The sequence below is a fragment of the Sunxiuqinia sp. genome, assembly GCF_055140945.1.
Window position 1 is genome coordinate 1 of sequence record NZ_JBSQYS010000001.1, and the last position, 115,343, is coordinate 115,343.

The following is a 115,343-nucleotide window of genomic DNA, read 5'->3' on the forward strand; positions in this document are numbered from 1 at the left end:
GTATCCCGGGCAGTGCGCCGGAAAGAAAAAATCCTGACGCGCGTGGAAGGATAACTTTGACTTGATCTTTTTTGATTACTTTTTGGTATCAAAAAAGTAATTGGGGTTTGGGGCAACGCCCCACCACATATAATAAAAACAAGACCCTAGATATTAGACGTTAGATACAAGAATAAAGAACCAAGAGCCAAGAGGGTGAGATAGCAGCAATCAGCTGAAAGATACTAGAATCAAGATTAATAGATCATCAGATTTTCGGATATTCAGATAACCAGATGACCGAACAGGCAGAGCAACCCGCTGAAAGATCCTGAAACGAGTTCAGGAAGACGAGTCTTCAATTGGGATAATCAAGTCCGCCACTTCGCCAATAGGCGAAAAGCTCGGCCTACGAGGGTTTTGAACCAGAAAACAAGGGAAAAGTCGCAGTGTACAGTTACAGTATTCAGTAGTGGTTCCCCAACTTCGCCGAAAGGCGAAAAGTGCGAAGGCCGTCAAAACGCCCGGGTGAGGGTTCGGTTTGACTTGATTTTTCTTTGTTTCGTTTCATCTAATGCTATTGCTTATTTAAGGGCATTATATGGATCTTTCGATTCATCTAAGGAAAAGAAATGAAATGGGGTTTGCGCTGAAACTATTTTCGCCCATCTAACCGGTGGTAAACGGAATTAGCGAAAGCCAAAATACCATATCAGTTGTCACCGCTTGGTTCATGGCTACTGAACTCATTCAATAGAACGCTTTTCGTTTTTCTCAGTCTCTGACCGTTTGCAACGATTGGTCTTCGTTAAACAGTCGTTGAGCAAACGAACAAACGGGTACGATTTTCAATTCATTTTTGCGGGCAAAGGCGATCGCTTCCATCACCAGTTGCTTTCCAAAGCCTTTTCCTTTAAACGGAGCCTCCACACTCGTATGCTCAATAGTGAATTTCGATTCTCCACTCCAGTTGAAAACCAATTCGCCGGCAAATTCATCGGCTTCGTAAATAACAAAACGGCCGGCCTGGCCATCTCCTTCCTGTTCAATCTCTATCATTAGTCTAGTGCTCCTTGATGCTTAAAGCCCCTGACGGGCATTTGGATACCTGGTCGATCAACTCCTGAGTGGTGGCATTTTCAACCTGAATCCATGGTCTTGCTTGTGGGTTGTAAACTTGCGGCAGGGTTTTTACACACACGCCGGAATGAATGCATCGGTCGGCTTTCCATAAAATGGTAATCTCGCCGTTACTGTACTCTTTTGTTTCCATAGTCATCTATTTATCGAATTAACAAACGGGCTGAACGCTGTTGAATAAACTAATTTCAAGAAGTTCTGCGACGAGGATAGCCCGCTTCACCGATTTTCTTTATTGTGGTCTCAATAAGAAGCATTTGCTGTGCTCAATTGTTCACCGGTGCAAGTTAAATGATTCCTGCTTTCGTGTTATCTGTTTGGTGCAGTCGGAAGTCGGCTTGTTATCCGGATGACAGATAACGCCTGCAAGCTTATCCCCATCGTCTATTTTTTAACAATCGTTCGTCGAATCGACTGACCGGCAATCTTACATTCAACGAAATAAACCCCAGGCTCGAAATCAGTTAAATTGATGGAGTTGTTATCTAAAGGTAGCTTTGAGCGAATTAAACTTCCGTGGATATCAAAGATCGTAACTTCATCTACCTTTTGACTTGTTTGAATCGATAAAATACCGGAGGTTGGATTCGGGTACATTGTTAGTTCATTATCCGAATTAAGCTGGTTTACGGCCACATTTATACTGAAATTAGCCGTTATCGATTTCGACGCATCCATTTTTACATAAATCACCGTGTCGGCACTTGTCAGGTCTCCTGTCCATCCGGTAAAGTCGTTCCCCGCTTGTGGGCGTGCAGTGAGCTTCACGTAACGCCCCGGCATAAAAAGCGTTTCGGCTGTAGTGCTAATCACTTCGCCATTGCCGGCTTCACTTACTCCCAATTGGTATATTTTTTCTTTAGGCCACTCCATCACCGAAGCCAGCGAAAGTATGGCGCAATACCCATGCGGATGACTGGATGTTGGCGTACTTACTGCAGATTGCGCAACGTACGAAGAATAGCTGTCTTTAATTCCCATTCCACCAACAAATCCATTTATTACAGGTCGGTTGCCGGAGTCCAGTGTAATTTTTGCCTGCATGCCAGCCCACCCTTTGTCGATCACATCGGTATAGGAGGAGTCGAGATAACCTTTCGTAATGGCTTTTTTAAGCATATACAGAAACATCGCACTGCCCGAAGTCTCGATCCAGTTTGACGACTGATCTCCCCTATCGACCACCTGGTACCAAAGCCCGCTTTCTTCATCCTGTGTTTCCTTTATGCCTTGCGCCAAACCTTGCACGAGGCTTATAAAATCGTTGTACTTTTCATGCTCCGTCGGAAGGTTGTCGAGCATATCAACCAGTGCCATGCAGTACCAACCCATTCCGCGCGACCACACCATGGGCGAACGTCCATGGTCGTCGGCCCACGAAGCAGCCTTGGTTTCGTCCCATCCGTGATAAATCAAATGATTACTGGTGCTGTAAGCATGTTCCGCCAATAATGTAGTTTGAAAGGAGGCCTCATTGGCGGCATACTCCAGGTCATCGAACGCTTTTCCATATACTAGCAAAAAGGGTTCGGCCATGTAAATACCATCGGCCCACATTTGGTTGGGGTATTTTTGCTTGTGCCAATAGCCACCCGACGGATTTCGTGGCTGGGTGTCGAACTCAGCACGAACTTTATCTGCGGCCTTCTTGTATTTTTCTAATCCGGTTTCTTCGTATAAAAACACCAACAGTAATCCCGGGTGTATGTGATCCAGGTTATTGGCACTCGAATCGAAACGAATATTACCATTGGCATCGACATACGAATCGACATATTTTTTCACATAGTCGAGGTAGTCCGGGTTTTGACTGTAATGGTATATTTTCATCATCCCATACAACACAATGCTGTTCGAGTACTCCCAGCCTTTGCCGGTTAAATCGTTAATCGAATTTGGATGCCGATCCATAATGGCATCAGAGAATTCTTCGCCCCAGTTGGTTTCCTGCGCGGGCACTGCTGAGATATATAACGAGCAGAGGATCGTTAAGATAAAAGGTAATTTTTTCATGTTACTGTAATGGTTTGCTTTTAGAGGTATCATATGGAATTCGCTTTAAATAATCATGCTTCTGTGTGTGAATGTTTTTACATGCTCGTTTCATCTGACTGATATCTGTTTTAATCTTCAATAAAGAAACTAAAAAATAGCCTTCTTATAAGCATTAATCTCAACTTGCTAAAAGCGATTTTAAAAAGTGCAATTGGATTCTAGCACACCACAAAGTCCCCTTTAGGGGATTTAGGGGTAAAAAAGCACAACATCCGATTAACACATTTCAAAAACATTTTCCGTTATGGCGCATGAAAGGTTTACCACCATTCAACACCGCTTGATTGCGCCATTTCAAATGCGAATGCCTTTTCCCCCAGGCGTTGCCTGGGGCTATTGTTGTACAACCTTTTCAGGGTAAAGAAAAGAGGAATAGAAATCGCATGGAGCAATCCGCTGAAAGATCCTGAAACGAGTTCAGGATGAGGAGCATTCTATTAGGGCATTTAAACGACCATCAATTTTATCTTACAAGAAGAAGAAGAAGAAGTGATCCCTGAATGATTCGACTACTCAAAATAGCCGGTATACTTCGCGGGCCATTCAGTAATCGATTTGATGCGGATATCTTTGTAAAAGCATTCGGCGGCTTCGCTTTGCAGCTGAATCTTGCCCTTGGTGAGCGGGGTGGTTTTTCCATCAGTCACCACCCGCGAGTGTTGCAGCACCATCACCACCCGGCCATTCACAATGTGCAGGCTTTTATCGCCCAGGGTAATCAGTTCCAACGTGGTCCACTCACCGTCGGGACTTTCATTATTCACACTGCGCAGGCAAAAGCCATCGCGCCCGGTTCCGGAACCAATCGACAAAAAGGGTTGATCGTGTCCGGCTACCGTATTCATCATTCCCTCAGGAAGAAAAGCACGTATGTCAATGGCCGAATTGGCAATGCTCCAGTAGTCACCCATGTGCCCCTCCATCACCTGAAACTCCTGCGACAGCATCCACGAACGCCAGTAGTCAACACCGGCTTTACCAATGGAATGATACAGCAAACCGGAATCTTTCAGTTTGTCCAGTCGGGGTTCATATTTTTTGTCACCCCACTTAATTTGCAGACTGAGATGATAATTTTCAAATTCCTGTTTACTAAAAATGCAGCCATATATTTCGCCACTCACCTGAAGGATGAGTTCGCCATTTTCTTCCAGCATGCTAAAAACACCGGTTTGGTCGTTGTTGTAACCAATTGGTTCAATTGGGTTCCCGTTTTCATCAGTCGGTTGTTTGCCATCGTAGCTATTCTGATGCCGGTAACTCAAGTAGGTATTCCATTGCGACAATTCCTGATCTAAAAGATAAGTCCATTTTTTTTCGGGAGGAGTGAATGATGGGAATACTAAAAAAATTGCCAGTAAAACAGCCAATGGTCTCAGCGGTTGAATTTTCATTACAGTTGATTAAGTTGTTTTCGTACTTTTTTTGAAGGAAGATTAAAGGTAGTTTTTCAAAAATCAAAAAGCAAGTTGATGCACCATGACAATGATGCCCGGTGTTTTCAAGTCTAAAATCACAGGCACGTGCCGGCTTTGTACATCTTCAGCTTACCGCCTGTTGCTGATTTTCTTATTTCTGAATCAGAAAAATGCCTCCAAGCAAAAGTAAGATACCAGCAATGCGGCTTGGAGAGATGTGTTGCACGGTGAGGCCAAATAAGCCAAAATGATCGATCACCGAAGCAGCAATCAGCTGCCCCCCGATAGACGCCGCCAACACGGTACTCACCCCAATCTTAGGAATAAAGAAAATGACTGATGACACAAAGATGGCTCCCAGCATACCGCCGCCAAATAAATACCAAGGAGCCGCTTTTACATGTTCCCAGTCGGGTATTTGTGTTCTGAAAATCAGGTTTAGCCCAACTAAGCAGACAAAACCAACCATAAAATTAACCAATGCTCCTTGCATTGGGTGTTTTAAAAAGGTCGTCAGCTGGGTGTTAATACTTCCCTGGATCGCCAGTAAACAACCTATAAGCAATACGATAATCGTGTAAACTATTTTCATGTTCTTCTAAATTTTCAAGTTGTTTCGAAAGACAAATTTAGACAATGTTTTTGTTGTTGAAATAAGAGCTAAAGTAATTTACGCTTGTATTCGATCTGGATTCACGGAGGTTAAATACCAAGCACGTGCATGCGAAGTACGAACAGTGACAGACCTCCAATAAACAGCCACAATAAAATACCCAGTATAAAACTTCGCAAACCTGCTTTTTTAGCTTCGGCAATAGAAATATTGGAACCAATGAGTAGCAAGGCGATAACCATTCCACGTTTGCCTAGCCAGTTTAAATGCGTGTAAGTGGACTGCCACTGAGGAAGGAAATGAGCCGCTACAATGGCGATAACAAACAAACCAATAAACCAGGGGATGCTGAGTTCCCCTCTTTTCTCGTCTTTATTAAACAGGGCAATGACAATCGAGAGTGGAATGATCCACAGCGCACGGGTGAGTTTAACAGCGGTGGCCACTTCCAGGGCTTTTGCACCGTACGAAGCGCCTGCCCCAACCACCGAGCTGGTATCGTGAATGGCAATGGCCGACCAAAAACCAAAGGTTTCCTGGCTAAGTTGAAAGTAGTGACCAATCATCGGGAAAATCACTAATGCAACGGCATTTAAAATAAAGATGACCACCAACGAAAAGGAAATCTGGTAGTTTTTGGCATGAAGAACAGGAGCAACCGCCGCAATGGCACTTCCTCCGCAAATGGCCGTTCCGGAGGCAATCAACCAGCTTATTTTTGATTCAACACGAAGTAGCTTTCCCAATAATAGTCCCATGCCAATTGTGAGAACAACCGAGCCGGCTGTTAGCAGAAGTCCGGCTTTACTGGCTTGTACGGCCAGCGTGAGGTTCATGCCAAAGCCCATCAGCACAATGGAAGCTTGCAATACCCGCGCAGTTTGCTTATGAATGTTTGGATGTCGTATGCCTACTAAAGATAGTCCGATACCGCCAAGCAAGGCTACCGCTGGAGTTATAAACGGCAAAAAGCAGGTTGCAATCGCTATTCCGTAAATCAGTTGAATGTATTTTGTTTGCTTCATAACCGTAGTTGGCTTGTTTTAACGGTTACAAAGGTGGCGCATTGACATAGTTAAATCAAATACTAAAAACTTATATTCGATAACCAAAGGTTATGATAGCAGGCTGCTTTTATAATCCTTTAAGATAGTCGAAAGAACGTGATGGATAGACTTGAAGTCGTGTTGCAGATTCTAAAATTGGTAATGCATTAGAAAATTCCGAAACAGCTGCTGAGTGCTGTTTTCGGGTCCCTGGCGAATGGCTATGCGCAACTTTCGAGAAATGGTTAGCTCTTTGATGTTGAGGCGGACAATGGTTTTCAGCTGCAATTCTTTATTAATGGCTTTTTCCGATACAAAGGCAATGCCTTCAAAATTGACCAGAAAGTTTTTAATGGCTTCAGTACTTCCCAGGTGGATCAGAATATTGAGTTTGTCCAGTTCAATTTTATGCTTTTTCAGGGCATGCTGAATCACCTCCAGTGTTCCCGAACCTCGTTCGCGCAGCACAATGGGGATCTGTTGTAAATCGGCCAGCGACAAATTTTTCCGCTTGCCGTAAACGCTGTTGATGCCGCTAACGACCACAATTTCATCTTCCAAAAAATCAAGATAGCGAATATTGCTTTGCGAGGAATCGTTTTCAACCAAGGCCAAGTCAATTTCCTGGTTCAGCAGCTTTTGCTCCATGCTGAATGAGTTGCCATTGAACAAGTCGAGCTTGATTTGCGGAAACCGTTGGTGGAACGCGGCCAGCACACTGGGGATCAGGTATTGCGAAATGGTGGAGCTGGCTCCAATGCGGAGTGAGCCTTTGTAATCGTCGTTCAACCGGCTCAGTTCAAACTCCAGCTCGTGGTAGCGTTGCTTAATTTGTTTGAGATGAAGATAGGCCAGCTTACCGGCTTTGGTGAGGTAAACTTTGTTGCCCTTGCGCTCAAACAAGGCACTGTTCAACTTGCTTTCCAGCTCTTTGATGTGCTTGGTTACGGCCGGCTGACTAATAAACAAGGCCTCGGCAGCTTTCGAAAAACTGAGGTTTTCGGCAACAGCTAAAAATACTTCATCCCGATAATCCATTTTTTGTACCCTTTTTATTGGACGCCGAAAGTTATGGTTTTTTCAGGAAGGACACTTGTTGTTCAACAAAAAACGCCACTCTCCAAACGAAGAGTGGCGTTAAAAAAAACTATTATTGAGCAATTAAATAAACAAGTTTAAATTGGATTTTTCTGCTTCTTCCAAATAAGTAGCCACTCCACCAATCTCAACGCCGTCGATCAACTCTTCGGCATTCACGCCCATCACGTCCATCGACATTTGGCAGGCAATCATTCTAACATCATTATCCAAAGCTGTTTTTATCATATCTTCAATGGAGTCGACTCGCTTGGCAAGCATGCGCTTTTTCATCATCATCGACCCCATGCCCATCATATTCATTTTGGAAAGCTTTAGTTTGCCCGCATTTTCAGGCATCATCTTGCCAAACATTTTACCCATCAAGTCTTTATTGATTTTAGGTTTGTCGGCTTTTTTGATGATGTTGAGTCCCCAAAAGGTGAAGAACAGCGTAACCTGTTTTCCCATTGATGCGGCACCATTGGCAATAACCAGAGAAGCTAACGCGCGATCCATATCATCGCTAAAAACCACCATGGTTTTGTTTTTGGGCAGTTTTACCGAAACAGGTGTTCCATTGGTTTGTTGCGGTTGTGCTTCGCCGCCTTTTTCAATGACTGCCGTAATAATTCCTTCGTTCGAATCCAGCGTAACCAGCTTATTGCCCGTCATGTTGCACCACGATTTGACGTCTTTGAAAAATCCCGGATCGCTGGCTTTCTGAATCAGGCGTTCGCCCGGTTTCAAGGCTGCCATTTCTGTTTTTAGCTTGAGTACCGGCCCCGGACATTGCAATCCGCAAGCATCTACTTCAATCGTTTTAACATGGCTGGCCAGTGGCGCAGCGATTGGTGAATTCGTTTCCGGTTTTCCGCGGTAAATATGATCGTCTTTCGCAATGTAGCTTGATTCAAAAATGTCCTCATTACTTTGCTTGCAGGTCGTATGTTCGTAGGTTTTGTAACCACCACTCAGGTTATACACTTCGTTGATACCGTTTTGCATCAAAATACGACAGGCAAAATAGCCGCGAATTCCAACCCCACAGTAAACGATGATTTTTTTATCGCGTGGAACTTCGCTGAGGCGTTCGCGAATTTTATCAACTTCAATATTGATCGAACCTTCGATATGTCCCAAGGCGTGTTCGGCAGGCGTACGTACATCAAGCAGGCAGATTTGGGGCCCATGCAGTTTGCTCACTTCAACCCAGTTGATGTTTTTCATGCGGCCGGTAATGATATTTTCGGCCACGTAACCGGCTTGGTTTACCGGGTCTTTTGCCGACGAATAAGGAGGTGCATAGGCATGTTCAATATCTTGTAGATCGTAAATTGTACCGTTGTTTAAAAGCACGGTTGCGATCAGGTCGATGCGTTTGTCGATGCCTTTATAACCAATCATTTGAGCTCCATAAAGCTTACCCGTTTTTGGGTGAAATAGAATTTTTAAGGTGTATGGCAAAGCTCCGGGATAGTATCCGGCGTGTGACGATCCGTGAATAATATTCGAGGTGTACTCAATGCCTTCACGCTTCAGCGCTTTGGCTGATAATCCGGTTGATGCCGCCGTAATATCGAAAACCTTGGCAATGGCGGTGGCAATAGCACCTCTGTATTTCCGGGTGTTGCCCATGACCAGGTTGTCGGCTACAATGCGTCCTTGTTTGTTGGCCGGTCCGGCTAGGTAGGTATTCACATATTTACCAGTTATCGGGTGTGGAAAAGCAATGGCATCGCCTAAAGCATAAATCGATTCATCTTCAGTTTGAAGGAATTCATTGACTTTTATGCCGCCATTTTCAGCAAGTTCCAAGCCGGCTTCTTTGATCAGTTTTGTTTCGGGGCGCACACCAATTGACAGAATAACCATGTCGGTTTCAATTTGTCGTCCGGATTGAAGCTGTACCGTTAAATGATTGGCCGAACGCGTGAACGAGTTTACACCATCTTTCAGGTAAAATTCGACTTCCTTGGTTTTCAAGTGCTGGTGAACTTCAGCTGCCATTTCGTAGTCGAGTGGCGCCATCACCTGACTGGCCATTTCAACAATCGTAACGTTCATCCCCAGTTTGTGAAGGTTCTCGGCCATTTCTAATCCAATAAAACCGGCACCTACAACGACTGCCCGCTGTGGCTTTTGCTCGTCACAAAATGATTTGATTTTGTCGGTGTCAGCAACATTGCGAAGGGTGAAAATCGATGGATCGTTGATTCCCGAGATTGGGGGTTTTACAGGCTCGGCTCCGGGCGACACAACTAACTTGTCGTAAGCTTCGGTGTAGCTCTCTTTTGTTTGGTGATTGACTACTTCAACCGTCTTTTGCTTACGATTGATTTTGGTGACTTCCTGCAGCACCCGAACGTCAACATTTAAACGGGCCTTGAAGCTTTCTGGAGTTTGAACCAACAGTTTGTCCCGTTCGGCAATTGTTCCTCCAATATAATAAGGCAGGCCACAATTAGCATAGGAAATATTTTGTCCTCGTTCGAACATGATAATCTCTGCATGTTCGTCCAATCTTCGTAAACGGGCAGCAGTGGTTGCACCTCCGGCAACTCCTCCAACTATAATATATTTTGCCATTTTTTTTTGATATGAATTAATTCAATTCTTCGACTAAAAACATCTCCATAAATAGATATGCAAATGTCTACATATTTAAAGTTCACTTGTCTTCTTTTTCCAAAATTCAGGATTGAAATAACATTATCTTAATCTTTCGTCGAAAAGAACATATGTGCTGTTTTTGAAATCGATTTCTATTCTGGTTTTTTCATGGGAAAAATCATGATTCGGATTGACTGTGATAAATACTCCAGATTGATTTGACTCTAATTAATTTGAGTGCGAAACTAAATTTCAAGGTCAATTCATGTATTTTTTGTTCTTTTGTGCAATCAAATTCGATGGAATAATGAAGACTATACTCGGCTATTTACTATCTCCGGTTTATTTATTGATATTCGGACTATCGCTTTTAGTATTTCATCCTATTCAGGTTGTTTGTCGCTGGATTGGAGGTTATCATTTAAGAAAGAAATCAGTAGATGTCCTTAATTTTATTTTGGTTTACGGCTTGGTGGTTATGGGTTCCAGAATTCGGTATCGGGGATTTCACCTGCTGCCTCAGGGGCGTCCATTCATTATCGTGTCAAACCACCAATGCACGATTGATATTCCATCCATTGTATGGGGCTTTCGCAAACATCATCCCAAGTTTGTATCTAAAAAGGAATTAGGAAAAGGAATTCCGAGCATTTCGTATAATCTGAAGCATGGAGGATCTGCCTTGATTGATCGTACGAATGGGCGACAATCCATTGTTGAAATTATGAAACTGGGAAAACACATTGAAAAGGAAAACTATTGTGCCAGCATTTTCCCAGAGGGAACGCGAAGTAAAACCGGCGAGGTAAAGAGTTTTCAGCCCGCTGGTATTGCTTCTTTATTACGTGCAGCACCTTCGGCCTGGATCGTCCCCTATGTCATTGACGGCAATAGCAAGCTGATGGAAAAAGGTTATTTCCCTCTCAACTTTGGAAATAAGCTAACATTCACTGTTCTTCCCCCGATCGATCCTGCAGGGCGTGATATTAAAGAGTTAACTCTGGAGATTGAGCAAAAAATCAAAGCACATCTAGGTCAATAGGACTCGATCGTTAAACAACCAATTAACTAGAAGCACCATCAAGTTTTTACAAAAATGAAACGCGATTATTGTGTCTTTTAAAACACCCGGCTTGTGAAGATTATTTAATACGAGATCGACTTAATGCTTTGTACTGCTTCAAAGAACCAGTTTAACATTTACCTCTTGCACAGGGGCTATTGGTTATAAAAAAACCAAAGAAGCCACCGAAAAACATATTTTGAGCCAATTCACCAATACTGATGTTAGAAGTGGGGTTTTCTTTGCTTAAAAAATAGAGCATTAGTCCTGCTACTGCCCCCAGTCCAATATAAAGCAAGGTTTTTTTTCCATGTTGCGACAATAGTGTCCGTTTTACCCAACTACCTTCAGGCTGAATCTCCAATTTTTTAAATTCCATTTTATCCATGCATGCAAATATATACATATTTGAATTAAAAACTAGCATTGTCAAAATTCCTCCTTTGGAAGGTGGTTTTCGAAGGGTAAGCAAAGGAACTCAATACCGAATAATAAACTCATTAGCCCACTCACAAAAAAACCAACCTTCCCCTTTTAGAAAAGCGCTCAATCTTAACCTCATTTACATCGAGTAGTCTTGCTTATTTGGAAAAGGACTAAAAACAAAAAAAAACCTGAAACTCACTAACTACTCCGTTCTCTCCTGAAATTCACCAACTTTTCGAATAAAAAGATAGATCGCGAGAAGTCCTATCAATATATGAACAGTCAACGTATACATGATGTATTCTGGATGACCGGATGTCTCATAGATTCCCATTAACCAAGTATAAAGTCCACTTAAGACAGCACCGATAAAAGTAGCCAGAAAATTGGTTCCCATATACAGGCCAGCTTTCTCTTTGGGAGCAATCCACATAATATATTCCTGAATTCGTGGTGCGGAAATCATTTCGCCAACAGCAAACAGAAAGACGCCCAGAAAGACCAAGCCACCGGCTATTGTGACCGATAAGCCAAGCACTACAAAACCTGAAGCAGCCACCACCAAACCAAATAAAAATGAAGATATAGCACCGCGTTTCTCAAAAATACGGGAAATAGCCAACTGAAATACAATGATAATATAACCGGTATGCGAAATAGCTTCAGCGTTAATTCGCCAAACTCCACTATCCTGACTCGAAATAAATCGAGTAATGCCTGTTCCTAGCACCATTCGGACAGATTCATATAGAGAGGCGGTATCCAGATAATCGTTAATATAAACAGCCAACACATTGAAAAACGCCCAAAACGGCAACCAAAAAAAGACACCCAACAACACCAGAAAACTCAGAAACTTAATGTCGGATAATGCTTCTCCCATGTCTCTGAACTTCTTTTTTAAGGTGACACCTTCAAGCTCGCGCTCTGGTTCATTGTAAAAAAGCAGCGTAATAATAAACATCAGACCCACCGTAGCTGCAGCAGTATAAAAAACATAGTCCCACGACCAGCCCCTCAGTTTCCCCATAACTATTGGTCCAACCGATGCGCCAAGATTCACCATCTGATAAAAGATGCCAAATCCCAGTGTTTTATTTGTCGAATCTGTCGTTGCTCGAACAGTTGATGAAATCAGTGGTTTAAAAATACCGGCAGCAAATCCAATGGTCAGCATGGTCAGCGCAATTCCGCTGAACGTCTGCGTTAAAATCAGCAATAAAATGGCAGGAAGATATGCCATGTACGAAATAATTAACATCTTCTTAAATCCATATCGATCAGCAAATGTGCCAGAAAATAAGGGTATCAGATACGAAAGTGCCAGAAAAATACTCTGAATGACGCCCAGGTCTCCTTTCGAAAAACCAAGTTCGCCCAAGTAAATACCGAAACTCATATAAATACCATAATACGCAAAACGCTCGAGCACCTCAATAGAGTTGGCCACCCAAAAAACCTTTGGAAATTTTGTACGATTACCCATTACTGATTTTTTTGAAGATTTAATTACCGGTTTAAAATTTCGCACCACAAGTTAATTAAATTTGAAACGTATTGAATTCCTTCAAAGATGATTTTTTTCAGGTTTTACACGTCTAAATCAATCGATCAGCTCAGGATAACTTTTTAACGATCAATCGATCAGGACATGCATTAAGTAATTGGGCTATTGTTTTATTGAATGTGGGATGAATAAACTCCGGTGAAATTTCGACCAGTGGCTGCAAAACAAATCGCCGTTCAGCGATTCGAGGATGAGGGATTTCAAGCTCATCATTTTTAATGATCTGGTCATCGTAAAACAACAAATCCAAATCAATCAACCGAGAGCTGTATTGCCCGGAGTGACGAACACGCCCGAGCTTTTTCTCAATTAGCTGAGTTTGCAAAAGTACTGCTTGCGGATCTAAATCAGTCTCAACAATCACTGCCTGATTCCAGAACAAATCATCGGATTCAAAACCCCAAGGCTCAGTTTCGTAAACTGATGAGTATTTGACAATTGAACCAACCATCGATTCCACCAGTTTCAGCGCCTTTTCGAATACCGCGCGCTTATCACCTAAATTACCCCCTAAAAGCAAAAAAAGCTTTGCCATCTTTTGTACATAAAATGTAACGAATTGTGTAAATTCGTACCTATTCTTAAAAACTACAAAGTTATAAACGACATCTTATAAATCACCACTATGAAAAGTTTTTTAAAATATACCCTGGCAACCATTGTTGGGGTGATGATTGCGGGTATTATCATGACCATCCTTTCCATTGGCATTATATCATCACTGGTTTCGATGGGCGAAAAAACGACAACCGTAAAAGATAAAACGGTATTGATTATTCGTCTGGAAAACGAGATTATCGAACGTGCCAATAACAGTCCATTTAGCGATTTAGACTTGCCCGGGTTTGCAGCAACCAAACAAACAGGTCTCGACGATATTCTTAGTTGTATTGAAAAAGCAAAAACAGATGACAATATCGAAGGAATCTACCTCAACCCGTCAACAATTACGGCAGGGCTTGCAACTGTTGAAGAAATACGCAATGCGCTGATCGACTTCAAAGAAACGGGAAAATTCATTTATGCTTATGGCGAAACCTTCTCGCAAAAAGCCTACTATTTGGCGTCTGCTGCCGATCAGGTTGTCTTAAACCCCAAAGGAATTCTAGAACTAAAAGGGTTAAGTGCGCATCGGATGTTTTATAAAAATGCGCTGGAAAAAATAGGCGTTGAAATGCAAGTCATACGACACGGTAAATTTAAAGCCGCTGTTGAACCGTATTTGCTGGAAAAAATGAGTCCTGAAAACCGTCTGCAAACAGAAAAATACACAAACAGCTTGTGGAACCAAATGTTGATCGATATTTCCGAATCGCGTGGGATTTCCATTGAAAAACTGAACGAACTGGCTGATGGAGTAACAACCTTCCGTGGTGCTGAATACCTCTTGAATGAAGGTTTGGTGGATACGCTGAAATACAAAGACCAGGTAATTGACGATTTAAAACAATTGACCGCAACACGCGAAAGCAAAGATGTCCGCTCAATTGAAATAAAAGCCTATTCAAAAGTCCCCGCACAAACCGATGGTAAAGGATTGGCACGCGATAAAATTGCCATAATTTATGCCAGTGGTGGCATCGACATGCCGGGATCCGGAACTGACGGTATCGATTCTGATAAGTTATCACGAACCATTCGTCAGGCCAGGCGCGACAGCACAATCAAGGCGATTGTCCTTCGCATCAACTCCCCCGGCGGAAGTGCCTATGGTTCTGAAGTTATTTGGCGCGAAGTGAAACTGGCTGCTGAAACCAAACCGGTTATTGCTTCAATGGGCGATGTTGCTGCGTCCGGTGGTTACTACATCGCAGCCGCTGCTGATACCATTCTGGCCGACCGGACAACCATTACCGGCTCCATTGGAATTTTTGGGGTGATTCCAAATATTAACGAGTTAATGACTGACAAACTTGGGATTACGCAAGATGTTGTCAACACCAATGCTCATTCCGATATCTTATCGCTGACCCGACCACTCACTGAGTTTGAAAAAGGATTGATGCAGAACTATATCGAAAAAGGTTATGACATTTTTACCGGTCGTGTTGCCGAAGGGCGTGACATGACCACTCAAGCGGTTGATGAAGTTGGACAAGGACGTGTTTGGGCTGCTCCCGATGCTATCGAAATTGGACTGGTTGATCAATATGGTGGAATAAAAGATGCTATCGAATTGGCCAAACAAAAGGCGGGACTGGATCGCTACCGAATTAAAGCATTGCCAGAACTGAAAGATCCGTTTGAGGAGTGGATCAAAGAAATGTCTGGCTCAGCTCGCATGTGGGTGTTGAAACAAGAAATTGGCGAAGCTTACCCGATTTATCAACGACTACAGGAAATTAAACACACCCGCGGAGTACTGGCACGCATGCCTTACGATATTCGGGTGGACTAATGACTACGAAAAAAATAATTGAAGAAGTTGCCAGCACTGGTAGCTTCTTTTTTTATGCCCGAATTTTCATAACTTCGTAGTACAAAATTCGTTTATGCTGAAAGTCCTTTTATACCCGTTTTCATGGATCTATGGAGTGGTTGTTTACATCCGAAACACCCTTTACGACTCTAAAATTTTCAAGTCTACTGAATTTGAAATTCCAATCATTTCAATTGGAAATATTACGGTAGGAGGAACCGGCAAAACACCACACACGGAATATCTGGTTCAGCTCTTGAAAAAACATGTCAATGTAGCAACACTAAGCAGAGGTTACAAACGCAAAACAAAAGGCTTCCGTTTAGTCGAAACAACTTCAAAAGCGTATGAAGTTGGTGACGAGCCACTTCAAATCAAGCAAAAATTTCCTGATGTCACGGTGGCAGTTGACGAAAAAAGGGTTCGCGGAATAAATCACCTATTGAAAGATGAAGCAAATTCACCGGATGCCGTTTTATTGGATGATGCTTTTCAGCACCGCCAGGTAAGCCCGGGAATCAATATTTTACTGATTGATTACAACCGCCCGATTGATAAAGATGAACTCCTCCCGGTTGGCAGGCTGCGCGAACGCAAATACCAGCGCCGGAGAGCAAACATTATTATTTATACCAAATGCCCTGACGAAATTACTCCGATCACGCGTCGGATCATTATGAAAGACGTCAACCTTCGACCGTATCAATCCTTATTTTTCACCACGATGGAGTATGGAAATCCGACGGCTGTTTTTGGCGAACAGAAAAAACTTCAGGAGGAAATGGATGGTGAAAAGAAGCGTCCTGTTATTTTGCTTGCCGGAATCGCGAACCCGGCTCTCCTGCAAAAATACCTGGCATCGCGCTATGCGGTCATCGATGAGCTGATTTTTAAAGATCACCATAATTTCGGGGCTAAAGATTTTAAAGAAATAGAAGAACGATATCTGAAATATCAAAGCCAAAATCCGATGATCATCACAACAGAGAAGGATGCCATGCGTCTTCGCGATGAAACATCAATTCCGGATTTTATTCAATCTCAATTATATTATATTCCTGTCGTGATTAAGTTTCTGGATCACGAGGGAAAAAGTTTTAATAAAACAATCGTAGGCTATGTTAAAGACAATAGAAGCAACCGCGAGTTACATAAGCGAACAAATTCAAGGCAGCGTTGAAGTAGGAATCATCCTAGGTTCTGGACTGGGAGGTCTGGTCAACGAAATTACAATCGAGAAAAAAATTAGCTATAAAGAAATACCAAACTTTCCGGTTTCAACAGTTGAGGGGCATAACGGAACACTGATTTACGGAGAACTCGGTGGTAAAAAAGTACTGGCCATGCAAGGGCGGTTTCATTATTACGAAGGATATGACATGAGAGAGGTCACCTTTCCGGTTCGGGTAATGAAAAAACTAGGGATTAATCATCTGATGGTTTCGAATGCTACGGGCGGTTTAAATCCCGATTTTAAAGTTGGCGATCTGATGATCATCAGCGACCACATCAATATGTTTCCGGAGCATCCGCTACATGGTATAAATATTGATGAACTTGGACCAAGATTCCCCGACATGAGCCAGGTGTACTCCAAAGAGTTACGTGACCAAGCCAAGTTTATTGCCCTCAAAAATAAAATTGATGTGAAAGAAGGCGTTTACGTGGGAGTGCAAGGTCCTACATTTGAAACCCCTGCCGAGTACAAGATGTTTCGCATTTTGGGTGGCGATGTGGTAGGCATGTCTACCGTACCCGAAGTGATTGTTGCCCGGCATATGGGAATGAAAATATTTGGCATTTCCATTGTTACCGACAGTGGCGTGCCGGGTGAAATCGTGGAGATTTCGCACGAGGAGGTGCAGGAAGTCGCCATGCGTTCGGAGCCTTCTATGACACTAATTCTTAAAAACCTAATTGCAAAAATCTAAGCAAAAGGAGCAAGCATGATTTTTAAAATTCCCGAGTTTGACGATATTACAGAAGCCCACGAGCGAATCAAAAGTCTGGTGCATCGTACTCCGGTTTTAACATCTCAGTCCATCAATGAAATTACGGGAGGCAAGCTATTCTTTAAGTGTGAAAACCTGCAAAAAGCCGGAGCTTTTAAGTTCAGAGGAGCCAGTAACGCGGTGTTTTCGCTGCCCAAAAACCAGTTGTTGAAAGGAGTCTGCACCCATTCATCCGGCAACCACGCGGCAGCGCTGGCACTGGCAGCTCGGATGAAAAATATTCCAGCTTACATTGTAATGCCAGAAAATGCGCCTGCCATTAAAAAGAAAGCCGTTGAATCGTACGGTGCGCGAATTACCTACTGCCGGCCAACCCTCGAAAGCCGCGAACAAACATTGCTCGAAATTCAGGACCGGACAGGAGCCAAAGAAATTCACCCCTACAATAATTTCCAGGTGATTTGTGGGCAAGGTACTGCAGCCAAAGAACTAATCGAAGATTACGGCGAGTTCGACATTATTCTTTGCCCCATTGGTGGCGGAGGATTACTAAGCGGGACTTCTATCGTTGCAAGGGCAATGAACCCCAAAGGCCTGGTAATTGCAGCCGAGCCGGAGGGTGCCGATGATGCCTACCGGTCATTTCATGGCAAGATGTTGGTCCCTTCAATCAACCCAAAAACCATTGCTGACGGTTTACTAACATCAGTAGGCGAACTGAATTTTCGGATCATCCAGCGAAAGACCGATGAAATAGTCACTGTTTCCGAACGGAGCATCATTCGTGCTATGCGCATGATTTGGGAGCGCATGAAAATTATTGTGGAACCATCAGCTGCCGTGCCTCTGGCTGCCATTCTCGAAAACAAAGTGGACGTTACCAATAAAAAAGTGGGCATCATTCTCAGTGGTGGCAATGTTGATTTGGAGAACTTGCCGTTTTAACGAACAAATTGATGGATCCTTTTATAACTACCACTTACAAGTGAATGAAACAGATCGAATAATCGGGAATCATAAAGATTGGTAGGTTTTTCAACTTTCCGCACTTGATTTGAAGTAATAGTAATAAGGGTCCATCCGGTTATAAAGATTGTAAATCCCGAAGCAGAAATTTCGTTCCCCCTTTTTCAATTGCTTTTTTGAAGTTCAGCCCAATATAGAACCACTGTAGTTGGTGGTTTTATAATTATTGGAACACCACCAAAAAAAAGAGTTGGCTCAAGACTGATCTTTAAGCCAACTCATTTATTAATGGATATTTATGGATACAGAGCTTTTATTGTATGATAAACCAAACACTTGGATTTTCGACACTCGTAAGCCTATATCCGGTAGGGTTTTCAGCATCATCTAATGCAACTTGGTAAGGCGCATTTTCGACAATTAGATTCAACAAAGGATTAACATGAGGTACAAATTCCCAATTTAACCCTCCGCCAATCTTTTCAATATTGAGGTAATCTTCATGCCCCTTCACTCCGGTAAAAGACAAATTATACTGAATATAGTACTCACCCAAGCCCATAACAAGCCCTGGATCGTAATCCGCAAGTGGTTGTCCTAAATAAATGACTTTGCTCAACGGGTACGGAAGTGCGGCATTATTTGCTTCATCTACCTGGGTATATACTTCCATAAAAGCCGCTGAACGATTAGCCTCCGTCTCTGTATCAATAACCCAGTACGTACCGGTAAACTGGATCGGCGAGGGAATAATATCAAGTTTCACTTCGCCTTCAGTTGAAATTAACTGCCCATTTTCTTTATCCAAAATAAAATCCTGAACCGTTTGCCCCATAATTTCTACTTTTTCATAAAATGAAATCCCTGTATCGGTAACAATATATGGAACAACAATTGATGTGTCATTACCGTTATCGGTGTACTCAAAAGTAAAATTACGATTCATTTCTGCTACCAATACCTCCTCTCCATTTACTTTAGCAATAAAAGATACCCCTCCAATAATAGCAGAGACCTCTTTTACCTTAGCAATATAATCCTCAGCAGGTTCGGTCATTTTTGTAAGGCGCATTTTATTCCCGGTTTTTGTTCCCTGCAGCGTTATCACATCACTTTCTGACGACATCAGCAAAAACTCATAATCGCCTCCCTTTGCATTGTATTCGGCACCCGACGGCGTTGCAAAATAATGCATGAACGGATTATAGGTATTAAAGGTCAGTACAGGGCCACCATAGGAAATAACATCGTAAAATGATACGGCAGGATTGGTAACATCATCCATTCCTTCGTACCAAACTGCGACACTATCGTTCTCGTTAAATCTGACCACATAGCTGTAACCGCCATATTGCTTTTCTTCATCGGGGAAATACTGAAATAACCATCCTTCATCAGAACTTTTCAGAGCCTCTTGGTACTGCTCAACTGCAGCTGTTTTACGTTGTGATGCTGTTTCATCAAAAAGCATCTCTGTTTCATGATCACACGAAGTGGTAAAAATGCTTAATGCACAAGAAAGCAGCATGATATAAATAATATTCTTCATAGTTACTATTCTATTGTTATTTTATCAAGATCTTGTTCTCCCAACTTACTTCCTCGCATTTGAATAGAGGCACGCAATTCGTCGATATCAATATCCCACACTTGTTTCAGGTAGGCTTTTACAATGGCCATTTTCTCACCAATAATAGCACTTCCGTTTTCACCGGCGGCTTCCATTTTTACCGCCCAGCTCTCTTCGGTGTTGGTGATATAATGAGCAATCAGCTCAACAAAATCCTCATCGGTTTCTTTACTTGAATAGTCGCTAATAAAACCGGCTTCCAGAGAAGCTCCCGAAGCCCATGCATCATCCCATGAACCACCAACATAGTCGGTCGCCGATATTTTGTCAAAATCGGTCGAATAGTCTTTGGTTTGATGCAAAATATGCGAGAATTCGTGGAAAATGGTTCTGAAATAATACTCATACAATGCAGCTGCATTTGTTACATCCAGATTATTGATATTATAAAGAGTAATCTTCAATCCACCTTCGGCAGTTCCCAATACCATTGTACCATTATTACGGTAGGCCGGAGATCCAACCATCATAATCATTTTAGGAAAATATTTTTCCAGAAATCCATCCGGAGCAACCTCTTCATAGGCATCTAAACATAAATATTTGACCAGATTGGCCATTGTTATTGAATTCTCATAAAGTGCCGGCACCAGCTGGTAATCCATGTCAGACTCGATATCTTCCATTTTATACATGAATCGAATATTATAGGGTTTCCTATAAATTTCGTCCAAATACTTATCAAAAGCATTTTGGGTTTTGCTTTCTACTGTAATTACGCTAACATCGGGGTTGGGGCCGTCCTCTTCGGTGCATGCCCCAACAGCAACCATGATTATAGCGATCATCAGCCAGTAGGTTATTCTGTTTTTGTTCATGATTTTTCTTTTTACAGTTAATTATTAACGAGGATTTGCCTCTACTCCTGCTGAAATAACATCTTGTGGAAGCTGCAATGCTCTGCGTAGGTCATCTTTTTCCAACACATCCAAAACTTTTACAGCTCCATTCGATTGAATTTGATAGCGTGGCACTTCAATTCCGTAGCGCTTAATATCGAACCAGCGCAAACCTTCGTGTAAGGTAAGTACTCTACGGCATTGCAATACATAGTGAATTAAATTCTCCTGCATACCTGCCGCTACCGTAAAGCCCGGGCTAAGTTTCTTTTTCTGAGTTGGTGTATCCTCAGATGAATAATCAAGCCCATTGTAGAAAGTGTTGATGTCATCAAGCGTTGTTTCCGCCCCTGGAATATAAAAACCACGAGTCCAGGCATTCAAATCGGCTAGTGCTTCATCATTCCTGTTCAACATGATTTCGGCTTCAGCCCTTACCAAAAGGGTTTCATCAGTCGTAAATGGAATCATAACTGTTTTTGTATATCCTACACCCGCTACAGGGTCGGTGATTTCAAACAAGTATGGAATTTTATAAAATAAGGTTTTATCCAAGTTGTTTCCTGAGTATACAAATGGTCGAAAATTAAAATACCCAAGGAGAACACCGTCTGGAGCCCAAGGCATGGGAGCATTAAGCGTTTGCTCTTCAGCAATTTTCTCAGTATGATTAAATCTGGAACCAACATAAAACGCTCCAAAGTAAAGCCCCAGACTAGATCCAGTTGGCACAGCCAATAAATCAGCAGGATCGTTTATATAAGCATTGGTTACTGGCTCGCGAGATCTAGGAAGCTCGCCCAGGGCCGTCCAGTCGCGCAATCGTGACGAAGGATTGGTTGTTAGCACCTCGGTAGCATAACTAATTGCCTTTTCCCAATTCTCGTAAAACAAGTTAAACCGGGCAGCAAATGCGTAAGCAGCCTTCTGGTTAAAGTGATACGCAGCGACTTCATACACATCATCGCTAATTAAAGGCAGTGCAGCTTCAATGTCTGCATTTATTTTCTCGTACACCTCTTTAACCGTACCTCTTTCATACTTCGGATTCAGTTTGGTCTCGGGCGCTTCCATATAAGGAATTCCCAAATCAGTATCACTCGTTGCCGAATTATAATGCCTACAAAAAACATTAACTAAAATAAAGTGTGAATAGGCACGTGTGATCAGTGCTTCGCCCTTTTCGGCAAGTAGGCTTTCTTCACCTATTTCGTCAATAGCAGCCAATGCCTGGTTAGAATTAGCAATCGCAAGATAAGCCCCTTCCCAAACATTTTTCAAATCATCATTATCGACTTCGGTTACTTCCTCCCAGTTTGCCATTTGCTCGAATAAACGAGTTGTATTCGGATTCGACTCACCGGTATCTTCAATATTGTCGGATGAGAGTTCACAAGCCAAGGCATAGTTGCCCTCAGAATATGCAGAAACGAGAAGTTTCCTGATCTTAACCTGACTATCGACTTCAGCTCTGTTATCCGGAGTTTCATCAAGAAAATCATCACATGAGAAGGCCAATATGGCCATCAAGATGAAATATAGTATTTTCATTCTTTTCATATCTAAATCTTTTTTATAAACCAAGCTTTAAGGTAAACGTAAACTGCTTAGGAACCGGAGCTGCAACCCCTCCTGTATTAAAAAATTCAGGATCTTGCCCATTTAATTTGTCATCAGAGTAAATTAAAAAGAGGTTTGTTGCTTGCACTCTTAGTGATAAACTATTCACTCCAAGTGCCTTTGTTACTTGATTATCAAAATCATAGGATAAAGAAACATCCTTCATTCTAATAAAATCACCGCTTGCAATTCTTGCAGTAGAATAATTGTAAGCATTATACGCAGTTGCCAGATCATATCTCCCAATGTTGTCCTCTTGTCTTTTTGTAGCAATAATAGGAACATCGGTAAAGGCTTCGTCACCGGGATTTACCCAACGGTTTTTAAATTCGCGGGGTAAGGCGGTCAGGTCAGAATAGGAACTATCGAATACAGGATCGAGACGTACCACATTCCCAAATGAATAGGTCATGAAGAAATTAAATCGAAATCCTTTATACGAAAAAGTATTGTTTAAACTACCAATATCTGTCGGGTCGGCCGAACCTGAATACTCCAAAAAATCAAGGTTTTCACGCTCCTGAAAATAAATGTCGAACACCGTTGTTTCATTTTTGTCGTTTAGGAATGTTGGCAAACCTTCACTATTCAGCCCCTCAAATGGAATTGAAAAAATGGAACGTACAGGATAGCCTTCGCGGGCAAATCCGGTGCCGGTAACCAAATCAATTACCCGAGATCTTGTCTCCAAATCGGTCACTTCATTCTTCACTTTTGAATACACGAAGGTGGTAACCCATGAGAAATTATTCGTTCTAATATTGGTCGACGACAATGAAAATTCGTAACCATCAGATTTCATGGATGCTACGTTACCAAATTTAGAAACCTCTCCTCCTAAACCCTGTGTGTTAACAATGCCTATCAGATCAAAGTTGTTCCGTCGATAAACATCAAAAGTGGTATTAAGTCTGTTGTTAAGAAACCCGATTTCAGCTCCAAAGTTGAATTCATGTTTTTTCTCATAGGTCAGGTCGCTATTTTCAAGCGAGTTGATATAAAGCGCACTTTCCTTTACTCCAGCAGTTGGACGCCATGGTGTTCTACTTCGAATATCAACTAATGAGTTTGTAACATCGTACGGGCCTCTATCTGCCGTTAAACTATAGGATGCTTTCAAGGTAAGGTGCGAAATGGCTGGCTCCAAATCTTTAAAAAAGCCTTCTTCGTGCGCATTCCAGGCACCCGAAATATTCCAGGTAGGAAGCCAACGAGCACTTTGAGAACGACCTAATTTGTTAGACCCTTCATAACGCAATGTACCATTTAAAGTATACTTCGCTTTATACGAATAGGTCGCATTACCAAAAAAGGCAACATTCCGATACCTGGTATTCTCAAGACTATAATATAAATTATTCTCTTCTATTCCCTTTTTAAGCAACTCGTAAGTATAGAATGGTATTTCCCCCATGGAGTATTGCATTCCCCATCCGGTATTGCTTGTTTTCTTCCGGTCGGATGAGTTAATCTCCATTCCACCGTAAAAATTCACAATGTGGGTTTCGTTGAAGACATCTTTATACGATGCCGTTGTCCGCAAGTCATATCCAAGCATGGAATAATTCGTTCGCGTATAAATCCCCCCCTGAGGTAATACACTAACTGGCAAAGCATAAGGATCGTCAGGATCAGTATACAAGAATGGGTTGTCATCGCGTATAGTTGTATTACCCATTGCCCGATATGCCTGTGCCTGGTTCGAAAACTCAGTAACATTATGTTCTTGCGAAGTTGCTTGATATTTCAATGCTCCCAAAGCACTTAACTCTACTTTTGGCACCACTTTCCATTTCAGTTCCGATTGGAACTTAACATCAACCACGTTCAAATCAATATTGTTTTCACTCAATTCCTTTTTGATATTGAAGGGGGCGTAATTACGCGTGTAGTAGTTATCCGGATCTAAAGCTCTTGAAGAGTTTAGTGCAAAAGAATAGGGGTTAATATCAAAATCACGTTTAACCTTTCCGGTTACCACATCTACATCCTGAGCCAAAGTTCCGGGCGCTTTCTGCTTCCGGTATGAGGCGCTACTAATTGTATTTAACGATAGATTATCACGAATCTTATAATTCGTATTAAAATTCGCGGTATAGCGATTCACCTTACTGTCGAGCGTCCAGCCCGGATCAACCAAGGCACTAATTGATGCATAGTAGCTTGACTTTTCAGTTCCTGAAGACATGCTTACGGAATGATTCTGCATGATGTTGGTATTGAAAAGCTCATCAAACCAGTTCGTATTTCGGTATTCGGCCTGACGTAAAAATCCAGCCATGGCCTCGGGCGTATTAGGTAATACATAATTACCTGATCCATCAAGCTGGCTCAACTGACGATACATCCGCCCATACACCCCACTCTCACGGGCATTGGTAATGTCGGCATAATTCAACCATCCTCCTTCGCGCATTTCTTCATAAACCGACATTTGTTCCTGAGAGTTCATGATGTTAAAATCGCTGTAAGATGGAGTTAAGCGGTATGTATATTCGCCGGTATAACTAATTCGACTTACTCCGGCTTTACCTCTTTTTGTGGTGATTACAATTACACCAGCCATTGCCCGGGCACCATAAATTGATGTTGCCGAACCGTCTTTTAAAATCTCAAAACTTGCAATATCATCAGCATTTAAGCCTGCGATAGCCGAGCTAATCAGCGTTATTGCATCTCCTGATGAAAGATCATCAGAGCTCATTTCAACCACATCTTCCATTATTACTCCATCAACAACCCAAAGAGGTTTCGAACTTCCATAAATTGAAGTTGCCCCCCTTACACGTATTTTAGGAGCAGTTCCAAAAGTACCTGAAACGTTTTGTACAGAAACCCCAGCCGCACGTCCTTCCAAGCCGCGGCTAACATCAGCAATACCTGCGAGCTTAACATCTTCCGCATCTAGTCGCTGGCTTGCTCCTGTAAACAATCGTTTATCGGTTGTTACCATACCAGTGACCACAACCTCATTAAGACTCTCTGAAAACGACTCTAAGGTCACATCCAACTGAGACTGACCTTCAATTTTAACTTCCTTCGGTTTCATACCGATAAACGAAAAAACAAGTGTTTGATCTGCTTTGTCAGGAATTTTTAACCGGTAACGACCATCGAAGTCGGTTGCTGCTCCAAGTGTTGTTCCTTTAACAACTACGGAAACTCCGGGCATTGGAGCTCCGGTTTCGTCGGTAACAACACCGCTAATCTCTCCAACCTTTTGAGGCTGAACATTCGGTGAGCTTTGCTGCTCTATGTCCGGATTCGATTTGATGATGACCACTTGATCCTTTATCTCGTATGAGAGTCCGGAACCAGAAAGGCATTCATCCAATATGTTTTCTACGGTCTTAGGACTAGAGCTAAGCTCAACCTCCTCTAGCTTTTCGACTTCATCAACATTAAAAAGAAAGGTGTAATCGGTTTTCTTTTTAAGTTCGTTTAAAACATCGACCAAAGAGCATTTATTCATTTTTAGCTCGATGAGTCTCTTACTTGACCTTGCTGATACCTGCAAACAGGTAAAGCTCACGATCAAGACCAAAAGCGCAAGTTTTCTTATACGAAGGCATCTTGCCCATTGTAAAGAAAAATCTTCACATTTTCTCTTCATACTTTGAATGTGATTAAGTTAATACCTCATTTTGTGAAGATGCTATAAGTACCAGTGATTAGAGAATTGAAATTTAATAGCGCTAATCCCTGCCTTCAAACATCTCGTATTGTTATTTAATTATGCTTTCTAATGATTGATTATTTACTAACGACTACATCCTGACCATCCACGCTAAATTTGACATTTTGCGTTGTTGCCAACATATCTAAAACGTCATTCAAATCGTCATATCGTTTAATGTCACCCGTGAATTTAATTGTCTTATCAACATCGTCGGAAATTATTATGTTTACGTCATACAATCGTTCAAGCCTTTTCATTAAACTGTCCAAGCTTTCATTTTCAAAGACCAACCGCCCACGAGTCCAGGCTGTAAACACACCGGCATCTATCACTTTCCTCTGCACAACTCCCGTTAAGGTGTTCACACATAACTGCTCGTTGGGCATCAGTAGCTCATTCTTTTCCCAATGGTCATCATTTACAATAACTTTACCTTCAACAACTGTTGTCACCATTTCGTATTTTTCATCATAAGCATTTATATTGAATGCCGTGCCAACTACTTTTACTTCTGCTTCATCAACATCAATAACAAAGGGAACTGCCTTGTTGGGAGCAACCTCAAAGAAACCCTCTCCTTTAAGTGAAATCTGTCTGATACCTCCTTCAAACTGGGTGGGGAACACTAGTTTGGAATTGGAATTCAACCAAACTTTTGTTCCATCCATAAGGGTAAACTTGTACTTCGCGCCCCTGGGAACAATGATCGTATCGGACACTGCTGATCGAAAAAACGAAATAAACCCTTGTTTTTTATCGTGAACCAGGTGGCTGATATTATTTGTCAGATTTGACGGATCAACGAAGGATTCTTTAGTGACGTCCAATGGATATATTTCGCCATCTCCGGTAACAAGCATGGCTTGTTTGTAATTAGCTACACGATGCTCTGATGTATGATTAGAATTTTTATAAGTAGAAATCAGGTACGCACTTACCACAAACACTGCGAGAACAGCTGCGACAGATTGTGTATATTTTATAATCGTTCTCCGTCGGCTTCTTCGCCTAATCCCCGCTTTTATATGTTGCCAGCCTTTATCCTTATTGATGGTTTGTCGGATCTCCTCCTTTCGCAAGTAATCTTCGCGAGGCGACTGAAGTAACCTTCTCAGCAAATCAGAATTTTCTTTTTTTTCAGCTTCCCACTCTGCCAAAAACCGCTCTTCGTCATCTGATAAACCGCCCTTTATTTTCTTTGCAATTAGATCAGAAATATAGAATTCTAAATTCATTTTGTCATCCATTGTCAACTTATCATGTATATAAGTCAGAAACAGGCAACCCTCAAAAGTGGGTGACAAAGAATTCAATTATTTTTTATTTGCCTTGCTGGCAAAACTCTAATCCACTCATAAACAAAGCAAAATGAGATTTATTTTTTTCAATTTTTCTCGTAGAATTTTTTTGGCTCTCATCTTCTGAGTTTTCACAGTATTGACTGAAATATTCAAGTCTTCCGCTATTTCATTGTTCTTAACACCATTCAAACTCATTAAATAAATCTCCCGAGCTGATTCTGGAAGTTGCTGTACCGCTTCATTAATAATACGGTGCACTTCTTCTTCGATAACATGTTGCGAGAAATACTCCTCACTATAGACAAAAGGTGCTACTTCCTGACTAAATTTTTGACGCACCCGAAGATGATCCAAATAATTGACACAAGAGTTTCGGACAGCCTTATATAAAAATGCTCGTATCGCATACTCATTGTCAAAATTATTTTTCCTCAACCAAAATTTGATAAATGCTTCCTGTACAATATCCTCAACTACTGTTTGATCATGAATAAATTTTTGACCAAATAGTACGAATGAGTCATAGTATTCTCCGTAAAGGGCTTCAAATTCCTCATCACTCACAACCTTTGGTCGGTCATTTAATTTCTTAGAAGACAGCCTATTCATTCAGCTTATCATTTATAAGTATTACACTTATGGTATTCTCTAATGTGTACAAAAACAGACACCTCCAGCGATTATTTATCGTAACAATTCACAATAGAAGTTGGAAAAACAACAGTTCTTATTGTATGACTAACGGCTGATAGAACTAGTTGGTTTTCGCCCCCACCCAACCCAACTACAAAAAGACATAAGAATCTGACTATTTAGCAATCTCTTCCAGTTCAGAACACGAACTCAATAATTGAACAGACTTTCTATCCCTGCCAGCTGACAACATGTTGAACTCCCAAAATTAATATAATATAAATACTTTCTCGGCAAACGAGTGAAAAAGTATAATAACAAAAACTGTGATTTTACAGGTTGTTACCCCTATTAGAAAACAAGAAAGTCGTGATGTGGACCAACCTTCTATTACGATACAAGAACAGAAGTAAAAGCACCAATGATCGAAACAGCCAACAAGATCAAAATTTAATATACTCTACTGGTAAAACTTGAAAGGCAAAAAAAGTCACGAAAACCAAAATCGATGTTAGGGATAGAAAAGCAGGCATCATCTTAAGCGGTGGCAATGTGGAATTGGAGAACTTGTCGTTTTAAGGTGATTAATATTTAAATCGAATGACTACCATTTATACGTAAATGAAACTGATGGCATAATTGGGAATAATGAAAATTGGTAGAGTTTCCGACTACCCCCACTTGATTTGAAATAATAGTAATAAGGGTTCATCCGGTTATAAAGGTTGTAAATCCCGAAGTAGAAATTTCGTTCACCCTTTTTCAATTGCTTTTTGAAGTTTAGCCCAATATCCAACCGATGATAGCTAGCGGTTTTATAGTAATTGACACCACCATAATTGTGTGCGTCCACAAACGTCTTATCAAAATAGTTGTCACGAAAATAGTCGAAATCGATTGCCGGGAAAGTCTGAGTGGCGAGCGTAATGTAGTTGCCTGAGGCAAAAATCCAGTTGGCAGAAAAAGAAACCTTTGAAGAAATTTCAAGGTTGTAGACTACATTTACTTCGTGCAAGCGGCCATATTTAAATGGGAAAACGCGTCCGTCGTTTAGTGCTTCAAATTGCCGGGTGTCTTTCGATAATGTGTACCCAATCCATCCCCGCTGTTTCCCTGTATTTTTCTGAATCAATAATTCGATACCTTTTGATGTTCCTTCTCCTGCTTTTTCGATTGCATCTTGCCAGTTTAGCGTATTAAAAACGGTAAAGCCAGGTTTGTAATAAATCAGGTTAAGCATTTTTTTGTAGTAGGTCTCAATCGAAAAATCAATCCCGTTAACATTTCGGCTAAGTGCGAGGGCAATTTGATCGGACTTTTCTGGTTGAATTGAAGAGGTAGATGGAACCCATAAGTCGTTAGGTAATCCAGCAGAATTGTTCGCCAAAAGGTGGATGTACTGGTGATTTTTGGAATATGATGCTTTAATTGCAGTTTCGTTTGGCAACGAATAGTTGACAGACAAACGGGGATCAATGGAAGCATGATCGATTCCCAGCCAATACATCGCGAAAAAGCCAGAGCTAATATGTAGCTTTTTGCTTATATCCCAATCCGTTTCCAAGTAACCGCTGAGTTCAGTTTCATGAAGCCTGTTGATAAACAGGGTATCTTCTTCAGACGAATTGCCCCCACCAGATGATTTAATTGCAGTTGGGGTAAACTGGTGGAACGTAGACGACAATCCAAGTCTCAAATCAAGTTTGTTGAAAGGCCGGTTGACGGACGAGAATATCGAAAGATCTTGAATACTGGAACCAAACGAGCCGACCGTTTTGTTTGCATCATTCTGTGATGCTTCCTTTTCAATGGTGCTAATCAATCTAAAGAAGCGACTGTAGCTCACTCCTGAAGTTGCGACCCAACTGTTTTTTGAAAAATGGGTCCACTTTGCAGAGCCAATTCTGTTCCCCCAACGGTTGTTCATCTTGTCAAGGTAATTGTCAGCGAATTTTTCCTTGAAGAATAATTTGTCCCGGCCCGAATAAGCCATGAAACTGAATTTGTTGCGAGCATCTTTTGTATAGGTCGCTTTGGCTGTTAAATCATAAAAAGAGTAGCTGCGGACGTCATTCCCACTAGAATTCATTTCGGTGAGGGGACGCATAAATAAGTCCAGATTGCAACGGCGTAGTGAGAACATTCCTGAAAGTTTGTTCTTTAGGATTGGGCCTTCCACAAAATATTTTGAAGAAAGCGTGCCAACCCCGATTTCATGTTTTGATTGATTGACATTCCCATCTTTCAACCGGATATCCAGAACTGAAGAAAGCCGACCTCCAAAACGTGGAGGGAAATCGCCTTTGTACAAGGTCGCTTTTTTAATGGTATTCATATCAAAAACCGACAAAAACCCACCAATATGATTAACGTAATAAAGTGGAACATCGTCCATTAAGATGAGATTTTGATCAGGCGTTCCGCCACGTACATAAAAAACTGATGTTCCCTCGTCTCCCATTTTCACGCCGGGCATTAATTGAAAACTTTTCATTAGATCGGGTTCACCAGTCATGGTCGGTAACTTTTTTAAAAGGTCGATTGGAATCTCCACTAATCCGGTAACCCGTTCTTCTGTATGTTTCGCTTCTATTTTGACTTCTCCAATTGAAAGACCCGGAGCCAGATAAAGATTGACTAATGAGTCATTTTGTGCAGGGTTGGCAAATAACAATTTCTGGTAGCCAATGAATGAAATTTCGAGAGTTGCTTTTGCAGAAGTGGTTAATCTGAAATAGCCATTGTTGTCAGTCGAGGTTCCTTTTTGGCTTGCAGGTTGAAAGACAGTTGCCCCAATCAATGGTTCATCGGTTGTTGCGTCCCTGACAAAACCTTGGAGGGTATGGTTTTGAGCAAACAAATGGGTCGGGAATACAATTGGTAGCACTAACAGAAAGGTTATAATGATGCGGTTTGCTTTCATGTTATTGAGTTATATTGGTGCAAACCTTGATGTCTTGTGTATATGCTGCAAAAATTCCCAACCCGTTTTGTACATTCGAATACAGTTCAACCGGATCGCCTTTGAAGAGGTTATAAACATCATCCCGCTCGACATTTTGATTATATAAATGACTGATAATGCTTTTCCGGTATTCATAGTAATTACGACTGACGTTCTTCAGAACGATGGTTGGACTTGATGACTCAGAAAAGATCTCAAGAGTCAATGTTTGTCCGCTAAATAATTCATCGGTAAAAAGCAGTGACCCGGGCGGATTAGGATCATTTTCATTATCAACCGTGATGACCGGACTGCTGACATGAAAGGTATTTACGAGACGATTGTTTTCATCCAAGATGACGAGTTCATAATAATTTTTCCTGTCAGGATCATCGTTGAACGAAACCGTGATTTTCCCAAATTGGATATCATATTGATTAGTATAAACCGGATATCTGTTCGTTGCTTGCTGAATTTCAATATCGGCTGGCACTGTCTCAATAGCCGACAATGTTTGCCCATTCTGATTCTCGACAACGACACGATAAACACGACCTGATTTCGGCCAATAGGAAACTTTGTAATTCCCATCTTCTGAATTGTTTCCAGTCCATTTTAAGGAATCATTTTCATACAATACGATATTCAACCCATCGATGTATTCCACTGAATCAAGTTGGATAATTGTTGTTTGAGCAACAGACAAATCAATTGGCTCACCAGAAGTAAAAAGACAATTGACAACCTGTTTTTGCTCTTGTTGTGTCAAGTCAATTTCGACAATTTTTTGGCAAGATGAAAACAGAACGGCAAGAATAAATAGTGAAAATATTATCTTTTCCATAATCAATACTGGGTGAATAGTCAAAATTTTCTTTTTTAGCGGACCAATTTGATCTTCTATGTTTATACTTTAATTTCTCATTTTTCCCATTACGGACACTCGTTTAGGCAAGCAAGTTAAAATTGAAAACGGGCTAATCAAAATAAATCTATTTAAAGCAAACAGTTTGTTATGAGTCTAGGGAACAACGCCCCGCTCTTGCAGCCGAACAATTTCATTGTGTGTCACAGTATCTATTTTGTATTTTTATCACGCGATACAAGCGGACTGTAAGAGAATCAACCATTGAAATGAATAAGCCCCCGATAGGTAATAGCAAGCAGAACCTCATTTTTCTGTTTGCTACTTTTAATGGCCTATTAGTTCTATTTATTCACTGTTGCTTTAACATATGCGTGACCAATAACCTCCCAGCTGAAATCTGTCAATTTCACATCTCTAATATAATATAGATCTTCCTCGAAAGCTGATTTTGTAAAAGTACCGTCATACATCATCCACATTGTAGAACCATAGGGTATAACTTCTCCGGTACTGATATCGTATGTAGCTTTTAGATTCGAAGCATGAATATGCTCATTATCGGGATAACTTTCTGTTTGTGCGGTTCCTTGTGCCGTGAAAAAATACAAATTGTCCAAACTATAATCTACACTAAAATCCCATTGACCTTTATAGTACATATCTGTCCAGTTATATTTCCAGTTTCCCCAGAAATTTTTCTTTTGACTTTGGACTTCTATCCAATGGGTATATTTCCATATCTTTCCACTCTCAAAATACAAGCTTGATGAAAAATTTACTCCAATTCTAATTCGTCTCTTTCCACCTGAGTCATACCGAAAATCGCCGTATTTCACAGTAGTACTTTTGAGCTTCATATCAACTTTTATTTCATCTGAATCTACATGTGTATTTATTAATTTCTCTTTATTATCAAAATCACAATTAACCCATTCTTTTCTTTCCATTTGAGTGAATTGATACATAGTATCTCCAACTGCATAAATTCCTTCTGCATTTAAAATTGCGGCTAAACATGGAGCACAAGTACTGTAATCATATATTTCAGTACCATCATTTAATTTGAATTCTTTAATTACACCTTCGCTTAAATAGGTATAATAAGTTTTTGAATGCAATGGAGGTGGAGGTGTATTTTTCAACTCCTCCTCACTCATATTTTCATAAGGTTCATCAAGTTTCGATTCTGCAAAAACAATATCATTGAAAATTGAAAGCTGTGATGTAAAACTATATTTTCCTTCCCAAACCCTGCGCTCCTCTTCGTCCATTGAAGAAATCGCCTTCAGAGTCCTGTCAAGGCTTTCATTATTCGGAAAGATTAAAACTCCGTTCCTACCAATTATGTCTTTTTTTTCTTCAAATTTATCTGCATTTTGAGATTCATTAATTTCCAATTCGTCTTTCTGACAAGCACTAAAAACAATTACTACGACTGCCACCATGGCAAAAAGATTAAATTTTTTCATAATTTTGAAAAGTTTGTGGGAAGGGAAGTTGTAGCTTCCCAACCCGGTTAATAAACATTTATTTCAACCCGGCTTTCTGTAAAAAAACAGTTAGCCGGGTTTTTCTTTGGCCAAAGCTATAGAATAAACATTTAGTTATTCTGTTTTTCAAGGAAAGGCGACCCTTAATTTTTGTTAAATGACTGTGTCGAAAACTGGCTCAAAGTGCCCTTCGTGAAATTTTTGAGGGGGTTCATCCAGGAAAACGTGCAGTTCATCAAATTTTTAGAAGAGTTAAAAAAAGCTTATTTATACCGTATATAAATAATTGGTTTGCACATAAGCCAGATATCTACGAAAAGGCAACAATTCGGAATTCAGAAAACACACCTTATAATTTAGATGAAACGAGCATGTAAAAACAGTCACACACAGAAGCATGATTATTTAAAGCGAGTTCCATCGAATACCGTTGAAAATTTTAAATTATAATGAGATTGAAAAGATGCCTATAAAAAAAGCACCGGAAAATGACTCCCGGTGCTTTTTTACAGAATAATTAAATGAGTCTTACTTCCCTTTCAGCAAAGGCGTTCCATACTTCAGGATTTCACGTCCGGCCAAATCATTCAGAATAATTGCAGCCATCATATACCAGGCTGACAAAGCACAAACGATCAATACAATTGCAGCAACAATGTTCATTACATGAGGTCCGAAGTGTCCCAGGTCCAGAAAGATAAAACCCAGCAACAAAGTGGTGAAGGTGATGAACATAGCTTGATGAATAAACATGGATCCGATCCAAAAAATGGCGGTCAACAAAGTCCACCCAACCAGGAAAAAGCCCACATCGGTATGTGACGATTCGTATACGCCCAGGCTGTTTAACACCCATATAATTCCCAGTCCGATCCAGAATGCACCGTAGCTTGAAAAAGCAGCAAATCCAAAGTTATTGCCTGTTTTTTGTTCCATAAATCCGGCGATTAACTGAGCTAATCCTCCAAAAATAAAACCCATGGAGATAACCGGTCCCAAGCCGCACCAGCCCAGGTTATGAAATTGAAGTAAAAGAGTCGTCATGCCAAACCCCGCTAATCCTACCACCGCAGGATTTCCTAATTTAATGTTGTTCATTACCAAGTGAATTTAGTCGTTACTTTTTTTTGATTTTGGCGCAAAACTAGTCAATAAATTAAATCGACCGTTAACCCACACGACAAAGGATTACGTTCTCCGAAAAGATTAGCGATTTGGTAATGTAACCCGATAAACTACCATTCAATATGTTCATCGATAAAGCGAATCAGGCTATTAGCCATGGCCTGCTGTTCCTGGATGCTGGGATGCCCGGACGTTTCCTTAAACGGCATAAAAAACGAATAAATTTCGGGATCGTCTAAATTGGAAACTGCCTGCTTAATGTAGCCCGGCCATTGCGAGTCTTTTCTTGTGGCATCCATATTCCCCAGCATGCAAATAATACTGGCTTGCGGATATTGATCACGAATGCTGGCTACAAAGCTCTGATACGCCTGAATGATGTATTCATCGTCCGGCGCTTCGTTTCCAAAATTGGCTTTAAACTCATCACGCTCCGGACGATTAACTAACCAGGAGTCATTCTGAAAAAGATTAATCACGACCAAGTCGGGCGTATAACTGGAGAAATCCCATTGACTGGTAGAGTCAGCTGGATTAAGACGATCATAAATATCGGGCATGATGGAGGGAAACCAGCTAATCGTGATACCAATTCCACTCTTACAAATGCAGTGGTATCGGGCATCGAAGTGTCGGGCCGTGATTGCCGCATAACTCAGATAGTTGTTTGTAAAGGTTCCATTTGGACGGTCTTTCCCCGTAGTATCTTCCACGGCATACCCGGCAGTGATGGAGTTGCCATAAAATTCGATTTTTCGCTTTTTAGCCGGCGACTTGGGAAGCACTTGAGCATTGCCTTCTATTTTGAAACCATAAAAAGTGGTGGTGCCACGGTCCCACTCCGTCCGTTTGAACAATTCCAGGGTATGTTTCCCGGGAGCCAGCCCCGAAGCCAGCGTGTAATATCTTTTCACCGTATCCATTTGCAACAAAACCGAGCTATCCTGATCCAGCTGAATATTGAAGTCGTTGGTGCCATTTTCATCACTCATCAGAGCCGAGATTGATTCCCCTTCAAAATTGATTTTAACTGATGTGCCGGACCAATATAATTCAGCTCCCTCCGCATTGCTCGTATCTATTCGCCCTTCATACCTAATTTGCGGATTCGAATAGTTTAGTTGCAGATCAGCCTGTTGAGTAGTACAACTAGTGTTGACTGCAAGAAACAAAAAGGAGATCAGATAAAAGAGGTCTTTTAGATTGCCCATGTTCTGTTATTCGTTGGATGAGTTAGATAATTCTATTCGTATTTTGAAGGGATTGAAGATACAAAAGTTTTTAAACGACTGAGTAGCGACCTGCTAATTTTAGAGAAAACTATAATTGAACTGAATATGCGCTGAGATTATTCACTCGTTCTTTTGAGTTTACCTATCTTTTCCGAAACGGTTCCTCGCTCAGTTAACCGAACAATGGATAAAACGGCACTGGCAATCAATCCGGGCTGAAGGATTACACTTGTTTTATCGGCTACCCGCAGATCACGATCTTTCAGACAAGCATCAACATCAGAATTAGTGGTACTGAAAAATTTGTTGCCAAACTTCCAGGCTCCATCGCGAGCCAATTTCATGCTAAAATCAACCAGGTAGTCATCCACCTTTCCCGTCCATTTCAGTATAAATTTTAAAGCCGGCCAAACAGTCGACAAATCATCCTGCACATCATGAATCAAGGATGATAGAATCTCATTAATCCGGTTAAAATCATCCTGAAGATCTGCTATCATTTTTTCTCTTGAAACCTCTGCTGCGGCGATCCCCAAATCAAGATTGATATGTGCATTCATCCCCATTAGCATATGCTGCAACACAATAGGCCAGTAATTCGATGACAAGTCGAATGCCTTTTGCCAGGAGAGTGTCATTGGGCTCTTGCTTTTATAAGCCACCCACGCTTCAATGTACCGATTGGCAAACAGCACATCGAGTTGCTCCATGCGTTCGCCATCATCAAAATAATTGTTCTCAATTCCTTCTTTTACCTTGATCGTTACTTTTTGGTAAAGTGCTGCAAAATATCCGGAAGGGTCATTATTTTGTATGCATTCCTGAATAATATGCTCCAGTGTGTCAATAACTTCATCAATAGTATTGGGTAACTTATTATTCATAGTCGGTAAGGTTGAAAATCAGTTTCAAATTAGATATTGGAACAGATCAGGTTTTTCATTTACGTATTCGTAGACAAACCCATTTTCCGCCATTCGTTGCACCAGACCATCAAAATCATTTTTGTTGCTTAGTTCAATTCCAACAAAAGCAGGCCCGCGCTCGCGGCTATTCTTTTTGGTGTATTCGAAATGAGTGATGTCGTCATTTGGACCAATAACATATTCAACAAAGTCGCGCAACGCTCCCGAACGCTGCGGAAAACGGATGATAAAATAATGCTTCAGTCCTTCAAATAACAGCGATCGCTCCTTGATTTCTTCGGTCCGCGTGATGTCGTTATTACTTCCTGAAACAATGCAAACCACATTTTTCCCTTTGATCTGAGCAGCATAATCATCCAACGCGGCAATAGAAAGTGCTCCGGCCGGCTCAACCACTATAGCATCGCGGTTATACAATTCCAATATTTTGGTACAGATACGACCTTCGGGAACCAACACAATATCATCGACCACCTGTTTGCAAATTTCGAATGGCAGATCCCCAACACGCTGAACAGCTGCGCCATCAACAAACTTATCAATTTTCTCCAGAGTGACCACTTCTCCCTTTTTCAATGATTCTTTCATAGAAGGAGCACCAGCCGGTTCAACGCCAATAATTTTGGTGCTCGGATGCATTTGTTTAAAGTAGCTTCCCACTCCGGCAATTAATCCGCCTCCACCAATGGGAACAAACACATAATCAATCTGGAGGGTTGAATCCTGTAAAATCTCCATAGCCGTTGTCGCCTGTCCTTCAATAATCAACGGATCGTCAAACGGATGAATATAGGCCTTCTGGTTTTCGTGGCAATCTTTCCAGGCCTCGCTACTGGCATCATCATAAGTATCTCCAATCAATACGATTTCGACAAACTCTTTCCCAAACATTTTTACCTGTTTGATTTTTTGCTTGGGAGTCGTTGTGGGCATGTAAATTTTTCCATTAATTCCCAACTTCTGACACGAGTAGGCCACTCCCTGAGCATGATTACCGGCACTAGCACAAACAACGCCATTTTTCAGCTGCTCTTTGCTCAGGCTCTTAATCTTATTGTAAGCACCACGTATTTTATAGGATCGTACAATTTGCAGGTCTTCCCGTTTTAAAAAAACCTTAGCGCCAAACTGCTCCGAAAGGTTTAAATTTTCAGTCAGCGGAGTAAAAGTTAAGATTTCGTTCAGAGTCAATTTTGCCCGGTTAATATCCTGCAAACTTGGAAAGTATGATTTTGTCATTTTTGTCTTTTATTATATGAGAGCAACATTTCGCCTATCGTTCGGTTCACCATCTACGAACAAGAGCGCAAAAATAAGGTGTTTTTCGCATTGAGAAATGATTCTGCTTTGCTATTAAATGACGATTAACGAAGAAATAGCAATATCCCTATTCCTCAACTTCGGGAGCAAAGCGCTCATGAAAATCGGTAGAAAGCACTCGGAATTCGGTGCGACGATTAATGGCCTTGGCTATTTCTTGCTGTTCAGGAGTAAGTCCAAGGATGAACTCTTCGGTCAGTTCATCATTCCGTTTCAGGAAGTCGTACTGCTTAGCCAACTTACGCGTAATGGCTTTTGGCCAGGTTTCACCATACCCTTTGGCAACTAATCGGCCAGGGTTGATGCCTTGTTGAATCAGGTAATCGACAACCGTCTGTGCCCGTTTCTGTGAAAGTTCGAAGTTGTACTGTTCCGAACCTACAAAGTCGGTGTGTGCCATCAGCTCAATGGTAATGGTTGGATTTAGTTCCAAAATACCCACCAAACTATCTAATGCATGGACCGACTCGGGTAATAATTCCCAACTTCCAAACTCGTAATTAATATTATCTACTTTGATTGGCGCATCGGTTGGCGTGAGGTACAAATCAACTCTGAAATCCTGGCTATCATCTAATCCGATAGTGGATTCGCGCCCTTTATCATTTAAATAGCCATCTTTAAACGCGGCAAAAACATATTCCGTTTCGGGGTTTAATTTCAGCTGGAACTTACCATCATCGGCACGCATTTTCAGGTTTGTGCCATCAGTTCCAATAATCCGAATACGGGCACCATCCAATCGTTGGCTGGTTTCTTTATCGTAAATTTCGCCCGAAACACGATAAATTTTAGGAGGTAAGTAAAAGGAATAAATATCATCGCTGCGTGATCCTTTTCGGTTCGAGGCAAACATTCCGCGCGTTTCCTCTCCTTCAATAAACGACATTCCAAAATCATCACCCGAAGAGTTGATTGGTGCTTTCATATTCTGAATGCGCCACTCCCCTTTTTCAGTGCGGGTGGCTTTAAAAATATCCAGTCCACCCATTCCCATGTGGTAATCCGATGAAAAATACAGTTCGCCATTTGATCGGATCGTTGGGAAAACTTCATCGCCCGGCGTATTAATTTTGGACCCCAGATTTTTTGGGTTCGAAAAAGTACCACCATTACCGGTTACCATCCAAATATCTTTCCCGCCATAACCTCCGGGTTTGTCAGACACAAAATACAAGGTATCGCCATTAATCGACAACGAAGGATGAGCAGCAACGAGGCTATCACCGAGCAAATCCAATTTAACAGGCTCCGACCAGTCGCCTCGTGACATTTTGACCCGGTATAGTTCTGTGCCAAGATCCTCTTTTTTGTCGTAACGGGCACGCGTAAAAATCATTTCATCGCCATTTTCCGACAAGGTAATCGCTCCTTCTTCGTCCGGCGAATTGATCATTCCAGATTCATCAATCAGTTTGGGAGGACCCCATTTCTGCCGCTGAACCTGGTATTCTGAACGAAAGATATCGGCAAACTGCTCGCCCGTTATACTGTTTTCTTTATTGCCAACGGTATTTTCACGTGTTGAAGTCAATAGAATTTCATTATCGCGTTCCCCCACAAAAACAGGGGTGTAATCGGCATATTTGGAGTTTAGCTCACGAACAGTGTTCACCACATAACGGGTCGGATTATCAACCCACTCCTGAATATAGCGGCAAGCATCCAATCCGTTTAGTGCCTGAATATCTTGTGGTATTGAATCGAGATATTGCTGATAAGCTTCAATTGCCTCTTCGAATTTCTGCGTAGCGCGTAAACAATCGGCATAATAAAGTACAGCTTTAAAATCGGGGTGTTGCCGGCGAATTGCATTTTTGTACCAAATGGCAGCCTTTCCGTAATCGCCAATTTCGCGATAGGCTTCAGCCATATTATAAGCCATTTCCATTTTGTGCTGCATATTATCATCCTTTCGGTAGGCTTTCCGGTATTTTTCAGTTGCCCGATAATATTCACCTATTTCATAAGACAATTCACCCAATCGAAAATTCTTTTTCGAGGAACAAGATCCTAAAATAAGCAGGGCTAGCGAAAGGCTAATAACAGCAAAATACGTACGCTTCATGTATTCTCGCAGATTAAGGCGGTAAAAGTAACCAAATTTGTTCGTTATGGAAAAACGAAAAACGAAAAGATAAAGTATTTCCCCACTGCAATTTTTGATATATTTACAGAATAACTTAAACCAAAAGAAAACCGGGCATTCCGAATTTTTCAGATTATGTAGTCTGTTTCTGAAAAAACACCCAGGCAAATAAATTTCATTCTACTACTTTAATACACCTAACAAAATTCAAATCTATGTTGATCAAAAACTACACTTCATCGTTACTGCTTTCCGTCCTTTTTTCGTTGTTCTCCATTAATCTAGCGGCAAAAGATTACACCGTTAGCTCGCCAAACGGAAAAATTTTAACCACCTTAAATACGGACGACGGAATTCATTGGTCGGCGAGTGTTAACGGGCAGCCAATTTTCGAGAATAGCAAAATGAGCCTCACAATAGATGGTGAGGTTTTGGGCAAATCAGCTAAAGTCAGAAAAACGAAAACAAGCTCTACCTCTGAACAAGTTGAAGTCATTGTCCCGGTTAAATCCACAACAATAAAAGACGAATACAACCAACTGAGCATTCAATTTAAAAATGATTTTTCAGTGGTGTTCCGTGTTTTTGATAACGGAATTGCCTATCGATTTGAAACCTCAAAAAAGGGCGACGTTATTGTCAATAACGAAACGGTCGATCTAAACTTTTCGGACAACTATCCAATTTTATTTCCTGAAGAACAATCGCTGCTTTCGCACTACGAGCGACTGTATATCGATGAAAAACTATCCGCTCTGAATGCCGGTCGATTTTGCTCACTTCCAACCTTAGTAAAAGCAACCAACAATATCAAAATTGGGATAACCGAAGCCGACCTGTTCGATTATCCGGGCTTATTTCTTGAGGCTACCGGAGGTCCAAGCTTAAAAAGTAAATTCCCGAATGTAACTCTCGAGTCAAAGCCTAAAGGAGATCGTAACATTGAGATTATTAAACAAGCTGATTATATCGCCGAAACCGACGGCTCCAGAACTTTCCCCTGGCGAGTATTCATGATTAGTGAGGAAGACAAACATCTGGTTGAAAACCAACTCGTGTATTTACTTTCAAGAGACTGCAAAATTGAAAACACGTCCTGGATCAAACCAGGATTAGTGGCTTGGGATTGGTGGAATGACAACAATATTTACGGTGTTGATTTTAAATCAGGACTCGACAACCAAACCTACAAGTATTACATTGATTTTGCCTCTGAATACGGAATTCCTTACATCATTTTAGATGAAGGCTGGTCGAAAACGACAACCAACGTGTTGGAACCAAATCCGAACATCGATATTGATGAACTGGTTCAATATGGTAAAGAGAAAAATGTAGAGCTTATTTTATGGTCGCTTTGGGGGCCTGTTGATAAACACATGGGCGACATCCTGGATCAGTTTGCCAAGTGGGGTGTAAAAGGGCTCAAGGTTGATTTCATGGCTCAGGCGGGTCAGGAAATGGTCAACTTTTACGAGCGTACTGCCCAAGCCTGTGCCGACCGGGAACTACTGGTCGATTTCCATGGGGCATACAAACCCGCGGGTTTGCGCAGGGCGTATCCCAATGTGATCAATTACGAAGGTGTGAAAGGGCTGGAAAATTGCAAATGGTCTGATGTAATTACGCCAGAGCATAATGTAACCCTACCATTTACGCGAATGCTTGCCGGGCCAATGGACTACACTCCGGGTGCTATGCGCAATGCTCACCATAAAGATTTTAAAATCAGTCACAGCAACCCGATGAGTATGGGAACAAGATGCCACCAACTAGCGATGTATGTTGTTTATGATGCGCCTCTTCAAATGCTTTCAGATAATCCATCGAATTATTACAGGGAAGAAGAAAGTATTCGCTTTTTAAGTAAAATGAAAACCGTTTGGGATGACACTAAAATACTGGACGCCAAAGTTGCCGACTACATTGTTACCGCCCGAAAAAGTGGCAATGACTGGTATATTGGTGCCATGACCGATGCAGACTCCCGAACACTCGAAATTGATTTGTCATTTTTGGATGAAGGAGATTACGAACTCCAAATCATGCAGGATGGCATCAATGCAGATCAAGCGGCAATTGACTATACTTACATCACGAAAACGGCTGACAAAAACACCAAAATTACAATTCCGATGGCATCAGGTGGGGGCTGGGCTGCAATTTGTAAAAAGAAATAGATTCAATTTTGTTTAGAACTTGGCATCGTAAATATCCGATAAAAATACAAAAAGGCCGCTCCAATTGGAGCGGCCTTCTATTTTCAATCACTGATAGTACATTATCTTACAAAAAGAAGTTCTCTATATTTTGGCAGTGGCCAAAGTTCGTTATCAACAGTCAGTTCTAGCTTATCAATATGATAGCGTATATCATCCAGATAAGGATAAACCGTTTTTTCGTATACTCTTGATTTTTCAATTGAGTCTTCAATTACATTGGCGACTTTGCGGGCCTCAACCATCTTTTTCACCTTCGCTTTAATCGCTGAAATATGGCCGCTGATTTCCTTTATCAATTCCTTACGGGCAAAGGCCAGCTCCTCAAATTCCTTTTCAGAAAAAACCTCCTTCAGATTCTTAACATTTTCTAATAAAGTAGTCTGATATTGAATAGCCGTAGGAACGATATGGTTAATTGCCAAGTCGCCCAACACACGTGCTTCAATTTGCACCTTCATGATGTATTTCTCATACTCTACAGCAGTTCGTCCAACCAACTCTTTTTCCGATAAGACTTCTTGTACTGCAAAAAGCTTTTTTGTCTTTTCCGACAGATATCCCTGTAAGGCATCAGGCACACTGTTGATGTTGGTCAGTCCACGCTTTTCAGCCTCAACAATCCAATCATCACTATACCCGTCACCATCAAATCGAATCGGCTTACAATCAATAATCAGCTTTTTCAATATCTGGAAAATAGCTTCGTCTTTTTTTACTCCGGTATCAATCAAGCTATCAACTTCTTTCCTGAATTGCGACAACTGAGCAGCAACAGCCGTGTTTAAGGCAATAAGCGCAGGGGCACAATTGGCCGATGACCCGACAGCCCGGAACTCAAAACGGTTACCGGTAAACGCAAATGGCGATGTGCGATTACGATCGGTACTGTCCAGAATAATCTCCGGAATCCGGCCAATATTCAATTTCAAAGCTGTCTTTTCGTCCGGCGTCATTTTACGGTCAACCACTGCCTCTTCCATCATATCGAGCATTTTACTGACTTCGGTTCCCAAAAAGACAGACAAAATTGAAGGCGGAGCTTCATTGGCTCCCAAACGATGCGCATTTGAAGCAGTTAAAATACAAGCTCTCATTAAGTCCTGATTGTCGTACACCGCTTTCATGGCATTCACCACAAACGTTAGAAACTGCAAATTTGATTTCGGGTTTTTACCCGGCGAATAGAGGTTAACGCCTGTGTTCGTGGATAATGACCAATTGTTGTGCTTGCCTGATCCATTAATTCCGGCAAATGGTTTTTCATGAAACAGCACCCTAAAATGATGACGACGGGCAATCTTTTTCATAATGTCCATCAACAATTGGTTATGATCGTTCCCCAGGTTGGCCTCTTCGTAAATAGGAGCAACTTCAAATTGATTTGGAGCAACCTCGTTGTGACGGGTTTTCAGGGGGATTCCCAGCTTATAAGCTTCATTTTCCAAATCTTCCATGTAGCGATAAACACGAGTTGGAATAGAACTGAAGTAATGATCATCCAGCTGTTGATCTTTTGATGATGAATGCCCCATCAAAGTCCTCCCCGTCAAAACCAAATCCGGGCGAGCCATAAACAGTGCTTCGTCAATCAGAAAATACTCTTGCTCCCACCCCAGATTGGCATTTACTTTTGTTACATTTTTATCGAAAAACTGGCAAACAGCGGTTGCCGCCTTATCCACAGCTTGAAGCGACCGCAACAACGGAGTTTTGTAATCTAATGCTTCGCCTGTGTATGAAATAAATACGGTTGGGATACACAGTGTTCCATCAACAATAAACGCCGGAGATGAAGCATCCCAAGCGGTATAGCCACGTGCTTCAAAGGTTTGGCGAATGCCACCACTCGGGAATGAAGATGCATCGGGCTCCTGCTGCGAAAGCAATTTCCCGCTGAATGCCTCCACAACACCACCATCTTCGCCATGAACGATAAATGCATCATGCTTTTCGGCTGTTCCGTCGGTCAACGGATGAAACCAGTGAGTATAGTGAGTAGCACCATTTTCGGTAGCCCAGGCTTTCATTCCCTGCGCCACCTGATCGGCCATTTTCCGATCAATTGCCCTCGAATTATCAACGGCGTCACAAACCGCTTTATAGGCCTCTTTGGAAAGGTATTTTTTCATTTTAGGACGGTCGAAAACCTTAATCCCAAAATAGTCGGAGGTTAGATTATGCTCCCGCTCAATTACAACCGGTTCTCTTTCCATAACCACCTGTAAAGCTTTAAATCTAAAGTCTGCCATTATCTTAATCAATTAAATTTATAAAACATTGAAATTTCTTCAGCCAAATACAGACCTCAAAAATAATGAATTTTGCAGCTAACTTTTTATTTTTTATCTATGTTTATCCTGTTTCTCGGCAGGTTCATTCAAAATAATCAGCCATTTTTGAATAACGAAGGGTAAAAAACAAGGGGCGAGGTCACATAACTTCATTCGCAAGTGCAAATAGTGTCATTTTGTTATGATGTAAATTTTAAAGCGAAGAAATCAGCGAGTTGTGTTTTAAGTTGTTATTTTTTCGAATACCTTGTGTAAAATCAAGCAATATCATTATTTTGGTATTTGTTGACCATTAAATAAGAGCAAAGCAAAGACATGACAAATAAGAAAGACCTGATAAAAACAATAAAAGAAAGCACTCAATCGAAAATTAAATTTGCTGTAGTTGACATTGATGGCATATTGAGGGGCAAGACGATTCACAAAGATAAATTTCTGGAAGTAGTTGATGGCGACATTGGTTTTTGTGATGTTATTTTTGGATGGGATGCCAATGACAAATGCTACGACAATGTAAAAGTTACGGGCTGGCATACGGCCTATCCTGATGCACGTGCCCGAATTGATCTTTCGACCTACCGCAATATTCCGTGGGACAACGAACGTCCGTTTTTTCTGGCTGACTTCAGTTCTGAACAGGGCAAAGATTTGCCCGCTTGTCCGCGTAGTTTATTAAAAAGAATCAGGCAACGAGCAACCGAGAAGGGCTTCGAAGCAGTATTCTCACAAGAATTTGAGTGGTTCAATTTTGTTGGAACGTCGAACGAACTAGCCGAAAGAAATTATTCCGATTTGAAACCAATTTCGCCAGGAATGTTTGGCTACTCCATGCTTCGGCCAACACAATACCAAACCTATTTCAATGACCTGTTCGATTTGCTGGAGAAGTTTCAGGTAAGCCTCGAAAGCTTGCATACCGAAACCGGCCCCGGTGTTTATGAAGCGGCAATTCGTTACGATGAAATTCTGCAAGCTGCTGACAAAGCAGTACTTTTTAAAAACAGTGTAAAAGAAATTGCCTATCAACATGGAATAATTGCCAGTTTTATGGCTAAATGGAATGAAAATCTTCCCGGGTGCAGTGGACACATTCATCAAAGTTTGTGGGATATCGGCCAAAAAAGAAATCTCTTTTTCTCGGGCGACAAACAATCACCGATGAGCAAGCTAATGGAAAGCTATCTGGCCGGGCAGCTTTATTGCTTACCTCACATTTTGCCTATGTACGCGCCCACAATTAACAGTTTCAAACGGCTGCGCGAAGGTGCCTGGGCTCCGGTTACTGCAAGTTGGGGACTCGACAACCGCACAACAGCGGTTCGGGTTATCAACGGACAGGAGAAATCGACCCGACTGGAAATGCGCGTTCCCGGCTCCGACTCCAATCCATATCTGGCGATGGCTGCCGCCTTGGCCTCTGGTTTATATGGAATCGAAAATGAGTTAGAACTAACGATTCCAAAAACAACCGGCAACGAATATGCCCAAAAAGACCACGAACGACTACCGCTCAACCTACTGGATGCCAACCGAAAGATGAAAGATTCGGAGATTGCCAACACCCTGTTTGGAGAAGACTTTGTCAATCATTTTGCAGCTACACGCGAATGGGAATGGCGCGAATTCGCCAAAGCAGTAACCGATTGGGAAACAAAAAGGTATTTTGAAATTATCTGAAATTCCAATTTCTGATTACTTTTGGGAACTACAGACGACAGCTAAAAAGAAGAAGAACTATGCAAACGCTTGATTATTTTCAAATAATCCGACAAGCTTGGGAAGAATTTGATGAGCGACATGAAATTAAAGGAATTTTTGATGTCAGTGCCCATGTTTCAACAAACCATGTTTACAAAATATCCTTTTACGACCGGCAACCGGTTTTTGCAAAATTATCGGATTACGGTAATTTTGAACACTTTAAGGAAGATCATATCATTATAAACAATCTGGCCAACAATCTGGAAGCACCCTACGACAACTTCCTCGCCAAATCGCTGGTTAAACGAAATGATCTGTTCATCTTTCGCTACTACGATCAAAAACGCAACGCCTGGGTGGTTTTTTATAACCCGATCAGGATGAAACACAAAATGCCTCGCCGGCTTGAGGACAAACACATCAGAAAGCTTGGCCGCGAACTAGCCCGTTTCCATAAGGCTTGCTCAAACGTAAGCAATCAGCTCCCACGAGCGTCGAAAACAGTGGCAACCGACATCCATCGGCTAATGAAAAATCTGGACTCCGGAAAATTCTGCGCAACAGCACCTCAACGCGATCTTTTAAAGAGCCAATGCGAAAAATTTATCGTTTATGCCGACAAGGCGAACTACACCAGTGAAATTGAAACAATTCCGGTATTTGTAGACTGGAACATTGGTAACTTTTCGGTAACTCGGGATGGGAAGCTCTATTCCAGATGGGATTATGACTGGTTTCGGGAGTCGTCACGTGTCATGGATTTTTACTTTTTTAGCCGAGTGGTTTCCGATGTAGGCGACCGAACGGTTTTCAGCTATATGATCAACCCGCTGATGGAAGATCGATTCATCATGTTTCTAAAAGAATATCACCGTATCTTTCCGCTGACAGAACCAGAAGTACGATTAATAAAAGAGGCCTATCGCTTTTTCATCTTAAATTACGTGGTAAAGGATGGAACACATTTCTTTCTACCATCATATGCCCGTAAGTTGCAAAAAGAAGCCTACAATTTATACATTCCGGCCATTGACACGAATTACGATGTCGATAAAATATTGAAAGCATTAAAACTATAAATAGCATGAAGACGCAAGATTTCAGGAGTGTAGTAACGAACTACAAAGCGGTTTTTTTTGATGCTTTCGGGGTATTAAAAAATCACAAAGGAATTATTCCCGGTGTTGAAAATACGTTCGATTTTCTGGATGAAAAGGGAATTGACTATTACGTATTAACCAATGATGCGTCCCGAAGTCCGGAACAGCTGGCACGGATTTATCAAGATAATGGAATCCCCGCGATTACCACTGATAAGGTTATTTCTTCGGGCATGCTGGCACACGACTGGTTGAAACTCAAAATAAAATCAGGCCGCGTTGCCTATCTGGGCACTGAGCAATCGGCTCACTACATTGAGTCGGCCGGATTGAAAACAATGCCCATCAGCAAGCTCGACCTAAACGATGTTGATGACATTACCTGTCTTGCATTTCTGGACGATGAAGGTTTCGACTGGAACAACGACATTAATAAAGTAATCAACCTACTTCGGAAAAAAAACATGTCGGTGATTGTTGCCAATACCGATATCAACTACCCGGTCAACCGAGTTGACATTGCTATTGCCATTGGCGGAATTTCAGATATGGTTGAAGAAATCCTGGATCGACATTTTATCCGCTTTGGAAAACCCGATGCCCAGATGTTTATGTTTGCGTACGAAAAAGCGTGCTTAAAACAAGCTCTTAATCGCGACGATATTCTGATGGTAGGTGATACGCTTTTTACCGACATCATTGGAGGCAACAAGTTTGGGATGGATACTGTGCTTGTCCTGTCGGGAAATACCTTAGCGGAAAGTGCCAAATCGAAAATTCGCTCAACCGGAATTATTCCAACTTATGTATGCGATTCGGTGGCTAGCTTTTAACAAGCTGAAAAAAGAATTACCCGAATATTGGTTACACAGAATGTGCTTCGGCCATGCTTTGTAGTGCATTAATCAAAAACCGATCGTTCTCTTTTCCTTGCGAGGCAACGCGAATATGGTATTGATCCAGCCCAATTTTGTTACTACAATCACGCACGTAAAGTCCATAGTTTTCAAGTAAGTGCATTTGCAATTCAACCGCTTTCATTCCAAATTCAATTTTAACAAGAATGAAATTGCTTCCGGTTGGATAAACCTTGAAGCCGGGAATCTCGACCAGTTTTCGATACAAATCTTTTACATCATCAATAACCCGAATACGCGAATTATGGTATTCCTGATTCGTCCTTTGAAGTTGCAACAAGAAATACTCTGCAATGGAATTGATATTCCAAACGGGCAAAGCTTCCTTAATTTCGGTCTGAAACATCTTGTTTGAAGTAGCGCAATACCCCAGCCTCAAACCGGGCACGCCACAATGCTTGCTCATGCTCCGAACAACTATTAAGTTGTTGTAATCTGCTAATTCTCCAAGCAAAGTCGGCACCAGTTCATCAGCAAAATCGATAAACGACTCATCAAGCAAAATCAACTTCAAATGCTTCATCTTCTTCAAAAACCACTTCATCTCATCAACTCGCATCAATTGCCCGGTTGGATTGCCGGGGTTGATAATTAACGCCGACTCAATTTGATTCTGCTCAATCCATCTGGCATATTCCTCCAAATTCAGTTGATAGTCCTTTTCGGGGTTAAGATGAAATAATTTCGCTGCATCCAAATTTTTCAATTTTTCAATGTACTCACTAAAAGTGGGAATCGGAATCGCGATTTGATCAATCAAATATTTCTCAATAATGGTAATCAGCTCAGTAGCGCCATTGCCTAAAATCAGATATTGCGGATTAATTGCTAATACTTCGGCCAGCATTTCCCTCGCCAAGCGCGGATTGCTGGATGGATAAGCTTTAATAATACTGACTAATTTCGATTGCAGCTGCTCCAGCATTTCACCAGTTGGATAATAAGGATTGGCAATGAAACAGTAATCGATAACCTGATCAAGCATTTCCTCTCCAACAATATCGACCAATGCCGGCGAATGAGACGTTTCTTCGAATAGGGCTTTGTTGATGTTTATTTTTGCTGTGCGCATAATTCAAAAGTTAGGTGGCAAAAATAGCGAAACTCCGCATTCAACAGAAGTATCGGACATAAAAAAAGCTGCTCCCAAAGGAACAGCTTTCAATATCTAGTGTAATGTTTAATTACAATTTTTCAACTGCTTTGTGTGTAACTTTGATGATAACAGCAGCTATTTTGTATGGGTCACCATTTGATGATGGACGACGATCTTCTAAACGACCTTTCCAGCCATCTTCAACAGTTCCGATAGGAATGCGAATAGAAGAACCGCGGTCAGAAACTCCATAAGAGAAATCAGTGATAGCAGCTGTTTCGTGAAGACCAGTTAAACGTTGGTCGTTATAGGCTCCGTAAACACTAATACATTCGTCAATATGGTTTCCAAATTCTTCGCAAATTGCTACAAAAACTTTTTTGTCAGCACAAGTTCTCATTAAACCATTAGAAAAGTTTGCGTGCATACCTGAACCATTCCAGTCCAACTCTTTTCCTAGTGGTTTTGGATGCCATTCAACAACAACACCATATTTCTCACCGAGTTTTTCCAGGAAATAACGTGATACCCAAATTTGGTCACCAGCATCGTGGGCTCCTTTTGCAAAAATTTGGTATTCCCACTGTCCTGCAGCTACCTCGGCATTGATACCTTCAACGTTCAGACCAGCTTCTAAACAAACATCGAAATGCTCTTCAACTAATTCACGTCCAAATGAGTGTTGTGCACCTACACCACAATAGTAAGGTCCTTGTGGAGCTGGGTAACCATCAGCTGGAAATCCCAGAGGTTTGTTTGTTTGAGGATCCATCAAGAAATACTCTTGCTCAAAACCAAACCAGAAATCTTCATCTTCGTCTTCGATGTGAGCTCGTCCGTTAGAAGCGTGTGGAGTCCCATCTGCATTTAATACTTCCGTCATTACAACGTAAGCATTTTTACGAGTTGGATCAGGATAAATTGCAACTGGTTTCAATAGACAGTCAGAATCTCCTCCTTCAGCTTGTCGAGTTGAAGATCCATCAAATGACCATACCGGGCAATCTTCCAATTTTCCGCTAAAATCTTTTGCAATTCTTGTCTTTGCCCTTAAAGTTTGAGTTGGCTTGTATCCGTCCAACCAGATGTACTCTAATTTTGTCTTCATCGTGTTACAAATTATAAGTTAATGATATATTTTTTCGATAATTTGACGTCAAAAATAGAACCAACTGACAAAATTATAAATAAAAGTGCAGCAAATTGTAAAAAATTAATACAAAATTCATATAAGAATATATTTTTGTCCACCACCCTATTCAAAACGAGCCCGAAAGTTAAAAAAGATCTCTTTTTTTTCACAGTCATATTTGTAAAAACGAATAGAAATTTCAAATTAATAGTATTTCCCTATCAAGAACCCCTATTTTCATCAGGCACCCGATCTATTAGAAGGCTTCACCAGTTGCAAATTTCAAATATGATTTTAATTCAAAAACGATAAGCTATTTTTATGTTTTATTTCTAAATTTAAATGCTCAATTCAGACTTATTTTGATCGAATTTCATCTATTAAAAAGACAACTTACAACTTTATAATTTTTCAGAATGAAAAACATCGACCGAAGAGAATTTTTAAAGTCATCGGGTACGGCTGTAGCAGGAAGCATGATTCTACCCACTTTTTTCCAGTCGTGCCAGAGTGCTTCAGCCTCTGCCGAAGTTCAGGCTTACCTTGATCATTTTGGCATTGATATAACGCTACTTCAAAAAGTCATTACCAAATCGCTCAGCAAGGGTGGCGATTATGCCGATCTGTTTTTTGAACACAAATTAAGTAACAGTCTATCGCTGGAAGACGGCAAGGTTAACCGTGCCTATTCAAATGTAGATTTTGGAGTTGGCATCCGTGTTTTAAAAGGAGACCAAACCGGCTTTGCCTATTCGGAAACAGTAACGACCGAAGCATTGATAAAAGCAGCGAACACTGCAGCCAATATTGCAACGGGCAATGCAAATGTATCGGCGCAAGAAATTAAAGAAGCCATTCCTTCAAACTACTATAAAATTGATCGATCGTGGGAAGAAACAACGATAGAGGAAAAAATTCCGTTCATCCAGAACTTAAACGACCAGATATTTGCCAAAGACACTCGCGTATCAAAAGTGAATGCCTATTTGAGCGACCAATCCGCCTACGTCCTTTTTTACAGTTCCGAAGGGATTCTCACCTACGATTACCGCCCAATGGTAAGTTTAGGAGCATTTTGCGTGATGGAAAAAGATGGTAAAATTGAGAATGCCTATTCATCTCGTTCGTTCCGGAAAGGCTTCGAGTTTTTAAATGATGAGCTCGTGAGTTTACTGGCCACCGAGGTTGTTGACCGAACATCGCTTCTATTTGAAGCCACCAAACCAAAAGCCGGCGAAATGCCTGTTGTAATGGGAGCCGGAGGTTCTGGGATCTTGCTGCACGAAGCTATCGGCCATACTTTTGAGGCCGACTTCAATCGAAAAGGAACATCTATTTTTGCCGACAAGATGGGCGAAAAGGTAGCCGAGAATTTTGTCAACATTGTTGATGATGGAACACTGCCTGAAAACCGGGGATCGTTGAACACCGACGACGAAGGAAATGCAACCGAAAAAACCTATTTGGTTAAAGACGGAGTTCTTAACAGCTACCTGCACGACCGAATCAGCTCGAAACATTACCAGGTAAACCCAACCGGAAATGGAAGGAGAGAATCCTTCCGTCATATGCCGCTGCCGCGCATGCGAGCGACTTATATGGAAGTTGGACCTCACTCAAAAGATGACATCATCACCAATGTGAAACAAGGTATTTATGTGGATAATTTCAGCAATGGTGAAGTTAAAATCGGAGCCGGCGATTTCACCTTCTTTGTTAAGGCGGGCTACCTGATTGAAACCGGAAAACTAACACGCCCAATTAAAGACATCAACATTATTGGTAACGGACCGCAAGCACTAGCCGACATTACAATGTGTGCCACTGATTACAAAATTGACAACGGCACCTGGACCTGTGGGAAATCCGGCCAATCGGTTCCGGTAACCTGCGGACTGCCTACCGTTTTGGTGAAAAAACTCACCGTGGGAGGTGTTAGTTAAATCAAGTTCAATCGTTCAGAAAATAGGAATTAAAATGACACAAGAAGAAAAATACAGCCTGGCAAAATGGGCCATGCAACATGCACTGGACAGTGGAGCTGACCAAGTCAGCATTATTATTTCGCAAAGCAAAAGCAGCAACGTTGATGTTCGAGAACAAAAAATAGACACGCTGAAAGAAGCGATCGAAAGCAACATGAGTATCCGCTTGTATGTTGACAATAAATATTCGTCACACCGCACCAATCGGTTGGAGAAGACGGAACTTTCCCGCTTCATTGAACAAGCAATTGCCGCCACCAAATATTTATCTCCCGATCCATATCGCTCATTGCCCGATCCCAATTTATATTATCAAGGCGAAGGAAAAGACCTTGGAACTGAGGACAGCACTTACGACAACATTGACCCAAAAACGAAAGTTGATCTGGCTTTTCAAATTGAGAAAGAGGCGCTAAATAAAGATGAACGCATCATCTCGGTTTCGACAAGTTATTCAGACAAAACAAGCAGCCGACTAATGGTCACCAGTAATGGCTTTGAAGGAGAAACAAAAAACAGCTCATTTAGCCTGGGAGCCTCCGTATCGGTTGACGGTGGAGATGCGCGTCCAAGTGACACCTGGCGCGAACGGGCTATTTTGTTCGATCAACTGCAAAAATCAAATATTGGATCAACTGCCCTCGATCGCGTACTAAAGAAGATTGGACAACAGAAAATCAGCTCTGGCAAATACGACATGCTTGTTGAAAACAGGGCGGCTGGGCGGTTGTTCTATCCCTTACTAAGCGCTTTGGACGGGTACAACATCCAGCAGAAAAACTCTTTTTTGATTGATAAAATCGGAGAAAAAGTAGCGTCTGAAAAACTTACATTAACTGACGATCCGTTTATTCAGGGCGGGCTGGGCTCGCAATTATTCGATAGCGAAGGGCTGGCTTTAAAAAAGCGAGAAGTATTTAAACACGGCGTGCTCGGTACTTACTACATTGACACCTACTACGCGAAAAAACTGGAGATGAAACCGACAACCGGAGACGCTTCGAATTTAATTTTTGAGAGCGGCGAAAAGGATCTTGAAGCACTTGTAAAAAGCATGAAAAAGGGGATTCTGGTTACTGGCTTTAACGGTGGAAACACGAATGGATCAACCGGAGATTTCTCTTATGGGATTGATGGTTTTCTGGTCGAAGATGGAGAAATCATCAAGCCGGTTTCCGAGATGAACATCAGTGGAAATATGAAAGAGCTGTGGATGAACCTGGCCGAAGTTGGAACCGATCCGAACCCGATTTCATCCTGGCAAACACCGTCCATGTTATTTGAAGGAGTTGATTTTAGCGGAAGCTAAGTCCAAAAAAAATAGGCAGACAATCATAGAAAAACCTTTTCCTTTCGCAGGAGGAGGTTTTCTTTTCTATTTTTGAAGAAAAAAAGCAGTGGCAAAACGAGAGAAAAAAGGGAAAAGCAAAAGTTCAGCAGGTTACAACCAGAAAATAGGCGAAGATTTTCTGGTTCAAAATGCACAAAAAGAAGGCGTGCTGGAAACAGCCAGTGGGCTTCAGTATAAAATTATTGAAGAGGAGGACGGACAAAAGCCATCGGAATTTGATACCGTGCTGATTCACCAGCGAGCACTCTTATTAAACGGGACGATACTAGAAGATACCTACCGCCAAAACAAAGCCGACGACGTAAAAATTGAAGAACTGATTGAGGGATTGCAAGAAGGACTTCTGATGATGAACAAAGGCAGTCGCTACAAATTCTGGGTTCCCTCGGATCTTGGCTGGGGACGAAAAGGAACAAGCAATAAAATACCTCCTTTTGCCGTGTTGGCCTTCGACATTCGCTTAGTTGATATTTTGACTTAAGCTCACAAAAAACGAGTGTTTCAACGAGGCCTTAACCTTCTGGCATCAATCTTGTTTTGACAATTAAAAATTCACGTAAAAAGATAAAGTCATGAAAACAGTTACAAGTATTATTTTATTAATTGCCTTAGCAGTTATAACATCCTGCGAGGGGCCAATGGGGCCTCCCGGATATGATGGAATCGATGGAGAAGATGGAGTAAATATTCAAGGAAGTATCTTTGAATTTACTGATGACTTCACAAACGCTAATGAATTTAGCTTATCGTACTCGTTTCCCAACGACTTCGAAATTTACTCAACCGATATTGTTATGGTCTACATCCTATGGGAACAAGCGGACTACGGAGGAGAAACAGTTGATGTTTGGCGAGCCTTACCTCAAACAGTTGTTTTAAACGAGGGTGTCATTCAGTACAATTTTGACCACACGGTCTATGACGTTCGGGTTTTTATTGACGAAACAGTTGGAGAATTGCTTCCTGAAGAGACCCAAAACCAGACCTTTCGGATTGCAGTGCTCCCAGCTGCCTGGGGCTCCACCAAATCGATCGACATCACAGATATGAATGCCGTGATGAAATCGATGGACATGACCTCAAAATCGGTTAAGAAAATATCAATCAAATAGCGAACGTCTAATTCCTTAAATGTAAAAAGTCACTCCAGCCGATGAGCTGGAGTGACTTTTTTTTTGTCAAATGCCTGTCTTAGTATTCTTTCACCTTGCCTGACCCAACTACCCCCTGATCAATCAGCGGGCTTCCTTTATAGGTAACATCTCCTGAACCTGCAATGCGCACTTCTAAATGCTTCTCGGCATTAACAAAAGCATTGCCCGATCCAATGATCTTGACAATGGCATCTTTCACCTCAAAATCAATTCCTTTAAAATCACCCGAGCCGGAAATATTAACTGATAAATCATCAGCCATTTCAGTGCCTTCAAGAGTAATGTCACCACTCCCGGAAATGGTGGCTTTTACGCGTTCTGCTTTTAAGTCTTCAAGTAAAATATCACCGCTCCCGCTAACTGACAAATCCAAAATACGGCTTTTAATTGATCCGTCATTAATAATATCGCCCGAGCCGGAAAGCGATAGTGCATCAATCTCGGGAACCGTAATATAAATTTCAATTTTACCCGGAGTAAAACTTTTCCACAAATAGTTTTTTGCTGCAAACCGAACGATCAACTCACGACCTTTTACTTCGGTGATAATTTCCTCCAGTGTCGACGATTTGGCAACGACTTCAATAGATTGCTCGCTCCCTTGCTCAACATACACTTTTGCCGGAATCCGAATGGCTATTTCGGAGAATGAGTCCACCTTTCTAAATTCAGTTTCGGCATTGGCGCCCATCGAAATTATTAAGGCCATCACGGCCATTAGACTTATAAATCCTACTTTCATGTTTTCCGTTTTTTTATTATTGTATTCTATAGTTAAAGACACGTTGATTCAATAAAGGTTGCATCTGCACTCGTTTTTATCTTCAATCTAGACCTCACCGTGAACTTCGGCTCTTAAAATTATCATGCGAGGAGAAAAACGGCACCTTCATTTACTGGAGAATCTGCACATTCTATATTAACACAGGTAAATTCAGAACTATTCATAACAACATCAAATGACGAGTTATATTGCCAGTCGAAAACGAAATCGCTCATGACACAGCTCCTGTTGTCAACGCAATAAACAAATGATCCAGATCACCAAAATAAAGAACGCAATTACCCACTAACAATCAACATGTTAAAAAGCATTTCTTTTGAAGATTCTTTTGTTTATTTTTATTTAGACTGTATACAAATAGTCCGCTTGCATTTATTAATCTTAAAACTGAATTGACGATGAAAAAAATTCCTGTTCTTATTGTATTGCTATTGGTTATGATGGCCACTCTGGCTCAGAAAAAAAACGGCGAAGTATTTATTGAGCATCCAGCAATGGATAAAGTGGATAAACTATGGAATGCCCTCGAAGAAGGTGACAAAACTACTTATGGCAGCCTGCTGGCAGACACTGTAATGGTCGTAATCAACGGAAATCGAAATTTAAAAACTCGCGATGAAGAAGTCGAAAGTGTTGATTGGTGGAACAAAGAATTTGAGAATCTGGAAGTTGTAACAGACACTCCTGCTTATGCCGATGCTATTGATTATAAAGAGAGTGGCGTATGGGTTCAGGATTGGTTACGATTAAAAGGGACGCACAAAGAAACAGGAATTAATCTCGACTTATCTATTCATAATTTGTATAGTTTTAATGATGAGGGACAAATAAGCTCGATCCATCACTATTCAAACAATGATGTTTTTCAGGAAATAAACAGAAGTAAAACAACAAGAGAAAACGGTAAAGTCTATATCGGACACCCCTACATCACCAAAGTTCGAAAGCTTGCCAATGCCTATTGCGACAAAGATCTTGACGCCATGAAAGCGTTCTATGCAGATGATGTTTTCTTCTCAAATACAACCATGAAACTGAAAGAACAAAATGACATGGAAGCTCAGACTAAGGTCTGGGAATCACAGTTTTCTGAAATGGACAACATCAACATGAAGCAAGTTGGATATCCGGATTGCATCTACTATGCCTTAAATGATGACTATGTTGTTTATTCCTGGTGGATTTTTACGGCAACGTCGATTGCAGATGGGAAGAAAATAGAATTCCCAATGATGCTATCGCATACTTTTAACGACGAGGGAAAAATTGTGAACTCGATGGGCTACTACAGTAGCAATCATTACGAATAATTGAACAGCATCAATTATTGGAAAGACTCCATTATTCGAATAATGGGGTCTTTTTTTATCTATTTATGCGAAGGAAGTTAATCCTAAAGCACGCTTTTGCAGACAAGCATCAGCTCAATCTGCCCTTTCAACCAAAACATGCTCTCCTACTGTTGTTTCCAGTTCGTATAAATAATATGTATTCAGCTCTTTCGGTTGCAAATCAGGATCTCCAGCTATTTCAGGCTTCGGAATCGCTGTTGCTTTCATCAACGAATTCTCTTTCCCGGAGGCCGGATCGTACCCGGGCAAATTAAGTCGCCACTCCGAACGAATAATTGCTTTTCCCCCCAAAGAAGAATAAATGGTTGCACGCTCAAATTCTCCGTCAGTCCAACTTAAGTCAACAGTAAAACCACCCCGAGCTTTTAACCCTTTAACTTCGCCTTTAGCCCACGAACTGGGTAATGCAGGCAAAAAGTGGATGGCTCCGGCATGACTTTGCAACAGCATTTCGGCAACACCGGCAGTTACACCAAAATTACCATCAATTTGAAATGGCGGGTGAGCATCAAGCATATTTTTATAAAGACCTCCTCCTGAATGGCCAGCTTGATCTCCAAAATTAATGGGAGTAAACAAATTCTGGATAATCTTTAAAGCATGATCACCATCTAACATTCGTGCCCACATGTTCGATTTCCAGCCCATAGACCAGCCAGTGGCCTCATCACCTCGTCGTTCAAGTGAATTTCTAACGGCCGTAAACAATTCCGGGGTATCCCATGGATTAATTTGATTCCCCGGATGAATCCCATACAAGTGGCTCAAGTGTCGATGATGCGGTTCGGTCTCTTCAAAATCTTCGTTCCACTCCATCAAAATGCCGTTGTCATTAATCCGAAAAGGTTGCAACTTAGGAATCAGCATTTGCAACTCCGACTGAAACTCCGGATCAATACCTAAAACAAGCGTCGCCTTTAAACAATTGTTTAATAATTCATTTGTCATGGCCAAATCGCATGCAGGTCCCGCACAAACAGCCACTGCATTGTCAGTCTGAGGATCGATGAATTTATTTTCAGGAGAGGTCCCAAACTGTGTTTCCAGATAACCCCTATTATTTGTATTCAACATCCCAATAAGAAATTGAGCGGCTCCTTTCATAGCCGGATACATCGCTTTCAAAAAATCCTGATTACCCGTAAATAAGTAATGCTCCCAAACATGACTAAGCATCCAAACGCCTCCCATACTCCAATTCGCCCATACCGGATCAGCAGTTCCTCCTTCGCCAACAGGTGCACAATGCGCCCAAATGTCGCCATTATGGTGCGACACCCAACCTTCCAAGCCATAATACGAGTCAGCAATAGCCTTCCCTTTTACGCTGTTGTTCGCTACTAAATTCATCAGCGGGTCGGTCAACTCTGACAAGTTGGTTACTTCAGCCGGCCAATAATTCATTTCAACATTAATATTTTGGGTATAATTACTACTCCACGGAGGCTGAACGGTACTACTCCAAATCCCCTGCAAATTAGCCGCTTGTGTTCCAGGTCTTGATGAAGAAATAAGCAAATAACGACCATACTGAAACAACAGCGCCACCATATCCGGATCTTTGTTTTCCTTGAATGAAATAATTCGCTGATCAGTTGGAAAAGTGTCAACATGTTGTTGCTCGCCCAGTGTCAGGGCAACCCGATCAAAAAGTTGCTTGTAATCCGCAACATGATTGCTCTTTATGGTCTCCCAATCCAGCTGAGCCGCTTCTTTCAAATTTCGATTTGCAATCGTTTCAAAATCTTTCCCCTCCAAACCCGGAGACTTAAACGGCCCGTTGAAGCTGGTGGCCGCTGAAATTAATACAATTGCTTCTGTTCCACTTTTCAGGGAAATTTTGTCATCGGCTACTTGGACTTCGCCGTCTTCCGAGCGAATCTGTACATTCACCTGAGCCTTGATCCCTTCTCCATCCCAATCATCATAAACAATGGGTTGATCAACATCCCGATAATTAGGCGCTACATGTTTCGGAGCCTGAACAATCATTTTATAAATTCCATCTTCTGAAATAACTTTGTGTTTCAGCAGACTATTCAGCGACAACGAAAAACTAAGTTCATTGGGTTCTGAAGCCGTGAGTTTTATTGCAATGAGTTGATCGGGATAACTGGCCAAAACCTCACGCTTGTATCCAACCCCGTTTGTTTCATAACTCACCCCGGAAATAGACTCAGAAATATTCAACTGCCGCTTGTAATGCGAAAACGTTTCATGCCCGGTTTCAAGCACTAAGTCTCCCAAGGGTTGATAGGATTCGGTGTAAGGTCCCTGAATGTTTCGTATTACTTCATTGGCTTCCGTATATTTTCGATCCTCAACCAATCGGGCAACCTTAGCAGCATAGCCGGTAGCGTCCGGGTTTGTCAAATCCCGTGGATATCCCGACCAAAATTCGTCATGATTCAATCGAATAACTTCATGATCAGGCCGCCCAAAAATCATCGCTCCAAAGCTGCCATTTCCAATAGGCAAGGCTTCCATCCATTCGCTGGCGGGCTCATTGTACCAAAGTTTGAGATCGTTTTTTACTTCTTTTTGCCGACAAGAGAAGAAGGTGCTCGACACCAATAAAACAAGCATTAGGTTTAGGAGTATTGATTTCATAGTAGCTAAGTAGTTTTCGTCAAAAATAGAAAAAGTAAGTTGAATGAAGATAGTGAAATAAATACTTTCCTACGACATAAACACAAATAGCTGTCAATAATCATATTTCTTTTGTTGAATAAAAGGAAACACACTGAGCCAGGAAAACGTATATTAAACTAAAACCGATACGCTTAAAAGCAGCTCATGAACCGTGTTCATATCCTTTTCCAAAAGGACATTTAATCGCCACCTTCGTTCCTGCACCGCCCCCCTTATCATCCAAATAAATTAAAACTAAAAATCATGCAAGTCAAGAAGTATCCATATTGCGATTTGAATCGTTATCGGAGTCTACTTATTGAGGTTGGGTTAATCCTCTCTCTTGGGATTTGCTTATTCGCTTTTGAAACGAAAACAACGGTCAAAAAAAGTGAAATTACCGGCTCAATTGTTACTCAGGATATCGACAATGAAATCATACCAATTACCAGACAAGAACAAGTTAAACCGCCTCCACCACCGCCTCCACCAAGAGTAGTAGAAGTTCTCAACATTGTTTCGGACGATATCGAAATTGATGAGGAACTGGAAATTGAAGACACGGAAGCCGATGATCAAACGGCCATTGATATTACTCCGGTAGTTACCGCCTACGAACAAGAAGAAAAGGAAGAGGAAGAAGAACAGATCTTTTACATCGTTGAAGAAATGCCGGAATTTCCGGGGGGCGAACTTGCCCTAAGAAAGTTTCTGGCCAATTCCATAAAGTATCCGGTTATTGCTCAGGAAAATGGCGTCGAAGGGAAAGTGTATGTCTCGTTTGTTGTAGGTAAAGATGGCTATGTTACCAATGCAAGAATAATCCGAAGTGTTGATCCATCACTGGATAAAGAAGCATTGCGTGTTGTTAACAGCCTACCTCAGTGGAACCCGGGCAAACAACGCGGCCAACCCGTTCATGTCGCATTTAGTGTACCCATAACTTTTGTATTGCAATAGGAAAATAAGTAGTTTGACCTTTCCTAAAATAGCTTGACAGATTTATACTTAGTTTGTTTTTGATGCAATAGTTTAAGGAATCAGCTATAACAACTTAATATTCTTTTCGTGTAAAGACATCAATCCAATCTTCAACGGTGAAGGTTAAAAAGTAAACAGCATTTTGATCGGTGATAAAATAGTTATCGGCAGACATTTTTAATTGAAAGATATTAAGAAATGTTTTTCAATGCAATGCGTCTGTGTATTGTCGTTACATACGACCACCAGCTTACCCGTCACCGCTATCGCTAAGACGAGAGATAGTAGAGGCCGCCATCGCATCGATTACCTCTCGGTTTTGTATCTTTGCTTCTCCTGAAACTCATGTTTATGCCAAATTCAAAATACCAGCTGGAAGCAAAAAATATCAATCTTAAAATTGACGGTGAAACCATTCTGGAAAACGTTAATTTCCGATTAAATCCCGGAGAATCACTCACAATCACCGGGGCTTCCGGAAGTGGCAAAACCACACTGGGTCGGATATTAGCCGGCATTCAAAAACCGACTCCCGGAGAACTTTTTCTCAATGGAATTGAGAACCGTCTCATGGTTGATCAGCAAGACCACTTCATTGCTTATTCGGGTCGCCGAAGCATGCACCATGGGCAACGCTACGAAAGCTCAGGAATGGAAAGCGTTCCCACTCTTTTAAAGTTTTTGGAGCGCAGCCTGGCGCAAAAACCCACCCGCCCGAGCATGCAAGAACTAACAGGAATACTGAGTGAATTGGAGATTTCACATCTGGCAAACAGCAAGATTCTTGAACTGAGTAATGGCGAACGCAAACGAGCTCAACTGGCTTTGACTCTTCTAAAAAAGCCGGATTTAGTGGTACTCGATCAACCTTTTGTGGGCTTGGATTTTCACTCGCGAAAGAAATTAGCTGAATTACTTGATGAAAAGATCGATGCCAAAACTTGCCTGATTATCATCACCGATCCCCAAACGATTCCTGAAAATTCAAGCTATGTGTTAGAATTGGATCAAGGAAGAATCACACAATTTACGCAACGCAATAAGTACATCCCGAAAATTGATCACTCACCTCAACTCTGGAATGAAATTGACCAAGGACTCTTTTCATTGCTCCCGACTAAGAACGAAGTTTCCAGCGATGTTGTTTCCATGAAAAACCTCCAGGTCGAACTCAATGGAAAAACCATTCTCAAAAACATCAACTGGCAAGTTAAGAGCGGAGAACAATGGGCGTTACTGGGGCCTAATGGAGCCGGCAAAAGTACTTTACTGAGCTTGATAACAGCCGACAATCCGCAAGGGTACAATAATCATCTCATTTTATTCGACCGCCAACGGGGAAGTGGCGAAAGCATTTGGGACATTAAAAAACGAATTGGCTTTGTTTCTCCCGAGCTGCATCTTTACTTTCTGCGAGGCGCGGGCATTTTCAACACCATCCCGGGACTTTCAAACCCGAAAACCACCATCCACAGCTCTCTTTCGTGTACCGAGGTCATTCTTTCAGGCATGAAAGACGAAGTTGGATTTACGTCTTCCCCAACCAGTCATCAACTAAAAGCGGCTCAAACCTGGCTCAAAATCCTAGGGCTGGAAAAATTACATAACCGTGCGTTTACCCACACTTCGCTCGGAGAACAACGTGTTCTGCTGCTGGCAAGAGCTTTGGTGAAATCGCCGCAACTGCTTATTCTGGACGAACCTTGCCAAGGTCTGGATCAGCAGCAAACCGATCGTTTCAACCACCTGCTAACCATCATCAGTCAACAACTTCAAACTACCTTAATCTATGTCACCCATCGAATAGATGAAATCCCCTCTACGGTTACCCACCTCCTGCAGCTTGAAAAAGGGAAAATCAAAAATCAAGGCCCGTTTAACCGGGACAGTTTTCAATGGAATGCTTAAATTTGAGTCCACAACTGCTTTCAATTTGAATTTAAAATATGGAATTGAACCGAGAACAAACAGAAGCTTTCCATCGCGCAGCAGCACTTTGCAGCCGGGCCGAAAAATGTTCCAACGACATGTTAGTAAAACTCAGCCAGTGGGGCGTAAATGAAGATGATGCCGAGCTAATCCTCGATCGGTTAATCGAAGAAAAGTACATCGATGATGAACGTTTTGCCCGTAGCTTCGTGCGCGACAAATTTCGGTTCAACAAATGGGGGAAAACGAAAATTGCCTATCAACTTCGAGGTAACCGGATCAATTCAACAACCGTTAATGCGGCCATGGAAGAAATTGACGGCGATGATTATTGGGAGGCTTTGCTTGACCTTGTTAAAGAAAAGAACAAAAGCATAAAAGCCGCGAACCAATACGATCGGAAAGGCAAATTGGTTCGTTTTGCCCAAAGCCGTGGATTTGAAATGGATTTGATTTATATGGCCTTGGACGAAATTTTGAAATAACGTCTCACAAAAATAACTCCAATATCTTTTGATTTTTCGGCTCCCGTTAAAGCTGGGGAAAAACCAAAAATCGAAAGAGATCTGAATAATTCCACCTTCAATTTCGTACCTGAAAACCAATTCCGGTTTTATCATGTTTTATTAACAATCGGTTTCATAAGCACAATGAAAAACTTAATTTTAGGGGGCTGATTTATTCGGTGGAAAAGATAGTTGAAGAACGACAAAACAGATTGAAAATGATTCCTTTTACTCACTTACACGTACACTCGCAATATTCAATTTTAGACGGAGCCGCAAGCGTTAAAGGGCTTGTTGCAAAAGCAAAAGGCGACGGCATGAAAGCCCTGGCCTTAACCGACCACGGAATGATGTTCGGAATAAAAGAGTTTTACGACGTTTGCAGACGAGAAGGGATCAAACCCATTTTGGGTTGCGAAACGTATGTGGCCAACAGAGCAATAGAGTCGAAATCTGATAAAGTCGACCGCTCGGGTAATCACCTGATTTTACTAGCCAAAAACATGAAAGGCTACCGAAACCTGGTAAAACTTATTTCCATAGCCAGCAACGAAGGATTTTACTACAAACCCCGTATCGATAAAAAGGTACTCGAAAAACACAGCGAAGGAATTATTGTCTCTTCAGCCTGCCTTGGTGGCGAGGTTGCTCAGCATATCATGAAAAATGATATTGAAGCAGCCGAAGAAACAATCAAGTGGTTTAAATCAGTTTTTGGCGAAGATTATTACCTGGAGTTACAAAGACACCATTCAGACGATCCCGCTCGGAATGAAGATGTTTATAAAAATCAGGTGATTGTCAACAAGGAAATTATTGAGTTGGCAAAAAAGCACGATGTCAAACTTATTGCCACCAACGATGTCCATTTTATTAATGCTGAAGATGCCGATGCACACGACTTGCTCATTTGCCTAAACACGGGAAAAGATGTTGACGACCCCAACCGGATGCGATACACCAAGCAAGAGTGGTTTAAAACATCGTCCGAAATGAACCAGCTCTTTGGCGATGTGCCAGAGTCGCTCACCAATACGCAGGAAATTGCCGATAAGGTTGAAGAATACGAACTCAACTCCTCGCCCATCATGCCGGAGTTCCCAATTCCTGAAGAATTTGGAACGGAGGAGGATTATGCAAAAAAATATACCGAGGAAGCATTAAAAGAAGAGTTTAAAGACGGAGCTTTTGAACGACTGGGTGGTTTCAAAAGCGTACTCCGTATTAAACTGGAAGCTGACTATTTAAAGCATCTGGCTTACGAAGGAGCCCAGGAAGATTATCGCTATGGAAATCCAATTCCTGACGATGTTAAAGAACGGCTTGACTTTGAGTTAGCCACCATTAAAACAATGGGATTTCCCGGTTACTTCTTGATCACGCAGGATTTCATTAACGCAGCGCGTGAAATGGGAGTTTTAGTTGGTCCCGGGCGTGGTTCCGCCGCGGGAGCTGCAGTTTCGTACTGTGTCGGAATTACGAATATCGACCCAATCAAGCACGATTTGCTGTTTGAGCGTTTCCTAAACCCCGACCGGATTTCAATGCCCGATGTCGATATTGACTTTGATGATGATGGCCGACAACTCGTATTAGACTGGGTAACCGAAAAATATGGCCGCGATCGGGTGGCACACATTTGTACCTTTGGAACAATGGCCACAAAGTTAGCCATTCGCGATGTTGCCCGCGTGCTAAAACTGCCACTTCCCGAGGCCGACCGTTTGGCCAAGCTGGTTCCCGAGGCTCCAAAAATGAGTTTTGTAAAAGCTTATAAGGAAAGTCCGGAATTGAAAAAAGAACGGAAATCGGATATCCCACTGGTGGCTGCCACCTTAAAATTTGCCGAAACGCTGGAAGGCTCTGTTCGCCAAACCGGCGTTCATGCCTGTGGAATTCTGATTGGTCGCGACCCGTTGAATGAACATATCCCTCTCATGCCCACCAAAGAAGAGGACTTGTACACAACCCAATACGATGGTCGTTATGTTGAAGATATCGGACTTCTGAAAATGGACTTTCTGGGGTTGAAAACACTCTCAATCATCAAGGAAACACTCGAAAACATTCGCCTTTCCAAGGGATTAGAAGTAGACATTGATGCAATTCCCGACGATGATGGAAAAACATTCGAACTGTTTAGCCATGGCGACACGACTGCCATCTTCCAGTTTGAATCGCCCGGAATGAAAAAACACTTGCGCAACCTGAAACCCAACCGGTTTGAGGATCTGGTAGCTATGAACGCGCTGTATCGACCGGGACCAATGGAATACATTCCCGATTTTATTGACCGGAAACATGGCCGCAAAAAGGTGGAGTATGACCACCCAATGATGGAAAAATACCTGAAAGACACATACGGAATTACAGTTTTCCAGGAACAGGTGATGTTACTCTCGCGACACCTGGCCAACTTTACACGTGGTGATTCCGACTCGCTGCGTAAGGCAATGGGTAAAAAGATTATTGCCATGATGGACAAACTGAAAGTTAAGTTCATCGAGGGATGCAAGGCCAACCCTAAGTTTGTTGAAGGCTGCGAGGAAAAGGGCAAGGAGCCCGAGGTAATTATCGAGAAAATATGGAAAGACTGGGAGGCCTTCGCCTCCTATGCATTCAACAAATCGCACTCGGTTTGCTATGCACACATTGCCTATCAAACGGGTTACCTGAAAGCCCACTTCCCATCAGAGTTTATGGCAGCCAATATGAGCCGAAACCTGAGTAACATGATCGATATCACGAAACTGATGGGAGAGTCGCAACGAATGGGAATCAACGTACTTGGACCGGATGTAAACGAAAGTTTCAACAAGTTCATGGTAAACAAGGAAGGTCACGTTCGCTTTGGAATGGCAGCCATTAAAGGTGTTGGAGCTGGCGCGGTGTCCGATATCGTGAAAGCCCGCAAAGAAGGATTATTTACTTCCATTTTCGATTTTGTTGAACGGGTGAATCTGCACACCGTCAATAAAAAGAACCTGGAAGGGCTTGCCATGGCCGGAGCGTTTGATAGCTTTGGACTGAAACGCAGCCAGCTTTTCGCAAGCAACGAAGAAAACGAACCCTCTTTTATTGAAAGAATAGTGAAATACGGGCAGCAGATGCAACTGGAAAGCAACAACGCCCAGCAGTCGCTATTTGGCGAAGCAATGTCAGCACAGGCGGTTAAAACGCCTGACATACCAAATGTTCAGGAGTGGCCAAAAATTGTGCTTCTGGAAAAAGAAAAAGCATTGATCGGTATTTATCTTTCGGCACACCCGCTGGACGATTACAAATTGGAGATTGATAATTTCACCAGCAAGGAATTTGCACTGAAAGATCTTAACAACAATATTGAAACCCTCCAGGGAAGAGATATTACATTTGCCGGTATGGTTACTGAAAGCCGGGAAGCAGTTGGAAAAACGGGAAAACCATACAGCACGCTAACCTTATCGGACTATTCCGATTCCTACACGTTCTTCTTTTTTGGGAGAAATTATGTCGAATTTTCAAAATACAGTAAAACCGGACTCTTTCTAATGATAAAAGGTCAGGTTCAACCTCGCTTTAACTCCGACCAGCTGGAATTTAAAATCCGAAGTATCGAGCTTCTTTCTGAAATAAGAAAAAATAACATCAAGACAGTTACCCTACAAGTTCCTCTTCAAGTTGTTACACCCACATTGATTCAGGAAATTGAAAGCATTAGTATAAAAAATAAGGGAAAAGCTCTTTTGCGATTTAATATCTGGGATTCAGAAACAAAAAGTATGGTTAACCTGTTTTCAAGAAACACGAGGGTTGAAATGACTCGCGAATTGGAAAAGTTTTTCCGCGATCATAAAAATCTGAATTTTAAAATTAATTAGCTTTGCAGCTTAAAATAGAATAATTACTCATAAAAATATTTGAATTATGGCACAAGAAGTAAATGATGCAAACTTTGAAGAAATTGTACTTAAATCAGACAAACCGGTTTTAGTTGATTTTTGGGCTGAATGGTGCGGACCTTGTCGCATGGTAGCTCCTGTTGTTGAAGAATTGTCGCAAGATTATGATGGAAAATTACTGGTTACCAAAGTAGATGTAGACAGCAACCCTGAAACCGCAACCAAGTTTGGCATCCGCAATATTCCAACCATCTTGTTTTTTAAAAATGGCGAAATAGTTGACAAACACGTTGGAGCAGCACCAAAATCGGCTTTAGCAACCAAAGTAGACGCACTACTGTAAGAAATATAGATTGACAGAAAAGAATTATGGGTGCTCGTTGAGTGCCCATTTTTTTGTGTAGAATCAGAAAAAATGGCAAAACAAAAACCGTCTCAAATCAGATTTGAGACGGTTTTTGTATGTATCTTAAATTTTACTGCTGCCTACAGCTTAACGCTTGTGACGAGGCTCGTCAGAAACAGTCAATTTCTTTCTTCCTTTTGCACGACGTAATTTTAATACTTTACGACCGCTGACAGAAGACATTCTTTCGCGAAAACCATGTTTATTTTTGCGCTTTCTGTTTGATGGTTGAAATGTCCTTTTCATTTGTCAATATTTTTATGTGTAATTCTACTCTTGTTTTATTTCGGACTGCAAAAATAATCCTTTTTTTATTCCATCCAAAATATTGATAACTATTTTCTTCTATTTGTTCCACAATCAATTCCACACATAGCACTGTAAAATTAGAAAGGCTCACAAGCTAGCTGTTTTTCTTACTCAATAGAGATGGATTTACGCCAAGCGGACATGAAAATGCTCGGCAGAATATCCGGGCGATCCCATCGTTGGAGATCTAGCCTGGGTTCAAAAACCAACGAAAGAAATCAACCGCTAGCGCAAGGGCAAGTGAATCAACTTTTTAGTTTCAAAAAACTCTTCGTCAAATTGATCGCTCAGATTATAAATCTTCACTTTTGAGTTAAATGGTTTTAGCTCTTCGTCAAAATCGCCTCCCTTGAGATATAGAATGCCATTTGTCAACGTGTTTTTTTGATTCACCGCAATCTTCTTTCGAACCAGCGATACAAATTTCGGAAAGGCGGTAACAGCACGGCTCACCACAAAATCAAATTGTCCGCTCACTTTCTCAGCCCTGTTTTGTTGAGCCTTCAAATTTTTTAGTCCCAAGGCTGAACTAACTTCTTCCACTACTTTTATTTTTTTTGCAATCGAATCGACCAAAAAGAAATTCGTCTTGGGAAATAATATGGCCAACGGAATCCCGGGAAATCCACCACCACATCCTACATCCATAACCGATGTTCCCGGAGCAAACTGAATGTATCGGGCTATTCCCAACGAATGCAACACATGACGTTCATATAATTGATCAATATCTTTTCGCGATATCACATTAATTTTTTCATTCCACTCCTGATAAAGTGACTCCAACCGACTAAATTGTTCAATTTGATGAGCTGTTAAATCAGGAAAATATTTTTTGATGATTTCCATAAAACTTCGCTTTTTGGGCAAGAAATGAATTGACAGAATTTATGAATACGGTTCTTTAAAACAATAACTGGATTGGAATACGATTAGGACTCGTGATCGTCCATTTCGGTAGATTCAATCATTTTAAAAAGCATTTCCCGGGCACGAAACAATTGTGCTTTTACCGTACCAAGCGGCAAATCAAGTTCCTTGGCAATCTCTTCGTAAGAAAACTCCCGGAAGTACCTGAGCTCCACCAAGGTTCGGTAACGAGGCTTTAACTTATGAACGATGCGACGTAGCAAAATGGCTTTTTGAATGCGGATCAACTTCTCTTCCGGATCGGGATCTTTCGATTTCAACCTCACTGATTGCTCATTATCATTACCATCCTGGCTATTCTCAATCGAGACGTGAACTCCTTTCTTTTTACGCAAAAAATCGATGCAATTATTTGAGGCAATTTTAAAAAGCCACGTGCTAAATGCGTAACTCGGAGAATATTGATGAAGATTTTTAAAAGCTTTTCCAAATGCTTCAATGGTCAAATCTTCAGCATCACTTTTATTATTAACCATTTTCAGCAACATGAAATAAATGGCATCTTTGTATTTACTAAGAAGCTTTGCAAATGCTTTTTCATCCCCTTTTAGTGCGGATTCAACCAAGGCAAAATCTTGTTGAGCCTTATCTGATAAATTGGGGTTCAATTCCATTTATTACTTTTAATCCTTTTATCGTATAAATAAATTTCGAAAGCCCTGACAAAATACAGAACCGGCCGAACATAAACGTATGCTAACGAAGATAAAAAGATTTTCCTTTCCTGCAAATGGGTAGTCATTCTTTTAATGATAAAAATCTGGAGGCCGATTAAGACTACCATGGGAATTGAAACAAATAACCAATTTGCAGGTTCAGTAACCAACATCCAAGTCAACGATATCATTAAGGCTAGCTTGCCAAAGTCCTCAACCCATTGAATAAGGCGTTTTCCAAATCCAACTTGCTGATTCAAACGAATTTTCTTTTTCAACAATCCTGAAAAATCCCCCTTTTGATGAGTAGCATTCTCCCTGACAAAAGTTTCCGGTTCAATCGAAACATGTACTTTCTTCTTAAATCGGTCGTTAAAAATGAGCTCCAGGTTCCCAAAATGACAGTTCATTTTTCCGCGGAAACCCGACTGTTGAAAATAGACTGTCTTTTTAAAAAGAACGTTTGTATCATTAAAAAAGACAGGGATTCCAGCCAAAGAATAAGCTGCTGAATTTAAAAACGACAAGAAGCGCTCTATCCGAATCAGTTTATTGATGAATTTCTTCTGAGGGATGATGTTTGAATAGTTAATCAGAAAATCTGATTCGTCTGAAAGATCGTTCATCTTTTTAAGAAAGTTAGGATCAATCTCTCCAATATCAGGAGGCAACATAATCATCTGCTCCGAACTTGCTGCCTTCATGGCCAGGTTAATGGCCAGTTTTTCAGAAAAATTTGTTTCCTGATTGATCGAAGTAAATTTCAGCTTAGGAAATCTCTTAGCCAACTGAGCAACTTTTTGAATGGTGTTGTCTTCTGAAAAATCATCAACCAAAATAATTTCGAAATTAGAATAGTTCTGCTTCAGAAGCCGGGTTAAGACCTCTTCAATTTGCTCCTCCTCGTTACGCACACACATACAAATGCTCATCGGCATCTCAAGCAGCGTATCCGCAGTTCTTTTCTGAAACAGTAGCCTCAGATAGAAAAACAACAGAAAAAAGAGCTCAGTCAGAACCGAAAAAAAGAAAATAGCCGGAGCAATCCATTCCGTGCCTGTTCGGTCAAAGAAATCAAGAATCATATTTTGATTTTAACAGCAAAAATAACAATCGCGCAGACTATATAAACATCATTTTTAAACTATTTTAACTCGTACAGAAAACAGGTATTCTCTGGCCGTTTAACTTTTATGCCTATCTTTGAGCACTCAAAAATAAGTGCATGGATTTTACGCTTCATCATCAAGCAGTTAACAGCTGCGCCCGGGCAGGAACACTGGAGACGGGACATGGGAAAATTGAAACTCCGATTTTTATGCCGGTCGGAACGGCTGGGTCTGTAAAAGGCATTCATGTTAAGGATTTACACGAAGATATTCAAGCCCAGATTATCCTTGGAAATACTTATCATTTGTATTTGCGCCCCGGAACTGCAATTATTGAAGAAGCGGGCGGACTGCACAAATTTAACGGATGGAATGGCCCAATTTTAACCGACAGCGGTGGCTATCAGGTCTTTTCATTGGGCGATATTCGAAAACTCACGGAGGAAGGAGCAAAATTTCAGTCCCACATTGATGGCTCGCGTCATTTATTTACACCGGAAAGTGTCATTGACATTCAGCGAAAGATTGGAGCCGACATCATTATGGCTTTTGACGAATGCACACCCGGCGATGCTGAATATGATTACGCTAAAAAATCGCTGGAGCTCACCCAACGTTGGCTTGATCGTTGTGTAAACCAAATGGAAAAAACAAAACCGTTGTATGGACACACCCAATCGCTGTTTCCAATTGTGCAAGGAGCTGTTTATCCGGATTTGCGAGAAGCAGCGGCTAAATTTGTGACGAATATCCCAAGTGATGGATACGCCATTGGCGGCCTTTCGGTAGGTGAAACTGAACAAGATATGTACGCCATGATTGAAGTGGTTACGCCAATTCTGCCAAAGGAAAAGCCTCGTTACCTGATGGGAGTGGGAACTCCAATCAATATTTTGCAAGCCATTGACCGGGGTATTGATATGTTTGACTGCGTAATGCCAACCAGAAACGGTCGTAACGGGATGCTTTTCACAAAGAACGGACTGATCAATATAAAAAACAGAAAATGGGCCGATGATTTCTCTCCGATTGACGCAGATGGAACTTCTTTTGTAGACACGCAATATTCAAAGGCTTTTTTACGTCATCTAATTGTTTCCAGCGAAATGCTGGGATCTCAAATAGCCAGCCAACATAATCTGGCTTTTTATTTATGGTTGGTAAAAGAAGCCCGAAAGCAAATATTGGCGAACACGTTTAAAGATTGGAAAGAAGAAATGATACCGAAATTAGGAACCCGATTATAAATTCTCAGAAAAATTAGTGGTGGATATGAAAATATCAGGACTAAAGACAATTGACTTCTATATTATTAAGAAATTTCTGGGAACGTTCTTTTACGCTATTGCACTCATCATTAGTATTGCAATGGTGTTTGACATTTCTGAAAATCTGGATGAATTTATCTCAAAAGATGCGCCTTTAAACGCGATCGTCTTTGATTATTACATGAACTTCATCCCATTTTTTGCCAACCTATTCAGTTCGCTTTTTACCTTTATTGCTGTTATTTATTTCACCTCCAAAATGGCATACAATTCAGAGATTATTGCCATCCTGAGTAGTGGGGTTTCCTACCGGCGACTAATGCTTCCATACATGGTTGGCGCATTTATTATCGCTCTGTTTTCGTATACACTTGGCAACTATATCATTCCTCCTTCAAACAAAAAGCGAATCGATTTTCGGAATACGTACATCGATTCGAACCGCAGTTATAACGAACGAAATATTCACCGTCAAATATCACCCGGAGTTTATATATACATCAGCAGTTACAATACCTCGAGTGATGTCGGCCACCGGTTTACAATTGAGGAGTTTGCAGAAGGAAAACTAAAATCAAAGCTACAGGCCGACTATGTCAAATGGGATCGGGAAGAAAAAAAATGGGTGATACACAATTACGTCATCCGCGATTTTGATGGATACGAAGAAACTTTAACAACGGGCACAGAAATGGACTCAACGCTTAATATGTCGCCGGAAGATTACCGGGTTGTGAAAAACATTGTTGAAACGATGACACTCCCCAAGCTGAACGAAGAAATAAAAGACATGAAGCTACGAGGAGTAAACACCCTTGAATTTGAGATTGAAAAACACAAGCGACTTTCCGGGCCATTCTCTGCTTTTATACTTACATTAATCGGAGCATCGCTGGCATCCAGAAAAGTAAAAGGAGGTATTGGATTTCATTTAGGATTGGGAATTTTACTCGTATTCACATACATCATGTTTATGCAGATATCGACCGTTTTTGCACTTTCGGGGGCCGTCTCCCCTCCTTTGGCAGCTTGGATTCCGAACATGATTTTTGGAGCCTTGGCCGCTTATTTATACAAAATGGGAAGCCGATAAATGAACCTTCAAACCATTCAATTAATTGTTCAAAACCAAATTACAAGCCACACGTAAGCCCATAGGGTATAATGTTGTGAAATAATTCCTTGATGTGTGAAAAAGTTATAATTTTGACACTTCTTAAAAAGAAAAAAAATCAACTATTTTTCAAACTCCGGATTTTGCCGGAGCATTTTTTTTAATTAAAACTAAATGATATGTCGTTGAAACGGAATATCCTGGACCTTAGAAAAAGGAAAAGTGAAGTTCTCAAGGGTGGCGGAGAAAAAGCCATTGAGAAACAAGTTGCAATGGGGAAACTCACTGCCCGCGAACGTATTTTATACATCCTTGATGAGGGTTCATTTCACGAGTATGATCTGTTCGTTGAACATGTTGCACGCGATTTTGATATGGAAAATAAAAAATTGCATGGCGATGGTGTTATCATCGGAACAGGAACCATTCATGGTGCTCCCATCTGCATCTTTGCTCAAGACTTTACCGTTGCCGGTGGATCGCTGGGATTGATGCACGCACGTAAGATCACCAAAATTATGGACCACTCCTTGAAAATGCGAGTACCACTAATTGGAATCAACGATTCGGGTGGTGCCAGAATCCAGGAAGGTGTGAACTCACTGGCTGGGTATGGCGAAATTTTCTTCAGAAACACACTGGCCTCCGGTGTTATTCCACAAATTTCGGTTATTCTTGGCCCCTGCGCCGGTGGAGCAGTTTATTCTCCTGCATTAACCGACTTTGTTTTTGTGGTAAATAACATTTCAAAAATGTTTATCACAGGCCCAAGTGTTATTAAAACTGTTTTGGGTGAAGAAATTTCAATGGAAGCTTTGGGTGGAGCAAAAGTACATGCCGAAATTACCGGAAATGCTCATTTCTATGCCGAAAGTGAATTGGAATGTTTTGATCAAATCAAAAAGCTCATGGAATTTCTTCCATGGAACAATAAACAGAAGGCTACCAGAGTTGAGCCTGCCAATCCAAAGAGAAGAAAAAAAGTCGAGAATATCGTTCCAAGTGATCCTAAAATGCCTTATGACATTCGGGATATTATTGAGGCCATCACCGACAAATCCGAGTTCTTCGAAATCATGGAATTGTTTGCGCCAAATATTGTGATCGGGTTTGGACGACTAAATGGAGAAACTGTTGGTTTTGTTGCCAACCAGCCTAAAGTGCTAGCAGGTGTTTTGGATTGTGACAGTTCTGATAAAGCTGCTCGTTTTATTCGCTACTGTAACGCATTCAATATTCCAATTATCACTCTTGAAGATTTACCGGGCTACTTGCCGGGAGTTGATCAGGAGCATGCTGGAGTTATTCGTCACGGTGCAAAAATTCTATATGCATATAGTGAAGCTACCGTTCCTCGAATTACAGTTATTATTAGAAAAGCCTATGGAGGTGGTTACATTGCGATGAACTCACGCCACTTGCGTGCCGACTTTGTTTTCGCATGGCCTACTGCCGAGATTGCTGTTATGGGACCTGAGGGTGCTGCAAACATTGTATTCCGCAAAGAAATTGCCGAAGCAGAAGATCCGGACGCTATGCGCCAGATTAAAATTGATGAATACAAAGAAAAATTTGCTAACCCATATGTCGCTGCAGGTAAGGGATATATCGACGAAGTTATTGAGCCTGAAGATACACGCAAGATGCTCTTACATGCTTTACAGGTTTCTGCAAACAAATCGGTAATGGGACCAAACAAGAAGCACGGAATTCCACCGTTTTAATCGAAATTTTAATAGTATGGCTGAGAAAAAAGTTGAAGAAAAGCAATACGATACGATAATTGTACATAGTGCCGTATACAAGACAGAATATACGCAAAAGTACATCAATCGTCCAGTTTGGGAGTACCCAAATGAAAATCATGTTTTTTCTTTCATGCCGGGATCAATTATTGATGTTCACGTAAAACCCGGTGAGAAATTAAAAGAAGGCGACAGCCTTTTGATTTTGGAAGCAATGAAAATGCACAACAATGTACAAATGCCTTTTGATGGTAAAATTGTAAAGATACATGTTAAACCGGGACAAAAAATCCCGAAAAAACATTTGATGATAGAAATCAAACGATTATAACAAAAGAGAAGGGGCGAAAACCCCTTCTCTTTTTATTTTCTGTTTACCCGACACCAATTAAAATTTAACTAAAGTATCACTTCCAATACACATCATCATACATCCATTTTTCAATAGATAAACTCTTTTCGGTAGCTGGAGTTAAATCAATTAACCCATCATTCCAAAATGCTGCATCCACCATCCAACTTTCAATTTCCAGTTCTGGTTCAACTTCAACACTGCTTAATAAACCTGATGATTTTGCTTGAACTCCGGTTAAGACGACTACTGCAATTACTAAAACTAATTTCCCAAATTTTGTTTTCATAACCTTAAAACTTACTTGTTTGTGTTTCTAATTGTTTGCTGTTTTAATAGACTAACAAAAAGCACAACAGTTAAATCTCAAGATGTTAAAGTGTGTAAACAGCTTTGAATGAAGTCTAAAACACCAACTAAAGCTTCTGAATGAATAGCTGATAGCTCTCCAGAAAAGAAGACCGAATGGATTTTTTTTCGGCACGAAACAATCCAAATACAGCGGATCCACTACCCGACATTAACGAGAAAATCGCGCCCATGTCATATAGTTTCTGCTTAATTTCGCCAACCTCAGGATGTTCGCCGAACACATATTTTTCAAACTGGTTGGTTACATTACCCTGCCAACGGCGCATCGGAAATTTTGATAATGCCTTTAGCGATATGCGACTTTGAGCAGGACGAACATGCTGATATGCCTCGGCAGTAGAAACATGAACCGGAGGCTTTACAAGCACCAAATAATAGCCGGACAGATCAAGCGGAATCTCCTCCAGTCGTTCTCCCCTGCCCCTTGCAAAAGCAGGCTTTGGTTCAATAAAAAACGGACAATCGCTGCCTAATTTCAAAGCATAGTCCATTAGTTTCTGTTGGTCAAGTTTTAACTGAAATAAGTCATTTAACAATTTCAACATGTACGAAGCATCAGCCGATCCGCCGCCAAGTCCTGCTCCAACCGGAATATTTTTGTGTAAATGAATACGAACCGGCGGTAAGTCATAATCATCCTTTAGTAACCGATAAGCTTTCACTACGAGATTTGAGGTCGGATCTTCCTGCAAATCAATACCGGTAATGGTTATTTGAAACTCACTCGCATGCACAACCTCCAAGGCATCCTGGACAGGAACCGGATAAAAAATGGTTTCAAGGTTATGAAACCCGTCTGCCCGCTTCTCCGTGATCAGCAAGCCTAAATTTATTTTTGCAATGGGATAAACAATCATGGGTATAAAAAATGGCTGCTGTAAAGATACAAAACAGCAGCCATGTAATATCGATTATTGATAAGTTTCGATCGGATCGCAGGTACACATCAGATTGCGATCTCCATAAGCATCGTCAACACGTCCAACAGGAGGCCAGTACTTATTTTCAACCAAATAGGGTAAAGGAAACGCAGCTTGCTGACGAGTGTATGAGTGCTCCCATTTGTCTGCAACCACCGTTTCAGCAGTATGCGGTGCATTCTTCAACGGATTATCCACTTGATCAGATTCTCCTTTAATGATAGCCTGAATCTCTTTGTAAATTGACTTTAATGCAGAGATAAATCGGTCAAGCTCTTCTTTCGATTCACTTTCAGTTGGTTCAATCATCAACGTACCGTGTACGGGAAAAGACAAGGTTGGTGCGTGGAAGCCATAATCCATCAATCGTTTAGCGATATCCGCCTCAGTAATTCCTGAGTCAGCTTTAAAATGACGGCATTCTAAAATCATTTCATGAGCCACTCTGCCCTCTTCTCCAACATATAAAATTCCGTATGAATCTTTCAATTGGCTGGCGATATAGTTGGCATTTAATATAGCGATTTTCGTGGCCTGGGTCAATCCGTCGGCACCCAACATTTTGATGTAACCATACGTAATTGGCAGTACCGAAGCACTTCCCCAGGGAGCGGCCGAAACAGCTGAAATTCCCACATGTCCGTTATTCATCACCGGATGGGAGGGTAAAAAGTCGACCAGGTGTTCAGCCACAGCAATTGGCCCAACACCGGGGCCACCACCTCCATGTGGGATTGCAAATGTTTTATGCAGATTCAAGTGACAAACGTCTGCGCCAATACGCTTTGGATTGGTTAAGCCAACCTGCGCATTCATGTTGGCACCATCCATGTACACCTGCCCTCCATTTTGATGAATGATTTCACACATCTCAACGATTGATGCTTCAAAAACACCGTGCGTTGAAGGGTAAGTTACCATAAACGCCGACAGCGAATCTTTGAACTCTTCCGCTTTCTGCCGAAGTTCCTCCACATCAATATTTCCTTTTTCATCGCAAGGCACAACAACAACTTTCATTCCTGCCATCACTGCACTCGCCGGGTTTGTTCCGTGAGCCGAAGATGGAATCAGAACAACATTCCGTTGCTCATCACCTCTACTCAAGTGATATTCTCGGATTACCATTAAACCTGCATATTCGCCGGCTGCACCTGAGTTCGGCTGCAAACTAACATCTGAAAAACCAGTTATCTCGGCTAAATCACGGCGCAGTTCCTCCATCATTTCCTGATAACCACGCGCCTGGTTTTTGGGTACAAATGGATGAATGCTTCCAAACTCAAACCAACTTAATGGCAGCATTTCAGTAGCCGCATTCAGTTTCATCGTGCACGATCCCAATGGAATCATGGAGTGCGTCAGCGATATATCGCGATGTTCCAAGCGTTTAATGTACCGAAGCATTTCCGTTTCGGATCGGTATTTATTGAATACGTCCTGCTGCATGAAAGCAGAAGTTCGCAAAAAATCTTTATCGATATTGGCTTCTTCCGGATAATTTACAATGTTTGGATAAGATCTATTTGCCGCTTTGGCAAACACTTCTATCATCCAGTTGATATCATCTAGATTGGTTGTTTCGTCAATACTCAGTCCAACTTCTCCATTTTCCAGGTAGCGGAAATTCATTTCCAGCTCGTGCGACAACCATTCAATATCTTCACGTTTTACGTGTTTTGGCAACGCAAATCGAATGGTATCAAAGTAATTGGCATTGAGTTGCTGATAACCAAGCGCAGTAATTTCGTTATCGAGTAAAACAGCAATGCAATGCACCCGGTCAGCAATCGCACGAATTCCTTCCGGTCCGTGATAAACACCATAAAACCCAGCCATTGTTGCCAAAAGTGCTTGCGCCGTGCAAATATTTGATGTTGCACGCTCCCTCTTAATATGTTGCTCACGAGTTTGCAAAGCCATTCGCAAAGCATGGTTGCCATGTTTATCTTTTGAAACACCAATGATACGTCCCGGCATATTTCGTTTGAAATCAGCACGAGCAGCAAAAAATGCCGCATGTGGACCCCCATATCCCATGGGTACTCCAAAGCGTTGCGAGTTTCCAAAAACCACATCGGCACCCCATTCTCCCGGAGGAGTCAGTAAGGAAAGGCCTAGCAAGTCGGTTGCCACAGCAACCTTTGCATCAACGGCATGCGCTTGTTCAACCAAATCAGCATAGGACAAAATTTCGCCATCTGAATTTGGGTACTGAACAATCACCCCAATGATATTTTCATCAAACGAAAAGTCAGAAGCTTTCCCAATTTTCAAATCAATATCTAATGGAGTTGCCCGCGTTTGCAATACATCGAGCGTTTGAGGCCAAATGTGCTTATCAACAAGAACCACGCTGGCACCAGCTTTCGCTTTTGCCCGTGATCGGGAGTTAAACATCAATACCATAGCTTCTGCCGCAGCGGTAGCTTCATCAAGTAATGACGCATTGGCCAATTCCATGCCGGTTAATTCACAAACCATGGTTTGGTAATTCAACAAGGCTTCCAGCCGACCTTGTGAAATTTCAGCCTGATACGGAGTATATGAAGTGTACCACACCGGATTTTCCAACACATTCCGAAGAACTACAGCTGGAGTAATGGTGTCGTAATAGCCCATTCCAATGTAGGTATTAAAGACCTTATTCATTTTAGCCAGATCGTGAATCCGGCGGTAATATTTTCGTTCAGTTAAGCCATCAGCTAACTGAAGTGGTTCCTCCATCCGGATGTTTGCAGGCACCGCCTGATCAATCAGTTCATCCAAAGAAGATACACCAATGGCCTCCAGCATAGCTATTATATCCGAATCACGAGGCCCAATATGACGGACTACAAATTTATCACTTCCCATGTTTTGTATGTATTTCTGAAATTTGAGACAATACTATATAGAAGATGCGGATAAAAAAATGATTTTTATCCGTTTACAAAGCTCTTATTAGTCAATAAGAAAGGGGTTGTTCTCCTTCTCAAACCCAATGCTCGTTTCGGGACCATGCCCACTGTAAACTACTGTTTCGCCGGGGAGTAAAAACAACTTGGTTTTAATGTTGCTTATCAGCTGCTCGAAATTACCTTTTGGAAGATCGGTGCGACCAATGCTTCCGTAAAACAGGACGTCGCCTGCCAGCATAAACTGCTGACTCGGCTGATGCAAAACTACGTGACCCGGAGCGTGACCCGGAACATGAATAACATCCAGGGTTGATTCACCAAAAGTAACCTGGTCTCCCTCGTTCAAGAAGTGGTCTGCCGGATCAACAGGTTCCACGGGAACTCCAAACCGATCGCCACTCGCCACAATGCCCGCTACTAAAAAGGCATCTTCTTCGTGCGCATAAAAAGGAATATTATACTTTGCCCGGCAATGGTTGATTCCCAAAATATGGTCGAAATGACAATGGGTATTCACCAACTTAACCGGTTTTAGTTGGTTCTCTGCTATAAATTTATCCAATTCCTGACATTCATAATCAAAGAAACACCCTGCGTCAACAATAATACATTCCTTGGTGTCATCGTAAAGTATGTAGGTATTTTCCTGGATTGGATTGAATGTAAACTTTTTAACTTGAATCATTTTACTATTAGTTTGTTGTTCCCTTTAACATCGGAACAAAAACAAATGTTCCGTGCTTTTCCTTTTCAAATTCATCTTCGGAAACCCGGGTAACTTTGTACATAATCTGTTTTTCTGTTGGCCCTATTGGTGCTACCAAAACGCCTCCAATCCGAAGCTGCATCAACAAGTCCTGAGGAATCATCGGTGCTCCGGCGGTAATTATAATTTTATCGAAAGGCCCATAAGTGGGCAGTCCCTTGTAGCCGTCGCCAAAAAAGAATTTGGGGTGGTACCCCAGTTCTGGCAACAGCACCTGCACTTTCAGGAACAACTCCCGCTGACGTTCGATGGTGTAAACCTGAGCTCCCATTTCAACCAAAACGGCTGCCTGATAACCACTTCCGGTGCCCACTTCCAGTGTTTTTTCGTTGGGCTGAATATCAAGCAATTGAGATTGAAAAGCAACTGTATATGGCTGAGATATTGTTTGGCCGGCACCAATCGGGAAAGCCTGGTCTTTGTATGCAAACTGAATAAAGCTGCTATCCATAAATAAATGGCGTGGAACTTTGGCAATGGCATCCAATACCCGTTGATCCCGGACTCCTTTTATTCGAATGCCATCGATTAAGCGTTTTCGTAAGCCCTGATGTCTTAAACTGTCGCGGGAATCCATCTGTTTTTAGTTTTTTTGTAAAAATAGTTCAAAATGCTTGTTTCGCGCAACGCTGAATACTCAACATTATCAACAAAAAGCGTTGAAAAGTTCTGGCATTTTGAGCCCATTAAAATAGCTTTTTATTTCTAATTTGCAGCTATGATCAGAATCGGAATTCTTTCAAAGGTGGCTTCGCCATCAGCATCAATAAAGTTGATCCAACATTTTAAAAGTTTCAAGATTACCGGAATTGTGGATGACATTGTAAGTCAAGACAATAGTCACCAGAAATATACCATTGAAGAACTGATTACCAATTCGGATGCTTGTTATATTGATGTTGACCAGCCTTCTTTTGATTTAATTCAAATGGGAATCAAAAAGAGTAATCATCTTTTTTTACGATCTGTTCCGGCACTGTCAATCTACGAAACCCGTCAACTAATTAACTTGGTGAACGAAGCCGGGACATGTCTGATGATCTTCAATCCGCTCACCTATGTCAGTGAAAATATTCAAATTCTGGATCATTTAACCAAGCTCAAGCTAATTAGCATCAGGCTCAAACTTGATCCGGAGGAATTTGAAAAACAGTTTCTAAGCCTCTTGCTTTATCTCAAAACCATTGAAAAGAGCGAAATTAAACGAATTGATGTTTTTGCGCTAGAAGGAGAAAACCAATTGAGCCTAATTAATTTGCGGATTTCGTTCTCGACCGGCTCAATTGCCCAAATTGACCTGAGCGAAAAATTCAGCAGCAAGCACTCGTTTATTGAGATTTTTCAAAATGATGAGTCAATTATCTCATTGCCTTCCAACCATATCGAAAATCGTGCGATCCAGAGCACGGAAAAGAATGCCCTTCAGAATTTCATTCATTCCATTCAGAAAAATCCGGCTATTATTATATCACTTAGCGAGTTAGAAGAAGCTTTGACATCGTTAAATGAAATCAAGGATAAATTAAAGTACCTGAACAATACACCCTTGACGTAAAAAGCCTATTTTTGCCGCAATAAATAAGGTGTTTTGTCGTTTTCGAACTACTAAACACTGAAGAATTGACCAGACAAAACTCCGCTTTCTAATGAGCAAGAAGGTACAAGTTGCCAAGTACTTATTTTTTGACTTGTTTGCAGCAGCTGCAAGCTGGATTCTGTTTTACATTTACCGTAAGCTTTATATTGAACCTCAATATTTCGGAACAGACGTTCCGCTTGAGTTTAATAATCGTTTTTTTCTGGGCCTAATTATTATACCGGCATTGTGGATTTTGTTTTACTACATTACCGGCTACTACAGTAATATTTATCGCAAATCAAGATTAATTGAACTGGGGCAAACCTTTTTGACTTCGCTGGTTGGTGTTGTAATAATCTTTTTTGCACTGATGCTGGACGACTTTATCGGCTCGTATAAAAACTACTACAGTTTATTCCTCACGCTTTTGGGGCTTCATTTTGGCTTAACCTATATTTTTCGCTTAATACAAACCAGTCGGATTATTCATCGGATTCATAATCGGAAGTTTGGATTTAACACACTATTAGTTGGCGGAGATGAGAAAGCTTTAAAAATATACAAGGAGTTAAACACCCAAATTCGACCTGCCGGGTACAAATTTATCGGCTTTTTAAGTGTTGATGAAAGCGAACAATACCCGCTGGAGAAGCATTTACCGAAGCTAGGTTCAATTTATGAGTTTTCAGGAATTACCGATAAATACGATGTGGAAGAAGTGGTCATCGCCATTGAATCAGCTCAACACGAGTTACTGTCGTCGATTTTAACCAGATTACAAAGTCGAACTTTGACCATCTGGGGAATTCCCGACCTCTTTGACCTGCTCTCGGGCAATACAAAGACGAACGGCATTTTTAGCAGCCCACTTTTAAAAATCTCAAACGGCATCATGTCGGCCTGGCAAGCCAATATGAAACGATTGATCGATGTTAGCTTTTCAATTCTGGCAATCATCATTTTTCTTCCGGCTTTCTTGCTTATTGGCCTACTCATAAAGCTGGAGAATAAGGGACCGGTTTTATACACGCAAAAGCGTATTGGACGATTCGGCAAGCCATTTACAATTTACAAGTTTCGCACCATGATTCATAATGCAGAGACGAATGGCCCAAAATTATCCAGCCATCACGATGATCGGATAACAAAAATTGGACAGTTTCTACGGCGAACCCATTTGGATGAAATACCGCAATTTTACAATGTCATTATAGGCGAAATGTCGTTGGTTGGACCTCGCCCAGAACGTAAATATTTCATTGACCAGCTTGTTAAAATAGCACCGCACTATACGCACCTGCATAAAATAAGGCCTGGCATTACATCGTGGGGGCAAGTTAAATATGGCTACGCTTCGACACTGAATGAAATGCTTGAACGGCTTCCATACGACATGGTTTACCTCAAAAACATCTCTTTGTATATCGATTTTAAAATACTCATCTATACGGCCATAGCTTGCTTTAAAGGAGACGGCAAGTAGTTAATTGGTGAAACCGAAGAACAACATATTTTAAAACAGCAAAACAAGTCTGAAAGCAATTTACAAACAAATGAATTTTAGATACTTTTCATTTTCTAAATTCAAACCAGATTGCAGCAAGTTTTTTTTTTTTAGAGATGCGCTTTTTATGACAATTGATATTCATCTAAAACATGGTATTCAGCTCCGGAAGGCTTTAAAACACTCTCATAAAAAATAACTCGATCCGCCTTTATTTCCTGAGTCGGTATTTCCCTGTATTTATCAACGACATGATAAAAATTAGAAAGATCTTTAATTTCCTTTAGTCGTGCCAATGTTAAATGCGGAGTAAACTTTTTGTTCGAAGAAATACCTTTCTCATTCAACCTTTTCTGAATGGTGCCGGACAAACAAACAAAATCTTCAACGCGATCTAAATTGAAAAATAACACAGAAGGATTTCCCCGGTGTTTGAAAAAATCAACCTGATACAATTTGAAAACAAAAGCTCTTTTTTTGGAGCAAACCTCATCCAAAATCAATTTCACGATTTCTATCTGATCTGGCTGAAGATCACCCAGAAATCGCAAGGTAATATGAAAGTTATTTTCAGGCACCCACCGAATTCGGTCACTTTCCAGTTCGTCTTTCAGTTCTTGAAAAACACGACTAAGATCAGAACTTAATTCAACGTTTATTGCAATAAAAACACGCTTCGATTTCATCATCAACCACCATTGTTTTATATGATACCAGCTTCAATTTTAAAAATAATTTGCTCAATCAGAATATCCTCCTCAACCGGATCATATTCATCCTTTAAATTGTTTCCAAAAATCCGAGCCACACCCTGCCAAAAAAAGGCGACCAATCCTCCTTTTAAATCTTTGATTAACTCATAAGAGGTATGCCCGGTTTCCCGATCAATCAGTTTGATCAAGATCCGACCTTCAGAAATCGACAGCTTTTTCAACTCATCGCCGTATTCATCAAACAACTCTTCCTCAACCTTCTTGATGTATTTTTTTTGCTCGCGCCTGCTTTCGGCTGCTAAATATTCATCCTCATATTTTTTAAGTAACTCGGCTGCCTTTTGAGCATAGGGATATACTTTTTTTACTTTCCGTTCAAGTCGATAATAACGTCGCTCCCGCCTTTTCGACTTAAAAACAATTTTTGGATACACGGATATCGTTTGTAAATCCTGATGCGGCAGCGTATCTCCATTCTCTTCAATTCCTTCCAGAAAATGAAGTGTATCAGGTTCCTGTCCGAATCCAAACCCAGACAAAATCAAAACAAATATGGAGGTAATCAACAGCTGTTTCATCATTCAAAATACGAAGATAATCACATGTTATTTAACCTGAAATGAATCATAGAAGTTTCAGATTATCTTCCGGTTTAGAGTTGCTATATTTGTGCCAAACTTAAGAAAGGGGTTAATGATGTCTGAAAGACTAAAAGTAAACGTAACTTCAGAGTTTGGGGAACTCGAAGGCGTTATTGTACATACACCGGGGCTCGAAGTAGAGGAAATGACACCGGAAACTGCTAAGCGGGCACTGTATAGCGATATACTGAATCTGGCTGTTGCCGGAAAAGAATACCAGCAACTAAAAGGCGTGCTATCAAAAGTTAGTCGCTGCTTTGAAGTGAAGGATTTATTAGGCGATGTTTTGACGAATGATACGGCACGCAGCAGCTTATTGCAGGAGATTTGCCACACTGAAGGAGCTTTGGATATTCTTCCTTCATTACAGGAAATCAATGCTGACGAACTAGCGAAGCAACTCATTCAGGGGGTTCCGATAAAGCGAGACAATCTGACCCGGTATTTAAGCCAAGAGCGTTTCAGTCTGGCACCTTTGCACAATTTCCTGTTTACCCGCGATGCATCCATGTCGTTTCGGGATGAAGTTGTGATTGGCAAGATGGCCAATAAAGTGCGCGATCGGGAAGCTTTGATTATGGAAGCCATCTTTAATCATCATCCATTGCTGGAAGCCAAAACACTGAACCCACTTCAAACAAACCAATTAAACTCAAGTCCGGAAATTATGATTGAAGGTGGCGATTTTCAGGTTGCCCGCGAAGATGTTCTTGTCATTGGAACCGGTCTCAGGACCAGCACCACCGGCATCGACTTTATTCTGGAACAAATTCAATCGAAGAAGGAAAAAATTAGACACGTTATTGTACAGGAACTGCCCGATACGCCGGAATCTTTCATTCATCTGGATATGGTTTTTACCTTTTTAGACCGCGACACCTGCATGGTATACGAACCGCTCATCCTGGGAACTAATCGGTATCACACGATTCATATCCAAATTGAAAACGGGAAGGTTTCACATATTACTGAAAGAAAAAACCTGCCAAAAGCACTAAAAAAACTAGGCATTGACTTAAAGCCGGTGCAATGTGGTGGCAGTAAAGATATCTGGACACAGGAACGCGAACAATGGCATAGCGGGGCTAATTTCTTTGCCATCGCTCCAGGCCAGGTTATTGGCTACGAACGTAATGTAAACACCGTAGAGGAACTCAACAAATACGGATTTGAAGTTATAAAAGCGAAAGATTTTATAAACGGAAATGCAGAAATTACGAAAGGCCAAAAATGTGTCATAACCATTGCCGGTTCGGAGCTTGCACGCGGTGGAGGTGGCGCCCGATGTATGACCATGCCCTTCCGCCGAAAACCACTTGAATGGTAGTTAATTATGCGAAAACTTAGAACAAACGAACTTGACCGGATTAGCACCGAAGAATACAAGCGAACAACAAAAACGCCCCTAATTGTTGTGCTCGATAATATTCGGAGCTGCAACAACATCGGATCAGTTTTTCGTACCTCCGATGCCTTGCTAATTGAAGGAATTCATTTATGTGGCATAACGGCAACTCCTCCGAATAAAGAAATTCATAAAACGGCACTGGACGCCGAAAAGTCGGTTCCGTGGACTTACTTTGAGCGAACAGAAGATTCGGTACAAAAGTTAAAAGCCGAAGGATACCAAGTTTTTGCCATTGAGCAAGTTGAAAAGAGTGTAATGCTTCCTGATTTTAAAGTTAAAGAAACTGATCGTCTGGCATTGGTTTTTGGGAACGAGGTGAAAGGTGTTCAGCAACAAGTTGTAAATATATGCGATGGAGCCATTGAAATTCCACAATTTGGTATCAAGCATTCATTCAACATTTCGGTGAGTGCCGGCATTGTTTTATGGGATTTATTTAAAAAATTCCGTTATTAACGAATCGCTGTCAAAAAAAGAAGACATAAAAAAGCGGCCTCATGTGAAGCCGCTTTTCATTTTTACGCAGAGTGTTATTTCTTTTTCTTCTTTGAAACAAAATAAATACCGGCGCCAACAATCACCACTGCAGCTATAACTACAATTGTCACTGTCTGGCTGTCCTTGGCTTCCTCATTCTCCTCGTAAAAAACCGGATCCATATCGTCAATCGATAAGGTATCTTCCATTTCAAATAAATCATCTTCTTGCTCCTGAGCAAGTGCCGGACTCATTCCGCCCACTGCCAACATACCAAAAAGCGTCAAAATCATGAATAATTTTTTCATTGTATTGTATTTTAGTTATCAATTAAGTGTATTCAAATATTCCTTGTATTTATCCACAATTTCAGGATGTGTTTCCTGATAGGTATCAGCCAAAGCCCGAATTGCAGGCTTATACTGCGGATAAATCTGTAAACAACGCTTCAAGACTTCCCGAGCTTTTTCAGGTTGGGTCGTTTCATAAATTTCTGCCAAATTAACGTAGGCACTGAAATACTTTGGGTTAACGTCCAACAAATGCTCAAGATAATATTTTGCTTCCACAAAACTTGCCTCCTTCTCCTTTAGTCGTCCCATCAAACTTAATGTAGGCTCATAATTTGGATTTACCTTCAAAGAACCTTCAAGGGCTAGAATTGCCTGATCATTCTTGTTTTGCAAACTTAAGGTTTTTCCCAAACGATAGTAAATATGTTCATCTTTTTTATAAAATTCCAACGCCTTCCAAAAATAATCTTCAGCTAGCTCATAGTTTTCATTTTGAATGGCCTTTACTCCAAGGTGAGAAGCTTCTGACTTTCTTTTTACAACAGCGCAAACCGGCACCTCATCAACCTCAACCACATGAATTGTTCCTTCAGGTGGAAAGTTGCCATTTGTCAATTGATCAGGTGAAATATAGCTATTGCCGATAATCGCGTAATCCCAATCCTTATCACTCCGGAGCCGGTACTGAAAATACGTAAATTTCAGATTATATTGATCGCGAAAATACCAATCCACAGGGAAATTACTGCCCACAACGACCTGCCCACTCACATTATGTTCCTCCATATAATCCTTCAACCATTCGGCTCCACTTCGCATGGTATGGTAATAATAATCAGTCTCATAATTTCCATATGCGCCTTTCAATCCGCCAACAATCTGGTTGTAGTATAAGTAGTAATATGGATGAGCTTTAACCATAAACCTTAAGGGGTGAATTAACAAGAACAACAAAATGACGATTGACGTGATTTTTACCGACTTCAATTTAATGCGGCTGTAAAATTCGTGAATTCCAACGGCAGCTAAAATTACGATACCTGGGTAAATAAACAGGAAATGCCGCCAGGCACCATACAAATTAGCTTTCAATAAAATCACAAAAACCACTGGGAAGACAGTGGTCAGGATCAGAAAAAAATAAGTGAAGCGATGCCTGTTACCAGACACCGCTTTCCAATGATAAAAAAACATGACCACTCCAACAAAAACAATTATTGGGATGGTAATTAACATGTACTTGGGAAGATAATACCATGGTCGAAAGTCTGACCAAATAAATTCCCCCCCGAAAATCTGCCGAACTGTAGTCGGGAAATCTGTCATCACTTGATATGATTTCCATGGGTTGACAATTGGATTTTGGAGGGCGTACGGCCAAAACAAAAGACCGAGCAAATAACCTGCAATTGAAAATACAACTAACTTGACAAGTGTTCGTTGCACCTGAGCCCAATTTATCTGCCCTCTGCCGAAGTACTCAACCAAATAGAAGAGCACTCCGGCCAGAAGCAAATAAAAAGCTAATAAGATTCCTCCTGCCCTGATACTGACGGAAAAAGCAATACTCGCAATTAAAAGTGAAATCGAATGCGACGAGCTGGTTTTAAATCTGGCATAGGTTAATTTCAGTGTGTAAAACACACCGGCAATATAAGCCAGGGCAAAAGGAATATCTTTTAAATTATTTTGTAAATGTCCGATAAAGCGGGGGGAAACAGCAAAAAGAATAAGCGTAATAATACCGACGCGATACCCTTTTAGCCAGGTAGCAAACAAGGCTGTAACAAAAATACACAGCCAGCCAATAACGCTGCTAACCAGATGTCGAAAACCATAAACATCTTCAATATTGAACCAGTGAATTAAAAAGGTTGCAACATTATCGGGGAGCTGTCCATAATATTGAAGATGGGTTTTAGGGGTTTTCAATGCGTCACGATCTTTACCCATCGATGCAAAATAGTCGTACACTTTTTCTGAATGCAGATAGTGTACTTGCTCATCTCCTGAAATACCTGCATCGCGGCTAATAAACAGCAAGCTCAAAAGCAGTGCTATTGCCGACGCATAAAATAATATTTTCAGGTGACGTTGTTTCATTATTTTTTTTCTTCGTTCTGATATATTTTTCTGATAAAATAAAGTGGTCGCTTTTGCGATTCTTTATAAATACGATAAACGTACTCGCCAATAATTCCTAAAAAAATCAGTTGTATTGAGCCTAAGAAATAAATGCTCAAAACTGTTGATGGCCATCCAGTAATGGCAAATCCAAATATTTTTGCGGTCAACACATAAATCCCTGCAAACATGAAAACGATAGTTCCGATGAAGCCTAAAATGAGGCACAAGCGAATTGGAAATTTTGAAAAGGAAAAAATGGCATCAGCTGCTAAAAGCGATAGCTTCCCAAAGGTCATTTTAGCCTGTCCCTGCAATCGTTCGTCCCGCACATAGTCTACAAATCCCTGTTTAAACCCGACGAAACTTCGTAGGCCGGGAAGATAGCGAACCCGTTCTTTCATCGACAAAAGAGCCATTAGTGCCTGTCGGTTCATCATGGAAAAATTGCCGGCATTTTCAAGATCTTCCAGATTGGCTACTGATTTAAAAATCTGATGAAACAGCCGTGTCATTCCATTTTTCGTTTGGTTCCCTTTCCGATCAGACCTTCTCCCACTTACAATATCGTAATCTTCGTTAACGATTTTCTCATACATCGCCTCAAGCACTTCGGGGGGGTCCTGCAAGTCTCCATCCATCATGGCTACATAAGCTCCCGAAGCATTTTCCAAGCCCGCTGTAAAAGCCGCTTGATGCCCAAAATTCTTGGATAGGGAAATAACTTTTACCCTCGAATCATGCTCCTGATGACCGATTAATTTGTGTAAGCTCGTGTCGGTACTTCCATCATCTACAAAGATCAACTCAAATTCCTCAGAAAGCTTTTCGAGCACACTGACAGATCTTGATACTAATTCGTTAATCAGTTCTTCTTCGTTTAATATTGGAACTACCAGAGATATCATTTACTTCATTTTTAGTTCGTTCTTCTGCTCGTCTTCGAAATGGGGAAGCCAAATGGCTCCCCCAATCCTGGTTAATAGTGGTTTAGTTGGCTTGCTAGTTATACTCAAGCTTTGTGTGCTGTTCCCGGCACAGGAACAGGAAATTCAAGATCAACAGGCCCAAACTTGATTTCTTTTGGCCCAAGATCCATATCTGATTTAAAAATTTCGTCGTAGCTAACTTTCTGCCCGGTGTAAGCGGCTGTTCGTCCCATAATCGCTGTCAGGGTTGAAATTGCTGTTTGCTCTGCTTCATTGACATACTCTCCGGTTCGAATGGCATGCACTAAATGCATATGTTCCTGAACGTAGGGCGGGATTTTCACCTTGCTCATTGGTTCTCCATCTTCCCCCAGCGGGTATTCAAACTTCCATTTTACCGAACCATCCAGGTTCCAGATTGTGTTCTGGCAATTGGTGTAACCTTCAGTTCCAACAACCATTTCGCCGGTTCCATTGGCACAGTTATCAATCTGGCGGCTCATACTATGAGAGCTCACGCCATTTCCAAAGTCAAAATCGACACTAAAAAAGTCGTACTGATCGCCTGTAATTCGATGCGCTCTTCCACCATAGCCAATCGCACTTTCGGGATGTTTGCCGATGAACCAATTCACCACATCGATGTTGTGCACGTGCGTATCCAGAAAATGGTCGCCACATAACCAGCAGAAATTATTCCAGTTGCGGATCATGTAAGTCATATCATCCCAACCTTCTTCCCGTGTGCGAAACCAAACATGATTTTGATTCCAGAAAGCTTTTGCTGAAGTGATTTGTCCAATGGCTCCATTGGCAACCTGCTTATAGGTTTCGATATAATCTTCCTGATGACGACGCTGCGTTCCGGTAACCACATTCAAACCAATCGCTTCCGCTTTTTTAGCCGTCGCAATGATTGAACGAATTCCCACCGGATCAACAGCCATGGGTTTCTCTAAAAAAGCATGCTTTGTTTGTTTAACGGCTTCCTTAAAATGCTCCGCCCTGAATTGTGGTGGCGTTGCTAAAATAACGACATCGACTTCTTCTAAAGCCATCAATTTCTTGTAGGCATCAAATCCTACAAAGCAATTCTCTTCCGGGATTGGTCGCTTGTAACCCGCAAATCGTTTCCGACAAGCATCAATTTTATCCTGAAAAACATCAGCCAAAGCAACAATTTCCAAGTCGGGTCCTGCACTGATAAAGTTTATCGCAGCCCCCGTTCCACGGTTACCAACTCCAACCAATCCTGCTCGTAGTTTTTTGCCACTTGGCGCTGCTCTTAGTATTGGCGGTAATCCAAGTTCACTTGCATCTTTCGTTGACTTGCACGACGACAAAACTGCACCTGCACCCATTGCTCCAATCCCTGCCAAAGCTGTTGCTTCGAGAAACCGACGACGATTAATATTTTTCGATTTATTTGTCATTGTTCACTGAGTTTTATTGCTCTAATGTTTCATCTACTTCACATACAACGCGGAAACCAACTTCCACGACATCAGAATACCACCAAATTGATTTCGGCATCTGCGGATCAGTCATTAACCAGGCTTTCGTTTTTGTGTAATCCCGGGCAGCACATCGCACATCTTTAGCATCGCTTTTAAACGATCCGCCACGAATGACATGCTCTCGTCCTTTTTGTGGCCCTCTTGGATTTACCACTATATCTTGCTCGCTGTACTTCTGGTAGATATGAGGATCGTAATAATCCAAACAGAATTCAGCAACATTCCCCGGTAAATTTTTCAACCCAAAAGCATTGGCTTTCACCTTAGCTGGACCTACTGTCATCCCCTCGCTGTTCATCTCATAGGCGACAAACGAATTAATAATTGCAGTATCCGGTGAAAATATTTTCCTAAATATTCCTTTTGAAGAGTAATCTTTTGGATTGCCTTTAAATGGGTATGGGCTTGACTGACCGGCACGACATGCATATTCCCATTCCGCCTCGGTTGGTAGCCGATATTTCTTGCCAGTTACCTGGCTTAACCACCTGCAATAAGTATTGGCGGCGTGCCAACTCATGGTAATAGCCGGTTTCGCTCCTTTTCCCCATCCTTGGTCAGGTGCTCCCCAAGGCGGTGTTGGTCCGGTAATTCCATCAACCTCTTCATCAATGTCCATTGCTTCTTTTCTTCCTTGCGAAGAAGTTGCTTTAAAAAATGCCAGATATTCCTCCCAGCTAACTTCTACTTTTGCCATCCAGAAGTCAGAAACTTTTGCCCGGAAAACGGGTCCTTCATCTTCATCGCGCAGAGGTTCATTTTTGGGACTTCCCATTTTAAAAGTCGCCCCGGGAACAGCAACCATCTCGAAGGAAACACTTGTGCCCGGGATTTTTTCAGTAAAATCTTTAAATGAACTTACTTCAGTTGGATTTTCGTATACTTCAGTGTTTGTTTCCGGCACTTTGCCAAAACCTAAGTTGTGTTCATGTTTCGCATTAGGGTCATAATGGCCAACATGCAAATGACAATTGATGCATCGCAATTCCTCTTTGCTTGTTAGGTAATACAAATGAGCATCATCTCCTTCGGTGGAGAGCGTTGTCGGAAATAAGTTTTGATGACACTTTAAGCAAGCATCTTTATAAACAAAGTGTTTGGCATTTTCAAGCTTACGCTTATCCTTCCAATTGTAGTCTGCACTATCCTTAAACAACATGCCATAAACATCATTAAAACCGTGTTTGGCTTTGGCTGCAAGGTGCCCGTGTCCTTTTGGTGGCAAATGACACTCAACACAATGCACAATTACACCTGCGCTGTTGTTGTAGTGAGTTGAAAGTTTCCAACTTTGTTCAGCATGTGGATGAACGTGGCACGACATGCAATAATCATCAGTAGAAGTATATTCAATTGCTTGATTACTTAATTGAAGAATAACGACACATGCAACAACTCCGATCAATACAAGACCCAAATAAATTCGCTTACCACCCAAAATGCTTTTCCGTTTCATTAAATTTACAAATATTTAAAATGTACTGGTACATTAAGACGAAACGAATCTAGCATGCATCAGTTACTCAAACCTTAACGAAGGCTTAAACGAAGGTTATTTTCGGGTTATAAAGTGGGTTAATATTGTGTTCTACAGCAATGTTTAAAATTCACAACTCACTAAAAAACAAACAAATAAAAGATTAATAAAATAAATTAACCCTGATGAATACTCCGTTAATTTCGAGCGTGAATTAGTTCATCAAATGAGAGCTCGAATCGTTCACCATAAAGTTTTTCGTAAAGCACTACGAACTTCTCATAGGTATATTTTGCAGTATTGAGGTTGTTCTGAACGACCAATGCGCGAAGCTTATAAGACAGTGCCTGATCATTGATCGGATCGGTAAGCAAAATACGGTCTGCCAGTTTTAAAATCAAGTCGTGATCAACTTCCAGTTCCAATCGGTGAATAAACTTTAGTAGATTGTCAACAATATTATTTCCAACAAAACCTTTGTAGTCATCAAGCCAATCGTGGTTCTCATCTTTCAAAACTTCACCAGCACGGACAATTTTATAAAAATCAGGATAAAATGTTGGCTCTTTCTCTTTATTCTCTTTCAATATTTTCAAGCACTCTACATAATCACAGTAAACCGAATTTCCAAAATGAATATTCCAACAGTCAACGTTAAAAACAACCTCAACCGAATCCAGCCTTTCAAGAATAATCCGCAACTTCCGGATTGTGACGCCCCTACTATTTTTTGCATTTTGATAGCTCATTCCCGGCCACAAAATCTCTGATAGCTCCTTTGTTGAAATCCCTTTCTTCCGGTGTTGCGAGTAAACCAGAATCAATAAAAAGAGCTGCTTTATTTTTGGAGTAAACTGAGGTGTAACATCATCTCCCTCTTTATCAACGACCCGAAAATCGCCAAAAAGCTGGATGTAATTCCGCTCTGGATAGTCATTCTGAACATCCTCCAATTCCTTAAGCTTTTCTTTCGGAAGATCGCGTTTTCGTCCCAAACGCAAGGGAAGTTTCAGGTAGATCAGCAATAGTAACAATAGCGCTAAAGTAATTATGCCGATTTTCGACAATAATGGGTAGCGTAAGAAAATATTCTTGCTTTGAGCCAAATCAACCAAATCCTTACTCAAACTCCAGATTTCTTCATCACCCAAAGTACGCGACCAGATTACCAAGTCGTCAATCCGACCATTCATATGCGTACTAGCACTATAACCGGTCATTCCAACATAAATATTCTCGCGGCCTTTATACGACGGATGTCCGAGCGAACGACTATCCAATTTACCATCCACATAAATTGCTTGCTCGCCCGTAAGTTTATTGTAGCGCCAAACCAAATGGTACCACTTTCCTGCTTCTATTGTTGTATTTCCTTGCAGGTCATTGGCATAAAATCCGAAATACGGTTTTTTATTTCGCAATACAAGGTGGATGGATTGTTGGTAGGAGCTCCCTTTGGTTCCGATAATACTAATGTCACGCTCAGTAACATTATAGTCCTTTATTTTTACCCATGTTGAAACCGTAAAATCATGATCTCTGAGCTTCAAATCTTCGGCTTTCGGTAAAATAATATAGCTGTCTTTTTCAAAAACTGCAACCATGTCGCGTTGCTCATCATCTTGATATTGCATATCAACATCTTCCCCATTAAAGCTGTTGATACTATAATCCATGGAGCCGTTCTCAAAACTGTAATAGGCCTCCAGCCCTTCCGTAATTTCCAATGGAATCGCGACAAAATGCTGCTGTTTGTTTTGTTCCGGCTCTTCAAAAACAACCGACTCCGGCTTAAACTGATATCCCGGGCTTTTAGGAGTTAAAACCAATGTTTCTCCCGGCCCCGCAGGAAAACAATAATTGCCAAAGCTAAGACTGTTTGTCCCCGCCCAGCTCACGTAATTTAAAGGTTGTGCATTAAACGTAACCGTTCCTTTTATTGTTTTGAAATCTCTCAGCTGATATAGCACCTGCAAAATCCAGGTTTGAAAACGATCAAGCATAATAAAATTTGGAGTCTTTCCGGTGCTTTTCCAAACACTCTTAACATGCTCAATCAAATATGGGTTCTGGCTTGTATTGAAAAACGATTCATCTGGCTGACCGTCTCTTTTGGGGAAGTTATAGTCGTTATAAATCAATAAGCTGTTTTTAGCATCTCCTTTTAAAAACTCACCGTCAAAATCCGGAGCTTCCAAAATTGAAAAGTAAGGTTCAACCGCATAATCCCAAACATAGTGCAACCACTCCGGACTTTTTCGGTGTTGCTGCATCGTAAAAATAACAATTCGTTTCCCGGTCTCTACCATGTTTTTCAAGGTCGGCCATTCATTTTCCTCCTCATGAACATAGAGATAAGGCAAAATACCGGTCTCTCCAATAATCGCTGTTAACTCGTTCGCATTAACGTTAAAATCGAGAAACAAGGTCAGAATTTTATCCGGCTCATTTTCAAGTGCTTTCCGAATTACAGTCAACGGATCCTGTAAAGGTTGGTATCTCCCATAGGCATCACGCAACATCAACTGACTTTTCTGCCGATCCCATTCCAAATAAAACCGAAAACCTCCAACATTGGCATCAAGCAACTCTGATATGGTTTTATTTTCTCGTGTTGTAGCGTCAATTCCTGAAAAATTGGAAATCACAAATATACTTTCGTCATAATGCTTAAAAACAACATCTTCAGCTGCTTTTGCAACTTGAAATGCTATACAGGATGAAAATAAAAGAAGAATAAATTTTATTGCTCGTTGTTGTATCATAGACTAATGACCATCTACCATCGAATTTATAATCTAACAAAGATATAAAAAGGCTTGAATCATAACGATAGCATTTTAATACAGATTTAGCGGCGGAATTAATTACACCAATTTGCAGATAAGTTGACGGCGGAGCTATATTTTTTCTATTTTTGTGGCTCGAAAGGGTTGTTAGCTCAGTTGGTTTAGAGCATTACCTTGACAGGGTAGGGGTCACTGGTTCGAATCCAGTACAACCCACTTCGGACAGACTACAAATCGAATCAAAATCCAGTAAATGAATCACTTATTGGATTTTTTATTTTTTTCTCAAGCCATAATAATCCAATCAAATTCAATGTTTTCGTGAGTCATTCGGTGAGCACGGCACGTAAACAAAATAAGAAACAGACAGGTTCTGATAAAAAGCTCGCTTGTTAAACAGAATCATATTGTCACTGAAAAATTGGGCATAAAAAAAGAAAAGTACTATCTTGATCTCCTCACAAAAAAAATAGCTGAAATGACGACCAAATTCTCAATTCTTCTGTCACTAACTTTATTCTTAGCACTTCAACTCCCCGCTTTTGCACAACATAAAAATGCTGACATCCAGCGAATCATCAGTCAAATATCAGAACCAGAAATACCGCCGAATACAATAAAGATTACTGATTTTGCTTCGGTTGTTGAGTTAGCAAAAAACAGCAAACCCGCAATTAATCAGGCGATAAAAGAATTAAAATCCAAAGGAGGCGGAAAGCTTGTGTTTCCGTCAGGCAAATACCTCATCAATGGTCCAATTCATTTAATCAGCGATATGGAACTACACCTGGAGGAAGGAGCAAACTTACGATTTGGGTCCAATTATGAAGATTATCTTCCGGTAGTGAAAACCAGTTGGGAAGGTACTTTCTTATATAATTACAGCCCGTTTATTTATGCGTATAAGTGTACCAACATTGCCATTACCGGTTTAGGATCAATCGATGGAGAAGCTTCAGAAACCTGGTCGACCTGGCACGGCAAACAAAAACCGGATCAGCTTCTTAGTCGCGAAATGAACCACAGCAATTCACCAATTGAGGATCGGATTTTCGGACAGGGACATTTCCTAAGACCACAGTTAATTCAGTTTTTCGATTGTAGTAAAATCAAGGTTTCCGATGTCAAATTGGAAGATTCTCCTTTTTGGTGTTTGCACCTGCTACGTTGCGAAAATGTGACCGTGAGAGGCGTGCGTTACGATGCCCAAAACAAAAACAATGACGGAATAGATCCGGAATATTCAAAGAATGTTCTCATTGAAAATATTCATTTCAACAATTCTGATGACAATATTGCAATTAAAGCCGGAAGGGATCACGAAGGAAGAGGATCCAGGTATCGATCGGAAAATATTGTCGCTCGAAATTGCCATTTCAAAGGCCTGCATGCCTTAGTCATTGGAAGTGAAATGTCGGCCGGAGTTGAAAACGTTTTTGTATCCGATTGTGACTTTGCAGGGAAACTGAAAAGGGGGGTTTATCTAAAATCGAATCCCGACCGAGGTGGTTTTATTCGAAATATATTCCTTGACAACATTGCCTTTGGTGAAGTTGAAGATTGCATTTACATCACTTCTTTTTATCACAATGAAGGCAAAGGCTTTGCAACTAAAATATCTGACATCTATTTTAACGACATTACCTGCCAACAAGCAAGCGGAACTGGCGTTGTTATTCAGGGATTTCCGTCAAAGAAGGTTTCCGATGTATTTTTTAATAATCTCACCATCCATTCAGCAAAAAATGCGATCAGCCTTACTGACACACAAAATATTGTGATGAATGATGTAATAATTGGTGAACCGGCGACAGCTCCTTCATTTGTAAAATAAAGTTTTCAAAAGATCGGTGCCGTGAATGCTCAAGGCGACAGGTGTTTTTTGAGCAATATAGACTCTATCGGCATTTTCTTTGGAGTTCCTCGATAAACTTTTCTTAATGCGAGTTCCATCATCTCCGTTACAGGCAACAAAAAAGGAGAACCAATTTTTTGATTCTCCTTCTGTTAAGTAGCGGGAGCCAGACTCGAACTGACGACCTTTGGGTTATGAGCCCAACGAGCTACCAACTGCTCCATCCCGCAATATATCTTAAGTATTTTTAGTCTCTTTGAACGTACATTTTTGACGATCTTGTCTCAAATGCGGATGCAAATATAATGGATGTTTTCAGAAAATCAAAATGATTGTGATTTATTTTGAAATATCTTCACCGCGTTAAAAAGTCTTAATTTCAGAGCTTCGAAATAGGCAATCATCGAATTGTTGCTAATTTTGTTGCTGCAAAATCGGAGAATGGCAAAAAAGGAAAAAAAGAAAAAGCTAATTGAAAAGCTCAAAAACCGTTACAGGTTAATCATTTATAACGATTCAACCTACCAAACGGCATGGAGTATAAAGTTAACACGACTCAAGGTTTTTACCTTTTTCGGAATTGGTGGATTACTTCTCATTCTTTTCACCATCCTAATGATTGCCTATACACCAATCCGCGAATTCATTCCCGGCTATCCCTCATCCGAAGTTCGGCAATTAATTGTGCACAATGCGGTTTTGGTCGACTCACTGGAAGAACAATTACAAATCAGGGACAACTACTTCGATAAAATACGAATTTTAATTGAAGGAGATGTTCCACAGGATCCTGATTTTGTTACTGATACAGCCATCCCCCCAAACAATTTGCAAATCAATTACTATAACCACGATTCGGTTTTCAAACAAAAAATACTGGAAGAGCAACTCAACCTGTCTATTCAAAAAGAAAATCCCCAAAGCAGAAACATTGCCAACATTCATTTTTTTGTCCCATTGAAAGGAATGATCACCAATAAGTTCGATGTCCAATCCGATCATCGGGCTGTTGATGTTGTTGGATTACCAAATTCGAGGATCTCAGCGGTGCTGGATGGCACGGTAATCTTTGCGGGGTGGACAGCCGAAACCGGTTATGTCATCTATCTGCAGCACGAAAATGACTTAGTGTCGGTCTACAAACACAATGCTGAGTTGTTAAAAGATGTTGGAGACCAGGTAAAAGCGGGGGAAGCGATCGCGATTATGGGAAATACCGGAGAGTTGACCACCGGCCCACACCTTCATTTTGAACTCTGGAATCGCGGTATCGCTATCGACCCTGAAAAATACATTGACTTTTAAACCTTACCATGAAAAAACGTATTGCTATTTTAGGATCAACCGGATCAATTGGAACACAAACATTGGAAGTCATAGCTCAAAATCCCGATCAATTTGAAGTGGAAGTTTTGACAGCCAATAATAATATTGATCTGCTCGTTGAGCAAGCAAAGAAATACCAGCCCAATATGGTGGTAGTCGCCAATCATTGCCGTTACGAAAAGCTTGCCGAAGCTTTAAAAAATGAGCCAATTAAAATATTTGCCGGTAAGGAAGCTCTGGAGCAGGTGGTTCAGTTGGACACAATAGATATGGTGGTGACAGCAATGGTTGGCTATTCAGGCTTAATTCCAACTTTAAAAGCAATTGAAGCAGGTAAACACATCGCACTGGCTAACAAAGAGACACTGGTGGTAGCCGGTGAAATTATTACTCGTGAGGCTCTGAAAAATAAAGTCAGTATTTATCCGGTTGATTCCGAACATTCAGCCATCTTTCAGTGTTTGGCAGGGGAACACATGAATGAGATTGAGAAAATTTATTTGACCGCTTCCGGAGGCCCATTTATAAATTACAGCCAGGAGCAGCTTGAAAAAGCAACTAAGGCTGATGCTTTGAAACATCCAAACTGGGACATGGGCGCTAAAATTACCGTAGATTCGGCCAGTATGATGAACAAGGGATTTGAGGTAATTGAAGCCAAATGGTTATTCGATCTAAAACCGGAGCAGATTGATGTAATCGTTCATCCGCAAAGCATTATTCATTCTCTGGTTCAATTTCGTGATGGTTCGATGAAGGCCCAAATGGGACTTCCGGATATGAAATTGCCCATTCAATATGCCATGAATTTCCCCAACCGACTACCATCAAATTTCGAGCGATTTAACTTCCTCGATTACCCAAAACTGACTTTTGAACAGCCGAATACAAAAAAATTTCGTAACCTTGCACTCGCATTTGAAGCCTTGAAAGCAGGGGGCAATTTGCCATGTATTTTGAATGCCGCCAATGAAATTGTGGTGCAAGCCTTTTTAAAAGAAAAAATACGCTTTGTTGATATGCCTGATTTGATTGAAGAAAGCATGCAAAAAGTAAGCGCCATAAAAAATCCGGTTTTAGACGATTATATTCAAACTGATAAAGAAACACGATTGTTAACGACTTCGATCATTAAACAACGAAGTAAATTAAAGCTATAAAAGAAGAATGGAACAAGTATTTATAAAAGCAGCACAATTGATTTTAAGTTTATCCATCTTGGTGGTATTACACGAATTTGGACACTTTGCTTTTGCCCGTCTGTTTAAAACCCGGGTGGAGAAATTCTACCTGTTTTTTGATCCTTGGTTTGCCTTGTTTAAAACGAAACGCGGCGAAACCGAATATGGAGTTGGCTGGCTGCCACTGGGTGGGTATGTGAAAATTTCCGGGATGATTGATGAGTCGATGGACAAAGAAGCCATGCAACTGCCACCTCAACCGCACGAATTTCGATCTAAAAAACCATATCAGCGTCTACTCATTATGCTTGGTGGGGTGATGATGAATTTTATTTTTGCTTTCGTGATTTACATTGGAGTACTTTACGCTTGGGGAGAGCAATTCTTACCCACGGAAAATGTCACCCACGGAATCACGGTATCCGAAACCGGGCAAGAAATCGGACTTGAAGATGGAGACCAAATTTTATCGGTCGATGGCAATTACATCGACAATTTTAATAAAATCATACCAACTGTTATTCTTGACAATGCAAAAACCATTCAGGTTTTAAGAGATGGCAAGCAAGTTGAAGTTGAAGTTACTGATGATGATTTGGCTACCCTTATAAAAAGCAGGCGAGTAATCAGCCCCAGAGGATTTTTCCATGTAAAAGTAGCCGAAGTTGAAAAGGGGTTTCCTGCCGAAGCTGCCGGACTGCAAAAAGGTGATGTATTTGAAGGAATCGACGGAAAAAAATTCACCTACTACGACGAATTTCTAAACTACATCAAAGCGCATAAAAACGAAAAGATTGAGCTTGAAGTTAATCGGGATGGAAAATCATTAACAATTCCTGTAACTGTTCCAGAAGATGGGATTACCGGATTTCAGGCACAACCACAAGAAGAAGCGTTTAGCTACCTCCAATTCGAGACTATTGAATATGGCTTTTTGGAGTCTATTCCGGCGGGGTTTAGTCGCGGTATAAACACTGTTAAAGATTACCTGAAGCAATTCAAACTCATATTTTCTCCAAAAACAAAGGCCTACGAATCTCTCGGTGGATTTATTGCCATTGGGAATATTTTCCCCGGAGCATGGGATTGGTATTCATTCTGGAACATGACCGCATTTCTTTCTATTATTCTGGCAATTATGAACTTACTTCCGATTCCGGCATTAGACGGAGGACATGTCACCTTCCTGCTTTACGAAATTGTTTCGGGACGCAAGCCTGGTGAAAAGTTCATGGAATACGCACAGATTACCGGCATGGTCATTTTACTTAGCTTGGTACTCTTTGCCAACGGAAATGATATCTTCAAGCTAATTAATCAGTATTTTTAAATAAGGAATTAAGAAGCGATGATTTTTTTTCTATTTTTGTAGAAACCATTTAAACGTTAAACTATGTATTTATCAATTATCTGCGGCACGTTTGGCCCTCAAGAAATAATCATCATATTAGTCATTGTATTACTTTTATTTGGTGGCCGAAAAATTCCGGAATTAATGAAAGGATTGGGAAAAGGAATGAAGGAATTCAAAAATGCCACCAAAGAAGACGAGGAGCAGCCAGAAACTAAAAAAGATTCTGAAAAAAAATAAAGAACAAGATTTAGACTGAAATGAAATCCCGTTTATATGACGGGATTTTTTTATGGTAAGATTTTTGTAGATTTAGCTGCAAAACTCAGATTCTGATAACTATGAAACGAATATCCTCCTCAACTTTTTTGTTGGTTTTAATGGCTGCATTGCTATTCACTTCGTGTGACGACCAAACCAATATGCGTAAAAAAATTACCGGTAAAGCCGGCGAATTAGTCGTGGTAGTGCCTGATGCGACCTGGGAAGGTGCAACCGGAAAACGATTCCGGGAAATACTGGCGCAACCTCAACTCGCCTTACCACAGGACGAGCCAATTTTCGACCTGATTCAGGTTCCGCCAAATGCATTTGGCGAAATTTTCAAAACAACCAGAAATATTATCCGTATCAAAATATCGACAACAGTTGATTCTTCACAAGTACGGTTCAGAAAAGACATCTGGGCCTGGCCACAGTCTGTTGTTGATATTAATGCTCGATCAACCGAAGATTTCAATCAACTGCTCGAGCGACATTCGGATCGGATTATTGCATTTATGCTAAAAGCGGAGCGCAACCGCCTACAAATGAACTACCGAAACTATAGCGACAAGGCTGTAAAGAACACGATTAAGGAGAAATTTAACATCGACATAACGATTCCTCCAGGCTTTAAAGTGACACTTCAAAGAGAAAATTTTGCTTGGGTTCGTTATGAAACTCCAGAGATCAGTCAAGGAATTATCATTTACACCTATCCATACAAGTCGGATAGTACATTTACCAAAGATTTCTTATTAAACAAAAGAGACTCGATACTGAAAGCACATGTTGAAGGCCCGGCCTCGGGGAGCTACATGACAACCGAGCATCGGATACCTCCGGTTTTTAATGTATTGGAACACAATGGGAACTATGCTGCTGAGATGCGTGGGCTATGGCGTGTTGAAGGTGATTTTATGGGCGGGCCGTACGTCAACTTATCGGTATTAGACGCCGCAAACAACCGCATTGTTGCCCTTGACGGTTACGTTTATGCTCCACGTTTCGACAAACGCAACTACTTGCGTCAAGTGGAAGCCATGATTTATTCATTGAAGCTACCCGACCAGAAAAAGAATGATAAAATTAAAAGCCAAATAGACATGGGAAATTAACAGCCAAAAAAAATAAAAAGAAAGGGAATTGTGTGATCACGCAATTCCCTTTCTTTTTGCTATAATATTGTAATTGACTATTGCAATACTACTTGATTTGAAAGCGTTAACTCCTCTTTTAATGCAACCGGATCAAACCTCGAATTTACGTTCATTTCGCCCTTTGGTAGTGTTATCGTATAAGAAGTTCGATTTTGAGTTTCCCCCAAATTTACTTTAACCAACTTCTGGTACTTTTTACCTTTTTTCATATACCAGCTTTGATCTTCTTCGCGATAAACCAGTTCGGTTTTGCCATTTTTATCACCTAACTCCCATGTTCCGATCATAAATAGAACAAGTCAGTTTAAGACTTACATTCAAGATAACATCTATTACATCTTTTGATTTTGTTCAAATAGACAATAGTTACTCACCCAAGTCATTTTTCAGTTGAAAATATTCTATTTTTGATCACTGAAACAAGATTTGTATTTTTAATTTGAAGCGTAAACGAATTAATTAGCATGACCGAAATATCATCTTATTTCCCGGCTGAATGGGAGAGTCAAAGTGGGGTTCAACTAACCTGGCCCGATACTCAGACCGACTGGAACTCAATCCTCGGAGAGGTACTTCCCATTTATGAGCAAATTGCCAAAGAAATTCTAAAGCGCGAAAAGCTCTTGATTGTTTGTCGTGATAAAAATTCACTTCCCGGCTTTCTTCAAAATAACAATGAGCAGCTAATTATTCAGGAGATGCCCATCAACGATACCTGGGCCAGAGACCACGCTGCAATTACGATTATTGAAAATGGGCAACCAGCATTACTCGATTTCCGCTTTAATGGTTGGGGAATGAAATTTGCTGCAAACTACGACAACCAAATTACGTCAACTCTTTACCAACAAAAAGCCTTTCAGGAAAGAATTCGGCTGCATGACCTTTCGTATTTCACCTTCGAGGGAGGAGCAATTGAAAGCAATGGAGCCGGCTGTGCATTAACAACCAGCGAATGCCTGCTGTCAAAAAATCGCAACGAACATTTAAGTCAAACAGCTATTGAGTTTTTGTTGAAAAAAATCATGCATATTGAAAAAGTACTATGGTTGCATCACGGGTTCTTAGCCGGCGACGACACCGACAGCCACATTGATACACTGGCTCGTTTTTGCAATAAAAACACAATTGCATATATCAAATGCACCAACACGCAGGATCTTCATTATGACGCACTCCAAAAAATGGAAGCAGAACTAAAGCAACTGACTGATCAAAATGGTCAGCCATTTCAGCTCGTTCCACTACCCTTTCCCGATCCAATTTATGATGAAGACGGAGAGCAACTACCTGCAACTTATGCGAATTTTCTGATACTGAACAAGGCCGTGCTGCTTCCTGTTTATGAAGCAAAACAGGATTTAGATGCTATCGAAACCATGAAAAAGCTGTTTCCTGAACATGAAATTGTGCCGATAAACAGCCGTCCGTTGATTAAACAGCACGGATCAATTCATTGCATCAGCATGCAGTTTCCAATTGGCGTACTCTAATTATAAAGAAACAAATGACAGCAAATAAAATTAAAGTTGGACTCATACAACAAAGCAATACCGGAGATATCGATCAGAACAAAGCAAAACTGGCTCGAAACATTGCAGACTGTGCCAAACAGGGAGCCGGGCTCGTTGTGCTTCAAGAGTTGCACAATAGCCTCTATTTTTGCCAAACAGAGGATGTCAATTCATTCGATCTCGCTGAACCAATTCCCGGCCCGTCAACTCGATATTATTCTGAATTAGCAAAAAAACACGAGCTGGTGCTGGTCACTTCCCTGTTCGAAAAAAGAGCCGCCGGCATCTATCACAATACAGCGGTTGTTTTTGAAAAAGATGGAAGCATTGCCGGGAAATACCGCAAAATGCACATCCCCGACGATCCTGGCTTTTATGAAAAATTCTACTTCACACCGGGTGATTTAGGCTTTCATCCGATTGAAACTTCTATTGGTAAATTAGGCGTGTTGGTGTGCTGGGATCAGTGGTATCCTGAGGCTGCCCGCTTAATGGCAATGGCTGGTGCCGAGATGCTCATTTATCCCACCGCAATTGGATGGGACCCGCGCGATGACGAGCAGGAAAAAGATCGCCAACGCAATGCATGGATTACCATTCAACGTTCGCACGCAGTAGCTAATGGTGTTCCGGTAATCAGCGTCAACCGGATTGGGCACGAAGCCGATCCGTCACAACGATCAGAAGGAGTTCAATTTTGGGGTAATAGCTTTGTAGCCGGACCGCAAGGTGAATTTTTACAACAAGCCCCCACCGATACGGAACAAAATTTATTGGTTGAAGTAGACTTAACCCGATCCGAAGATGTACGACGCATCTGGCCATTTTTCCGTGATCGCAGAATTAGCAGCTATACCGACATTACCAAACGTTTTTTAACCGACTAAAAGAAGTCTTCAAACTCAGCGGGTTTCTTGCTGGCGTCATTTTGCTCATCGCAATCCAAATCCATAATGAAGTTGGTTGGCTTTTCAAACTCGTGGTCGGGCTTGTACTCGAGCGATTTGTCGGCATACACCTTCTTCATAAACCGCCCCCAAACCGGCAAGGCCATGTTAGCTCCCTGTCCGGTTGAAATGTCATCGAAATGGATGCTTCGCAAATCTGCGCCTGTCCAAACACCGGCAGCAATTTGTGGTGTCACTCCCATAAACCACCCATCAGAATGGTTTTGCGTGGTTCCTGTTTTTCCGGCAATAGGTCCTTGAATTTGTCCATAAACCGGATGCCAACGAACACGTCCTCCGGTTCCGCCATCAATCACTCCCCGAAGTAAATTGATCATCAGATAAGCCGTTTGTTCATCAATGGCGTCGTGCCGTTCAGGACGAAAGCGGGCAATTACATTACCATGTTTGTCTTCAATATGAGTAACAAAAATGGGCTGGGTATAAACGCCTTTATTGGCAAAAGTTCCATAAGCGCCCACCATTTCATATAAGGTAATATCCGATGTTCCTAAGAACATGGATGGCACCGGATCAATCTTACTATAAACACCCATTTTTTCCATCACATCCACCACCGATTGTGGATTATACTGTTTCATCACCCAGCCTGAAATATTATTCACCGAATTAGCAAGTCCCCACTTTAGGGTAACCATTTCGCCTTCACGTTCACTTCCTGAGTTTTTAGCTTCCCAAATGGTTCCATCCGGCATGACAAATTGTTGGCGAACGTTGGGCACTTTGGTACATGGCGATAATCCGTTTTGCATCGCCAGTGTGTACATAAATGGTTTCACTGTCGATCCAACCTGGCGCTTTCCTCCCTTCACCATGTCATACATAAAGTGCCTGTAATTAGGTCCACCAACATAAGCCCGAACTTGCCCGGTTGCCAAATCCATAGCCATAAACGAAGAGCGGAAATAACTGAGATAATGTCGAATTGAATCCAACGGAGTCATAATTGTATCCTTATCGCCCTTCCAGGTGAAAATCTCCATTTCAACGGGTTGCTCAAACACCTTGCGAATTTGGTTAAAGTTTTTTCCTTCCAATCTCAAGACTCGATAACGCTCACTTTGCCGGATTTTCCGGTTCAACAAGCCGTCGACTTCTTCGTCATCCATATCTCCCGAGAAAGGGGGATTTTCAAGAGATTTTAAATGTTTATTGAAATCGGGCTGCAAATCCAGTTTTAAATGATCCTCAACGGCTTCCTCCGCATATCGTTGCATTCGCGAATCAATTGTCGTATAAATCTTCAATCCATCTTCATACAAATCATAGTTTGTCTCATCCGGCTTGAAGTTCTTTTGGCACCATCCAAACAAGGGGTTTGTCTCCCATTCAACCGAATCTTCTTCATATTTTACTTGTTGCCACGAAGCATATTTGCTACGCTCCGGTTTCGAGGCTCCCATCGTTATTCGCAAATACTCGCGAAAATACGGAGCTAGTCCACTTTTAAAGTCTTCCTTCTGATAATTCAGTCCTAGCGGAAGTACACTGATGGAGTCGTAAGCTTGCTGATCAATATATCCATATTTTTGCATCTGAGCCAATACCGTATTTCTTCTCTTTTTTGTTAGCTCCGGCCGGCGCAACGGATTATAAAGCGAAGAGTTTTTCGCCATCCCAACAAACATGGCAGCCTGATGCATTTTCAATGAATCCGGCTCTGTATTGAAATAAATACGCGAAGCAGATTTAATTCCGACAGCAAGGTTCAAAAAATCATACTTATTTAAATACATTGTCAGGATTTCTTCCTTTGTATAGCTTTTCTCCAGCTTAACCGCAATCACCCATTCCTTAAATTTGCGCAACACCAACTCGAGCTTACTCTCAAATTGCTGGCGTGGGAAAAGCATTTTAGCCAATTGTTGGCTAATTGTGCTACCTCCACCAGAGCTGCTATCGCCAGTGATTACTCCCTTCACAACGCGCAACAACCCGCGCAAGTCAATTCCTGAATGGCTGTAATAGCGAACATCTTCGGTCGCAACCAATGCTTCAATTAACTCAGGTGGTAAATTATCATAATTCACATAACTCCGGTTTTCCCTGAAATATCGCCCCAGCACCTTGTGGTCGCGAGAAATAACATCAGAAGCTAACAAACTTTGAGGATTTTCCAGCTCGCGAAAAGTAGGCATCTCCCCCATTTTGCCCTTCGCAATAAAAAAGAACAGTCCGAAAACCATCAACAGCCCCAAAAAAAATAACGACCAAAATCCGTACGTATATTTTCTAAAATTTTTCTTCTCTTTTTCCATCCGAAAATTGTAAAGTGAGTATTGGAGACAAATATAACGAAAGGAATAAGAATATTATTTTTTACTATTTCAAAACGAGATGGGGTATTTCACTTTACTGCCCCCAATCGTGATCAGAGCGCTAAATTTTCAGTTAATTTATTTGGCCTGATTTTCAACACTCAGCAAGCTATCAATGAGGACTAAAGGGCAATAAAATAATCATTATCAAACAAATAAGAAATCAAGAATCTTCAGTTAAAATTTGAAGATCGTCAAGCATTTTCTTTTATTTGCAGAAATTTTTAGAAAATAGGAGGTTTTTATGAGTGAGAATCTGGTTATTGTTGAGTCCCCTGCCAAAGCGAAGACAATTGAGAAATTTCTAGGCAAAGATTATCTGGTCACATCTAGCATGGGACATATTAGAGACCTCGAAAAAAAGGATTTTGGGATTGATATGGAAAACAATTATACACCTAAGTATATTGTTTCACCCGATAAAAAGAAAATAGTTACAGAACTGAAGAAGTTAGCCAAGGATGCCAAGATGGTCTGGATCGCATCCGATGAAGACCGTGAAGGAGAAGCAATAGCCTGGCACTTGAAAGAAGTTCTGAAGTTGAAGCCTGAAAAAACAAAACGAATTGTCTTTCACGAAATTACCAAGGATGCGATTCTGCGGGCAATTGAAAATCCGCGCCCGATAGACGAAAACCTGGTTAACGCTCAACAAGCGCGACGCATTTTAGACCGCATTGTAGGTTTTGAAGTTTCGCCAGTGCTTTGGAAGAAAGTAAAACCTTCGCTTTCTGCAGGTCGGGTTCAGTCGGTTGCTGTTCGTTTGATTGTGGAGAGAGAACGGGAAATTATAAATTTCCAAAGCAAATCAAGCTTCAGGGTTACTGCAGCTTTTCTGGTTCCTGATAAAAATGGTAATGCGGTAGAACTAAAGGCAGACCTTAAAAAACGGTTAGAAACCAAAGAGGAGGCACAAGCATTCCTTGAAAAGTGCAAAACGGCAGATTTCAGCATTGCCGATATCACCACCAGACCATCGAAAAGAACACCAGCTGCGCCATTTACAACATCAACCTTACAGCAGGAAGCCAGTAGAAAACTAGGCTTTTCGGTTTCCCAAACCATGGCAGTTGCCCAGCGTTTGTACGAAGCAGGTAAAATCACCTACATGCGTACTGACTCGACCAACTTGTCATCATTGGCCATCAACTCGGCAAAGAGTCAGATTATTAATTCACTTGGAGAAAAATACCACAAGGTTCGTCAATACAAAACAAAGTCGAAAGGAGCGCAGGAAGCTCACGAGGCAATTCGACCAAGTTATATGGATCAACCAGAGGCAGGTGGATCTAACCAGGAAAAGAAACTGTACGAGTTGATCTGGAAGCGAACGATCGCCTCACAAATGGCGGATGCGGAACTGGAACGCACAACAATCAATATATCTGTTTCAAACAGTAGCAATTTATTTCAGGCTACCGGCGAAGTAATCAAATTTGACGGTTTTTTGCGTGTTTATATGGAATCATCTGACAATGAAGACGAAAGTGACGACAACAGCACCTTGCTTCCTCCTGTAAAAGAAAACCAACAGCTACGCGCTGAATGGATTGAAGCCACCCAACGGTTCACGCAAAAACCACCGAGATATACCGAAGCAAGCTTGGTGAAAAAGTTGGAAGAGCAAGGTATCGGACGTCCTTCAACCTATGCACCAACGATTACGACAGTTCAAAACCGTGGTTACGTAGTGAAGGAAGAACGACCAGGGGTTGAACGAAAATACACACAGCTCTCTTTAATTGGAACCGAATTGAAAGAAGCTGTAAAAACAGAAATAACAGGAGCAGAACGAAATAAACTCTTCCCTACGGATGTGGGCATGGTAGTCAACGATTATCTAGTCAAATATTTTGATAAGATAATGGACTTCAGTTTCACCGCAAAAGTTGAGGTAGAGTTTGATGAAATTGCTGAGGGGAGCCGGGTATGGAATGAAGTTATTGACGAGTTCTACAAACCATTTCACCAAAATGTGGAAAACGCACTGGAAGTTTCGGAACGTACAAACGGAGAACGTATATTAGGCGATGATCCGAAAACAGGCAAGCCAATATCTGTTAAAATTGGTAGATACGGCCCATTGGCCCAGCTGGGTGAAACGACAGAAGAAGGTGAAAAGCCCCAGTTTGCCAGTCTCCGAAGTGGCCAGCATTTAGAAACGATAACGCTCGAAGAAGCAATTGACTTGTTTAAACTTCCTCGCGACCTGGGAGAGTATGAAGATAAAAAAGTGACGGTTGCGATTGGTCGGTTTGGCCCCTATGTGCGTCACGACAGTAAATTTGTATCACTCGAGAAAGGAGTGGATGACCCATATACAATTGAGCTTCCACGTGCCATTGAGTTGATTGAAGCTAAACGTGAAAAAGATCGTAAAGCGCTTATTAAAACGTTTGACGAGGAACCGGAGTTGCAAATACTCGAAGGGCGCTGGGGACCATACATTAAGTACAAGAAAAAGAACTATAAAATTGCAAAAGGCACCGAAGCTGAAAAGCTAAGCCTTGAAGATTGCATGAAAATTATTGAGGAAGGTCCGAAGCCCAAACGCAAAAAGAAAAAATAATATCCAAAGGCAAACGTTAAAATGTTTGCCTTTTTTATTTATTTTCATCCTCAGAAAAAAAATCGAACGAATGGATATTAAGCTTTATCTGAAACCTGTCGACTTTTCAAAATTTAAGCTGCCGGACTGGGCGCAACCCAAGTTTAGCTTAGGCACAATTTTGGAAAAAAATCATTCCAAGCTACCGCTGGAAAAAGCGGAGATCATAATAATTGGGGTTGAAGATGACCGCAATGCCATTGTGAAAGGAAGCTCGAAGGCTCCAAATAAAATTCGTGAGTATTTATATCCATTGAACCGAATTTCTCCCCGTTTCAAAATTTTAGATTTAGGCAATATTAAAACTGGCAAAACAATCAACGATACTTATTTTGCTTTAAAAGACGTTTGTGCCAGCCTGATTGGAGCGGGCAAAACAGTCGTGGTATTGGGCGGTAGTCAGGATCTTACGTTCGGCATTACAAAAGCATTTGAAGAAAATCCATTTAATTTAGTAAACATAGACCCAAAATTAGATTTTAAAAAGGGGATAAAAACAATCAATTCGGAGACCTATTTGAATTTCATTTTTGAAAAGCAACCGAACCTGTATGCTCAATCCACACTTGGGTATCAGAACTATTTTGTCGACTCACTTGAACTCGACCACAGTTATGAAATGGAAACAGAAAATAAGCGACTGGGGGAAATTCGATATGATATGTCTTCCATTGAGCCTTACCTGAGAGATGCAGACATACTTAGTTTTGATCTTAATGCGATTAGGCAACTTGAAGCTCCCGGTCAATATTTTGGCTCTCCAAATGGTCTATACGCTGAAGAGGCATGTCAGGTAGGTCACTACGCAGGAATGGCGGATAAACTAAAGGTAGCAGGATTCTTCAACCTCATTCCTCGTCTTGATCAAGGCGACCTAAGCTGCAAGCTCATGGCTCAAATTGTTTGGCATTTTCTGGAAGGCTTCTACTTTAAAAAAGTTGAATCTCCAAACGGAACAAAGATTGATTTCAATGAATTTATAATAGAAATTGATGATATCGACTTGCCATTGATTTTTTACCAGAGCCAAAAGACCGGCCGTTGGTGGATGAAGATATCCGATGAAGACGGAACAATCGAACGCACATTCTCTTGTTCCGAGGAAGATTATAGAATGGCTGCTCAAAACGATATACCGGATCGCTGGTGGCGAAATATTCGAAAATTAAATCGCATCGCAAAATAAATGCAGGCCCTATGCGTTCAAAAACTTAGGCACATGATAAAAAAAACATCAGGAAAGATTCATTATTTTCACTTACTTTGGCGCTAGAAATCGGCAGTAACAGCCAGTTTATGAAAAAAATATTTTACTTTTTATTTTTGTTAATAATCATTAACTTAGCCGCAAATGCTCAGCAAGACCCTCAGTTTAGCTTCAATAAAGAAGCACAGCTGTCGGTGAACCCGGGCTTTGCTGGCAGTAATGATGCAATAACTGGATTAATATTAAACAGATATCAATGGAGTGGCTTCGACGGCACTCCTAAAACACTGTTATTTAGCGTGGAAACAACTGCTAATATATTTGGGAGCACAAGTGGGGTAGGATTAAACATCATTAGCGATGAACTCGGTTTTTCAAAGAATGTTCTCGTAAATCTGAACTATTCTTACCAAACAACAACTAGTATCGGAAATCTTGGTATCGGTACGTCTTTGGGTATGTTCAACAAATCAATAAATGGCGAGTGGATTACTGTTGGAGAAGATGGGATCCTTGGAAGCGCCTCCGGAGACCGGTTGATTCCTCAGAGTGAAGTCAGCCAAATAACTTTTGATGTTGGACTTGGTCTTTATTTAAAATCAAATGACTATTTTGCGGGTCTCTCAGTAACACATGTCAATCAGGGAGAAATCAAATACGGAGATGGAGGAGAATATTTCCCTCTGCTACGGCACTACTATTTATCAGCTGGGTACAATATTAGTTTGCCCGACCCGTTATTTGAGTTGCGACCTTCGGTTTTTGCAAAATCAGATTTAGCAAGCACCCAGGTTGATTTTAATTTGAGTGTGGTCTACAATAATCGCTTCTCAGGCGGATTAACTTATCGTCTGCAAGATGCGATCGCACTTTTAATAGGAGTAGAATTAAAAAATGGCTTAAACTTAGGTTTAGCTTACGACATAACAACATCTGCACTAGGCCGATATGGATATGGATCGCAGGAGATTTTCCTGCGTTACTCTGTTGATATTGGCAAGGGAAGATTAAAGAAATATAAGAGTATCAGATTTTTATAAGCTGATTTAACGAAAGCAAAAGTGTAGCTATGAAAAAAATACTTTCTTCAGGTTTAATTATTGCGGCCATCTGGGCATTAACTGGCTGCGGTAAGTCTGGAAATGGAGAGCTAACCGGCGTTCAAGGTCGTGGAAAATGGTTTGAACCAGCTCCCTATGGAATGACTTTTATTCACCGCGGAAGCATAAATATCGGACCGAATGATCAGGATCCAACCTGGTCTTCAACCCCAACAAAAACAGTCTCCATCGATGCATTCTGGATGGATGACACTGAAATAACAAACAATGAGTACCGTCAGTTTGTGAACTGGGTTCGGGATTCAATTGCACGGACACTAATTGGGGAGCAATATCCTGAATTTATGATCAGTGAAGATCAGGATGGAAACATTATAGATCCCCCTCGTATTAACTGGGATGAGCGGTTGGAATGGAACAATCCGGATTATGTTGATGCGTTGGAGGAGATGTATATTCCTACAAACGAGCGATTCTTTGGGAAAAAAGAAATTGACGCCCGAAAACTTTTCTATACTTACCATTGGATTGATTACAAGCAAGCGGCAAAATCAGCCAATAAATATAACTACGAAACAGAAAGCTACGAAGGTACCGTATTCGATCAAAATGGAGAAGAACGTCCAATTGAAAATCGTTCCTCTTTTATTTTCAGCGAAACAACATTTGTGCATCCTGATACTTTAGTTTGGATTCGTGATTACACCTACGCTTATAACGAACCGTGGACAAGCAAATATTTCTGGCATCCGGGTTTCGACGACTACCCCGTGGTTGGTGTTACCTGGAAACAAGCAAAAGCATTCTGTCATTGGAGAACCAAATTGCACAATGAATATCTTGATGGAGTGGGCGAACCGGTGATCCAAGACTACCGCTTGCCGACAGAAGTCGAATGGGAATATGCAGCAAGAGGTGACAAGGACATTTCAATGTATCCGTGGGGTGGTTATTACACCCGTGATGATGATGGAAAGTTTTTGGCAAACTTTAAGCCGTTCCGTGGAAATTATGTCGAGGATGAAGGGCTGGCAACACTGCGGGTTGGAAACTACGACCCCAATATGTTTGGGCTTTATGATATGGCAGGGAACGTTGCTGAATGGACAATCTCTGCTTATGACGAATCAGCCTACATGTATATTAATGATTTCAATCCAAATTTTGAATACAACGCACTTCCCAACGATCCTCCTGTAATGAAAAGGAAAGTGATTCGCGGAGGTTCGTGGAAAGATATTTCCGCTTATTTACAAGTTTCAACAAGAAGTTTTGAATACCAAGATACCGCTAAATCTTATGTCGGTTTCCGTTGTGTGAGATCGTCATTTGGTAATGAATTTTAGTCAAACCCTAATCTACAAAACATGAACATTGGTGAAATAATTCAGAATAAACGATGGAAAGTCTTTACTGGCTACGTTTATAATTTGGGGGCCTCAATCGTATTGTTAGGTGCCTTATTTAAGCTTCAACACTGGTCTTATTCGGGTCTATTATTAATTGTGGGGTTGTGTACTGAGGCATTCATCTTCTTCATTTCGGCATTTGAACCACCTTTGGAGATGCCCGAATGGTCGAAAGTATATCCTGAGCTAAAAGAGGATTATGATGCCGACGATGCCATTGAAACTGACTCAAAGGGTGGGTTTGGTGATCTTTGGGATAAAGCAGATATTTCACCAGAATTATTGACGAAAGTTTCGAAAGGATTGACTGATTTGAGTAATACGGCCTCAAGTATTAGTGAAATCAGTTCGGCAACATTAGCCACAGATTTATATGTCCGGAATTTGACTTCGGCATCTGAGTCAATGAGCACGCTGTCGGAGATTAACAACCAAGCCAATGATAAAATTAGCGACTCTGTTTCGGACTTGGTAAGGTCCTACACTAAAACAGCGAAAAATTTATCTGAAAATGGTGACCAATTACTAACGAAGCTTTCAGTTTCAGGAGAGGAGTTTGCCAATCAGCTAACACAGACAAGCAACAAACTGGCTTCATCATACGAAAAAGCAGCAGGCTCAATCGATTCTGGAATTGACTCAATCAGTAAAAGTTCTGCGAGCTATGGCGAAAACCTCAATCGGTTAAATAAAAACCTTGAGACACTGAACTCTTCATACGAAAGTCAGCTGAAAGAAACCAACGCACAGCTGCAATCTTCTCAAAAATTCTTCACCGAAATGACACAGATGAACGAGATGATCGCCTTGTCGACTGAAGAAATTAAGAAGTACAAATCAAATGCTGAAGAACTAAACAAACACCTTGAAGCATTGAATTCTATTTATGGCAATATGCTGGGAGCCATGAATTACAAGAAATAATAAAAACCGATAAGCCTTTCGTATATGGGAACCAAGAATTGCCCGGAAACTCCCCGGCAGAAGATGATCAACATGATGTACCTGGTGCTGTTGGCCATGATGGCGCTTAACGTAGCATCAGAGGTTCTTGACGCCTTCCGCGTGGTTGATTCAAGCTTAATGCAAACATTCAAGAGTGTCGATTCAAAAAATGAGCAAATTTATGCCTCTTTTGCTCAAGCCTATGAGGAGAATCCAACAAAAGTAGATGAATGGAAAAAAAAGGCTGACTTGGTGAGGTCTATGACGGATAGTCTAACCAACAAAATTACGTCACTAAAAGAAGAACTTGTCATCAAGTCAGGAGGAACAAATCTTTCTGAGGAGAACGAAACATACAACGACAACAAAGGACAATCCTTTGTGATCAATAACGAAGGTGATACCTTAGTGTTAAAAAAAGATGATGAACTGAATGTGCCTTCAGAAATCATGATCAGACTAAACAAGGCCGAAGAGCTAAAAGCTGGAATTAATGAACTAAAAGAAGAATTTTTATCGCTCCTGGAAGAAAATTCACCCATGCGCTCTACAATTAAGCAAGCGCTGGACACTTCTGACCCAAAAGTTACACTAAAAGAATCTGAGAAAATCACTTGGGAAATTGAACACTTTGAGAGTAAGCCGTTAATTGCCGTTATTGCATTGCTTTCGAAAATACAAATCGACATTCAAAACGCGGAGTCAAACATCTTAACCTATTTGTATAGTCAGATTGACGCCAGTTCGTTTAAATTCAATAGGCTAAGGCCTACTGTGATTGAAAAATCATCCTATATTCTTGAAGGTGATGTTTACCGCGCTGAAGTATTTTTAGCTG

The 115,343-nt window shown here is 41.1% G+C and carries 90 protein-coding genes and 2 tRNA genes (1 of these 92 running past the window's edge); 42 read left to right on the top strand and 50 right to left on the bottom strand.

Annotated elements, in window-relative coordinates; all coding sequences use genetic code 11:
- Positions 1 to 753: 753 nt before the first annotated feature.
- From ACTB00_RS00005 to ACTB00_RS00040, 8 genes are all read right to left on the bottom strand, one after another.
- The gene (locus tag ACTB00_RS00005; RefSeq protein ID WP_463297894.1) at positions 754 to 1,038 is read right to left on the bottom strand and encodes a GNAT family N-acetyltransferase; all 285 of its coding nucleotides are present in this window, start codon (positions 1,036 to 1,038) and stop codon (positions 754 to 756) included.
- A gap of 4 nt (positions 1,039 to 1,042) precedes the next feature.
- Positions 1,043 to 1,252, bottom strand: a complete 210-nt coding sequence (locus ACTB00_RS00010; RefSeq protein ID WP_463297895.1) for a (4Fe-4S)-binding protein — start codon at positions 1,250 to 1,252, stop codon at positions 1,043 to 1,045.
- Between the two features lie 251 nt (positions 1,253 to 1,503).
- Complete coding sequence (locus ACTB00_RS00015; RefSeq protein WP_463297896.1) at positions 1,504 to 3,132, bottom strand: glycoside hydrolase family 88 protein; 1,629 nt, start codon at positions 3,130 to 3,132, stop codon at positions 1,504 to 1,506.
- 551 nt (positions 3,133 to 3,683) lie between these two features.
- Positions 3,684 to 4,568, bottom strand: a complete 885-nt coding sequence (locus ACTB00_RS00020) for a 3-keto-disaccharide hydrolase (protein ID WP_463297897.1) — start codon at positions 4,566 to 4,568, stop codon at positions 3,684 to 3,686.
- A 175-nt stretch (positions 4,569 to 4,743) separates the two neighbouring features.
- Positions 4,744 to 5,184, bottom strand: a complete 441-nt coding sequence (locus ACTB00_RS00025) for a DMT family transporter (protein ID WP_463297898.1) — start codon at positions 5,182 to 5,184, stop codon at positions 4,744 to 4,746.
- A gap of 110 nt (positions 5,185 to 5,294) precedes the next feature.
- Entirely contained in the window at positions 5,295 to 6,230 is a 936-nt protein-coding gene (locus ACTB00_RS00030; protein ID WP_463297899.1) for a YeiH family protein, read from the bottom strand.
- A gap of 171 nt (positions 6,231 to 6,401) precedes the next feature.
- Positions 6,402 to 7,289 (bottom strand): LysR substrate-binding domain-containing protein, encoded by an 888-nt coding sequence (locus ACTB00_RS00035; RefSeq protein ID WP_463297900.1) that lies wholly within the window; start codon positions 7,287 to 7,289, stop codon positions 6,402 to 6,404.
- 123 nt (positions 7,290 to 7,412) lie between these two features.
- Positions 7,413 to 9,917, bottom strand: coding sequence for a CoA-disulfide reductase (locus ACTB00_RS00040; RefSeq protein WP_463297901.1), 2,505 nt, complete (start codon positions 9,915 to 9,917; stop codon positions 7,413 to 7,415).
- Between the two features lie 331 nt (positions 9,918 to 10,248).
- Here ACTB00_RS00040 and ACTB00_RS00045 point away from each other — a divergent pair, with 331 nt between their 5' ends.
- Complete coding sequence (locus tag ACTB00_RS00045) at positions 10,249 to 10,983, top strand: lysophospholipid acyltransferase family protein (protein WP_463297902.1); 735 nt, start codon at positions 10,249 to 10,251, stop codon at positions 10,981 to 10,983.
- A gap of 151 nt (positions 10,984 to 11,134) precedes the next feature.
- Here the strand turns inward: ACTB00_RS00045 and ACTB00_RS00050 are convergent, their stop codons facing one another.
- The 3 genes from ACTB00_RS00050 to folK form a co-directional block, all read right to left on the bottom strand.
- Positions 11,135 to 11,392, bottom strand: a complete 258-nt coding sequence (locus ACTB00_RS00050; protein ID WP_463297903.1) for a hypothetical protein — start codon at positions 11,390 to 11,392, stop codon at positions 11,135 to 11,137.
- 240 nt (positions 11,393 to 11,632) lie between these two features.
- The gene (locus ACTB00_RS00055) at positions 11,633 to 12,916 is read right to left on the bottom strand and encodes an MFS transporter (protein WP_463297904.1); all 1,284 of its coding nucleotides are present in this window, start codon (positions 12,914 to 12,916) and stop codon (positions 11,633 to 11,635) included.
- A gap of 130 nt (positions 12,917 to 13,046) precedes the next feature.
- Positions 13,047 to 13,532 (bottom strand): 2-amino-4-hydroxy-6-hydroxymethyldihydropteridine diphosphokinase, encoded by a 486-nt coding sequence (gene folK / locus ACTB00_RS00060; protein ID WP_463297905.1) that lies wholly within the window; start codon positions 13,530 to 13,532, stop codon positions 13,047 to 13,049.
- Between the two features lie 90 nt (positions 13,533 to 13,622).
- On the opposite strand from folK, the gene sppA reads away from it, so the two are divergent.
- From sppA to ACTB00_RS00080, 4 genes are all read left to right on the top strand, one after another.
- Positions 13,623 to 15,395, top strand: coding sequence for a signal peptide peptidase SppA (gene sppA, locus ACTB00_RS00065; protein WP_463297906.1), 1,773 nt, complete (start codon positions 13,623 to 13,625; stop codon positions 15,393 to 15,395).
- Positions 15,396 to 15,489: 94 nt separating this feature from the next.
- Entirely contained in the window at positions 15,490 to 16,596 is a 1,107-nt protein-coding gene (gene lpxK / locus ACTB00_RS00070; RefSeq protein ID WP_463297907.1) for a tetraacyldisaccharide 4'-kinase, read from the top strand.
- The gene (locus tag ACTB00_RS00075; RefSeq protein ID WP_463297908.1) at positions 16,535 to 17,347 is read left to right on the top strand and encodes a purine-nucleoside phosphorylase; all 813 of its coding nucleotides are present in this window, start codon (positions 16,535 to 16,537) and stop codon (positions 17,345 to 17,347) included. Before lpxK ends, ACTB00_RS00075 begins: the two co-directional genes overlap by 62 nt.
- Before the next feature lie 15 nt (positions 17,348 to 17,362).
- The gene (locus tag ACTB00_RS00080; RefSeq protein WP_463297909.1) at positions 17,363 to 18,313 is read left to right on the top strand and encodes a pyridoxal-phosphate dependent enzyme; all 951 of its coding nucleotides are present in this window, start codon (positions 17,363 to 17,365) and stop codon (positions 18,311 to 18,313) included.
- A 334-nt stretch (positions 18,314 to 18,647) separates the two neighbouring features.
- Here ACTB00_RS00080 and ACTB00_RS00085 read toward each other — a convergent pair whose 3' ends face one another.
- The 14 genes from ACTB00_RS00085 to porE all read right to left on the bottom strand — a co-directional run bounded on the left by ACTB00_RS00085 (position 18,648) and on the right by porE (position 40,009).
- The gene (locus tag ACTB00_RS00085) at positions 18,648 to 19,883 is read right to left on the bottom strand and encodes a DUF4302 domain-containing protein (RefSeq protein WP_463297910.1); all 1,236 of its coding nucleotides are present in this window, start codon (positions 19,881 to 19,883) and stop codon (positions 18,648 to 18,650) included.
- A gap of 5 nt (positions 19,884 to 19,888) precedes the next feature.
- Complete coding sequence (locus tag ACTB00_RS00090; RefSeq protein WP_463297911.1) at positions 19,889 to 20,782, bottom strand: zinc-binding metallopeptidase; 894 nt, start codon at positions 20,780 to 20,782, stop codon at positions 19,889 to 19,891.
- A 24-nt stretch (positions 20,783 to 20,806) separates the two neighbouring features.
- Positions 20,807 to 22,363 (bottom strand): RagB/SusD family nutrient uptake outer membrane protein, encoded by a 1,557-nt coding sequence (locus ACTB00_RS00095; RefSeq protein ID WP_463297912.1) that lies wholly within the window; start codon positions 22,361 to 22,363, stop codon positions 20,807 to 20,809.
- A 13-nt stretch (positions 22,364 to 22,376) separates the two neighbouring features.
- Positions 22,377 to 25,895, bottom strand: a complete 3,519-nt coding sequence (locus ACTB00_RS00100; protein WP_463297913.1) for a SusC/RagA family TonB-linked outer membrane protein — start codon at positions 25,893 to 25,895, stop codon at positions 22,377 to 22,379.
- Between the two features lie 281 nt (positions 25,896 to 26,176).
- A complete protein-coding gene (locus ACTB00_RS00105) occupies positions 26,177 to 27,337 on the bottom strand; it encodes a FecR family protein (RefSeq protein WP_463297914.1) in 1,161 nt (386 codons plus the stop codon).
- A 117-nt stretch (positions 27,338 to 27,454) separates the two neighbouring features.
- Positions 27,455 to 28,012, bottom strand: a complete 558-nt coding sequence (locus ACTB00_RS00110; RefSeq protein ID WP_463297915.1) for an RNA polymerase sigma-70 factor — start codon at positions 28,010 to 28,012, stop codon at positions 27,455 to 27,457.
- 628 nt (positions 28,013 to 28,640) lie between these two features.
- A complete protein-coding gene (locus ACTB00_RS00115; RefSeq protein ID WP_463297916.1) occupies positions 28,641 to 30,959 on the bottom strand; it encodes a TonB-dependent receptor in 2,319 nt (772 codons plus the stop codon).
- A 1-nt stretch (position 30,960) separates the two neighbouring features.
- The gene (locus ACTB00_RS00120) at positions 30,961 to 31,824 is read right to left on the bottom strand and encodes a DUF4249 domain-containing protein (protein WP_463297917.1); all 864 of its coding nucleotides are present in this window, start codon (positions 31,822 to 31,824) and stop codon (positions 30,961 to 30,963) included.
- Between the two features lie 365 nt (positions 31,825 to 32,189).
- Complete coding sequence (locus ACTB00_RS00125; protein ID WP_463297918.1) at positions 32,190 to 33,317, bottom strand: hypothetical protein; 1,128 nt, start codon at positions 33,315 to 33,317, stop codon at positions 32,190 to 32,192.
- A gap of 549 nt (positions 33,318 to 33,866) precedes the next feature.
- Positions 33,867 to 34,436, bottom strand: coding sequence for an acetate uptake transporter (locus ACTB00_RS00130; RefSeq protein ID WP_463297919.1), 570 nt, complete (start codon positions 34,434 to 34,436; stop codon positions 33,867 to 33,869).
- Between the two features lie 137 nt (positions 34,437 to 34,573).
- Positions 34,574 to 35,674: an SGNH/GDSL hydrolase family protein gene (locus ACTB00_RS00135; RefSeq protein ID WP_463297920.1), complete on the bottom strand. Its 1,101-nt coding sequence runs from the start codon at positions 35,672 to 35,674 to the stop codon at positions 34,574 to 34,576.
- Positions 35,675 to 35,811: 137 nt separating this feature from the next.
- Entirely contained in the window at positions 35,812 to 36,579 is a 768-nt protein-coding gene (locus ACTB00_RS00140; RefSeq protein ID WP_463297921.1) for a DUF5995 family protein, read from the bottom strand.
- Between the two features lie 24 nt (positions 36,580 to 36,603).
- Positions 36,604 to 37,860 carry a threonine ammonia-lyase gene (ilvA, locus tag ACTB00_RS00145; protein ID WP_463297922.1) on the bottom strand — a complete coding sequence of 419 codons (1,257 nt, stop codon included), beginning with the start codon at positions 37,858 to 37,860 and terminating at the stop codon, positions 36,604 to 36,606.
- 148 nt (positions 37,861 to 38,008) lie between these two features.
- Entirely contained in the window at positions 38,009 to 40,009 is a 2,001-nt protein-coding gene (gene porE, locus ACTB00_RS00150; protein WP_463297923.1) for a PorE family type IX secretion system protein, read from the bottom strand.
- Between the two features lie 236 nt (positions 40,010 to 40,245).
- Between porE and ACTB00_RS00155 the strand changes: the two genes are divergently transcribed.
- Positions 40,246 to 42,210: a glycoside hydrolase family 97 protein gene (locus tag ACTB00_RS00155; RefSeq protein ID WP_463297924.1), complete on the top strand. Its 1,965-nt coding sequence runs from the start codon at positions 40,246 to 40,248 to the stop codon at positions 42,208 to 42,210.
- Positions 42,211 to 42,311: 101 nt separating this feature from the next.
- On the opposite strand, the gene ACTB00_RS00160 is transcribed toward ACTB00_RS00155, so the two are convergent.
- Positions 42,312 to 44,501, bottom strand: a complete 2,190-nt coding sequence (locus ACTB00_RS00160; protein ID WP_159517702.1) for a glutamine synthetase III family protein — start codon at positions 44,499 to 44,501, stop codon at positions 42,312 to 42,314.
- Between the two features lie 357 nt (positions 44,502 to 44,858).
- Between ACTB00_RS00160 and ACTB00_RS00165 the strand changes: the two genes are divergently transcribed.
- The 3 genes from ACTB00_RS00165 to ACTB00_RS00175 are packed head-to-tail and all read left to right on the top strand — an operon-like array spanning position 44,859 to position 48,177.
- The gene (locus ACTB00_RS00165; protein ID WP_463297925.1) at positions 44,859 to 46,220 is read left to right on the top strand and encodes a glutamine synthetase family protein; all 1,362 of its coding nucleotides are present in this window, start codon (positions 44,859 to 44,861) and stop codon (positions 46,218 to 46,220) included.
- Between the two features lie 59 nt (positions 46,221 to 46,279).
- On the top strand, positions 46,280 to 47,323 hold the full coding sequence (locus ACTB00_RS00170) for an aminoglycoside phosphotransferase/kinase family protein (protein ID WP_463297926.1): 1,044 nt from the start codon (positions 46,280 to 46,282) through the stop codon (positions 47,321 to 47,323).
- 5 nt (positions 47,324 to 47,328) lie between these two features.
- The gene (locus tag ACTB00_RS00175) at positions 47,329 to 48,177 is read left to right on the top strand and encodes an HAD-IIA family hydrolase (RefSeq protein WP_463297927.1); all 849 of its coding nucleotides are present in this window, start codon (positions 47,329 to 47,331) and stop codon (positions 48,175 to 48,177) included.
- 31 nt (positions 48,178 to 48,208) lie between these two features.
- Here ACTB00_RS00175 and ACTB00_RS00180 read toward each other — a convergent pair whose 3' ends face one another.
- Together ACTB00_RS00180 and ACTB00_RS00185 are read right to left on the bottom strand one after the other, a co-directional pair.
- A complete protein-coding gene (locus ACTB00_RS00180) occupies positions 48,209 to 49,333 on the bottom strand; it encodes a pyridoxal phosphate-dependent aminotransferase (protein WP_463297928.1) in 1,125 nt (374 codons plus the stop codon).
- Between the two features lie 112 nt (positions 49,334 to 49,445).
- Positions 49,446 to 50,465 carry a glutamine synthetase beta-grasp domain-containing protein gene (locus tag ACTB00_RS00185; protein ID WP_463297929.1) on the bottom strand — a complete coding sequence of 340 codons (1,020 nt, stop codon included), beginning with the start codon at positions 50,463 to 50,465 and terminating at the stop codon, positions 49,446 to 49,448.
- A gap of 440 nt (positions 50,466 to 50,905) precedes the next feature.
- On the opposite strand from ACTB00_RS00185, the gene ACTB00_RS00190 reads away from it, so the two are divergent.
- From ACTB00_RS00190 to ACTB00_RS00205, 4 genes are all read left to right on the top strand, one after another.
- Positions 50,906 to 52,432: a TldD/PmbA family protein gene (locus ACTB00_RS00190; protein WP_463297930.1), complete on the top strand. Its 1,527-nt coding sequence runs from the start codon at positions 50,906 to 50,908 to the stop codon at positions 52,430 to 52,432.
- Positions 52,433 to 52,466: 34 nt separating this feature from the next.
- Positions 52,467 to 53,783 (top strand): TldD/PmbA family protein, encoded by a 1,317-nt coding sequence (locus ACTB00_RS00195; RefSeq protein ID WP_463297931.1) that lies wholly within the window; start codon positions 52,467 to 52,469, stop codon positions 53,781 to 53,783.
- A gap of 88 nt (positions 53,784 to 53,871) precedes the next feature.
- Entirely contained in the window at positions 53,872 to 54,306 is a 435-nt protein-coding gene (locus ACTB00_RS00200) for an FKBP-type peptidyl-prolyl cis-trans isomerase (protein ID WP_463297932.1), read from the top strand.
- A 91-nt stretch (positions 54,307 to 54,397) separates the two neighbouring features.
- On the top strand, positions 54,398 to 54,937 hold the full coding sequence (locus tag ACTB00_RS00205) for a hypothetical protein (protein WP_463297933.1): 540 nt from the start codon (positions 54,398 to 54,400) through the stop codon (positions 54,935 to 54,937).
- Between the two features lie 79 nt (positions 54,938 to 55,016).
- Here the strand turns inward: ACTB00_RS00205 and ACTB00_RS00210 are convergent, their stop codons facing one another.
- Positions 55,017 to 55,721, bottom strand: a complete 705-nt coding sequence (locus ACTB00_RS00210; RefSeq protein WP_463297934.1) for a head GIN domain-containing protein — start codon at positions 55,719 to 55,721, stop codon at positions 55,017 to 55,019.
- A gap of 440 nt (positions 55,722 to 56,161) precedes the next feature.
- On the opposite strand from ACTB00_RS00210, the gene ACTB00_RS00215 reads away from it, so the two are divergent.
- The gene (locus tag ACTB00_RS00215) at positions 56,162 to 57,073 is read left to right on the top strand and encodes a nuclear transport factor 2 family protein (protein ID WP_463297935.1); all 912 of its coding nucleotides are present in this window, start codon (positions 56,162 to 56,164) and stop codon (positions 57,071 to 57,073) included.
- 114 nt (positions 57,074 to 57,187) lie between these two features.
- Here the strand turns inward: ACTB00_RS00215 and ACTB00_RS00220 are convergent, their stop codons facing one another.
- Positions 57,188 to 59,725, bottom strand: coding sequence for a glycoside hydrolase family 95 protein (locus ACTB00_RS00220; protein ID WP_463297936.1), 2,538 nt, complete (start codon positions 59,723 to 59,725; stop codon positions 57,188 to 57,190).
- Between the two features lie 285 nt (positions 59,726 to 60,010).
- Here ACTB00_RS00220 and ACTB00_RS00225 point away from each other — a divergent pair, with 285 nt between their 5' ends.
- The 5 genes from ACTB00_RS00225 (at position 60,011) to trxA (ending at position 67,386) form a co-directional block, all read left to right on the top strand.
- The gene (locus ACTB00_RS00225) at positions 60,011 to 60,706 is read left to right on the top strand and encodes an energy transducer TonB (RefSeq protein WP_463297937.1); all 696 of its coding nucleotides are present in this window, start codon (positions 60,011 to 60,013) and stop codon (positions 60,704 to 60,706) included.
- Positions 60,707 to 61,078: 372 nt separating this feature from the next.
- Entirely contained in the window at positions 61,079 to 62,635 is a 1,557-nt protein-coding gene (locus ACTB00_RS00230; protein WP_463297938.1) for an ATP-binding cassette domain-containing protein, read from the top strand.
- Between the two features lie 38 nt (positions 62,636 to 62,673).
- On the top strand, positions 62,674 to 63,141 hold the full coding sequence (locus ACTB00_RS00235; protein ID WP_463297939.1) for a regulatory protein RecX: 468 nt from the start codon (positions 62,674 to 62,676) through the stop codon (positions 63,139 to 63,141).
- 239 nt (positions 63,142 to 63,380) lie between these two features.
- Complete coding sequence (gene dnaE / locus ACTB00_RS00240; RefSeq protein WP_463297940.1) at positions 63,381 to 67,022, top strand: DNA polymerase III subunit alpha; 3,642 nt, start codon at positions 63,381 to 63,383, stop codon at positions 67,020 to 67,022.
- Between the two features lie 46 nt (positions 67,023 to 67,068).
- Positions 67,069 to 67,386 (top strand): thioredoxin, encoded by a 318-nt coding sequence (gene trxA, locus ACTB00_RS00245; protein ID WP_463297941.1) that lies wholly within the window; start codon positions 67,069 to 67,071, stop codon positions 67,384 to 67,386.
- 150 nt (positions 67,387 to 67,536) lie between these two features.
- On the opposite strand, the gene rpmH is transcribed toward trxA, so the two are convergent.
- The 4 genes from rpmH to ACTB00_RS00265 all read right to left on the bottom strand — a co-directional run bounded on the left by rpmH (position 67,537) and on the right by ACTB00_RS00265 (position 70,429).
- Entirely contained in the window at positions 67,537 to 67,695 is a 159-nt protein-coding gene (gene rpmH, locus ACTB00_RS00250) for a 50S ribosomal protein L34 (RefSeq protein WP_159522549.1), read from the bottom strand.
- Positions 67,696 to 67,983: 288 nt separating this feature from the next.
- Positions 67,984 to 68,607, bottom strand: a complete 624-nt coding sequence (gene rsmG / locus ACTB00_RS00255) for a 16S rRNA (guanine(527)-N(7))-methyltransferase RsmG (protein ID WP_463297942.1) — start codon at positions 68,605 to 68,607, stop codon at positions 67,984 to 67,986.
- 83 nt (positions 68,608 to 68,690) lie between these two features.
- Complete coding sequence (locus ACTB00_RS00260) at positions 68,691 to 69,302, bottom strand: RNA polymerase sigma factor (RefSeq protein ID WP_463297943.1); 612 nt, start codon at positions 69,300 to 69,302, stop codon at positions 68,691 to 68,693.
- The gene (locus tag ACTB00_RS00265) at positions 69,293 to 70,429 is read right to left on the bottom strand and encodes a glycosyltransferase (protein WP_463297944.1); all 1,137 of its coding nucleotides are present in this window, start codon (positions 70,427 to 70,429) and stop codon (positions 69,293 to 69,295) included. The genes ACTB00_RS00260 and ACTB00_RS00265 overlap by 10 nt, the downstream gene beginning before the upstream one ends.
- Positions 70,430 to 70,569: 140 nt before the next feature.
- Between ACTB00_RS00265 and tgt the strand changes: the two genes are divergently transcribed.
- The 4 genes from tgt (at position 70,570) to ACTB00_RS00285 (ending at position 74,911) form a co-directional block, all read left to right on the top strand.
- Entirely contained in the window at positions 70,570 to 71,700 is a 1,131-nt protein-coding gene (gene tgt, locus ACTB00_RS00270) for a tRNA guanosine(34) transglycosylase Tgt (protein WP_463297945.1), read from the top strand.
- Positions 71,701 to 71,725: 25 nt separating this feature from the next.
- On the top strand, positions 71,726 to 72,814 hold the full coding sequence (locus ACTB00_RS00275; protein WP_463297946.1) for an LptF/LptG family permease: 1,089 nt from the start codon (positions 71,726 to 71,728) through the stop codon (positions 72,812 to 72,814).
- Between the two features lie 200 nt (positions 72,815 to 73,014).
- On the top strand, positions 73,015 to 74,559 hold the full coding sequence (locus ACTB00_RS00280; protein WP_159522537.1) for an acyl-CoA carboxylase subunit beta: 1,545 nt from the start codon (positions 73,015 to 73,017) through the stop codon (positions 74,557 to 74,559).
- Between the two features lie 16 nt (positions 74,560 to 74,575).
- On the top strand, positions 74,576 to 74,911 hold the full coding sequence (locus tag ACTB00_RS00285; RefSeq protein WP_463297947.1) for a biotin/lipoyl-containing protein: 336 nt from the start codon (positions 74,576 to 74,578) through the stop codon (positions 74,909 to 74,911).
- 76 nt (positions 74,912 to 74,987) lie between these two features.
- On the opposite strand, the gene ACTB00_RS00290 is transcribed toward ACTB00_RS00285, so the two are convergent.
- From ACTB00_RS00290 to ACTB00_RS00310, 5 genes are all read right to left on the bottom strand, one after another.
- Positions 74,988 to 75,221, bottom strand: a complete 234-nt coding sequence (locus tag ACTB00_RS00290) for a hypothetical protein (protein WP_463297948.1) — start codon at positions 75,219 to 75,221, stop codon at positions 74,988 to 74,990.
- 127 nt (positions 75,222 to 75,348) lie between these two features.
- Positions 75,349 to 76,161, bottom strand: coding sequence for a 4-(cytidine 5'-diphospho)-2-C-methyl-D-erythritol kinase (gene ispE / locus ACTB00_RS00295; protein ID WP_463297949.1), 813 nt, complete (start codon positions 76,159 to 76,161; stop codon positions 75,349 to 75,351).
- 54 nt (positions 76,162 to 76,215) lie between these two features.
- Positions 76,216 to 79,080, bottom strand: coding sequence for an aminomethyl-transferring glycine dehydrogenase (gene gcvP / locus ACTB00_RS00300; RefSeq protein WP_463297950.1), 2,865 nt, complete (start codon positions 79,078 to 79,080; stop codon positions 76,216 to 76,218).
- A gap of 87 nt (positions 79,081 to 79,167) precedes the next feature.
- The gene (locus ACTB00_RS00305; protein ID WP_463297951.1) at positions 79,168 to 79,809 is read right to left on the bottom strand and encodes an MBL fold metallo-hydrolase; all 642 of its coding nucleotides are present in this window, start codon (positions 79,807 to 79,809) and stop codon (positions 79,168 to 79,170) included.
- A gap of 7 nt (positions 79,810 to 79,816) precedes the next feature.
- Positions 79,817 to 80,467: a protein-L-isoaspartate(D-aspartate) O-methyltransferase gene (locus ACTB00_RS00310; protein WP_463297952.1), complete on the bottom strand. Its 651-nt coding sequence runs from the start codon at positions 80,465 to 80,467 to the stop codon at positions 79,817 to 79,819.
- 141 nt (positions 80,468 to 80,608) lie between these two features.
- Between ACTB00_RS00310 and ACTB00_RS00315 the strand changes: the two genes are divergently transcribed.
- Both ACTB00_RS00315 and ACTB00_RS00320 read left to right on the top strand, forming a co-directional pair.
- Positions 80,609 to 81,445: a hypothetical protein gene (locus ACTB00_RS00315; protein ID WP_463297953.1), complete on the top strand. Its 837-nt coding sequence runs from the start codon at positions 80,609 to 80,611 to the stop codon at positions 81,443 to 81,445.
- Positions 81,446 to 81,536: 91 nt separating this feature from the next.
- Complete coding sequence (locus tag ACTB00_RS00320; RefSeq protein WP_463297954.1) at positions 81,537 to 82,952, top strand: sugar transferase; 1,416 nt, start codon at positions 81,537 to 81,539, stop codon at positions 82,950 to 82,952.
- Positions 82,953 to 83,098: 146 nt separating this feature from the next.
- On the opposite strand, the gene thpR is transcribed toward ACTB00_RS00320, so the two are convergent.
- Both thpR and ACTB00_RS00330 read right to left on the bottom strand, forming a co-directional pair.
- Positions 83,099 to 83,662 (bottom strand): RNA 2',3'-cyclic phosphodiesterase, encoded by a 564-nt coding sequence (gene thpR / locus ACTB00_RS00325; RefSeq protein WP_463297955.1) that lies wholly within the window; start codon positions 83,660 to 83,662, stop codon positions 83,099 to 83,101.
- Between the two features lie 14 nt (positions 83,663 to 83,676).
- Positions 83,677 to 84,267 carry a DUF4294 domain-containing protein gene (locus ACTB00_RS00330; protein ID WP_463297956.1) on the bottom strand — a complete coding sequence of 197 codons (591 nt, stop codon included), beginning with the start codon at positions 84,265 to 84,267 and terminating at the stop codon, positions 83,677 to 83,679.
- 112 nt (positions 84,268 to 84,379) lie between these two features.
- Between ACTB00_RS00330 and ACTB00_RS00335 the strand changes: the two genes are divergently transcribed.
- Positions 84,380 to 85,654, top strand: coding sequence for an arginine deiminase (locus tag ACTB00_RS00335; RefSeq protein ID WP_463297957.1), 1,275 nt, complete (start codon positions 84,380 to 84,382; stop codon positions 85,652 to 85,654).
- Between the two features lie 6 nt (positions 85,655 to 85,660).
- Positions 85,661 to 86,191: an RNA methyltransferase gene (locus ACTB00_RS00340; protein ID WP_463297958.1), complete on the top strand. Its 531-nt coding sequence runs from the start codon at positions 85,661 to 85,663 to the stop codon at positions 86,189 to 86,191.
- Between the two features lie 74 nt (positions 86,192 to 86,265).
- Here ACTB00_RS00340 and ACTB00_RS00345 read toward each other — a convergent pair whose 3' ends face one another.
- The 6 genes from ACTB00_RS00345 to ACTB00_RS00370 all read right to left on the bottom strand — a co-directional run bounded on the left by ACTB00_RS00345 (position 86,266) and on the right by ACTB00_RS00370 (position 95,317).
- Positions 86,266 to 86,520: an LPXTG cell wall anchor domain-containing protein gene (locus ACTB00_RS00345; protein WP_463297959.1), complete on the bottom strand. Its 255-nt coding sequence runs from the start codon at positions 86,518 to 86,520 to the stop codon at positions 86,266 to 86,268.
- A gap of 18 nt (positions 86,521 to 86,538) precedes the next feature.
- Positions 86,539 to 88,608: a hypothetical protein gene (locus tag ACTB00_RS00350; RefSeq protein ID WP_463297960.1), complete on the bottom strand. Its 2,070-nt coding sequence runs from the start codon at positions 88,606 to 88,608 to the stop codon at positions 86,539 to 86,541.
- Entirely contained in the window at positions 88,608 to 89,537 is a 930-nt protein-coding gene (locus tag ACTB00_RS00355) for a glycosyltransferase family 2 protein (protein WP_463297961.1), read from the bottom strand. The genes ACTB00_RS00350 and ACTB00_RS00355 overlap by 1 nt, the downstream gene beginning before the upstream one ends.
- A gap of 104 nt (positions 89,538 to 89,641) precedes the next feature.
- Entirely contained in the window at positions 89,642 to 90,991 is a 1,350-nt protein-coding gene (locus tag ACTB00_RS00360) for a Gfo/Idh/MocA family protein (protein ID WP_463297962.1), read from the bottom strand.
- A 13-nt stretch (positions 90,992 to 91,004) separates the two neighbouring features.
- Positions 91,005 to 92,531, bottom strand: coding sequence for an SUMF1/EgtB/PvdO family nonheme iron enzyme (locus ACTB00_RS00365; RefSeq protein ID WP_463297963.1), 1,527 nt, complete (start codon positions 92,529 to 92,531; stop codon positions 91,005 to 91,007).
- A gap of 218 nt (positions 92,532 to 92,749) precedes the next feature.
- Positions 92,750 to 95,317, bottom strand: a complete 2,568-nt coding sequence (locus ACTB00_RS00370) for a LamG-like jellyroll fold domain-containing protein (RefSeq protein WP_463297964.1) — start codon at positions 95,315 to 95,317, stop codon at positions 92,750 to 92,752.
- Positions 95,318 to 95,482: 165 nt separating this feature from the next.
- On the opposite strand from ACTB00_RS00370, the gene ACTB00_RS00375 reads away from it, so the two are divergent.
- Both ACTB00_RS00375 and ACTB00_RS00380 read left to right on the top strand, forming a co-directional pair.
- A tRNA-Val gene (locus tag ACTB00_RS00375) sits at positions 95,483 to 95,557 on the top strand.
- Positions 95,558 to 95,819: 262 nt separating this feature from the next.
- Positions 95,820 to 97,175: a glycoside hydrolase family 28 protein gene (locus ACTB00_RS00380; RefSeq protein WP_463297965.1), complete on the top strand. Its 1,356-nt coding sequence runs from the start codon at positions 95,820 to 95,822 to the stop codon at positions 97,173 to 97,175.
- Positions 97,176 to 97,353: 178 nt separating this feature from the next.
- Here the strand turns inward: ACTB00_RS00380 and ACTB00_RS00385 are convergent.
- Positions 97,354 to 97,426 (bottom strand) — tRNA-Met (locus ACTB00_RS00385).
- Positions 97,427 to 97,637: 211 nt separating this feature from the next.
- Here ACTB00_RS00385 and ACTB00_RS00390 point away from each other — a divergent pair.
- The 5 genes from ACTB00_RS00390 (at position 97,638) to ACTB00_RS00410 (ending at position 102,433) form a co-directional block, all read left to right on the top strand.
- Entirely contained in the window at positions 97,638 to 98,501 is an 864-nt protein-coding gene (locus ACTB00_RS00390) for a M23 family metallopeptidase (RefSeq protein WP_463297966.1), read from the top strand.
- 8 nt (positions 98,502 to 98,509) lie between these two features.
- Positions 98,510 to 99,682 (top strand): 1-deoxy-D-xylulose-5-phosphate reductoisomerase, encoded by a 1,173-nt coding sequence (locus tag ACTB00_RS00395; RefSeq protein WP_463297967.1) that lies wholly within the window; start codon positions 98,510 to 98,512, stop codon positions 99,680 to 99,682.
- Between the two features lie 7 nt (positions 99,683 to 99,689).
- Entirely contained in the window at positions 99,690 to 101,033 is a 1,344-nt protein-coding gene (gene rseP, locus ACTB00_RS00400; protein ID WP_463297968.1) for an RIP metalloprotease RseP, read from the top strand.
- Positions 101,034 to 101,096: 63 nt separating this feature from the next.
- The gene (tatA, locus tag ACTB00_RS00405) at positions 101,097 to 101,294 is read left to right on the top strand and encodes a twin-arginine translocase TatA/TatE family subunit (protein WP_463297969.1); all 198 of its coding nucleotides are present in this window, start codon (positions 101,097 to 101,099) and stop codon (positions 101,292 to 101,294) included.
- A 101-nt stretch (positions 101,295 to 101,395) separates the two neighbouring features.
- Positions 101,396 to 102,433: a DUF4837 family protein gene (locus ACTB00_RS00410; protein ID WP_463297970.1), complete on the top strand. Its 1,038-nt coding sequence runs from the start codon at positions 101,396 to 101,398 to the stop codon at positions 102,431 to 102,433.
- A gap of 77 nt (positions 102,434 to 102,510) precedes the next feature.
- Here the strand turns inward: ACTB00_RS00410 and ACTB00_RS00415 are convergent, their stop codons facing one another.
- Positions 102,511 to 102,762 carry a hypothetical protein gene (locus ACTB00_RS00415; protein WP_463297971.1) on the bottom strand — a complete coding sequence of 84 codons (252 nt, stop codon included), beginning with the start codon at positions 102,760 to 102,762 and terminating at the stop codon, positions 102,511 to 102,513.
- A 177-nt stretch (positions 102,763 to 102,939) separates the two neighbouring features.
- On the opposite strand from ACTB00_RS00415, the gene ACTB00_RS00420 reads away from it, so the two are divergent.
- Positions 102,940 to 103,968: an agmatine deiminase family protein gene (locus tag ACTB00_RS00420; RefSeq protein WP_463297972.1), complete on the top strand. Its 1,029-nt coding sequence runs from the start codon at positions 102,940 to 102,942 to the stop codon at positions 103,966 to 103,968.
- 14 nt (positions 103,969 to 103,982) lie between these two features.
- A complete protein-coding gene (locus tag ACTB00_RS00425) occupies positions 103,983 to 104,876 on the top strand; it encodes a carbon-nitrogen hydrolase (RefSeq protein WP_463297973.1) in 894 nt (297 codons plus the stop codon).
- Here the strand turns inward: ACTB00_RS00425 and ACTB00_RS00430 are convergent.
- Complete coding sequence (locus ACTB00_RS00430) at positions 104,873 to 107,215, bottom strand: transglycosylase domain-containing protein (RefSeq protein WP_463297974.1); 2,343 nt, start codon at positions 107,213 to 107,215, stop codon at positions 104,873 to 104,875. The two genes, ACTB00_RS00425 and ACTB00_RS00430, sit on opposite strands and share 4 nt — an antisense overlap.
- A 304-nt stretch (positions 107,216 to 107,519) precedes the next feature.
- Between ACTB00_RS00430 and topA the strand changes: the two genes are divergently transcribed.
- The 6 genes from topA to porM all read left to right on the top strand — a co-directional run.
- A complete protein-coding gene (gene topA / locus ACTB00_RS00435; protein WP_463297975.1) occupies positions 107,520 to 109,844 on the top strand; it encodes a type I DNA topoisomerase in 2,325 nt (774 codons plus the stop codon).
- A 70-nt stretch (positions 109,845 to 109,914) separates the two neighbouring features.
- Complete coding sequence (locus ACTB00_RS00440; protein WP_463297976.1) at positions 109,915 to 111,069, top strand: formimidoylglutamase; 1,155 nt, start codon at positions 109,915 to 109,917, stop codon at positions 111,067 to 111,069.
- 110 nt (positions 111,070 to 111,179) lie between these two features.
- Positions 111,180 to 112,130 (top strand): PorP/SprF family type IX secretion system membrane protein, encoded by a 951-nt coding sequence (locus tag ACTB00_RS00445; RefSeq protein WP_463297977.1) that lies wholly within the window; start codon positions 111,180 to 111,182, stop codon positions 112,128 to 112,130.
- Between the two features lie 29 nt (positions 112,131 to 112,159).
- Positions 112,160 to 113,497 carry a T9SS ring complex lipoprotein PorK/GldK gene (gene porK, locus ACTB00_RS00450; protein WP_463297978.1) on the top strand — a complete coding sequence of 446 codons (1,338 nt, stop codon included), beginning with the start codon at positions 112,160 to 112,162 and terminating at the stop codon, positions 113,495 to 113,497.
- Positions 113,498 to 113,518: 21 nt separating this feature from the next.
- The gene (gene porL, locus ACTB00_RS00455; protein WP_463297979.1) at positions 113,519 to 114,484 is read left to right on the top strand and encodes a type IX secretion system motor protein PorL/GldL; all 966 of its coding nucleotides are present in this window, start codon (positions 113,519 to 113,521) and stop codon (positions 114,482 to 114,484) included.
- A 24-nt stretch (positions 114,485 to 114,508) separates the two neighbouring features.
- Positions 114,509 to 115,343: the 5' portion of a type IX secretion system motor protein PorM/GldM gene (gene porM / locus ACTB00_RS00460; protein ID WP_463297980.1), read on the top strand. 779 nt of this gene lie beyond the right edge of the window; only the first 835 of its 1,614 coding nucleotides appear in the window; the start codon lies at positions 114,509 to 114,511; its stop codon lies off the right edge, out of view.

Excerpts from the sequence above, each read along its gene's own strand:
- ACTB00_RS00005 (WP_463297894.1), bottom strand. The coding sequence starts at position 1,038 with ATGATAGAGATTGAACAGGAAGGAGATGGCCAGGCCGGCCGTTTTGTT.
- ACTB00_RS00010 (WP_463297895.1), bottom strand. The coding sequence starts at position 1,252 with ATGGAAACAAAAGAGTACAGTAACGGCGAGATTACCATTTTATGGAAA.
- ACTB00_RS00015 (WP_463297896.1), bottom strand. The coding sequence starts at position 3,132 with ATGAAAAAATTACCTTTTATCTTAACGATCCTCTGCTCGTTATATATC.
- ACTB00_RS00020 (WP_463297897.1), bottom strand. The coding sequence starts at position 4,568 with ATGAAAATTCAACCGCTGAGACCATTGGCTGTTTTACTGGCAATTTTT.
- ACTB00_RS00025 (WP_463297898.1), bottom strand. The coding sequence starts at position 5,184 with ATGAAAATAGTTTACACGATTATCGTATTGCTTATAGGTTGTTTACTG.
- ACTB00_RS00030 (WP_463297899.1), bottom strand. The coding sequence starts at position 6,230 with ATGAAGCAAACAAAATACATTCAACTGATTTACGGAATAGCGATTGCA.
- ACTB00_RS00035 (WP_463297900.1), bottom strand. The coding sequence starts at position 7,289 with ATGGATTATCGGGATGAAGTATTTTTAGCTGTTGCCGAAAACCTCAGT.
- ACTB00_RS00040 (WP_463297901.1), bottom strand. The coding sequence starts at position 9,917 with ATGGCAAAATATATTATAGTTGGAGGAGTTGCCGGAGGTGCAACCACT.
- ACTB00_RS00045 (WP_463297902.1), top strand. The coding sequence starts at position 10,249 with ATGAAGACTATACTCGGCTATTTACTATCTCCGGTTTATTTATTGATA.
- ACTB00_RS00050 (WP_463297903.1), bottom strand. The coding sequence starts at position 11,392 with ATGGATAAAATGGAATTTAAAAAATTGGAGATTCAGCCTGAAGGTAGT.
- ACTB00_RS00055 (WP_463297904.1), bottom strand. The coding sequence starts at position 12,916 with ATGGGTAATCGTACAAAATTTCCAAAGGTTTTTTGGGTGGCCAACTCT.
- folK (WP_463297905.1), bottom strand. The coding sequence starts at position 13,532 with ATGGCAAAGCTTTTTTTGCTTTTAGGGGGTAATTTAGGTGATAAGCGC.
- sppA (WP_463297906.1), top strand. The coding sequence starts at position 13,623 with ATGAAAAGTTTTTTAAAATATACCCTGGCAACCATTGTTGGGGTGATG.
- lpxK (WP_463297907.1), top strand. The coding sequence starts at position 15,490 with ATGCTGAAAGTCCTTTTATACCCGTTTTCATGGATCTATGGAGTGGTT.
- ACTB00_RS00075 (WP_463297908.1), top strand. The coding sequence starts at position 16,535 with ATGTTAAAGACAATAGAAGCAACCGCGAGTTACATAAGCGAACAAATT.
- ACTB00_RS00080 (WP_463297909.1), top strand. The coding sequence starts at position 17,363 with ATGATTTTTAAAATTCCCGAGTTTGACGATATTACAGAAGCCCACGAG.
- ACTB00_RS00085 (WP_463297910.1), bottom strand. The coding sequence starts at position 19,883 with ATGAAGAATATTATTTATATCATGCTGCTTTCTTGTGCATTAAGCATT.
- ACTB00_RS00090 (WP_463297911.1), bottom strand. The coding sequence starts at position 20,782 with ATGAACAAAAACAGAATAACCTACTGGCTGATGATCGCTATAATCATG.
- ACTB00_RS00095 (WP_463297912.1), bottom strand. The coding sequence starts at position 22,363 with ATGAAAAGAATGAAAATACTATATTTCATCTTGATGGCCATATTGGCC.
- ACTB00_RS00100 (WP_463297913.1), bottom strand. The coding sequence starts at position 25,895 with ATGAATAAATGCTCTTTGGTCGATGTTTTAAACGAACTTAAAAAGAAA.
- ACTB00_RS00105 (WP_463297914.1), bottom strand. The coding sequence starts at position 27,337 with ATGAATTTAGAATTCTATATTTCTGATCTAATTGCAAAGAAAATAAAG.
- ACTB00_RS00110 (WP_463297915.1), bottom strand. The coding sequence starts at position 28,012 with ATGAATAGGCTGTCTTCTAAGAAATTAAATGACCGACCAAAGGTTGTG.
- ACTB00_RS00115 (WP_463297916.1), bottom strand. The coding sequence starts at position 30,959 with ATGAAAGCAAACCGCATCATTATAACCTTTCTGTTAGTGCTACCAATT.
- ACTB00_RS00120 (WP_463297917.1), bottom strand. The coding sequence starts at position 31,824 with ATGGAAAAGATAATATTTTCACTATTTATTCTTGCCGTTCTGTTTTCA.
- ACTB00_RS00125 (WP_463297918.1), bottom strand. The coding sequence starts at position 33,317 with ATGAAAAAATTTAATCTTTTTGCCATGGTGGCAGTCGTAGTAATTGTT.
- ACTB00_RS00130 (WP_463297919.1), bottom strand. The coding sequence starts at position 34,436 with ATGAACAACATTAAATTAGGAAATCCTGCGGTGGTAGGATTAGCGGGG.
- ACTB00_RS00135 (WP_463297920.1), bottom strand. The coding sequence starts at position 35,674 with ATGGGCAATCTAAAAGACCTCTTTTATCTGATCTCCTTTTTGTTTCTT.
- ACTB00_RS00140 (WP_463297921.1), bottom strand. The coding sequence starts at position 36,579 with ATGAATAATAAGTTACCCAATACTATTGATGAAGTTATTGACACACTG.
- ilvA (WP_463297922.1), bottom strand. The coding sequence starts at position 37,860 with ATGACAAAATCATACTTTCCAAGTTTGCAGGATATTAACCGGGCAAAA.
- porE (WP_463297923.1), bottom strand. The coding sequence starts at position 40,009 with ATGAAGCGTACGTATTTTGCTGTTATTAGCCTTTCGCTAGCCCTGCTT.
- ACTB00_RS00155 (WP_463297924.1), top strand. The coding sequence starts at position 40,246 with ATGTTGATCAAAAACTACACTTCATCGTTACTGCTTTCCGTCCTTTTT.
- ACTB00_RS00160 (WP_159517702.1), bottom strand. The coding sequence starts at position 44,501 with ATGGCAGACTTTAGATTTAAAGCTTTACAGGTGGTTATGGAAAGAGAA.
- ACTB00_RS00165 (WP_463297925.1), top strand. The coding sequence starts at position 44,859 with ATGACAAATAAGAAAGACCTGATAAAAACAATAAAAGAAAGCACTCAA.
- ACTB00_RS00170 (WP_463297926.1), top strand. The coding sequence starts at position 46,280 with ATGCAAACGCTTGATTATTTTCAAATAATCCGACAAGCTTGGGAAGAA.
- ACTB00_RS00175 (WP_463297927.1), top strand. The coding sequence starts at position 47,329 with ATGAAGACGCAAGATTTCAGGAGTGTAGTAACGAACTACAAAGCGGTT.
- ACTB00_RS00180 (WP_463297928.1), bottom strand. The coding sequence starts at position 49,333 with ATGCGCACAGCAAAAATAAACATCAACAAAGCCCTATTCGAAGAAACG.
- ACTB00_RS00185 (WP_463297929.1), bottom strand. The coding sequence starts at position 50,465 with ATGAAGACAAAATTAGAGTACATCTGGTTGGACGGATACAAGCCAACT.
- ACTB00_RS00190 (WP_463297930.1), top strand. The coding sequence starts at position 50,906 with ATGAAAAACATCGACCGAAGAGAATTTTTAAAGTCATCGGGTACGGCT.
- ACTB00_RS00195 (WP_463297931.1), top strand. The coding sequence starts at position 52,467 with ATGACACAAGAAGAAAAATACAGCCTGGCAAAATGGGCCATGCAACAT.
- ACTB00_RS00205 (WP_463297933.1), top strand. The coding sequence starts at position 54,398 with ATGAAAACAGTTACAAGTATTATTTTATTAATTGCCTTAGCAGTTATA.
- ACTB00_RS00210 (WP_463297934.1), bottom strand. The coding sequence starts at position 55,721 with ATGAAAGTAGGATTTATAAGTCTAATGGCCGTGATGGCCTTAATAATT.
- ACTB00_RS00215 (WP_463297935.1), top strand. The coding sequence starts at position 56,162 with ATGAAAAAAATTCCTGTTCTTATTGTATTGCTATTGGTTATGATGGCC.
- ACTB00_RS00220 (WP_463297936.1), bottom strand. The coding sequence starts at position 59,725 with ATGAAATCAATACTCCTAAACCTAATGCTTGTTTTATTGGTGTCGAGC.
- ACTB00_RS00225 (WP_463297937.1), top strand. The coding sequence starts at position 60,011 with ATGCAAGTCAAGAAGTATCCATATTGCGATTTGAATCGTTATCGGAGT.
- ACTB00_RS00230 (WP_463297938.1), top strand. The coding sequence starts at position 61,079 with ATGCCAAATTCAAAATACCAGCTGGAAGCAAAAAATATCAATCTTAAA.
- ACTB00_RS00235 (WP_463297939.1), top strand. The coding sequence starts at position 62,674 with ATGGAATTGAACCGAGAACAAACAGAAGCTTTCCATCGCGCAGCAGCA.
- dnaE (WP_463297940.1), top strand. The coding sequence starts at position 63,381 with ATGATTCCTTTTACTCACTTACACGTACACTCGCAATATTCAATTTTA.
- trxA (WP_463297941.1), top strand. The coding sequence starts at position 67,069 with ATGGCACAAGAAGTAAATGATGCAAACTTTGAAGAAATTGTACTTAAA.
- rpmH (WP_159522549.1), bottom strand. The coding sequence starts at position 67,695 with ATGAAAAGGACATTTCAACCATCAAACAGAAAGCGCAAAAATAAACAT.
- rsmG (WP_463297942.1), bottom strand. The coding sequence starts at position 68,607 with ATGGAAATCATCAAAAAATATTTTCCTGATTTAACAGCTCATCAAATT.
- ACTB00_RS00260 (WP_463297943.1), bottom strand. The coding sequence starts at position 69,302 with ATGGAATTGAACCCCAATTTATCAGATAAGGCTCAACAAGATTTTGCC.
- ACTB00_RS00265 (WP_463297944.1), bottom strand. The coding sequence starts at position 70,429 with ATGATTCTTGATTTCTTTGACCGAACAGGCACGGAATGGATTGCTCCG.
- tgt (WP_463297945.1), top strand. The coding sequence starts at position 70,570 with ATGGATTTTACGCTTCATCATCAAGCAGTTAACAGCTGCGCCCGGGCA.
- ACTB00_RS00275 (WP_463297946.1), top strand. The coding sequence starts at position 71,726 with ATGAAAATATCAGGACTAAAGACAATTGACTTCTATATTATTAAGAAA.
- ACTB00_RS00280 (WP_159522537.1), top strand. The coding sequence starts at position 73,015 with ATGTCGTTGAAACGGAATATCCTGGACCTTAGAAAAAGGAAAAGTGAA.
- ACTB00_RS00285 (WP_463297947.1), top strand. The coding sequence starts at position 74,576 with ATGGCTGAGAAAAAAGTTGAAGAAAAGCAATACGATACGATAATTGTA.
- ACTB00_RS00290 (WP_463297948.1), bottom strand. The coding sequence starts at position 75,221 with ATGAAAACAAAATTTGGGAAATTAGTTTTAGTAATTGCAGTAGTCGTC.
- ispE (WP_463297949.1), bottom strand. The coding sequence starts at position 76,161 with ATGATTGTTTATCCCATTGCAAAAATAAATTTAGGCTTGCTGATCACG.
- gcvP (WP_463297950.1), bottom strand. The coding sequence starts at position 79,080 with ATGGGAAGTGATAAATTTGTAGTCCGTCATATTGGGCCTCGTGATTCG.
- ACTB00_RS00305 (WP_463297951.1), bottom strand. The coding sequence starts at position 79,809 with ATGATTCAAGTTAAAAAGTTTACATTCAATCCAATCCAGGAAAATACC.
- ACTB00_RS00310 (WP_463297952.1), bottom strand. The coding sequence starts at position 80,467 with ATGGATTCCCGCGACAGTTTAAGACATCAGGGCTTACGAAAACGCTTA.
- ACTB00_RS00315 (WP_463297953.1), top strand. The coding sequence starts at position 80,609 with ATGATCAGAATCGGAATTCTTTCAAAGGTGGCTTCGCCATCAGCATCA.
- ACTB00_RS00320 (WP_463297954.1), top strand. The coding sequence starts at position 81,537 with ATGAGCAAGAAGGTACAAGTTGCCAAGTACTTATTTTTTGACTTGTTT.
- thpR (WP_463297955.1), bottom strand. The coding sequence starts at position 83,662 with ATGATGAAATCGAAGCGTGTTTTTATTGCAATAAACGTTGAATTAAGT.
- ACTB00_RS00330 (WP_463297956.1), bottom strand. The coding sequence starts at position 84,267 with ATGATGAAACAGCTGTTGATTACCTCCATATTTGTTTTGATTTTGTCT.
- ACTB00_RS00335 (WP_463297957.1), top strand. The coding sequence starts at position 84,380 with ATGATGTCTGAAAGACTAAAAGTAAACGTAACTTCAGAGTTTGGGGAA.
- ACTB00_RS00340 (WP_463297958.1), top strand. The coding sequence starts at position 85,661 with ATGCGAAAACTTAGAACAAACGAACTTGACCGGATTAGCACCGAAGAA.
- ACTB00_RS00345 (WP_463297959.1), bottom strand. The coding sequence starts at position 86,520 with ATGAAAAAATTATTCATGATTTTGACGCTTTTTGGTATGTTGGCAGTG.
- ACTB00_RS00350 (WP_463297960.1), bottom strand. The coding sequence starts at position 88,608 with ATGAAACAACGTCACCTGAAAATATTATTTTATGCGTCGGCAATAGCA.
- ACTB00_RS00355 (WP_463297961.1), bottom strand. The coding sequence starts at position 89,537 with ATGATATCTCTGGTAGTTCCAATATTAAACGAAGAAGAACTGATTAAC.
- ACTB00_RS00360 (WP_463297962.1), bottom strand. The coding sequence starts at position 90,991 with ATGACAAATAAATCGAAAAATATTAATCGTCGTCGGTTTCTCGAAGCA.
- ACTB00_RS00365 (WP_463297963.1), bottom strand. The coding sequence starts at position 92,531 with ATGAAACGGAAAAGCATTTTGGGTGGTAAGCGAATTTATTTGGGTCTT.
- ACTB00_RS00370 (WP_463297964.1), bottom strand. The coding sequence starts at position 95,317 with ATGATACAACAACGAGCAATAAAATTTATTCTTCTTTTATTTTCATCC.
- ACTB00_RS00380 (WP_463297965.1), top strand. The coding sequence starts at position 95,820 with ATGACGACCAAATTCTCAATTCTTCTGTCACTAACTTTATTCTTAGCA.
- ACTB00_RS00390 (WP_463297966.1), top strand. The coding sequence starts at position 97,638 with ATGGCAAAAAAGGAAAAAAAGAAAAAGCTAATTGAAAAGCTCAAAAAC.
- ACTB00_RS00395 (WP_463297967.1), top strand. The coding sequence starts at position 98,510 with ATGAAAAAACGTATTGCTATTTTAGGATCAACCGGATCAATTGGAACA.
- rseP (WP_463297968.1), top strand. The coding sequence starts at position 99,690 with ATGGAACAAGTATTTATAAAAGCAGCACAATTGATTTTAAGTTTATCC.
- tatA (WP_463297969.1), top strand. The coding sequence starts at position 101,097 with ATGTATTTATCAATTATCTGCGGCACGTTTGGCCCTCAAGAAATAATC.
- ACTB00_RS00410 (WP_463297970.1), top strand. The coding sequence starts at position 101,396 with ATGAAACGAATATCCTCCTCAACTTTTTTGTTGGTTTTAATGGCTGCA.
- ACTB00_RS00415 (WP_463297971.1), bottom strand. The coding sequence starts at position 102,762 with ATGATCGGAACATGGGAGTTAGGTGATAAAAATGGCAAAACCGAACTG.
- ACTB00_RS00420 (WP_463297972.1), top strand. The coding sequence starts at position 102,940 with ATGACCGAAATATCATCTTATTTCCCGGCTGAATGGGAGAGTCAAAGT.
- ACTB00_RS00425 (WP_463297973.1), top strand. The coding sequence starts at position 103,983 with ATGACAGCAAATAAAATTAAAGTTGGACTCATACAACAAAGCAATACC.
- ACTB00_RS00430 (WP_463297974.1), bottom strand. The coding sequence starts at position 107,215 with ATGGAAAAAGAGAAGAAAAATTTTAGAAAATATACGTACGGATTTTGG.
- topA (WP_463297975.1), top strand. The coding sequence starts at position 107,520 with ATGAGTGAGAATCTGGTTATTGTTGAGTCCCCTGCCAAAGCGAAGACA.
- ACTB00_RS00440 (WP_463297976.1), top strand. The coding sequence starts at position 109,915 with ATGGATATTAAGCTTTATCTGAAACCTGTCGACTTTTCAAAATTTAAG.
- ACTB00_RS00445 (WP_463297977.1), top strand. The coding sequence starts at position 111,180 with ATGAAAAAAATATTTTACTTTTTATTTTTGTTAATAATCATTAACTTA.
- porK (WP_463297978.1), top strand. The coding sequence starts at position 112,160 with ATGAAAAAAATACTTTCTTCAGGTTTAATTATTGCGGCCATCTGGGCA.
- porL (WP_463297979.1), top strand. The coding sequence starts at position 113,519 with ATGAACATTGGTGAAATAATTCAGAATAAACGATGGAAAGTCTTTACT.